At 73.2% G+C, this 111,681-nt stretch carries 102 protein-coding genes, 3 pseudogenes and 1 riboswitch; of the genes and pseudogenes, 52 read left to right on the top strand and 53 right to left on the bottom strand.

Going from position 1 to position 111,681, the window contains the following annotated elements; genetic code table 11:
* Positions 1–329 precede the first annotated feature (329 nt).
* Positions 330–971, bottom strand: a complete 642-nt coding sequence (locus tag ACFY2B_RS30095) for a DNA-3-methyladenine glycosylase (RefSeq protein WP_390766211.1) — start codon at positions 969–971, stop codon at positions 330–332.
* A gap of 137 nt (positions 972–1,108) precedes the next feature.
* On the opposite strand from ACFY2B_RS30095, the gene ACFY2B_RS30090 reads away from it, so the two are divergent.
* The 3 genes from ACFY2B_RS30090 (at position 1,109) to ACFY2B_RS30080 (ending at position 3,146) form a co-directional block, all read left to right on the top strand.
* Complete coding sequence (locus tag ACFY2B_RS30090; protein WP_390766210.1) at positions 1,109–1,891, top strand: sporulation protein; 783 nt, start codon at positions 1,109–1,111, stop codon at positions 1,889–1,891.
* Positions 1,892–1,931: 40 nt separating this feature from the next.
* Entirely contained in the window at positions 1,932–2,471 is a 540-nt protein-coding gene (locus tag ACFY2B_RS30085) for a YbhB/YbcL family Raf kinase inhibitor-like protein (protein WP_390766209.1), read from the top strand.
* A gap of 168 nt (positions 2,472–2,639) precedes the next feature.
* The gene (locus tag ACFY2B_RS30080; RefSeq protein ID WP_390766208.1) at positions 2,640–3,146 is read left to right on the top strand and encodes an HNH endonuclease; all 507 of its coding nucleotides are present in this window, start codon (positions 2,640–2,642) and stop codon (positions 3,144–3,146) included.
* 141 nt (positions 3,147–3,287) lie between these two features.
* Here ACFY2B_RS30080 and ACFY2B_RS30075 read toward each other — a convergent pair whose 3' ends face one another.
* The 3 genes from ACFY2B_RS30075 to ACFY2B_RS30065 all read right to left on the bottom strand — a co-directional run bounded on the left by ACFY2B_RS30075 (position 3,288) and on the right by ACFY2B_RS30065 (position 5,650).
* The gene (locus ACFY2B_RS30075) at positions 3,288–4,241 is read right to left on the bottom strand and encodes an SPFH domain-containing protein (protein ID WP_390766207.1); all 954 of its coding nucleotides are present in this window, start codon (positions 4,239–4,241) and stop codon (positions 3,288–3,290) included.
* Positions 4,242–4,371: 130 nt separating this feature from the next.
* Positions 4,372–4,803, bottom strand: coding sequence for an NfeD family protein (locus ACFY2B_RS30070; RefSeq protein WP_376531912.1), 432 nt, complete (start codon positions 4,801–4,803; stop codon positions 4,372–4,374).
* 49 nt (positions 4,804–4,852) lie between these two features.
* The gene (locus ACFY2B_RS30065; RefSeq protein ID WP_390766206.1) at positions 4,853–5,650 is read right to left on the bottom strand and encodes an ABC transporter ATP-binding protein; all 798 of its coding nucleotides are present in this window, start codon (positions 5,648–5,650) and stop codon (positions 4,853–4,855) included.
* Positions 5,651–5,803: 153 nt separating this feature from the next.
* Between ACFY2B_RS30065 and ACFY2B_RS30060 the strand changes: the two genes are divergently transcribed.
* Positions 5,804–6,592 (top strand): hypothetical protein, encoded by a 789-nt coding sequence (locus ACFY2B_RS30060; protein ID WP_390766205.1) that lies wholly within the window; start codon positions 5,804–5,806, stop codon positions 6,590–6,592.
* A gap of 369 nt (positions 6,593–6,961) precedes the next feature.
* Here ACFY2B_RS30060 and ACFY2B_RS30055 read toward each other — a convergent pair whose 3' ends face one another.
* The 4 genes from ACFY2B_RS30055 to ACFY2B_RS30040 form a co-directional block, all read right to left on the bottom strand.
* Complete coding sequence (locus ACFY2B_RS30055; protein WP_390766204.1) at positions 6,962–7,201, bottom strand: chaplin; 240 nt, start codon at positions 7,199–7,201, stop codon at positions 6,962–6,964.
* Between the two features lie 187 nt (positions 7,202–7,388).
* On the bottom strand, positions 7,389–7,634 hold the full coding sequence (gene chpE / locus ACFY2B_RS30050) for a chaplin ChpE (protein WP_376531904.1): 246 nt from the start codon (positions 7,632–7,634) through the stop codon (positions 7,389–7,391).
* 170 nt (positions 7,635–7,804) lie between these two features.
* Positions 7,805–8,446 (bottom strand): response regulator, encoded by a 642-nt coding sequence (locus ACFY2B_RS30045; RefSeq protein WP_390766203.1) that lies wholly within the window; start codon positions 8,444–8,446, stop codon positions 7,805–7,807.
* Entirely contained in the window at positions 8,439–9,608 is a 1,170-nt protein-coding gene (locus ACFY2B_RS30040) for a GAF domain-containing sensor histidine kinase (RefSeq protein WP_390766202.1), read from the bottom strand. The genes ACFY2B_RS30045 and ACFY2B_RS30040 overlap by 8 nt, the downstream gene beginning before the upstream one ends.
* A gap of 229 nt (positions 9,609–9,837) precedes the next feature.
* Between ACFY2B_RS30040 and ACFY2B_RS30035 the strand changes: the two are divergent.
* The 4 genes and pseudogenes from ACFY2B_RS30035 to ACFY2B_RS30020 form a co-directional block, all read left to right on the top strand.
* A pseudogene (locus ACFY2B_RS30035) lies at positions 9,838–10,430 on the top strand (SDR family NAD(P)-dependent oxidoreductase); the annotation flags it as partial.
* A gap of 6 nt (positions 10,431–10,436) precedes the next feature.
* A pseudogene (locus ACFY2B_RS30030) lies at positions 10,437–10,688 on the top strand (short-chain dehydrogenase); the annotation flags it as partial.
* Positions 10,688–11,917 carry an S-adenosylmethionine:tRNA ribosyltransferase-isomerase gene (locus ACFY2B_RS30025; RefSeq protein WP_390766201.1) on the top strand — a complete coding sequence of 410 codons (1,230 nt, stop codon included), beginning with the start codon at positions 10,688–10,690 and terminating at the stop codon, positions 11,915–11,917. The pseudogene ACFY2B_RS30030 and the gene ACFY2B_RS30025, both read left to right, overlap by 1 nt.
* 303 nt (positions 11,918–12,220) lie before the next feature.
* A complete protein-coding gene (locus ACFY2B_RS30020; protein ID WP_390766200.1) occupies positions 12,221–12,940 on the top strand; it encodes a transglycosylase SLT domain-containing protein in 720 nt (239 codons plus the stop codon).
* Positions 12,941–13,029: 89 nt separating this feature from the next.
* Here ACFY2B_RS30020 and ACFY2B_RS30015 read toward each other — a convergent pair whose 3' ends face one another.
* Entirely contained in the window at positions 13,030–15,510 is a 2,481-nt protein-coding gene (locus tag ACFY2B_RS30015) for an FHA domain-containing protein (RefSeq protein WP_390766199.1), read from the bottom strand.
* Positions 15,511–15,747: 237 nt separating this feature from the next.
* Here ACFY2B_RS30015 and ACFY2B_RS30010 point away from each other — a divergent pair, with 237 nt between their 5' ends.
* Positions 15,748–17,832 (top strand): streptophobe family protein, encoded by a 2,085-nt coding sequence (locus ACFY2B_RS30010; RefSeq protein WP_390766198.1) that lies wholly within the window; start codon positions 15,748–15,750, stop codon positions 17,830–17,832.
* Between the two features lie 710 nt (positions 17,833–18,542).
* Positions 18,543–19,778: a phosphoserine phosphatase SerB gene (gene serB / locus ACFY2B_RS30005; protein ID WP_390766197.1), complete on the top strand. Its 1,236-nt coding sequence runs from the start codon at positions 18,543–18,545 to the stop codon at positions 19,776–19,778.
* A 204-nt stretch (positions 19,779–19,982) separates the two neighbouring features.
* Here the strand turns inward: serB and ACFY2B_RS30000 are convergent, their stop codons facing one another.
* From ACFY2B_RS30000 to ACFY2B_RS29985, 4 genes are all read right to left on the bottom strand, one after another.
* On the bottom strand, positions 19,983–20,501 hold the full coding sequence (locus ACFY2B_RS30000) for a SixA phosphatase family protein (RefSeq protein ID WP_390766196.1): 519 nt from the start codon (positions 20,499–20,501) through the stop codon (positions 19,983–19,985).
* Between the two features lie 77 nt (positions 20,502–20,578).
* Positions 20,579–20,785, bottom strand: a complete 207-nt coding sequence (locus ACFY2B_RS29995; RefSeq protein ID WP_390766195.1) for a hypothetical protein — start codon at positions 20,783–20,785, stop codon at positions 20,579–20,581.
* Between the two features lie 168 nt (positions 20,786–20,953).
* Positions 20,954–21,070, bottom strand: a complete 117-nt coding sequence (locus ACFY2B_RS29990) for an SGM_5486 family transporter-associated protein (RefSeq protein WP_376531882.1) — start codon at positions 21,068–21,070, stop codon at positions 20,954–20,956.
* Positions 21,071–21,387: 317 nt separating this feature from the next.
* Positions 21,388–22,779 carry a CynX/NimT family MFS transporter gene (locus ACFY2B_RS29985; RefSeq protein ID WP_390766194.1) on the bottom strand — a complete coding sequence of 464 codons (1,392 nt, stop codon included), beginning with the start codon at positions 22,777–22,779 and terminating at the stop codon, positions 21,388–21,390.
* An 82-nt stretch (positions 22,780–22,861) separates the two neighbouring features.
* Between ACFY2B_RS29985 and ACFY2B_RS29980 the strand changes: the two genes are divergently transcribed.
* On the top strand, positions 22,862–23,554 hold the full coding sequence (locus ACFY2B_RS29980) for a FadR/GntR family transcriptional regulator (protein WP_390766193.1): 693 nt from the start codon (positions 22,862–22,864) through the stop codon (positions 23,552–23,554).
* A gap of 276 nt (positions 23,555–23,830) precedes the next feature.
* On the opposite strand, the gene fabI is transcribed toward ACFY2B_RS29980, so the two are convergent.
* Complete coding sequence (gene fabI, locus ACFY2B_RS29975) at positions 23,831–24,598, bottom strand: enoyl-ACP reductase FabI (RefSeq protein ID WP_390766192.1); 768 nt, start codon at positions 24,596–24,598, stop codon at positions 23,831–23,833.
* A 5-nt stretch (positions 24,599–24,603) separates the two neighbouring features.
* Positions 24,604–25,308, bottom strand: coding sequence for a 3-oxoacyl-[acyl-carrier-protein] reductase (gene fabG / locus ACFY2B_RS29970; protein WP_376531874.1), 705 nt, complete (start codon positions 25,306–25,308; stop codon positions 24,604–24,606).
* 275 nt (positions 25,309–25,583) lie between these two features.
* Between fabG and ACFY2B_RS29965 the strand changes: the two genes are divergently transcribed.
* From ACFY2B_RS29965 to tyrS, 3 genes are all read left to right on the top strand, one after another.
* Positions 25,584–27,107, top strand: a complete 1,524-nt coding sequence (locus ACFY2B_RS29965) for a TldD/PmbA family protein (RefSeq protein WP_390766191.1) — start codon at positions 25,584–25,586, stop codon at positions 27,105–27,107.
* A complete protein-coding gene (locus tag ACFY2B_RS29960) occupies positions 27,104–28,498 on the top strand; it encodes a metallopeptidase TldD-related protein (RefSeq protein WP_390766190.1) in 1,395 nt (464 codons plus the stop codon). Before ACFY2B_RS29965 ends, ACFY2B_RS29960 begins: the two co-directional genes overlap by 4 nt.
* A 66-nt stretch (positions 28,499–28,564) precedes the next feature.
* The gene (gene tyrS / locus ACFY2B_RS29955; RefSeq protein WP_390766189.1) at positions 28,565–29,833 is read left to right on the top strand and encodes a tyrosine--tRNA ligase; all 1,269 of its coding nucleotides are present in this window, start codon (positions 28,565–28,567) and stop codon (positions 29,831–29,833) included.
* 90 nt (positions 29,834–29,923) lie between these two features.
* Here the strand turns inward: tyrS and ACFY2B_RS29950 are convergent, their stop codons facing one another.
* The gene (locus tag ACFY2B_RS29950; protein ID WP_390766188.1) at positions 29,924–30,208 is read right to left on the bottom strand and encodes a GlsB/YeaQ/YmgE family stress response membrane protein; all 285 of its coding nucleotides are present in this window, start codon (positions 30,206–30,208) and stop codon (positions 29,924–29,926) included.
* A 282-nt stretch (positions 30,209–30,490) separates the two neighbouring features.
* On the opposite strand from ACFY2B_RS29950, the gene ACFY2B_RS29945 reads away from it, so the two are divergent.
* The 3 genes from ACFY2B_RS29945 to ACFY2B_RS29935 all read left to right on the top strand — a co-directional run bounded on the left by ACFY2B_RS29945 (position 30,491) and on the right by ACFY2B_RS29935 (position 31,800).
* Positions 30,491–30,901 (top strand): DUF3099 domain-containing protein, encoded by a 411-nt coding sequence (locus ACFY2B_RS29945; protein WP_390766187.1) that lies wholly within the window; start codon positions 30,491–30,493, stop codon positions 30,899–30,901.
* Between the two features lie 423 nt (positions 30,902–31,324).
* A complete protein-coding gene (locus ACFY2B_RS29940) occupies positions 31,325–31,534 on the top strand; it encodes a hypothetical protein (protein ID WP_390766186.1) in 210 nt (69 codons plus the stop codon).
* Positions 31,535–31,560: 26 nt separating this feature from the next.
* The gene (locus tag ACFY2B_RS29935) at positions 31,561–31,800 is read left to right on the top strand and encodes a hypothetical protein (protein ID WP_390766185.1); all 240 of its coding nucleotides are present in this window, start codon (positions 31,561–31,563) and stop codon (positions 31,798–31,800) included.
* 105 nt (positions 31,801–31,905) lie between these two features.
* Here ACFY2B_RS29935 and moaA read toward each other — a convergent pair whose 3' ends face one another.
* From moaA to ACFY2B_RS29920, 3 genes are all read right to left on the bottom strand, one after another.
* On the bottom strand, positions 31,906–32,895 hold the full coding sequence (gene moaA, locus ACFY2B_RS29930) for a GTP 3',8-cyclase MoaA (RefSeq protein WP_390766184.1): 990 nt from the start codon (positions 32,893–32,895) through the stop codon (positions 31,906–31,908).
* A gap of 156 nt (positions 32,896–33,051) precedes the next feature.
* Complete coding sequence (locus tag ACFY2B_RS29925; protein ID WP_390766183.1) at positions 33,052–34,671, bottom strand: cation acetate symporter; 1,620 nt, start codon at positions 34,669–34,671, stop codon at positions 33,052–33,054.
* The gene (locus tag ACFY2B_RS29920) at positions 34,668–35,024 is read right to left on the bottom strand and encodes a DUF485 domain-containing protein (RefSeq protein ID WP_390766182.1); all 357 of its coding nucleotides are present in this window, start codon (positions 35,022–35,024) and stop codon (positions 34,668–34,670) included. The genes ACFY2B_RS29925 and ACFY2B_RS29920 overlap by 4 nt, the downstream gene beginning before the upstream one ends.
* Positions 35,025–35,271: 247 nt before the next feature.
* On the opposite strand from ACFY2B_RS29920, the gene ACFY2B_RS29915 reads away from it, so the two are divergent.
* From ACFY2B_RS29915 to ACFY2B_RS29905, 3 genes are all read left to right on the top strand, one after another.
* Entirely contained in the window at positions 35,272–36,798 is a 1,527-nt protein-coding gene (locus ACFY2B_RS29915) for a S8 family serine peptidase (RefSeq protein ID WP_390766181.1), read from the top strand.
* Positions 36,799–36,892: 94 nt separating this feature from the next.
* The gene (locus ACFY2B_RS29910; protein ID WP_390766180.1) at positions 36,893–38,422 is read left to right on the top strand and encodes a S8 family serine peptidase; all 1,530 of its coding nucleotides are present in this window, start codon (positions 36,893–36,895) and stop codon (positions 38,420–38,422) included.
* Between the two features lie 107 nt (positions 38,423–38,529).
* On the top strand, positions 38,530–39,915 hold the full coding sequence (locus tag ACFY2B_RS29905) for a CoA transferase (protein WP_390766179.1): 1,386 nt from the start codon (positions 38,530–38,532) through the stop codon (positions 39,913–39,915).
* Positions 39,916–39,972: 57 nt separating this feature from the next.
* Here ACFY2B_RS29905 and ACFY2B_RS29900 read toward each other — a convergent pair whose 3' ends face one another.
* Complete coding sequence (locus tag ACFY2B_RS29900) at positions 39,973–41,016, bottom strand: zinc-dependent alcohol dehydrogenase family protein (RefSeq protein ID WP_390766178.1); 1,044 nt, start codon at positions 41,014–41,016, stop codon at positions 39,973–39,975.
* 113 nt (positions 41,017–41,129) lie between these two features.
* Entirely contained in the window at positions 41,130–41,849 is a 720-nt protein-coding gene (locus ACFY2B_RS29895; protein WP_390766177.1) for a VIT family protein, read from the bottom strand.
* Positions 41,850–42,071: 222 nt separating this feature from the next.
* On the opposite strand from ACFY2B_RS29895, the gene ACFY2B_RS29890 reads away from it, so the two are divergent.
* The 5 genes from ACFY2B_RS29890 (at position 42,072) to ACFY2B_RS29870 (ending at position 47,064) form a co-directional block, all read left to right on the top strand.
* A complete protein-coding gene (locus tag ACFY2B_RS29890) occupies positions 42,072–43,061 on the top strand; it encodes a DEDDh family exonuclease (RefSeq protein WP_390766176.1) in 990 nt (329 codons plus the stop codon).
* Between the two features lie 289 nt (positions 43,062–43,350).
* Positions 43,351–43,584, top strand: a complete 234-nt coding sequence (locus ACFY2B_RS29885) for a hypothetical protein (protein WP_390766175.1) — start codon at positions 43,351–43,353, stop codon at positions 43,582–43,584.
* A gap of 49 nt (positions 43,585–43,633) precedes the next feature.
* Positions 43,634–44,428, top strand: coding sequence for an SURF1 family protein (locus tag ACFY2B_RS29880; protein WP_390766174.1), 795 nt, complete (start codon positions 43,634–43,636; stop codon positions 44,426–44,428).
* Between the two features lie 93 nt (positions 44,429–44,521).
* Positions 44,522–46,303 carry a glycoside hydrolase family 15 protein gene (locus tag ACFY2B_RS29875; protein ID WP_390766173.1) on the top strand — a complete coding sequence of 594 codons (1,782 nt, stop codon included), beginning with the start codon at positions 44,522–44,524 and terminating at the stop codon, positions 46,301–46,303.
* Positions 46,304–46,308: 5 nt separating this feature from the next.
* The gene (locus ACFY2B_RS29870) at positions 46,309–47,064 is read left to right on the top strand and encodes an SDR family oxidoreductase (RefSeq protein WP_390766172.1); all 756 of its coding nucleotides are present in this window, start codon (positions 46,309–46,311) and stop codon (positions 47,062–47,064) included.
* Positions 47,065–47,439: 375 nt separating this feature from the next.
* Here ACFY2B_RS29870 and amaP read toward each other — a convergent pair whose 3' ends face one another.
* The 5 genes from amaP to ACFY2B_RS29845 are packed head-to-tail and all read right to left on the bottom strand — an operon-like array spanning position 47,440 to position 49,844.
* Positions 47,440–48,027 carry an alkaline shock response membrane anchor protein AmaP gene (gene amaP, locus ACFY2B_RS29865; protein WP_390766171.1) on the bottom strand — a complete coding sequence of 196 codons (588 nt, stop codon included), beginning with the start codon at positions 48,025–48,027 and terminating at the stop codon, positions 47,440–47,442.
* Entirely contained in the window at positions 48,024–48,701 is a 678-nt protein-coding gene (locus ACFY2B_RS29860) for a DUF6286 domain-containing protein (RefSeq protein ID WP_390766170.1), read from the bottom strand. Before ACFY2B_RS29860 ends, amaP begins: the two co-directional genes overlap by 4 nt.
* Positions 48,698–49,117 carry an Asp23/Gls24 family envelope stress response protein gene (locus ACFY2B_RS29855; RefSeq protein ID WP_390766169.1) on the bottom strand — a complete coding sequence of 140 codons (420 nt, stop codon included), beginning with the start codon at positions 49,115–49,117 and terminating at the stop codon, positions 48,698–48,700. The genes ACFY2B_RS29860 and ACFY2B_RS29855 overlap by 4 nt, the downstream gene beginning before the upstream one ends.
* Positions 49,114–49,308, bottom strand: a complete 195-nt coding sequence (locus tag ACFY2B_RS29850) for a hypothetical protein (protein ID WP_389022875.1) — start codon at positions 49,306–49,308, stop codon at positions 49,114–49,116. The genes ACFY2B_RS29855 and ACFY2B_RS29850 overlap by 4 nt, the downstream gene beginning before the upstream one ends.
* A gap of 50 nt (positions 49,309–49,358) precedes the next feature.
* On the bottom strand, positions 49,359–49,844 hold the full coding sequence (locus ACFY2B_RS29845; RefSeq protein ID WP_390766168.1) for an Asp23/Gls24 family envelope stress response protein: 486 nt from the start codon (positions 49,842–49,844) through the stop codon (positions 49,359–49,361).
* 90 nt (positions 49,845–49,934) lie between these two features.
* On the opposite strand from ACFY2B_RS29845, the gene ACFY2B_RS29840 reads away from it, so the two are divergent.
* Complete coding sequence (locus tag ACFY2B_RS29840; protein WP_390766167.1) at positions 49,935–50,654, top strand: nucleopolyhedrovirus P10 family protein; 720 nt, start codon at positions 49,935–49,937, stop codon at positions 50,652–50,654.
* A gap of 212 nt (positions 50,655–50,866) precedes the next feature.
* Here the strand turns inward: ACFY2B_RS29840 and ACFY2B_RS29835 are convergent, their stop codons facing one another.
* The 4 genes from ACFY2B_RS29835 to ACFY2B_RS29820 form a co-directional block, all read right to left on the bottom strand.
* Positions 50,867–51,673 (bottom strand): enoyl-CoA hydratase/isomerase family protein, encoded by an 807-nt coding sequence (locus tag ACFY2B_RS29835; protein WP_390766166.1) that lies wholly within the window; start codon positions 51,671–51,673, stop codon positions 50,867–50,869.
* 162 nt (positions 51,674–51,835) lie between these two features.
* Positions 51,836–52,057 (bottom strand): helix-turn-helix domain-containing protein, encoded by a 222-nt coding sequence (locus tag ACFY2B_RS29830; RefSeq protein ID WP_004002281.1) that lies wholly within the window; start codon positions 52,055–52,057, stop codon positions 51,836–51,838.
* 335 nt (positions 52,058–52,392) lie between these two features.
* Positions 52,393–53,991: an ABC-F family ATP-binding cassette domain-containing protein gene (locus ACFY2B_RS29825; RefSeq protein WP_390766165.1), complete on the bottom strand. Its 1,599-nt coding sequence runs from the start codon at positions 53,989–53,991 to the stop codon at positions 52,393–52,395.
* Between the two features lie 91 nt (positions 53,992–54,082).
* Positions 54,083–54,874 (bottom strand): PQQ-binding-like beta-propeller repeat protein, encoded by a 792-nt coding sequence (locus ACFY2B_RS29820; RefSeq protein WP_390766164.1) that lies wholly within the window; start codon positions 54,872–54,874, stop codon positions 54,083–54,085.
* A 357-nt stretch (positions 54,875–55,231) separates the two neighbouring features.
* Between ACFY2B_RS29820 and ACFY2B_RS29815 the strand changes: the two are divergent.
* A pseudogene (locus ACFY2B_RS29815) lies at positions 55,232–55,621 on the top strand (neutral zinc metallopeptidase).
* Positions 55,622–55,760: 139 nt separating this feature from the next.
* Positions 55,761–56,174, top strand: a complete 414-nt coding sequence (locus ACFY2B_RS29810; protein WP_376531813.1) for a VOC family protein — start codon at positions 55,761–55,763, stop codon at positions 56,172–56,174.
* 16 nt (positions 56,175–56,190) lie between these two features.
* Here the strand turns inward: ACFY2B_RS29810 and ACFY2B_RS29805 are convergent, their stop codons facing one another.
* The 3 genes from ACFY2B_RS29805 to ACFY2B_RS29795 form a co-directional block, all read right to left on the bottom strand.
* Positions 56,191–57,486 carry a hypothetical protein gene (locus ACFY2B_RS29805; RefSeq protein WP_390766163.1) on the bottom strand — a complete coding sequence of 432 codons (1,296 nt, stop codon included), beginning with the start codon at positions 57,484–57,486 and terminating at the stop codon, positions 56,191–56,193.
* Between the two features lie 287 nt (positions 57,487–57,773).
* A complete protein-coding gene (locus ACFY2B_RS29800; RefSeq protein ID WP_390766162.1) occupies positions 57,774–58,901 on the bottom strand; it encodes an alpha/beta hydrolase in 1,128 nt (375 codons plus the stop codon).
* Positions 58,902–59,358: 457 nt separating this feature from the next.
* Positions 59,359–60,045: a class II aldolase/adducin family protein gene (locus tag ACFY2B_RS29795; protein WP_390766161.1), complete on the bottom strand. Its 687-nt coding sequence runs from the start codon at positions 60,043–60,045 to the stop codon at positions 59,359–59,361.
* A gap of 152 nt (positions 60,046–60,197) precedes the next feature.
* On the opposite strand from ACFY2B_RS29795, the gene ACFY2B_RS29790 reads away from it, so the two are divergent.
* The 9 genes from ACFY2B_RS29790 to cobI all read left to right on the top strand — a co-directional run bounded on the left by ACFY2B_RS29790 (position 60,198) and on the right by cobI (position 73,188).
* On the top strand, positions 60,198–61,541 hold the full coding sequence (locus ACFY2B_RS29790; RefSeq protein ID WP_390766160.1) for an anion permease: 1,344 nt from the start codon (positions 60,198–60,200) through the stop codon (positions 61,539–61,541).
* Positions 61,542–61,572: 31 nt separating this feature from the next.
* Positions 61,573–61,794 (top strand): hypothetical protein, encoded by a 222-nt coding sequence (locus ACFY2B_RS29785; RefSeq protein ID WP_390766220.1) that lies wholly within the window; start codon positions 61,573–61,575, stop codon positions 61,792–61,794.
* Positions 61,795–62,026: 232 nt separating this feature from the next.
* Positions 62,027–62,171: riboswitch (cobalamin riboswitch) on the top strand.
* 97 nt (positions 62,172–62,268) lie between these two features.
* On the top strand, positions 62,269–63,210 hold the full coding sequence (locus ACFY2B_RS29780; RefSeq protein WP_390766159.1) for a cobalamin biosynthesis protein: 942 nt from the start codon (positions 62,269–62,271) through the stop codon (positions 63,208–63,210).
* A complete protein-coding gene (locus ACFY2B_RS29775) occupies positions 63,207–64,718 on the top strand; it encodes a cobyric acid synthase (RefSeq protein WP_390766158.1) in 1,512 nt (503 codons plus the stop codon). The genes ACFY2B_RS29780 and ACFY2B_RS29775 overlap by 4 nt, the downstream gene beginning before the upstream one ends.
* A complete protein-coding gene (gene cobN / locus ACFY2B_RS29770; RefSeq protein WP_390766157.1) occupies positions 64,715–68,368 on the top strand; it encodes a cobaltochelatase subunit CobN in 3,654 nt (1,217 codons plus the stop codon). The genes ACFY2B_RS29775 and cobN overlap by 4 nt, the downstream gene beginning before the upstream one ends.
* Positions 68,365–70,425, top strand: coding sequence for a putative cobaltochelatase (locus tag ACFY2B_RS29765; protein ID WP_390766156.1), 2,061 nt, complete (start codon positions 68,365–68,367; stop codon positions 70,423–70,425). Before cobN ends, ACFY2B_RS29765 begins: the two co-directional genes overlap by 4 nt.
* Positions 70,425–71,033 (top strand): cob(I)yrinic acid a,c-diamide adenosyltransferase, encoded by a 609-nt coding sequence (gene cobO, locus ACFY2B_RS29760; RefSeq protein WP_390766155.1) that lies wholly within the window; start codon positions 70,425–70,427, stop codon positions 71,031–71,033. Before ACFY2B_RS29765 ends, cobO begins: the two co-directional genes overlap by 1 nt.
* Complete coding sequence (locus ACFY2B_RS29755; protein ID WP_390766154.1) at positions 71,027–72,460, top strand: cobyrinate a,c-diamide synthase; 1,434 nt, start codon at positions 71,027–71,029, stop codon at positions 72,458–72,460. The genes cobO and ACFY2B_RS29755 overlap by 7 nt, the downstream gene beginning before the upstream one ends.
* A complete protein-coding gene (gene cobI / locus ACFY2B_RS29750) occupies positions 72,457–73,188 on the top strand; it encodes a precorrin-2 C(20)-methyltransferase (RefSeq protein ID WP_390766153.1) in 732 nt (243 codons plus the stop codon). The genes ACFY2B_RS29755 and cobI overlap by 4 nt, the downstream gene beginning before the upstream one ends.
* Positions 73,189–73,346: 158 nt before the next feature.
* On the opposite strand, the gene ACFY2B_RS29745 is transcribed toward cobI, so the two are convergent.
* Entirely contained in the window at positions 73,347–74,252 is a 906-nt protein-coding gene (locus ACFY2B_RS29745; protein ID WP_390766152.1) for a ZIP family metal transporter, read from the bottom strand.
* A gap of 93 nt (positions 74,253–74,345) precedes the next feature.
* Between ACFY2B_RS29745 and cobM the strand changes: the two genes are divergently transcribed.
* Genes cobM through cobC form a run of 6 tightly spaced genes read left to right on the top strand, consistent with a single transcriptional unit; the run spans position 74,346 to position 80,792 of the window.
* Positions 74,346–75,164 (top strand): precorrin-4 C(11)-methyltransferase, encoded by an 819-nt coding sequence (gene cobM, locus ACFY2B_RS29740; RefSeq protein WP_390766151.1) that lies wholly within the window; start codon positions 74,346–74,348, stop codon positions 75,162–75,164.
* 5 nt (positions 75,165–75,169) lie between these two features.
* Complete coding sequence (gene cbiE / locus ACFY2B_RS29735; protein ID WP_390766219.1) at positions 75,170–76,402, top strand: precorrin-6y C5,15-methyltransferase (decarboxylating) subunit CbiE; 1,233 nt, start codon at positions 75,170–75,172, stop codon at positions 76,400–76,402.
* Positions 76,399–78,132 (top strand): precorrin-3B C(17)-methyltransferase, encoded by a 1,734-nt coding sequence (gene cobJ / locus ACFY2B_RS29730; RefSeq protein WP_390766150.1) that lies wholly within the window; start codon positions 76,399–76,401, stop codon positions 78,130–78,132. The genes cbiE and cobJ overlap by 4 nt, the downstream gene beginning before the upstream one ends.
* Positions 78,129–78,722 (top strand): precorrin-8X methylmutase, encoded by a 594-nt coding sequence (locus ACFY2B_RS29725; protein WP_390766149.1) that lies wholly within the window; start codon positions 78,129–78,131, stop codon positions 78,720–78,722. Before cobJ ends, ACFY2B_RS29725 begins: the two co-directional genes overlap by 4 nt.
* Positions 78,719–79,720 (top strand): sirohydrochlorin chelatase, encoded by a 1,002-nt coding sequence (locus tag ACFY2B_RS29720; RefSeq protein ID WP_390766148.1) that lies wholly within the window; start codon positions 78,719–78,721, stop codon positions 79,718–79,720. Before ACFY2B_RS29725 ends, ACFY2B_RS29720 begins: the two co-directional genes overlap by 4 nt.
* Positions 79,710–80,792, top strand: a complete 1,083-nt coding sequence (gene cobC, locus ACFY2B_RS29715; protein WP_390766147.1) for an Rv2231c family pyridoxal phosphate-dependent protein CobC — start codon at positions 79,710–79,712, stop codon at positions 80,790–80,792. Before ACFY2B_RS29720 ends, cobC begins: the two co-directional genes overlap by 11 nt.
* A gap of 80 nt (positions 80,793–80,872) precedes the next feature.
* Here the strand turns inward: cobC and ACFY2B_RS29710 are convergent, their stop codons facing one another.
* The 5 genes from ACFY2B_RS29710 to ACFY2B_RS29690 all read right to left on the bottom strand — a co-directional run bounded on the left by ACFY2B_RS29710 (position 80,873) and on the right by ACFY2B_RS29690 (position 85,612).
* A complete protein-coding gene (locus ACFY2B_RS29710) occupies positions 80,873–81,829 on the bottom strand; it encodes an SCO1860 family LAETG-anchored protein (RefSeq protein WP_390766146.1) in 957 nt (318 codons plus the stop codon).
* 197 nt (positions 81,830–82,026) lie between these two features.
* Positions 82,027–83,118, bottom strand: coding sequence for an amidohydrolase family protein (locus ACFY2B_RS29705; RefSeq protein WP_390766145.1), 1,092 nt, complete (start codon positions 83,116–83,118; stop codon positions 82,027–82,029).
* A 21-nt stretch (positions 83,119–83,139) separates the two neighbouring features.
* Positions 83,140–83,934 carry an amino acid ABC transporter ATP-binding protein gene (locus ACFY2B_RS29700; RefSeq protein ID WP_390766144.1) on the bottom strand — a complete coding sequence of 265 codons (795 nt, stop codon included), beginning with the start codon at positions 83,932–83,934 and terminating at the stop codon, positions 83,140–83,142.
* On the bottom strand, positions 83,931–84,767 hold the full coding sequence (locus ACFY2B_RS29695; protein WP_390766143.1) for an amino acid ABC transporter permease: 837 nt from the start codon (positions 84,765–84,767) through the stop codon (positions 83,931–83,933). The genes ACFY2B_RS29700 and ACFY2B_RS29695 overlap by 4 nt, the downstream gene beginning before the upstream one ends.
* A complete protein-coding gene (locus ACFY2B_RS29690; RefSeq protein WP_390766142.1) occupies positions 84,764–85,612 on the bottom strand; it encodes an ABC transporter substrate-binding protein in 849 nt (282 codons plus the stop codon). Before ACFY2B_RS29690 ends, ACFY2B_RS29695 begins: the two co-directional genes overlap by 4 nt.
* A gap of 204 nt (positions 85,613–85,816) precedes the next feature.
* Here ACFY2B_RS29690 and ACFY2B_RS29685 point away from each other — a divergent pair, with 204 nt between their 5' ends.
* From ACFY2B_RS29685 to thpD, 5 genes are all read left to right on the top strand, one after another.
* Entirely contained in the window at positions 85,817–86,920 is a 1,104-nt protein-coding gene (locus ACFY2B_RS29685; RefSeq protein WP_390766141.1) for a pyridoxal-phosphate-dependent aminotransferase family protein, read from the top strand.
* A 999-nt stretch (positions 86,921–87,919) separates the two neighbouring features.
* A complete protein-coding gene (ectA, locus tag ACFY2B_RS29680) occupies positions 87,920–88,438 on the top strand; it encodes a diaminobutyrate acetyltransferase (protein WP_390766140.1) in 519 nt (172 codons plus the stop codon).
* Positions 88,439–88,450: 12 nt separating this feature from the next.
* Positions 88,451–89,722 carry a diaminobutyrate--2-oxoglutarate transaminase gene (ectB, locus tag ACFY2B_RS29675; protein ID WP_390766139.1) on the top strand — a complete coding sequence of 424 codons (1,272 nt, stop codon included), beginning with the start codon at positions 88,451–88,453 and terminating at the stop codon, positions 89,720–89,722.
* Between the two features lie 48 nt (positions 89,723–89,770).
* Complete coding sequence (locus ACFY2B_RS29670) at positions 89,771–90,184, top strand: ectoine synthase (RefSeq protein ID WP_390766138.1); 414 nt, start codon at positions 89,771–89,773, stop codon at positions 90,182–90,184.
* 5 nt (positions 90,185–90,189) lie between these two features.
* Complete coding sequence (gene thpD, locus ACFY2B_RS29665) at positions 90,190–91,074, top strand: ectoine hydroxylase (RefSeq protein WP_390766137.1); 885 nt, start codon at positions 90,190–90,192, stop codon at positions 91,072–91,074.
* A 43-nt stretch (positions 91,075–91,117) separates the two neighbouring features.
* Here thpD and ACFY2B_RS29660 read toward each other — a convergent pair whose 3' ends face one another.
* The 4 genes from ACFY2B_RS29660 to ACFY2B_RS29645 form a co-directional block, all read right to left on the bottom strand.
* Complete coding sequence (locus tag ACFY2B_RS29660; RefSeq protein ID WP_390766136.1) at positions 91,118–92,170, bottom strand: aminotransferase class V-fold PLP-dependent enzyme; 1,053 nt, start codon at positions 92,168–92,170, stop codon at positions 91,118–91,120.
* A gap of 113 nt (positions 92,171–92,283) precedes the next feature.
* Positions 92,284–93,000: a DsbA family oxidoreductase gene (locus ACFY2B_RS29655; protein ID WP_390766218.1), complete on the bottom strand. Its 717-nt coding sequence runs from the start codon at positions 92,998–93,000 to the stop codon at positions 92,284–92,286.
* Positions 93,001–93,219: 219 nt separating this feature from the next.
* Positions 93,220–93,828 (bottom strand): DUF1349 domain-containing protein, encoded by a 609-nt coding sequence (locus tag ACFY2B_RS29650; RefSeq protein WP_390766135.1) that lies wholly within the window; start codon positions 93,826–93,828, stop codon positions 93,220–93,222.
* 244 nt (positions 93,829–94,072) lie between these two features.
* A complete protein-coding gene (locus tag ACFY2B_RS29645; RefSeq protein WP_390766134.1) occupies positions 94,073–95,602 on the bottom strand; it encodes an aldehyde dehydrogenase (NADP(+)) in 1,530 nt (509 codons plus the stop codon).
* A gap of 167 nt (positions 95,603–95,769) precedes the next feature.
* Between ACFY2B_RS29645 and ACFY2B_RS29640 the strand changes: the two genes are divergently transcribed.
* From ACFY2B_RS29640 to ACFY2B_RS29630, 3 genes are all read left to right on the top strand, one after another.
* On the top strand, positions 95,770–96,543 hold the full coding sequence (locus ACFY2B_RS29640; RefSeq protein ID WP_390766133.1) for an IclR family transcriptional regulator: 774 nt from the start codon (positions 95,770–95,772) through the stop codon (positions 96,541–96,543).
* A gap of 138 nt (positions 96,544–96,681) precedes the next feature.
* On the top strand, positions 96,682–98,142 hold the full coding sequence (locus ACFY2B_RS29635; protein ID WP_390766132.1) for a peptidoglycan D,D-transpeptidase FtsI family protein: 1,461 nt from the start codon (positions 96,682–96,684) through the stop codon (positions 98,140–98,142).
* A gap of 179 nt (positions 98,143–98,321) precedes the next feature.
* Positions 98,322–98,762, top strand: coding sequence for a hypothetical protein (locus tag ACFY2B_RS29630; protein WP_390766131.1), 441 nt, complete (start codon positions 98,322–98,324; stop codon positions 98,760–98,762).
* A 46-nt stretch (positions 98,763–98,808) separates the two neighbouring features.
* Here ACFY2B_RS29630 and araD read toward each other — a convergent pair whose 3' ends face one another.
* The 8 genes from araD to ACFY2B_RS29590 all read right to left on the bottom strand — a co-directional run bounded on the left by araD (position 98,809) and on the right by ACFY2B_RS29590 (position 107,965).
* Positions 98,809–100,572 carry an L-arabinonate dehydratase gene (araD, locus tag ACFY2B_RS29625; RefSeq protein ID WP_390766130.1) on the bottom strand — a complete coding sequence of 588 codons (1,764 nt, stop codon included), beginning with the start codon at positions 100,570–100,572 and terminating at the stop codon, positions 98,809–98,811.
* Complete coding sequence (locus tag ACFY2B_RS29620) at positions 100,569–101,471, bottom strand: dihydrodipicolinate synthase family protein (RefSeq protein WP_390766129.1); 903 nt, start codon at positions 101,469–101,471, stop codon at positions 100,569–100,571. Before ACFY2B_RS29620 ends, araD begins: the two co-directional genes overlap by 4 nt.
* Before the next feature lie 5 nt (positions 101,472–101,476).
* Complete coding sequence (locus ACFY2B_RS29615; protein ID WP_390766128.1) at positions 101,477–102,145, bottom strand: GntR family transcriptional regulator; 669 nt, start codon at positions 102,143–102,145, stop codon at positions 101,477–101,479.
* Between the two features lie 226 nt (positions 102,146–102,371).
* Positions 102,372–104,459, bottom strand: coding sequence for a WD40 repeat domain-containing serine/threonine protein kinase (locus ACFY2B_RS29610; protein WP_390766127.1), 2,088 nt, complete (start codon positions 104,457–104,459; stop codon positions 102,372–102,374).
* Positions 104,456–106,444 (bottom strand): caspase family protein, encoded by a 1,989-nt coding sequence (locus ACFY2B_RS29605; RefSeq protein WP_390766126.1) that lies wholly within the window; start codon positions 106,442–106,444, stop codon positions 104,456–104,458. Before ACFY2B_RS29605 ends, ACFY2B_RS29610 begins: the two co-directional genes overlap by 4 nt.
* Positions 106,434–106,775 (bottom strand): hypothetical protein, encoded by a 342-nt coding sequence (locus ACFY2B_RS29600; RefSeq protein ID WP_390766125.1) that lies wholly within the window; start codon positions 106,773–106,775, stop codon positions 106,434–106,436. The genes ACFY2B_RS29605 and ACFY2B_RS29600 overlap by 11 nt, the downstream gene beginning before the upstream one ends.
* A 93-nt stretch (positions 106,776–106,868) precedes the next feature.
* Positions 106,869–107,456 (bottom strand): TIGR03086 family metal-binding protein, encoded by a 588-nt coding sequence (locus ACFY2B_RS29595; protein WP_390766124.1) that lies wholly within the window; start codon positions 107,454–107,456, stop codon positions 106,869–106,871.
* Positions 107,457–107,485: 29 nt separating this feature from the next.
* Positions 107,486–107,965 (bottom strand): DUF6010 family protein, encoded by a 480-nt coding sequence (locus ACFY2B_RS29590; protein WP_390766123.1) that lies wholly within the window; start codon positions 107,963–107,965, stop codon positions 107,486–107,488.
* 189 nt (positions 107,966–108,154) lie between these two features.
* Between ACFY2B_RS29590 and ACFY2B_RS29585 the strand changes: the two genes are divergently transcribed.
* Positions 108,155–109,414, top strand: coding sequence for an MFS transporter (locus tag ACFY2B_RS29585; RefSeq protein WP_390766122.1), 1,260 nt, complete (start codon positions 108,155–108,157; stop codon positions 109,412–109,414).
* On the opposite strand, the gene ACFY2B_RS29580 is transcribed toward ACFY2B_RS29585, so the two are convergent.
* Positions 109,351–110,514, bottom strand: a complete 1,164-nt coding sequence (locus tag ACFY2B_RS29580) for a hypothetical protein (protein ID WP_390766121.1) — start codon at positions 110,512–110,514, stop codon at positions 109,351–109,353. The two genes, ACFY2B_RS29585 and ACFY2B_RS29580, sit on opposite strands and share 64 nt — an antisense overlap.
* Positions 110,511–111,452, bottom strand: coding sequence for a 5-dehydro-4-deoxyglucarate dehydratase (locus ACFY2B_RS29575; protein WP_390766120.1), 942 nt, complete (start codon positions 111,450–111,452; stop codon positions 110,511–110,513). The genes ACFY2B_RS29580 and ACFY2B_RS29575 overlap by 4 nt, the downstream gene beginning before the upstream one ends.
* Positions 111,453–111,681 lie beyond the last annotated feature (229 nt).

The raw sequence follows: 111,681 nt of genomic DNA, 5'->3' as shown, positions 1-111,681 counted from the left end.
GCTGTTGAGTTCTCAAGGAACGGACGCTTCCTTCGTACTCACCCTCTCGGGCTTTCCTCCGGGCGCTTCCCTTCGGTGTTTCCGACTCTATCAGATCCTTTCGGATCCGATTCCCGGTCGGCGGGGCCTTTCGACGTTCACTACTTTAGCCGACTCCCTCGGTAGTTCATAATCGAGCTTTGCGAGTTCCAGAATTCGGGCATGAAGACATGCTGAATTGTCCCTCGCTGAGGGGTGTCGCAGTAGTGGGTTGACCGCTTCCGGCTGCTGGCGAATGCCGTACCCGGTTCAAGCGGCTCGGGCTACATTACGCACCCTCCAGGGACGCGTCAACTTGAGCGGCGCCTGGGGACATGGGCCCGATAAGGGCTCACCGTCGGGTCGTTGGCGATCCAGAAGCGCCACGGGTGGACGCCGCCGTCACCGGAGACCCCGGTGCGCGGGCCGTTGCGTACCTGGTCGGAGGGGACGGGAGTACCGGTCACCACTCGCAGCGGTGTCTCGCCGGAGGCGCAGGCGTCCGTGCCGTCCAGGGCACGGTCCACGCCCAGTGCCGTGGCCAGACGGGCCGGCCCTTTGGCCAGTTCTTTGTCATTTCGGGCTGACAGTCGACGTTTACGTGCCAGCTCGACGCCTTCGACGACCTCGCCGGCACGGAGCAGCACGGCACTCGCCTTCCCCACGGGGCCGCAGACGAGGTTCATGCAGTGCCACATGCCGTAGGTGAAGTAGACGTACACGTGACCGGGCGCGCCGAACATCACGTCGTTGCGGGGGGTGCGGCCGCGATAGGCGTGCGAGCCCGGGTCGTTCGGGCCGTCGTACGCCTCGACCTCCGTCAGGCGCACCGCGATCGGGCCGTCCGGAGTCGTCCGTACCAGGACGCGCCCGACAAGGTCCGGAGCCACCTCCAGCACGGGGCGGTCGAAGAAGCTCCTGGGGAGCGGCGTACGGTCCGGGGGCACGATCATGGGCTACGAGCCTAGTCCAGTCGGGTGCGCCCCAAAGGGTGGTCAAAGGATGCCCCGGTTGCCAAGGTGTGGCGCGGAACCGGCTGTGCCCGGATCGCGTTTGTAGGGATCAAGGGTCCGTTCGTAAAGGGAGAGTCATGGCGTTCAGGAAGCTGCTCGCGAGTCTGGGGGCCGGCGGGGCTTCGGTCGAGACGGTGCTCACCGAGGAAAACGTCGTGCCGGGCGGCGTCGTCCAGGGTGAGGTGCGGATTCAGGGCGGATCCGTGAACCAGGACATTCAGGGGCTGTGCGTCGGCCTGCAGGCGCAGGTCGAGGTGGAGAGCGGTGACCAGGAGTACAAGCAGAACATCGAGTTCGCCAAGGTGCGGCTCGGCGGCGCGTTCGAGCTGCAGGCCGGGGCCGTGCACGCGGTGCCGTTCGGTCTTGAGATCCCGTGGGAGACGCCGATCACGATGATCGACGGGCAGGCGCTGCGCGGGATGCACATCGGGGTGACGACCGAGCTGGAGATCGCCCGCGCGGTGGACTCGGGCGACCTCGACCCGGTCAATGTGCACCCGATGCCGGCGCAGAAGGCGATCCTGGACGCGTTCATCCAGCTGGGATTCCGTTTCAAGAACGCGGACATGGAGCGCGGTCACATCCGCGGCACGCGGCAGCAGCTGCCGTTCTACCAGGAGATCGAGTTCCACCCGCCGTCCCAGTACCACGGGCTGAACCAGGTCGAGCTGAGCTTCGTGGCCGACGGGCACGGCATGGACGTCATCCTCGAAATGGACAAGAAGGGCGGACTGTTCACCGAGGGCAGCGACACCTTCCGGTCCTTCCAGGTGGGGCTGCACGACTTCCACGGGACCGATTGGGCGGCGTATCTCAATCAGTGGCTGGCCGAGGTCGGGAGCAGGCGGAACTGGTTCTAGGCTCGGGTTCCTCAGCAGGAACGGATCAGGAGGTACCGAGGTGTCCGAGCTCAACCGGCGGCCGCTCCCCCATGACTTCCACCCGCCCGTGCCGTCGTTCACGGTGACGAGTGAGGACGTCCAGGAGGGTGTGACGCTCAAGGACGCTCAGGTCTACGCGGCCGGCAACACCTCACCGCAGCTGCGGTGGGAGGGCTTCCCGCCCGAGACCAAGAGCTTCGCCGTGACGTGCTACGACCCGGACGCGCCGACGGGCAGCGGGTTCTGGCACTGGACGGTGTTCGACATCCCGGTCTCGGTGACCGAGCTGCCCGCCGGTGCGGGCAGCGGCGACTTCGCGGGTCTGCCCGAGGGTGCGGTGCAGGTGCGCAACGACTACGGGACGAAGGACTTCGGGGGCGCCGCGCCGCCGCCCGGGGACGGCCCGCACCGGTACGTCTTCACGGTGTACGCGGTGGACCAGGAGAAGCTCGGTCCGGACTCCGACGTCTCCCCCGCCGTCGTCGGCTTCAATCTGCGGTTCCACACCACGGCGCGCGCCCAGCTCGTGGGCGAGTACGAGAATCCCGCGGAGGGCTGATCCGGCTCGCCGCCGAACAAGCCGAGCGTTCACGGAACGTTTGCCCGCTCCCGGTCCTGGAAGTGATCGGGGGCGGGCATTTTTATTGCGTTGTCCATCTCGGCGTGCCCGTCCAGAGTTGATCCACGCCCGCCGGGGGGTGGGCGGTGCGCACGGGAGGTGGGCTGGATGCGGGACACGCTGGTGCTCAACGCGAGCTTCGAGCCGCTGTCGACGGTGACGCTGAACCGAGCCGTCGTGCTGGTGCTCCAGGACAAGGCCGTGGTCGAGCAGGCCCATCCCGAACTGCGCATGCGGGGCGCCGATGTGGACGTACCTGCGCCTCGGGTGATCAGACTGTGCAGGTATGTACGGGTGCCCTTCCGGAGACAGGCGCCGTGGTCGAGGCGCGGTGTGCTGGTGCGGGACCGGCACCGCTGCGCCTACTGCGGGCGGCGGGCGACGACCGTGGACCACGTGGTGCCGCGGTCGCGGGGCGGGCAGGACACCTGGCTGAACACGGTGGCGTCGTGCGCCGAGGACAATCACCGTAAGGCCGACCGGACTCCCGAGCAGGCGGGGATGGCGCTGCTGCGGGAGCCGTTCGAGCCGACGCCGGCCGATGCGATGCTGCTGGCGCTGGGGGCCGAGGAGTTCGAGGCGCTTCCGGAGTGGCTGGCGCGGGACGCGGCCTAGCGGGCGTCCGCCGGGCTCGGGCCGTCTCGCCGCCCATCTGTTTCGCTGTCCGGCCGTCTGCCGGTCGTGTGGGGCCGAACGCAAGGTTCCCCGCGCCCTTCGAGGGGTGCGGGGAACCTTGCGTTGTCGTGGCTGCGGGCGTCAGTCGATCTGGGGCTTCTCCCGGCGCTCCGTCTTCCCGCCGTTGCCCGACGAGCCGCCGCCTCCCGGACCGCCCGCCAGCGGGCCGAAGTTGCCGACGGCGCCGGACAGGCCCTTGAGGGCGTCGCCGATCTCGCTGGGGACGATCCAGAGCTTGTTCGCGTCGCCCTCGGCGATCTTCGGGAGCATCTGGAGGTACTGGTAGGACAGGAGCTTCTGGTCCGGGTCGCCGGCGTGGATCGCCTCGAACACGGTGCGGACGGCCTGGGCCTCACCTTCGGCACGCAGGGCAGCGGCCTTGGCCTCGCCTTCCGCACGCAGGATCTGGGACTGTTTCTCACCCTCGGCGGTGAGGATGGCGGCCTGGCGGGTGCCTTCCGCGGTGAGGATCGCCGCGCGCTTGTCACGGTCGGCGCGCATCTGCTTCTCCATCGAGTCCTGGATGGAGGTCGGCGGCTCGATGGCCTTCAGTTCGACGCGGTTGACGCGGATGCCCCACTTGCCGGTGGCCTCGTCGAGGACGCCGCGCAGGGCCGCGTTGATCTCCTCGCGGGAGGTCAGGGTGCGTTCCAGGTCCATGCCACCGATGATGTTGCGCAGCGTGGTGACGGTGAGCTGTTCGATGGCCTGGATGTAGCTGGCGACCTCGTAGGTGGCGGCCCGTGCGTCGGTCACCTGGTAGTAGATGACGGTGTCGATGTTCACGACCAGGTTGTCCTGGGTGATCACCGGCTGCGGCGGGAACGGGACGACCTGTTCACGCAGGTCGATGCGGTTGCGAATGGTGTCGATGAACGGGACGACGATGTTGAGGCCCGCGTTCAGCGTTCGTGTGTAGCGGCCGAAGCGCTCGACGATGGCCGCGCTGGCCTGTGGGATGACTTGGATCGTCTTGATCAGGGCGATGAAGACCAACACCACCAGAATGATCAAGACGATGATGACCGGTTCCATCGTCGCTTCCTGTACCCTTCTCCGCCTCGGCGCTTTCGGAAGATCTTATGTTGTTGAAGATCTTGCTGGTCGAGTCTGGCAGACTGCCGGACAACTCGTGGCCTGTTCCATGCAGTTGGGTGCCGCAAGGTCAGATGACGATCGCCGTGGCCCCCTCGATCTCCACGACGTCCACTTCCTGCCCCACTTCGTACGCCTGGCCGGCGTCGAGCGCGCGCGCCGACCAGATCTCTCCGGCGAGCTTGATCCGTCCGCCGGCGCCGTCGACGCGTTCCAGTACGACGGCCTGCTTGCCCTTCAAGGCGTCCACGCCGGTGCGGAGTTCGGGGCGCTGCCGGCTGTGCCGGGCCGCGATGGGCCGTACGACGGCGATGAGGGCGACCGAGACGATGAGGAAGGCGAGCACCTGGATCACGACGTCGAAGCCGAGGCCGGCGAGCACCGCCGCGGCGATGGCGCCCACCGCGAGCATGCCGAACTCCGGCATCGCGGTGATCACGAGCGGGATACCGAGCGCCGCCGCCCCGATCAGCCACCAGACCCATGCGTCGATGTTGTCCACGTGGTCATGGTAGAGCCGCGCTCCTGCCACGGACAGGGTGCAAAGGGGGTCAGGACAGCGGCAGGCCCTGGGCGGTCCAGCGCTCGCCGACCTGCTCGACGACGAGCGGGAGGCCGAAGCAGCGGGAAAGGTTGCGGGAGGTCAGTTCCAGCTCCAGCGGTCCGGCGGCCAGGACCTTGCCCTGGCGGATCATGAGGACGTGGGTGAAGCCGGGGGCGATCTCCTCGACGTGGTGGGTGACCATGATCATGGAGGGGGCGATGGGGTCGCGGGCGAGCCGGCCGAGGCGGCGGACCAGGTCCTCGCGCCCGCCGAGGTCGAGTCCCGCGGCGGGCTCGTCGAGGAGGAGGAGTTCGGGGTCGGTCATCAGGGCGCGGGCGATCAGGGTGCGCTTGCGCTCGCCCTCGGAGAGCGTGCCGAACTTCCGGTCGAGGTAGTCGCTCATGCCGAGGCGGTCCAGGAAGGCGCGGGCGCGCTGCTCGTCGACCTCCTCGTAGTCCTCCTGCCAGTGGGCCGTCATGCCGTAGGCGGCGGTCAGCACGGTCTGCAGGACGGTCTGGCGCTTGGGGAGCTTCTCGGTCATGGCGACGCCGGCCACACCGACGCGCGGGCGCAGTTCGAAGACGTCCGTGCCGGGCTTGCCGAGGGTCTCGCCGAGGATGCTCGCGGTGCCGCTGCTGGGGAAGAGGTAGCTGGAGGCGACGTTCAGCAGGGTGGTCTTGCCGGCGCCGTTGGGGCCGAGGATGACCCAGCGCTCGCCCTCCTTGACCGACCAGGAGACCTGGTCCAGCAGGGCCCGGCCCTCACGGACCACCGATACGTCCTGAAGTTCCAGAACATCGCTCATGAGCGCGTAGTCTCCCCTTGCATCGTGGCCGGTCTCGGCGCTGTCGCGGTCACCAGTGGCTCGGTCCGCCGCGCCGGTGGGCGCAGCCCCTACGAAAATCTACGCCACCGGTGCCGCGGTCCATTCCATCGGTCCTGTCCTTAGGGTGGGGGCATGCTCTCGGAACCACGTTCAGGACGCCTTACCGCTTGGGGAAATGCCCTTTTGGCCGGACTTGTCGCGCCGGATGACGCTGTGGACGCCATCGTGGGCAAGGACGCGGTGCACCGGCTGGAGGGGCTGCCGGGCGAGCCGGCGCCGGTCGGCCTCACGCTCGGGCTGGGGCGGCTGCGGACGCTGGGGGCGACGGGCCTGCGGGTGGCCCTGCCACAGCCCGGGCATCCACTGGGGCTGAGCGGGCCGCCCGAGTTCAACGCGCGGGCGCTGGAGGCCGAGGAGGCGGTGGTGTGTCAGGGCGCCGCGTTCGGGCTGGTGCCCGAGGTGTACGAGGCGGGGCCGGACGGCGATGTCCATGTCGAGGTGATCTGGCGCTGTCTGCCGGTGCGGGAGGCACCGCCCGCCGACGTGCCGTCGCTGGGCGAGGCGGAGCGGGAGCTCGCGGAGGCGCTGCGGGAGGCGACGGACGTGCTGTCCCGGCTGGACGTCGCCGGTTCGGGCCCGGTGGCCGAGGCGGCGATCGACGCCTACCGGGCGCGTGCCGAGCGGGGGCATGAGGTGCTGGCGCCGGGGTACCCGCCGCGGGCGGTACGGGTGCTGGAACTGGCGGAGCGGGTGGCTCTGCTGGTGTCGCTGGCCTGTGAGAATGGACACGGCGGGGCGGTCAGCGCGTCGGAGATGACGGCACGGGGCGACGCGCTGCGTCCGGTGGCGCGGACGGCCCGGCGCGCGCAGGTCGCGGCGTACAACTCCGTTGTGGAGGAGCGGGAGCGAGGGGTGCGGTAGCGCGGGGAGCGCCGGGCGGGGAGAACCATGGGCGAGGGGTGCGGCCCACGGTGACCGGTGGTCGCACCCGGCCGCTGCGGGCCGCATCCGCGGGGCTCCTGCCCGGTGCGGCGGGCGTTCTGCCTGGTGGGCCGGTCCGACTGATCAACTGGTTCGGCTGGTCCGCCTGATCGGCTGTTTCGCCCCGGCCGCTCCGCCCGTCCGTTTCGTTCGGCGGTACGTCCGGCTGGCTGGGCCAGCCGGACGGTCCGCGGACGGCGGTCGGCTGCGGCCGGGCGGCCGTCCGTTGTGTGCGGTCCGGTCGACGGGCCCCGCTCGCGGCCGTCGTCGGCCGGCGGGGCCCTGGTCGGTCCGCTCGGTTCAGTCCGTTCAGTCGTTCTCGGCCTCGTTGCCGAACGCCGGGTTCAGCAGACCGACCACGTTGACGCTGTCACCGACCGCGTTCACCGGGACGTGCACGGGGATCTCGGCCACGTTGCCCGAGGCGACACCCGGGGAGTGCGCGGCAACGCCCGAGGCGTCCGAGTCGGCGAAGGCCGCGACCGCCGAAGCGCCCGTGGCGATACCGGCGACGGCCATGGCTACGGCGGCCTTCTTGGCGATGTTCATAGAAAACTTTCCTCCTGCGTGTGCGTATCCGACCCGGCGTGGGTCGCGTTCTGATCAACGCCGGAGGGGTCCGGGCGGTACGGAACGGCACGATCGACAGCCTGATCGGACCATTGGAACGAAAAGCGGACCGGCCTCCCGGGGGTTCCCGGAAGGCCGGAGACCGCTGTCGCCGTACGGCGGAGCGTCAGTGGTTGAGGCCGAGGTTGCCGAAGGCGGGGTTCAGCACACCGATGACGTTCACACTGTTGCCGACCGCGTTCACCGGGATGTGCACGGGGGCCTGGATGACGTTCCCGGAGACGACGCCCGGGGAGTGCTCGGCCTTGCCGCCGGCCGCCGAGCCGTCGGTGGCGGAGGCCATCCCGGCGCCGGCGGCCACCAGGCCACCCGCCACCATCGTCACGGCCGCTGCCTTCTTCAGGTTCTTCACTTCTAAAGCCCTCCTTGGCGATCGCCGCGGCAAGTCGCCGCGGCATGCAAGGAGAACGCCGGAGCCGCGTCGAGGGTGCGCCATCCGGGTGACATTCCCACGACGGTATGAATCTCAGCCCGGAAGGGAACCTTCCGGGTTACCGGGGGCCATGGGGCGTGGCAGGCGTTTCAGCCGGTCACGCCGTGTCGAACGGCCCATAGGGCGGCCTGGGTGCGGTCCGCGAGGTCCAGTTTCATCAGGATGTTCGAGACGTGTGTCTTGACGGTCTTCTCGGACAGGACCAGGGCGCGTGCGATCTCCCGGTTGGAGCGGCCGTCGGCTATCAGGCCCAGCACCTCGCGTTCCCGGTCGGTGAGCGAACCGCCGCGGCCCTGGCCGGAGTTGGCCTCCTCCTGGGAGAGCAGCGCGCCGGCCACCTCCGGCTGGAGCAGGACGTGTCCGGCGTGCACGGAGCGGATGGCGCCGGCGAGGGCGTCGGGGTCCACGTCCTTGTAGACGTATCCGGCGGCGCCGGCGCGCAGGGCCGGGACCACCGTGCGCTGCTCGGTGAAGCTGGTGACGATCAGCACGCGCGCGGGGTTGCCCAGTTCCCGGAGCCTGCGCAGCGCGTCGATGCCGTCCAGGCCCGGCATCTTGACGTCCATCAGGACGACGTCGGGGCGCAGTTCCTCGGCGCGGGCGACCCCTTCGGCGCCGTCGGCGGCCTCGCCCACGACCTCGATGTCGTCCTGCACTTCGAGGAAGGTGCGCAGGCCGCGGCGGACGACCTGGTGGTCGTCCACGAGCAGCACTCTGATTGCGTCAGCCACCGGGGACCTCCAGCTCGATCGTGGTGCCCTTGCCGGGCGCCGATTCCACCGTCAGCGTGCCGCCGACGCCGCTCGCCCGGTCGCGCATGGAGACCAGGCCCAGGTGACGCCCCGCGCGGTGCACGGATCCGGGGTCGAAGCCGCCGCCGTCGTCGGTGACGCGCAGCACGGCTCCGCAGCCGCGCCGGTCCACGGTCACGGCGACGTGCGCGCCTCCGGAGTGCCGCAGGGCGTTGTGCAGGGCCTCCTGGGCGACCCGCAGCAGGGCCTCCTCCTGCGCGGCGGGCAGGGCGCGGAAGCCGGTGCTCGCGAACGTCACGCGCGCGGTGTGGGCCCGGTCGAGGACCTGGATCTGGGTGCGCAGGGTGGCGACCAGGCCGTCCTCGTCGAGGGCCGCGGGGCGCAGCTCGACGACGGCGGCGCGCAACTCGTCGACCGCCTCCGCGGCGAGCGCGGCCACCTGTTGCAGTTCGCCCTTGGCGCGCGGCGGGTCGCGGTCGACGAGCGCGGCCGCCGCCTGGGCGGTCAGGCGCAGCGAGAAGAGCTTCTGGCTGACCGCGTCGTGCAGTTCGTGGGCGAGCCGGGAGCGTTCCTCGGCGATGGTCAGTTCGCGGCTGCGTTCGTAGAGGCGGGCGTTGGTGAGGGCGATCGCGGCGTGCTGGGCGAGGATGGCGAGCAGTTCCTCGTCCGCCTGGGTGAAACCGCGGTCCCGGTCGTACCCACCGCTGTGCGGCTGCCCTTTCTGGGGGCGCCGCTTGTTGGCGAGGAACAGCGCGCCGAGGACCTCGTCCCCGTCGCGGATCGGCAGGCCGAGGAAGTCGGACAGCTCGGGGTGGGCGGCCGGCCAGCCCTCGAAGCGCGGGTCCTTGCGGACGTCCGCGAGGCGCACCGGGGTGGCCTCGTGCAGCATCGCGGCCAGGATGCCGTGCTGGCGCGGGAGCGGGCCGATGGCTTTCCACTGGGCGTCGGTGACGCCGTCGACCACGAACTGGGCGAAGCCGCCGTGATCGTCGGGGACGCCGAGGGCGGCGTACTTCGCGTCGAGCAGTTCGCGGGCGGAGGCGACGATCGTCTTGAGGACGTCGCGCACCTCAAGATGCCTGCTCATGGCCAGCAGCGCGGAGCTGACGGCGGCGAGGCCGGACCGGGGGCCTTGACTCATGTCCTCACGGTACCGGCGGGGTGCGACAGCGTGGATCGGACCTGTGACGGCCGGGCCTACGCCGCTGGGCCTAGGCCCGCCGGGGTAGGTCGGGGGCCCGGCCGGGTGACGTAGGCCGAAGGGACCCTTTGGGCTGCGGCCCGCGTCCGAGGCGCCGGGGAGGGTGCCGTTCCTACGGTGGGAGCCGCTCGCCGGGCGGCGGCGGGCGGGACCGAGGGGACGGGTTGTCATGCCGGTAGCGATCATCACGGGCGCGTCGAAGGGGCTGGGGCGGGCGCTCGCCGGGGCGCTGGCCGCCCGCGGCTGGGATCTGGTGCTGGACGCGCGGGGTGAGGCGGACCTCGCACGGGCGGCGCGGGAGGCCGCCGCGCACGGCACGCGCGTGCAGGCCCGTCCCGGGGATGTCACGGATGCCGGGCACCGGGCCGAGCTGGTGGCTGTCGCGCGTGCCCTGGGCGGGGTCGATCTGCTGGTGAGCAATGCGAGCGCGCTGGGTGCCGAGCCGCTGGTGCGGCTGGCCGAGCTGCCCCTGGCGGGGCTGCGCCGGGCGTTGGAGGTGAACGCGGTCGCGGCGCTCGGGCTGGTCCAGGAGGCGCTGCCGCTGTTGCGGGAGTCGGCGGCGGGCGCGGTGATCGTGGTCAGTTCGGACGCGGCGGCCGAGGCGTATCCGACGTGGGGCGGCTACGGGGCCTCGAAGGCCGCGCTGGACCAGCTCGCGGCGGTACTGGGCGAGGAGGAGCCGGGGCTGCGGGTGTGGGCGGTGGATCCCGGGGACATGGCGACGGACCTGTACGCGGCGGCCGTACCGGACGACGACGGTCCGCTCCGACGTGGGGCGGCTACGGGGCCTCGAAGGCCGCGCTGGACCAGCTCGCGGCGGTACTGGGCGAGGAGGAGCCGGGGCTGCGGGTGTGGGCGGTGGATCCCGGGGACATGGCGACGGACCTGTACGCGGCGGCCGTACCGGACGACGACGGTCCGCGGCCCGCGCCGGACCAGGTGGCGCCGGCCTTCCTGCGGCTGCTGGAGCGGCGGCCGGCGAGCGGCCGGTACGGCGCGCCGGCCCTGCTGGGGGCGTGATGGGGTCCGCGCTGCGGATTCCGGACGAGCTGTCCGCACGGGTGCCGGCCGAGCAGCGCGGCCCGGGGCTGGGGCGGGACGCGGTGCGGCTCCTGGTGTCGCACGGCCGCGAGGTGGCCCATCATGCGTTCGCCGAGCTGCCGCGGCTGCTGCGGGCCGGGGACCTGCTGGTCGTGAACACGTCGCCGACGCTGGCCGCGGCGGTGGACGGGCGGATCGGGCACGCGCGCGTGGTGGTGCATTTCTCGACACGCGGGGACGACGGCCGGTGGGCGGTCGAGCTGCGGGATCCGGACGGCAGGGGCACTACGCGCGCGTGGGATCCGAGCGGGGCGCGAAGTACTCATCGGCTGGGTGGTGGGGGCGGACGGGCGGGCACGCCCGCGGGGGCGGAGGTGCGGCTGCCCGGTGGCGTCCGGCTGGTGCTGGAGGAGCCGCTGAGCGAGCGCGGGCTGCGGCTGTGGTGGGCGCGGGTGTCCGGGGCGGAGGTCACCGGGCTGCTGCGCGAGTACGGGCGGCCCATCCGTTACTCCTATACGGACCGGGACCAGCCGCTGTCGGCGTACCAGACGGTGTTCGCGTTGCCCACGCCGGACGGGACGGGCAGTGCGGAGATGCCGAGTGCGGCGCGGCCCTTCACGGCGGGCGTGGTGGCGGAGCTGGTGAGCCGGGGCGTGCTGTTCGCGCCGGTCACGCTGCACACCGGGGTGGCCTCGGCGGAGGCGCACGAGCCGCCGTACCCGGAGCGGTTCGCGGTGCCCGAGACGTCGGCGCGGCTGGTCAACGCGGTGCGGGCGGGGCGCGGGACCTTGCCTTCGCAAGGCGGTGGCGGACGGCCTGACAGTGGCGGCGGACGACCGGACGGTCACGGCGGTGGACGGCAGGACGGTCGTGGCGGCCGGGTGATCGCGGTCGGTACGACGGCGGTGCGGGCCCTGGAGTCGGCGACGGGGCTGGACGGGCTGGTGCGGGCGGCCGAGGGGTGGACGGATCTGGTGGTGACGCCCGAGCGCGGCGTGCGGGTCGTCGAGGGGCTGCTGACCGGGCTGCACGAGCCGGAGGCCTCGCACCTGCTGATACTGGAGGCGGTCGCGGGGCGGGCGGCGGTCGACCGTGGCTACGAGGCGGCGCTGAACCGCCTCTACCTGTGGCATGAGTTCGGGGACGTGCACCTCATCCTCCCGGAGGAGAACCCTCACACAGAGCATTGCTCCAGCAACTATTGGTGAGAGTAGCACCGGTTCCATGTGACGCCGCACATAGGACGCACATCACTTACGAAGGCATATAGTAGACAAATAGGACTACCCCGACAGGGAAAGATGGTCCATTCTGTCCCGATTTGCCCCTAGCCGATCCACTATCGCGAATCGTACGTCACATCTTTGCCATAGGTTTTTGCGACCGCTAAGAATGGCTGCCGTCGCTCAGCACCGCGGGTTCTTCGCCCGCGGTGTGCATGTGGAGAAGAACCGATTCCTCCGCAGAACGAGTGAGCGACCTCCCGCGCTATTCGAAGAGGTCCATCTGCCATGCCGAAGAACATCGTCATTCGCGGTCACGATCTTGCGCTGACCAAACAGCACAGGATCGCGATCGCCGGCGTCAGCGCCATCGGCGTCGCCGCCGTAGCCTTCACCGCGGTTTCTCCCAGTACGCAGACGGTCACCACCGCAACCCCCGCTTCCGCCGCCCAGGTGGCGTACAGCGACAAGCCGATCCAGGACGTCAAGGGCAGCGTCACCGACCAGCTCGCCGGCCGGAACGCCAAGCTGGACTCCGCCGCCGCGCGCCAGAAGGCCGACGCCGCCGCGCGCCAGAAGGCCGATGCCGCGGCGAAGAAGGCCGCCGCCGAGCAGCACACCGCCCAGCAGGCCGCGAGCCGTTCCGTCCAGCGCGTCCACGCCCAGCAGGCCTCCGTGCGGACCTACCGCAACAACCTCGACGGCTGGATCCGGCAGTCCCTCGACATCATGCGGGCCAAGGGCATCCCGGGCAGCTACTCCGGGCTGCACCGCAACATCATGCGGGAGTCCTCCGGCAACCCGAACGCCATCAACAACTGGGACATCAACGCCATCAACGGCGTCCCGTCGAAGGGGCTGCTCCAGGTCATCCCGCCGACCTTCAGCGCCTACCACGTCAAGGGCACGTCCTGGAACATCTACAACCCGGTCGCCAACATCACCGCCGCCGCCAACTACGCGGCCCACCGGTACGGTTCGATCGACAACGTCAACAGCGCGTACTGAGGTAGGCGCGGGCCTCATTCGTGAAACGCCGGAGGGCGGCACCCGGAGACCGGGTGCCGCCCTCGGCCCGTTTCCGGGCCCACAGGCGCCTACTTGCGCATGACCTCCGGCTCGTGCCGCCGCAGAAAGCGGGACACGAAGAAGCCGCAGATCACGCCGAGGGCGATCAGCGCGGCCATGTCCATGCCCCAGGCACTGACGGTGTGGTCCCACAACGGATCGGTCTCCCCCGCCGTCGTGGGCGGGCTGATCCGGTTGAGGTCCAGCGTGGTCCCCGCCGCGGCGACGGCCCACCGCGACGGCATCAGATACGAGAACTCGTTGACACCGACCGAGCCGTGCAGGATGAACAGGCAGCCCGTGAACACGACTTGGACGATCGCGAACATCACCAGCAGCGGCATGGTCTTCTCGGACGTCTTCACCAACGCGGAGATGATCAGGCCGAACATCATCGAGCTGAAGCCCAGCGCCATGATCGGGAGCGACAGTTCGATCATGGTGGCACTGCCGAGCAGCAGCCCCTGCCCGGGGATCACCCGGTTCACGAAGCCGATCACACCGATCATCAGGCCCTGGAGCAGGGTGATCGTCCCCAGTACGAACACCTTGGACATCAGGTACGCCGAGCGTGACAGGCCGGTCGCACGTTCCCGCTCGTAGATGACCCGTTCCTTGATCAGCTCACGGACGGAGTTCGCCGCGCCCGAGAAACAGGCGCCCACCGCGAGGATCAACAGGACCGTCGTGGCGGTGCTGTTGGGGATCAGCTCACCGGTCGGCGTGGGCGGGAACGGCAGCAGCCCCTTGCCCACGTCGATGAGCATACTCACCGCGCCGAGGACGGCCGGCAGGATCACCATCAGCGCCAGGAAGCCCCGGTCGGAGGCGATCACGGAGACGTAGCGGCGCACCAGCGTGTCGAACTGTGACAGCCAGTCCTTGGGCTTCGACGCCTTCGTCCCCCGCACCGGCGGCACCTGTGCGTCCTGCGGCGCGACCGCGTCGATGTCCGCGGCGTAGATCTGGTAGTGCTCCGAACCCTTCCAGCGTCCGGCCCAGTCGTAGTCACGGTAGTTCTCGAAGGCGGAGAAGACGTCGGCCCAGGTGTCGTAACCGAAGAAGTTCAGGGCCTCCTCGGGCGGACCGAAGTAGGCCACGGCCCCGCCCGGGGCCATCACCAGGAGCTTGTCGCACAGGGCCAGCTCGGCCACGGAGTGGGTGACGACGAGGATCGTCCGGCCGTCGTCGGCGAGACCGCGCAGCAACTGCATCACATCGCGGTCCATGCCCGGGTCCAGACCGGAGGTCGGCTCGTCCAGGAAGATCAACGACGGCTTGGTGAGCAGTTCCAGGGCCACCGACACGCGCTTGCGCTGGCCGCCGGAGAGAGCGGTGACCTTCTTGTCCTTGTGGACGTCCAGCTTCAGCTCGCGCAGCACCTCGTCGATCCGGGCCTCGCGCTCGGCCGCCGTGGTGTCGGCCGGAAAGCGCAGCTTGGCCGCGTACTTGAGGGCTTTGGCGACGCTCAGCTCCTTGTGCAGGATGTCGTCCTGCGGAACCAGACCGATGCGCTGGCGCAACTCGGCGAACTGCTTGTAGAGGTTGCGGTTGTCGTAGAGGACTTCGCCCTGGTTGGCGGGCCGGTAGCCGGTGAGCGCCTTGAGCAGGGTCGACTTTCCCGAGCCCGAGGGCCCGATGACCGCGACCAGGGACTTCTCCGGGACGCCGAAGGAGACGTCCTTGAGGATCTGCTTGCCCTTGTCGACCGTGACGGTCAGACGGCGCGCCGAGAAGGAGACCTCACCGGTGTCGACGAACTCTTCCAGGCGGTCGCCGACGACCCGGAAGGTGGAGTGGCCGACGCCGACGATGTCGTTCGGGCCGAGCAGCGCCGAACTGCCCTTGGCGATCGGCTGGCCGTTGAGGTACGTGCCGTTGTGCGAACCGAGGTCGCGGATCTCCGTGCGCCCGTCGGGCGCCGCGTGGAACTCGGCGTGTCTGCGGGAGACCTGGAGGTCGGCGACGACCAGGTCGTTCTCCAGTGCACGGCCGATGCGCATCACGCGGCCGAGCGCCAGCTGGTGGATCGTGGTGGGGCGCTCGCCGTAGACCGGCGGCTCCCCCGCGCCGGCGCCGGGGCTCTCGCCCTGCTGCCGCGGGATCGACGGCGGCCGGTCGGCCTGCTGCCGCTCCGGCGGGGGCGCCTGCCGCGCCCAGTCGGCCCCCACGCCCTGTGCCGCGTACGACTGTTGGCCGGGCTGGGTGACCACGGCCGTGGCACCGGACAGGCTCAGCAGCGGCCCGTCGGCGGCGCTGCCGAGGTGCACGGCCGAGCCCGGACCGATCTCCGTCCGCTGGATCCGCCGGCCCTCCACGAAGGTGCCGTTGGTACTGCCGTGGTCATTGATGACCCAACTGTGTCCGGTGAAACCGACCGTTGCATGCCGCCAGGACACTCTGGCGTCGTCGAACACGATGTCCACCTGCGGATCGCGTCCGAGGGTGTAGCTCTTGGACGGGTCGAGCGTCCAGGTCCGTCCGTTTGTTTCCAGTACGAGTTCCGGCACTCCATGCCCCACTGAGTTGTCCCCCGCATGTCCCCACTTCACAGGGAGTCTAGGGTTGTCGAACAGCGTGGGGAACTATTTCAGGTTCGGCCCCCTGACCGAAAGACGGGCCTTGTCACGAGCTCGTAGCAGTGCATCGATCTTTCGTTGACGGGTGTCGACGCCGCCCTGGACAGTGGTGTTCCCATACGAGGGGCATGCGCGACCGCCGGCCGCGCAGCGGATCGGGAGTCTGCCATGAGCGCTGTCACGGAAGTCAGGACCGGGCCACCAGGCACAAAGGTGCCGTGGGGAAATGTCCTGCTGTCCGCGACAGTCGCCGTGAGCTGGGCATTGATCGGGATGGCGGGCACGGCCGCGCTCGGCCTGCATCTGCTGGGGGCGGACTCGGCCGGCTCGCTCGGCCCGATGACTGCGGCGGTTGTGGCACTGGGGGCCGGTGGTTCGGTCTCCCCGTCCGGAGATCTGTCTGCTTTCGGGCTGACAGGCGCTCAGGCGCACACGGCCGTCGAGATCACGCCACTCGGCGTGGGCCTGGTGGGCGCCCTCCTGTTGTCGTGGGTCTTCCTGCGGTCGCTGCGGTCGGCCGGAGCCGTGATCGCGCCGTCCGAACTCCTCGCGCGCGCGGGCGCGGTGGTCGTGGTGTTCGTGGCACTGCTGGGCGCGCTCGCCTGGGCCGGGCACGACGTCGTCACGATCGACGGCGGTTCGCTCGGACTCGACAAACTGCCCGGCACCGGCGGGAGCGACGGGGGCATCGGCATCCCCGGTCTCGGGGATCTCGGCGGGCTCGGGGACATCGGCGGGCTCGGGGACATCGGCGGACTGCTGCCGGACCGGATAGGCGATCTGGTCGGCGCGAAGGCGGCGGTCGGTTTCACGGTGGACACGGCGCCCACCCTGCTCGGCGGGCTCGGCTGGGTCGTGGGCGTCCTGCTGATCGCGCTGCTCGTCACGCGCCGCGCCCCGCTGCCGCGTGGCTTCGAGGCCGTGCACCGGGTGGTCAGGCCGGCTGCCTCGGCCCTCGCCGGTGTACTGGTCATGGCCGTCGTCGCGGGTCTCGCGGCGGCGGTGTTCGCGGCGATCGGCGACGATCACCCCGAGCGCATCGCGGGCGCGGCGCTGCTCGGCACGCCCAACGGGGTGTGGCTGGGCGTCCCGGTCGGGCTGTTCGTACCCTTCGACGGCAAGGCGACGGGCGTCCTGACCTCGCTGCTGCCCGATCCGCTGGACCGGCTTCTCGGCGGGAGTCCCGACCAGCCCGTGACACTGTCGCGACTGGCCGACCTCGACGGCCGGGTGTGGCTGCTCGGGGTGGCGGCGGTCCTCATGATGCTGCTGGCCGGGGTACTCACGGCGGTGCGTACGCCGGTGGGGACGCGGGGCGGCACCGGGACCGCGGGAGGCGTTCGGGCGATGAGCGGCGCACGGGGTGCGGGCGGTACGGGGGCTGCGGGCAGCGCTGCGACCGCGGGCGGCACGGGCGGTACCAAGGGCGCGGGCCGCGCGGTTCCCCCGGGTGCGGCGGGTTCCGGCCCACCCGGTCCGGGGGCGCTCGGATTCGCCGGACGCTGCGCGCTGCGGCTGGGGGTGACGACCGCGCTGGCGCTGCCCCTGCTCGCCTGGCTGGCGGACATCTCCGTGGGCGGCTCGCTGTCGGTGTTGGGCTTCGACGCGTTCGGTGCCGGGATCGAGCTGCACGGACGGCTCGGCACGGCCCTGCTCCTGGGCGCCGTCTGGGGTGCGGGAGCGGGGGCGGCGGGTGCGCTGCTGGCGTGGGCGGTCGGTGCCGCCGGCCGGCGGGCGGCACCATTGGCCCTGGCTGCGGCACCGGCCGGCGGCTCGGGCGACGGCTCGCGCGGCGGCTCGGAAGACGGGTGGCCGGTGTACGGGCCGCCCGGCGAGGGCACCGGGCCCTACACGCCTCGGGCTCCCCACCGGCCGCCCAACCCCGATACCAACCCCTATCTCCAGGTGCCGGACGAACTGCGGGACCCCGGGGTCACCGGGGCACGCCGGGCCGGCGGACCGGCCGGAACGGCGCAGGACGGCACCCGGCCCGTGAACGACGCCCTGCCCTCCAGCGGAGCGCGGCCTGCGGACGGAACCCGGCCGCAGGACGGGCCACGGCCGCCCGACGACGTGTACGGCGCCGCCACCATGGTCGGGCCGGTCGACCCGCCACCGCGCCCGGGCAGTCCGCCCGGTCAGCGTCCCGGACCGCGCGCGGGGAACCGGCCGGCTGGGGCACCCGACGGCGGTCCGCCGCCCCCGCCGCCTCCGCCACCGGCGCCCCCGAGGAGGCCGGGCGGGCGTGGCTGACCCGTGCCGACCCCAGGACCGGCACGGTGGATGAAGGCGACGGCGCACGGCTGGGGCCGGTTCCCGCGCGGCGCGGTGGCCGACGGTGCCGTGCTTGCTACGGGCAGTCGTCCGCGTGGGCCGTGCCCGCGCGGACGGGGTGCCCAGGGCGGGCACCGGGCGACGGCACGGACGGCTTCCATGGCGGCGGCACGCAGTGACGTGGACCTCATGGCAGAGCGGATCCGCGCGCGGTGACGTCGGTGTCCCGGCAGGGCGGACAGCCGCCCGATGCTGTCGGCGCGACGTCAAAGCGCGGGTGCCGACGGCCCCGGCAGGGTGTCGGCTGATGATGTCGTCGGGGCGTCCGAGCATTCCGAGCAGGGGCGCCACCGACAGCAGCGGGGTGCCGCCACCGGAGAAGGCCGAGACGAGTGGGCGGGGACCGGGCGGGTCGGGACCGGGTGAGGCCAGGAGCCCGACGGCGGGCGCCCGGCGAAGACGGGTCGGACCGCACAGCGGTGTCACCGCGACGGTGTCGGTGTCGGTGTCGGTGGCTAAGGCGACGGCGACGGCGACGGTGCTGGTCAGCCGCGTGGACCGACCCTCAAGAGGATCAGGTGTGACCCGCCCGCAAAGCTTCCGACACCGACCCGACACCAACTGTTCCGTGTCCGCCAGCCGGACCTCAGGGGCAGCAGGCACGGAGTGCCGGATACGGTGGATGGACCATGAGCGCTTCGCGAACTCCCGAGGTCCCCACCCTCCTCGTCAAGATCTTCGGCAAGGACCGGCCCGGTATCACGGCCGGCCTGTTCGACACCCTTGCCGCCTTCTGCGTCGACGTGGTCGACATCGAGCAGGTCGTCACTCGTGGCCGGCTCGTGCTCTGTGTGCTCGTGACCGAGCCGGACGCCGGGCTGGAGGGCGCCCTGCGGGCCACCGTGCACAGCTGGGCCGACTCGATGAAGATGCAGGCGGAGATACTCTCCGGGCACGGCGACAACCGGCCGCGCGGCCTCGGCCGCTCCCTGGTGACCGTGCTGGGCCATCCGCTCACCGCCGAGTCGACGGCCGCCGTCGCCGCCCGGATCGCGAAGACCGGCGGCAACATCGACCGGATCTTCCGGCTCGCCAAGTACCCGGTGACCGCGGTCGAGTTCGCGGTGTCCGGTGTGGAGACCGAGCCGCTGCGCACCGCCCTGGTCTCGGACGCGGCGGTGCTCGGCGTCGACATCGCGGTCGTCGCCGCGGGCCTGCACCGGCGGGCCCAGCGGCTGGTCGTGATGGACGTCGACTCGACCCTCATCCAGGACGAGGTGATCGAACTCTTCGCCGCGCACGCCGGTTGCGAGGACCAGGTCGCCGAGGTGACGGCCGCCGCCATGCGCGGGGAACTGGACTTCGAGCAGTCGCTGCACGCGCGGGTCGCGCTGCTGGCGGGACTGGACGCCTCGGTGGTGCCCAAGGTGCGCGGCGAGGTGCGGCTGACGCCGGGCGCGCGGACCCTGATCCGCACACTGAAGCGGCTCGGCTACCAAGTCGGCGTGGTGTCGGGCGGATTCACCCAGGTCACCGACGACCTCAAGGAACGGCTGGGGCTGGACTTCGCCCATGCCAACACCCTGGAGATCGTCGACGGGAAACTGACCGGCCGGGTCATAGGTGACGTCGTCGACCGGGCGGGCAAGGCACGGCTGCTGCGCCGGTTCGCCGCCGAGGCCGGTGTCCCGCTCGCCCAGACGGTGGCGATCGGCGACGGCGCCAATGATCTGGACATGCTGAACGCGGCCGGTCTGGGCGTCGCCTTCAACGCCAAGCCGGTCGTCCGCGAGGCCGCGCACACCGCGGTGAACGTTCCCTTCCTGGACACGGTCCTGTATCTGCTGGGCATCACCCGCGAAGAGGTCGAGGCGGCGGACGCCCACGACGAGACCGACGCGGCGGACCCGCACGACGAGAGCTGACCCCCCGGACCGCCCCCCGCCCCACCACCACCCGGCGGCCATGTCCGGCGACGCGGTGGCCCCGGCGGGCCCGCCCGGGTACGGCGCGGCGCCGTCCGGACCGGCCGGGTCCGACACCGTGGCGGCGCCGGACCCTGACTGCGCCGGACCCCCGACCGTGCCGGACCCCGGCGGGCCCCGACGAGGCCGACGGAGGTCACGCGGTCACTCGGAGGGCGCCCAGTAGTCCGCCAGCGCCGCCTTCCCCGGCTCCAGGCCCTTCCACGAGCAGTCGAAGGACAGTACGGCGAAGGCCGCGGCGGGGAAGCCACGGCGCTCCATCCGCTCATGGGCGGCGCCGTCGGCGGTACCGGACAGGATCTCGGCCAGGCCGTGCACACCCGGGTTGTGGCCGATCAGGATCAGGGTCCGGATGTCGTCCGGGACCTCGTTGAGCACGGCGATGATCTCGCCGGGCGACGCCTCGTAGAGCCGCTCCTCGTAGACGGTTTTCGGCCGGTGCGGGAGTTCCTGCACGGCGAGCTTCCAGGTCTCGCGGGTGCGGACCGCGGTGGAGCACAGGGCAAGATCGAAGGAGAGGCCGTTGTCGGCCAGTCTGCGTCCGGCGACTGCGGCGTCCATGCGGCCCCGCTCGGCGAGCGGCCGCTCATGGTCGGTCACCTGTGGCCAGTCGGCTTTCGCATGCCGGAAGAGAACGATCTTACGGGGTTCTGCGACGCTCATGAGATCCAGCTTCGCATGAAACAAACCATGCGGCGCAGGGAGTTGACCGGGGGCATCCGGGCCTGCGGGCGCCCGGCCTAGCGGGCCACCAGCTGCCGCACGCGTTCGATGAGGTGGGTGACGCCCAGGTCACCGGTGGCCGCCTGGGCGTCCGAGGGGTTCAGGACCAGCACCAGCAGGAAGACGAAACCGAGCGTGGGCAGGGCCAGCGCCCACCAGGGCAGCCGGATGCCGACGCCGCCCGTGGTCGCCGGGCGGGGCCGGGTGCGCGTACGGGCCGACATGATCGCCTCCGCTGGTCTCCGAGTGGTCGGTGACCGCCTGGTGCGGTCACATCTCGAAGGTAGGCAATCCGCGGGCACCGACCCATCCGGTGATCCACCTACTTCACCCTGACACTCACCCCCTAGGGGATGGGGGGCTGGCCCCACCCCCGGGCGGCCGGGATGTGATCAGGGGGACAGGAGGGTCGCGACGATGGCGATGAGCGCGAAAATGGCGAAGAACGAGCCGAAGACGATCAGCATCTTCTTCTGGCCGTTCTGAGGGTTCGGGTCGAGCACGGGCATGCCGCCCAGTCTCGCATCCTCCGGGCGCGTCCGGGCCGCCGGGGCACCCGGAGACCGCTCCGGGCGGGTCGCGGCGGGCGGGCGGCCCCCACGCGCGTCGAGAGGGCGCCACATCCGGATCACGGGCGTGCCGCGCCCGGATCGAGAGCGAGCCGCACCAGGACGCCGTCCGGACGGGCCGGGGGACGAAGACGCAGGACGGCCCCTCGCCCGGGGCCGCCCCCCGTCCCGTCCGTCGACTCCGTCCGCTCCGCGTCCTGACCGCCGGCTCCGTCCACCGGCTCCGTCCCGCTCTCCGGGACGCGCCCGTGGATGCGTCAGCCGGCCGCCTCTTCCTCGACGGTCCGGTCGCGGCCCGCCAGTACGCCCACCGCGATCTGCGGGATCATGAGACCGGCCATGAGGGCGATGGGCAGGCCCCAGCCGCCGCTGCTCTGGTAGAGCACCCCGACCAGCAGCGGCCCGGGGATCGATATCAGGTAGCCGGTGCTCTGTGCGAACGCGGAGAGCTGCGCGACGCCCGCGCCGGTCCTGGCCCGCATGCCGACCATGGTGAGGGCCAGCGGGAAGGAACAGTTGGAGATGCCGAGCAGCAGGGCCCAGGCCCAGGCGCCGCCGGCCGGGGCCAGGTACAGGCCCGCGTAGCCGGCCAGGCCGCAGATGCCGAGCGCGAGCACGATCGGCCCCTGGCCGGGCAGCCGGGCGGCCAGCCGCGGAATCACGAAGGCCAGCGGTACGCCCATGAACATGGTGACGGCGAGGAGCAGACCCGCGGTGCTCGCGGAGACACCCGCGTCGCGGAAGATCTGCGCCATCCAGCCCATGATGATGTAGGCGGCGGTGGCCTGGAGCCCGAAGAAGACGGCGAGTGCCCAGGCCGTGCGGCTCCGGGTGATCCGCAGCTCAGGCGCCTGGTGCCGCCCGGCCACCGCGGGCTCGGGCGCCTGATGCCGCGCATCCGCCGCCGGCCCCGCTGCTCGGGGCCGTTCGTCCGCCGCGGGCCCCGAGGCCCGCCCGGGGGCGGCCTGCCGGTCCCGGACCAGCGGCAACCACGGCAGGATCGCCGCGGCGGCGAGCACCGCCCACACGCCGAGCCCGGCCCGCCAACTGCCGCCGAGCGCCCCGGTCATGGGCACGGTGACCGCCGCGGCCAGCGCGGTGCCGAGGGCGAGGGCCATCGAGTACAGGCCGGTCATGGAGCCCACCCGGTCCGGGAACCAGCGCTTGACGATGACCGGCATGAGGACGTTGCTGACCGCGATGCCCATCAGCGCCAGGGCACTCGCGGCGAGGAACCCGGCGGTGCCCCCGGCGAACGGCCGGACGGCCAGGCCCGCGGTGATGGCGGCCATGCCGGCGCACACCACCGCGCCCGGGCCGAAGCGGCGGGCGAGCCGGGGGGCCATGACGCCGAAGACGGCGAAGCAGAACGGCGGTACGGAGGTGAGCAGCCCGGCCACGCTGCCGCTCATGCCGAGGCTGTCGCGGACCTCCTCCAGGAGCGCGCCGAGGCTGGTGATGGCCGGACGGAGGTTGAGCGCGGCGAGGACGATGCCGACGACGACCAGGCGCATCGCCCACGCGCGTGTGCCGTCCGCCGGGGGTGCGGAGGTGGCGGCACCCGCCCCGGGGCGGGTGCCGCCCGGGGCGGGCGGCGCGTCCGTCTGCCGCTTCGTCGTGTCGGTCGGCCGGGTTTCCTTGCTCGCCATGAATCTCATCATAGAATGATGGGATGATTGGCTGTCCATTCCCGGGGCCCCGCCGCCCGGGCCCGGCGTGCGAAGGTGTGCCATGCCCCTGAGCCATCCCCGTCGCTCGGCGCTGTCCGAGCAGGTCATCGCCGAGCTGCGGAACCAGATCGCCTCCGGCGAGTGGCCGGTCGGCTCCCGCATCCCGACGGAACCGGAGCTGGTCGAGCAGCTCGGTGTCGCCCGCAACACGGTCCGTGAGGCCGTCCGCGCGCTCGCCCACAACGGCCTGCTGGACATCCGCCAGGGTTCCGGCACCTTCGTCGTGGCGACCAGCGAGCTGGCCGGCGTGATGCACCGGCGCTTCGCCGACGCCGATCCGCGGCACATCGCCGAGCTGCGTGCCACGTTGGAGTCGTCCGCGGCGAGGCTGGCCGCCGAGCGGCGCACCGAGAAGGATCTGAAGCAGTTGGAGGCCATCCTCGTGCGGCGCGAGGAGGTCTGGGAGTCGGGTGACGCGGAGGCGTTCGTGACCGCGGACGCCACCTTTCACCTGGCCGTGGTGGCGGCCTCGCACAACGACGTCATGACCGCCATGTACGCCGACCTGGGCGAGGTGCTGCGGGACTGGCTGCGCGCGGACGTGGGCACCGGTCTGACGCCCGAGACGTACATGGACCACGCCCGGCTGGTCGACGCGATCCGCGCGGGCGACGCGGAGACGGCCGGGGCGGAGGCCGCGAGCTACCCGTTCCTGTGCCGTCCGGGCCGGCTCGGCCTGCCCTCTCCCGGCTGAAGGACGGGGAACACCACCGCGGGAACCGGCTGACGGCCGACCGTACGGCGCTGCGCCCGATCAGGGTGATCGGCCAGGGCGTCGTCCGCACGCGCGCGTGCGGGCACGACGCCTCCGTCCGGGCCCGGACCGGCGGGCTGAGTGGGCCGAACGGATGGTTCCCGACCGGCGGGGGCCCGCATGCGGTCCCGAACGGGCCGAGGCCCGTACCCCTGCGGGTACGGGCCTCGGTCCACGGCCGGACGGACGGGCAGGCGGCCGGTGGCCGGTCCGCGGTCAGGCGCCGACGGCGTGCAGACCGCCGTCGACATGGATGATCTCGCCGGTGGTCTTCGGGAACCAGTCGCTCAGCAGGGCGACGATGCCCTTGCCGGCCGGCTCGGGGTCGGCCAGGTTCCACTCCAGCGGGGAGCGGTTGTCCCAGATGGAGGCCAGGCCGTCGAAGCCCGGAATGGACTTGGCGGCCATGGAGGCGAGCGGGCCCGCGGAGATCAGGTTGCAGCGGATGTTCTGCTTGCCCAGGTCACGCGCCATGTAGCGGCTGGTGGCCTCCAGAGCGGCCTTGGCCGGGCCCATCCAGTCGTACTGCGGCCAGGCGAACTGGGCGTCGAAGGTGAGGCCCACGACCGAGCCGCCGTTCTGCATCAGCGGCAGGCAGGCCATGGTGAGCGACTTCAGGGAGAACGCCGAGACGTGCATGGCCGTGGCGACCGACTCGAACGGGGTGTTCAGGAAGTTGCCGCCCATGGCGTCCTGCGGCGCGAAGCCGATGGAGTGCACGACACCGTCGAGGCCGCCCAGCTCCTCCCCGACGACGTCGGCCAGCCGGGCCAGGTGCTCGTCGTTGGTCACGTCCAGCTCGATGACCTTGGTGGGCTTGGGCAGCTTCTTGGCGATGCGCTCGGTCAGCGTCGGCCGCGGGAAGGCGGTCAGGATGATCTCCGCGCCCTGCTCCTGGGCCAGCTTGGCCGCGTGGAAGGCGATGGAGGACTCCAGCAGCACACCGGTGATCAGGACGCGCTTGCCGTCGAGGATTCCGCTCATGGTGATCAGTGACCCATTCCCAGTCCGCCGTCAACGGGGATGACGGCTCCAGTGATGTACGAGGCGTCGTCCGAGGCGAGGAACCGCACCGTCGCGGCGATCTCCTCCGGCTGCGCGTAGCGGGCGAGCGGCACCTGCGCGACGATGTCCGCGCGCTGCTCGTCGGTGAGCGCCCTGGTCATGTCGGTGTCCACGAAACCGGGCGTGACGACGTTGAAGGTGATGTTGCGCGAGCCCAGCTCCCGGGCGAGGGAGCGGGCGAAGCCGACGAGCGCGGCCTTGGAGGCGGCGTAGTTCGCCTGCCCCGCGGAGCCGAGCAGCCCGACGACGGAGGAGATCAGCACGACGCGTCCCTTCCGGGCGCGCAGCATGGCACGGTTGGCACGCTTGACCACCCGGAAGGTACCGGTGAGGTTGGTGTCGATGACCGAGGTGAAGTCCTCCTCGGACATGCGCATCAGGAGCTGGTCCCGGGTGATGCCGGCGTTGGCGATCAGCACCTCGACGGGACCGTGCTCGGCCTCGATCTCCTTGTACGCCTGCTCCACCTGCTCGGGGTCGGTGATGTCGCACTTGACGGCGAGGAAGCCGGACGGCGGCTCACCCGAGCGGTAAGTGATCGCGACCTTGTCGCCTGCGTCGGCGAAAGCGCGGGCGATGGCGAGGCCGATGCCCCGGTTGCCTCCGGTGACGAGAACCGAGCGGCTCAACGGATCACCCTTTCATTTGCGGTCTGACACATCCGCCCGAACACCTGGATGACAGGCGGCTACGTCGAAAACCTATCGGGCCGGGCACGCCGAGGAGCGATCGGGCGCCCACAGTGGCTCGCGCGGGTCGCTGTCGGATCCCTACAGAAAGCCCGGCACGACGGGCCGGAACCCGTGGCCCGCGGTACCGGTGACGCGGACCGAAACATGTGGTCCGCGGACCCCGTCGCGCGACATGATCGGACCCGACAGGCCACGACAGCAGGGAGACCTCCGTGCCTCATTCCATCGACGAAGCCTTCACGGCGCTTCCGCTACGGGCCCTGGCCGACGCCGCGCTGGCACGCGCGCGTGCGCTGGGGGCCGAGCACGCGGACTTCCGGTTCGAGCGGGTGCGCAGCGCGTCCTGGCGGCTGCGGGACGCCAAGCCCGCGGGAACGTCCGACACCACCGACCTCGGCTACGCGGTGCGGGTCGTGCACGGCGGCACCTGGGGCTTCGCGTCGGGGGTCGACCTGACCCCGGACGCCGTCGCCAAGGTCGCCGCGCGGGCCGTCGCGATGGCGAAGCTCTCCGCCCAGGTGATCAGGGCCGCCGGGTCGGACGAGGTCGTCGAGCTGGCCGACGAGCCGGTGCACGCCGAGCGGACCTGGGTCTCGTCGTACGAGATCGACCCGTTCTCGGTGCCCGACGAGGAGAAGTCGGCGCTGCTGGCCGACTGGAGCGCGCGGCTGCTGGCGGCGGACGGTGTCAGCCATGTGGACGCCTCGCTGCTCACCGTGCACGAGAACAAGTTCTACGCCGACACGGCGGGGACCGTCACCACCCAGCAGCGGGTGCGGCTGCATCCGCAGCTGACTGCGGTGTCGGTCGACGAGGCCAGCGGCGAGTTCGACTCGATGCGCACCCTCGCGCCGCCGGTCGGCCGCGGCTGGGAGTACCTCACCGGGACCGGCTGGGACTGGGAGGGCGAGCTGGAGCGGATGCCCGGACTGCTCGCCGAGAAGATGCGCGCGCCGAGCGTCGAGGCGGGCCCGTACGACCTGGTCGTCGACCCGTCCAACCTGTGGCTGACCATCCACGAGTCCATCGGCCACGCCACCGAGCTGGACCGGGCGCTCGGCTACGAGGCCGCCTACGCGGGCACCTCCTTCGCCACCTTCGACCAGTTGGGCAAGCTGAAGTACGGCTCCGAGCTGATGAACGTCACCGGTGACCGCACCGCCGAGCACGGCCTGGCCACCGTCGGGTACGACGACGAGGGCGTCGCGGCCCAGTCCTGGGACCTGGTCAAGGACGGCACGCTGGTCGGCTACCAGCTGGACCGGCGCATCGCGAAGCTGACCGGCTTCGAACGCTCCAACGGGTGCGCGTTCGCCGACTCCCCCGGGCATGTGCCCGTGCAGCGGATGGCCAATGTGTCGCTCCAGCCGGACCCGGCGGGGCTGTCCACGGAGGACCTGATCGGGGGCGTCGACCGCGGCATCTACGTCGTCGGCGACCGGTCCTGGTCGATCGACATGCAGCGCTACAACTTCCAGTTCACCGGACAGCGCTTCTTCAGGATCGAGAACGGGCGGATCACCGGTCAGCTGCGGGACGTCGCCTACCAGGCCACGACCACCGACTTCTGGGGTTCCATGGCGGCCGTCGGCGGCCCGCAGACCTATGTGCTGGGCGGCGCCTTCAACTGCGGCAAGGCGCAGCCGGGCCAGGTGGCAGCCGTGTCGCACGGGTGCCCCGCCGCCCTGTTCAAGGGTGTCAACATCCTCAACACGACGCAGGAGGCCGGCCGATGAGCGCCCGTACCAACAAGCCGCACGAGGTCGTCGAGCAGGCTCTTGCGCTGTCCCGGGCCGACGGGTGCGTGGTGATCGCCGACGAGCACTCGACCGCCAATCTGCGCTGGGCGGGCAACGCGCTGACCACCAACGGCGTCACCCGGGGCCGCACGCTGACCGTCGTCGCGACCGTCGACGGCAAGGAGGGCACGGCCTCCGGGGTGGTCTCCCGGTCGGCCGTGACCGCCGAGGAACTGGAGCCGCTGGTCCGGGCCGCGGAGGCCGCCGCGCTCGGCGCCGGGCCGGCCGAGGACGCCCAGCCGCTGGTCACGGGCGTGCCGGAGGCCCCGGACTTCACCGACGCGCCCGTCGAGACCTCGTCGGCGGTGTTCGCGGACTTCGCCCCGGCGCTCGGCGAGGCGTTCGCACGCGCGCGTGCGGGCGGCCGGGAACTGTACGGCTTCGCCAACCACGAGCTGGTCTCCACGTATCTGGGCACGTCCACGGGGCTGCGGCTGCGGCACGACCAGCCGACCGGCACCCTGGAGCTGAACGCCAAGTCGCCGGACCGTACGCGCTCGGCGTGGGCGGGCCGCTCCACGCGGGACTTCAAGGACGTCGATCCGGGCGCGCTCGACGCCGAGCTGGCCGTGCGCCTCGGCTGGGCCGAGCGGCGGGTGGAGCTGCCCGCGGGCCGGTACGAGACGCTGCTGCCGCCGACCGCGGTGGCGGACCTGCTGATCTACCAGCTGTGGTCGGCGTCGGGCCGGGACGCGGCCGAGGGCCGGACGGTCTTCTCCAAGCCGGGCGGCGGCACCCGCCTCGGCGAAAAACTCACCGAGTTGCCGCTGACCCTGCGCAGCGACCCGGACGAGCCCGGCCTGGAGAGCGCCCCGTTCGTCGTCGCGCACTCCTCCGGCGGTGATCAGTCGGTGTTCGACAACGGGCTGCCGGTGCGGGCCACGGAGTGGATCGGCGACGGCGAGGTGAAGCACCTGACGACCACCCGGCACAGCGCGGCCCTGACCGGGCTGCCGGTGGCCCCGGCGATCGGGAACCTGATCCTGGACGGCGGCGACGAGCGCTCGCTGGAGGAGATGGTCGCGGCCACCGGGCGGGGGCTGCTGCTGACCTGCCTCTGGTACATCCGCGAGGTCGATCCGGCGACGCTGCTGCTGACCGGGCTGACCCGGGACGGGGTGTACCTCGTGGAGAACGGGGAGGTGACCGGGCAGGTCAACAACTTCCGGTTCAACGAGTCGCCGGTGGACCTGCTGGGGCGGGCCACGGAGGCGGGGCGTACCGAGAAGACGCTGCCGCGCGAGTGGAGCGACTGGTTCACCCGGGCCGCGATGCCCGCGCTGCGCATCCCCGATTTCAATATGAGCTCGGTCAGCCAGGGCGTATAACCTCGTAGGCGTTCCCGGTCGGCCGTCGGCCGGCCGGCCGAGATCATCCGAGGAGACACGAGAACCGTGACGGACATCGTCGACGAGCTGAAGTGGCGCGGGCTGTTCGCCCTGTCCACCGACGAGGATGCTTTGCGCAAGGCGCTCGCGGACGGTCCCGTCACGTTCTATTGCGGTTTCGACCCGACCGCGCCGTCGCTGCACGTGGGGCATCTGGTGCAGGTGCTGACCGTGCGCCGGCTCCAGCAGGCCGGGCACCGGCCGCTGGCCCTGGTGGGCGGCGCGACGGGGCTGATCGGCGACCCGCGTCCGACCGCGGAGCGCACGCTGAACGACCCGGAGACGGTGGCCGGCTGGGTGCACCGGCTGCGCGGCCAGATCGAGCCGTTCCTCTCCTTCGAGGGGGAGAACGCGGCGGTCATGGTCAACAACCTGGACTGGACCGAGGGTCTGTCCGCGATCGAGTTCCTGCGGGACATCGGCAAGCACTTCCGGGTCAACAAGATGCTGACGAAGGACTCCGTGGCCCGGCGCCTGGAGTCCGACCAGGGCATCAGCTACACGGAGTTCAGCTACCAGATCCTCCAGGGCATGGACTTCCTCCAGCTCTACCGGAGGTACGGCTGCACGCTCCAGCAGGGCGGCAGCGACCAGTGGGGCAACCTCACGGCCGGTCTCGACCTGATCCACAAGCTGGAGCCGCACGCGGACGTGCACGCGCTGGCGACGCCGCTGATGACCAAGGCGGACGGCACGAAGTTCGGCAAGACCGAGGGCGGCGCCGTCTGGCTCGACCCGGAGATGACGTCGCCGTACGCGTTCTACCAGTTCTGGCTGAATGTGGACGACCGGGACATCTCCACCTACCTGCGGATCCTGTCCTTCAAGTCCCGTACGGAGCTGGAGGAGTTGGAGCGGCAGACCGAGGAGCGTCCGCAGGCCCGGGCGGCGCAGCGCGCGCTGGCCGAGGAGCTGACGACGCTGGTGCACGGCGCCGACCAGACGGCCGCGGTGATCGCGGCGTCCAAGGCGCTGTTCGGTCAGGGCGAGCTGGCCGGGCTGGACGAGCGGACGCTGACGGCCGCGCTGTCCGAGGTGCCGCTCGTCCGGGTCGCCGAGCTGGGCCAGGTGACCGACCTGTTCGCGGAGGTCGGTCTGGTGCCGAGCAAGTCGGCCGCGCGCCGCACGGTCAAGGAGGGCGGCGCCTACGTGAACAACGTCAAGGTCACCGCCGAGGACGCCGTCCCCGCCGCGGCGGACCTGCTGCACGGCCGCTGGCTGGTGCTGCGCCGGGGCAAGAGGAACCTGGCGGCGGTCGAGGTCACGTCCGGCTGAGGATCCGGCCGGGACGAAGTCGGAGGGCGGCTCCTCACCGGGGTCCGCCCTCCGTCCTGTCCGCGGGCGCCGTCCCGTCGGCCGGCGCTCTCAGGCCCTTCGCTGCTGCTTCCTCCGCCCCCACACCGCCATGTACGCCATGTCCCCGAGGAAGACGATGATGATCGCGGCAATGAGCTGGAAGAGGTGCCGGGTCCAGTCGACACCGGGGGTCGAGGCGACGCCGGCGGCGCGCGCGACCGCGTTGCCCACGATGGCGCCGAGGATGCCGAAGATGGTGGTCAGCCAGAGGGGACTGTGCTGCTTGCCCGGGATGACCGCCTTGGCGATGATGCCGAGCACGAAACCCACGATGATCGCCCACAACCAGCCCATGGTCGCCTCCTCGTCCGGCCCGACGTGAGCACTACGCCCAGTTTCGGGCGGCCCGCCGTACGGCGCATGTCGGGTACGGCCATGCGGTAAGGGCGCGGGTGCGGCACGCCTGGGCGCCACGTGCGCCACGTGCTCCCTGTCCGCCCGGACGGACGCCGCCCCCGCTCTCGTGGGCGGAACAGGCGCGGCGTAACGTGGAGGCTGTCCTGGCCCGGTGTGCCCATCGGGTGCGGGCCTGGTACGGGCCGGGGAGATCCCGAGGTGGGCGGACGGTGAGCAGTGATGCGGAAGCAGCGCGGTGACGGCAACGTCCAGGTGTTCCGGATCACCGGAGCCCGGACCGGCCTGGCCGAGGACGTGCGCGGCCGGCAGCGCCGGTATGTCATCTCCATGTCCGTCCGGACCGTCGCGGTGATCCTGGCCGCCTCGCTCTGGAACGTCGAACGGCACGTCGCGATCGTGGCGTTGGTGCTCGGAGCGATCCTCCCCTACGTCGCGGTGGTGATCGCCAACGCGGGCCGGGAGCGGCCGCCGTCGCTCCCGTCGACCTTCGTGACCACGCCCCTGCGGCCGACGCTCACGCCGCCGCGGGCGGCGCCGCCCGCGGCGGACGGCCCGGCGGAGTCCGGTCCGGAGCACGCCGGGGCCGATCCGGCGAGCGGCGTGGGTGGTGAGCGGCCCGGCCCCGTGTGAGCTGGGCGGATGCACGGTTCGGCGGTACGAGGACCGGTCGTACAAAAGGCGACGCCGAGCAGCCACGGGGGGAGCTGCCCGGCGTCGGTCTGTCGCTCCGACGGGGGATGCGGAGCGCGTAGGAAGTATGTCACGGGTGGGCGGCGGCCCGGACCCGGAACGACATTTTGATCTGAGCTTTTCTTGAGCCGACTGTGAACCGGGGGCCCCGCCGCCGTCCCGGCCGCCCCGCCCGCACCGCCACACCACCGAGCGGCGTCTACCACACTCCCACCGAAAGCTCAAGAAAAGCTCAGATCAATCATGCAGTTCCCGTGCCGGGCGGCGGGGCACCCGTGCCAGACTGCCAACGCGCTCCGCACCCCGCAGGAGCGGCGGACCGGCACCGGTCAGCTCCCCCAGCCACGCGCCAGGAGGCCCCTCATGCTCGCGATCTGGCAGAATGTCAGGTTTGCCACGGCATTCGTGGTGTTCGTGCCTCTGGCCTTCGTCTGCCTGACGCTGCTCGTCATCGGGCTGGCGGTGCTGGTCCTGCCGCGGTCACGGCATCCCAGTGCGTTCCGCGCCATGGGGATTCTCCGGCAGGTGGTCGAGGTGCTGGTGTCCGGGCGGCAGCCGACGCTGCGTTCCTGACGTGCGGATTCGGTTAGGGTCAGGACGTGAACGCGAATGTCCCCGGCACCGAACCGACTTCTCCGCGCTGTTCCGCCAAGGGCTGTCCCGCCGACGCCGTGTGGGTGCTCGCGTGGAACAACCCCAAGATCCACACGCCGGAGCGGCGGAAGACGTGGCTCGCCTGTGAGGAACACCGGGAGCACCTGTCCCAGTTCCTCGGCGTACGGGGGTTCCTGAAGGACGTGGTGCGGCTGGAGGCGTGGCAGGAGCAGCCGGGGGGCTGAGGCCGGGGCTCGTGCGCCGGTCGTCGCCGACCGCGCCCACGCGGCGGAGCCGAATGCCGGTACGGCTCCACGCCCGTCCGACGCACGCGCCCGTGCAGGCCGTACTCAGCCTCCGATCGCGGACATCGGCCTGTCCGGCTGGATGAATTCCGGGTCGTCCAGTCCCGCTCCCGCCTTCTTGCCCCACATCGCGAGCCGCCAGATGCGGGCGATCTCCTCGTCGGGCGCACCGGAGCGCAGCGCGCCGCGCAGGTCGGTCTCCTCCCGGGCGAACAGGCAGGTGCGTATCTGCCCGTCCGCGGTCAGCCGGGTACGGTCGCAGGCCGCGCAGAACGGGCGGGTGACGGAGGCGATGACACCGACCCGCTGCGGACCGCCGTCGACCAGCCAGCGTTCGGCCGGGGCCGAGCCGCGCTCCTCGGCGCCCTCCGGGGTCAGCTCGAAGCGGGTGCGCAGGGCGGCCAGGATGTCCGCGGCCGTGACCATGCCCTCGCGTTTCCAGCCGTGCTGGGCGTCCAGGGGCATCTGCTCGATGAAACGCAGTTCGTAGCCGTGGTCCAGCGCCCAGGCGAGGAGGTCCGGGGCCTCGTCCTCGTTCAGGCCCGGCATCAGGACCGTGTTGACCTTGACCGGGGTGAGACCCGCGGCCCGCGCGGTGTCGAGGCCGTCCAGGACGTCCTGGTGGCGGTCACGGCGGGTGAGGGCCTTGAAGACGTCCGGGCGGAGCGTGTCGAGGGAGACGTTGACCCGGTCCAGGCCGGCCGTCTTCAGGGCCGCCGCCGTGCGCCGCAGGCCGATGCCGTTGGTGGTGAGGGAGGTCCGGGGGCGTGGTTCGAGGGCCGCGACGCGCTCGACGATGCCGGGCAGGCCGGGGCGCAGCAGGGGCTCACCGCCGGTGAAGCGGACCTCGTCGACACCGAGGGAGGTGACGGCGACGCCGATCAGGCGGACGATCTCGTCGTCGGTGAGCAGATCGGGCTTGGCCAGCCACTGCAGACCCTCCTCGGGCATGCAGTAGGTGCAGCGGAGATTGCACCGGTCGGTCAGCGAGACCCGCAGGTCGGTGGCGACTCGGCCGTAGGTGTCGATGAGCACGTGGGCCCCCTCCCTCGTCCCGGACAGTCTTCTTCCGTCACCTGCGAGCCTACGTGACACCGCTGACATCGGCCGGAGGCAGATTCCACGAAGACACCGCGGGAAACACGGGGCCGCGTCGTGGATCCCCACGACGCGGCCGTCCGTACGGGTGGGTCAGTGCGCTCCGGTGCCGGTCAGGGACCGTACCTCCAGCTCGGCGTACTTCCCGGCGTCCGGTGCCTCCTTCGACAGGAGGGTGCCGACTGCGCCCAGCAGGAAGCCGACCGGAATGGAGATGATGCCCGGGTTCTCCAGCGGGAACCAGTCGAAGTCGGCACCCGGGAACATCGAGGTCTCCTTGCCGGAGACCACCGGCGAGAACAGCACCAGGCCGACCGCGGTGACGAGGCCGCCGTAGATCGACCACAGCGCGCCTGCGGTGGTGAACCGCTTCCAGAACAGGCTGTAGAGGATCGTCGGCAGGTTGGCGGAGGCGGCGACCGCGAAGGCCAGGGCCACCAGACCGGCGACGTTCAGGTCGCGGGCGAGGGCGCCCAGGACGATGGAGACGGCTCCGATGCCGACCGTGGCCCAGCGTGCCGCGCCCAGCTCCTGCTTCTCGGTGGCCTGCCCCCTCTTGATGACGTTGGCGTAGATGTCGTGGGCGAAGGAGGAGGACGAGGCCAGGGTCAGACCCGCGACGACCGCGAGGATGGTGGCGAAGGCGACCGCGGAGATCGTGGCGAGCAGGATCGCGCCCCAGCTGGAGTCCACTCCGCCGAGGTGGAGGGCGAGCAGGGGCGCGGCCGTGTTGCCCGCCTTGTTGGAGGCGATGATCTCGTCCGGTTTGATCAGCGCGGCGGCGCCGAAGCCTAGGGCGAGGGTCATCAGGTAGAAGACGCCGATCAGGCCGATCGCCCAGATCACCGACTTACGGGCGGCCTTCGCGGTGGGCACCGTGTAGAAGCGGATCAGGATGTGCGGCAGGCCCGCGGTGCCCAGCACCAGGGCGATGCCGAGCGAGATGAAGTCCAGCTTGGTGGTGCCCGTCGCGCCGTACTTGAGGCCGGGCTCCAGGAAGGCGGAGCCCTTGCCGCTGTTGCTCGCGGCCGAGCCCAGCAGATCGGAGACGTTGAAGTGGAACTTCAGCAGGACCAGGAAGGTCAGCAGCAGGGCGCCCAGGATGAGCAGCACGGCCTTGACCATCTGCACCCAGGTGGTGCCCTTCATGCCGCCGATCGTGACGTACACGATCATCAGGACGCCGACCAGGGCGACGATGCCGATCTTGCCGCCGTCGCTGGTGATGCCGAGCAGCAGGGAGACCAGGACGCCCGCGCCGGCCATCTGGGCGAGCAGGTAGAAGATCGACACGACGATCGTGGAGGTGCCGGCCGCGGTGCGGACGGGGCGTTGGCGCATCCGGTAGGCGAGCACGTCGCCCATGGTGTAGCGGCCCGAGTTGCGCAGCGGCTCGGCGACCAGGAGCAGCGCGACCAGCCAGGCGACCAGGAAGCCGATGGAGTACAGGAAGCCGTCGTAGCCGAAGAGGGCGATGGCGCCCGCGATGCCCAGGAAGGACGCGGCGGACATGTAGTCACCGGAGACGGCGAGTCCGTTCTGGAAGCCGGTGAACTGCCGCCCGCCCGCGTAGAAGTCGCTGGCGTCCTTGGTCTGCCGGCCCGCCCAGACGGTGATGACGAGGGTCGCGGCGACGAACACCGCGAACAGGGTGATGATCAGCGTGCGGTGCTGGCCGGCCTCGCCCGCGGCCAGGGTGATCGCGGGGCTCATGCGCCGCCCTCCATCCGGGACTTGATGGCCTCGGCACCGGGGTCGAGCTTCCTGGCGGCGTGCCGCGCGTACCACCAGGCGATGAGGAACGTGGTGAGGAACTGGGCGAGGCCGAGGACGAGGGCCACGTTGATGTTGCCCACCACCTTGGTGCCCATGAAGCCGCCCGCGTAGTTGGACAGCAGTACGTACAGCAGGTACCAGGCGATGAAGGCCACGGTCAGCGGGAAGGCGAAGGAGCGGTAGGAGTCGCGCAGTTCGCCGAACTCCGCGCTCTCCTGCACCGCGACGAACTCCTCGGTGGAGGGGAGCCGGTGATGGGGTTCAGAGTGGGGCGGTGTCTCGGTAGCCACGGAGTCTCCTCTGGTCGCGGACGGATCGGGGAAGGGGCTCGATCGTGCTGGTGCTCCCTGTCGAAGGTCCACGGCGCCACGCGAGGACAGGTTCAAGTCCTATGAGTTCTTTCTGAAGTCGTCTCCCCAAGTCATTGCTGGCCAGCGAGGCAGGGAGATAGTTTCGACCCGCACCACCCGTCATGTACCTGCCCGAACAGCACCTGTGTCCCGGGCGGGTTTCGTTTTCGGATGATGTGGAGACCCCATGTCTCATCTGCGCTCCAGACGCAGACTTGGCGTCGCCGCGCCGGTCGTGCTGTCGCTGACCGCCGCGCTGGGCCTGCTGCCGTCGGCCGCGTCGGCGGCCCCCGCACAGACGTCGGCGGCCCGGACGGCGGACGGCCCGGCGCTGGCGTACGTCGTCAACACCGCGGCGGACCACCGCACCATCGAGTCGGTGCGGAAGGCGGTGGCCGCGAACGGCGGCAGCATCGTCGCGACGTACGACCGGATCGGGGTGATCGTCGCGCACTCGGCCGACCCGGACTTCGGCCGGACCCTGCGCGCCGTGCGCGGCGTGCAGTCGGCGGGCGCCACGCGCACCGCGCCGCTCAGCGCCGCGGGCACCACGGACGAGGGCGCCGTGCAGGTCCTGTCGAAGACCCGGGCCGCGGAACTCGCCCAGCGCTCCGCCGCGGGCCAGGAGCCCCTGGAGGCCGACCAGTGGGACCTGCGGGCGATCGGCGCCGACAGGGCCGCACGGATCAACCCCGGCAGCAGCTCGGTGACCGTGGGCGTCATCGACACCGGGGTCGACGACACGCACCCCGACCTCGCCCCGAACTTCTCGGCCGCGCAGTCCGCGAACTGTGTGAGCGGCAAGGCGGACACGACGTACGGCGCCTGGCGGCCGGTGGACGCCGATCACGACCACGGCACGCACGTGGCGGGTGAGATAGCCGCGGCCCGCAACGGCATCGGGGTCGCGGGCGTCGCGCCCGGCGTGAAGGTCGCGAGCATCACCGTGGCGCAGCCCGACTCGACGTCGCTGTTCTACCCGGAGAGCGTCGTCTGCGCCTTCGTCTTCGCCGCCGACCACGGCGTGGAGATCACCAACAACAGCTACTACGTTGATCCGTGGCTGTACAACTGCATGGACGACCCCGATCAACGTGCCATAGTCGACGCGGTCAACAGGGCCCAGCTGTACGCACAGCGCAAGGGCACGCTCAATGTCGCCTCGGCGGGCAACTCCAACGACGACCTCGACTCCCACGCCCTCGTCGACGACTCCAGTCCCGACGACTCGACGCCCGTCGACCGCACGGTCGACCCGCACGAGTGCTTCGACGTGCCGACCCAACTGCCGGGTGTGGTCACCGTCAGTGCGACCGGCGTCAAGGGCGCCAAGTCGTACTACTCCAGCTACGGCAAGGGCGTCATCGACGTCGCCGCACCGGGCGGCGACAAGTACCAGATCCCGGACACGCCGTCGCAGAACGGCCGCATCCTGTCCACCCTGCCGAACAACCAGTACGGCTACCTCCAGGGCACCTCGATGGCCTCGCCGCACGTGGCCGCGGTGGCCGCGCTGCTGAAGTCCGCCCACCCGCGCGCCACGCCGGCCCAGTTGCAGGCGCTGCTCAAGGCCCAGGCGGACAACCCCGGGTGCCCGACCGACCCGTACGACGGGGACGGCGACGGCGTCGTGGACGCGACCTGCGCCGGCGGCAAGCACGTCAACGGCTTCTACGGGTCCGGCGTCGTCAACGCGCTCCGCGCCGTCCGCTGACGCCCCCTCTTCTCTGCGCCCCACGTCGCAGGCCCCCCACGCCAGGAATCCGCACGGCACGCTCGTATCGCGAACGAACTGGAGACACACACATATGACCGCGCCCCAGCCGCGCCACCTCCGCGTCCTGTCGATCCCGGTCGGGATGGCCATGGCCACGGCTCTCGCGTTCCTGCCGAACGCCACCGCGTCCGCCACGGACGCCACGACCACGGCGGCAGCCACCACCACGGCGGACGGGACCTCGCTCAGCTACGTCGTCAACGTCCGCCCCGGGCCGGGCACTTCGAAGCAGGTGCAGAAGGCCATCGGCCAGGCCGGCGGCACGGTGGTGACCTCGTACGACCAGATCGGCGTGATCGTCGCCCACTCGTCGAACCCCGACTTCGCCAAGACCGTCCGCACGGTCCGGGGCGTCGAGTCGGCCGGTGCCACCCGCACCGCGCCGCTGCCCGCGCAGTCGACCACCGACGTCGGCACCCCGCAGGTGCTCAGCGCCGAGCAGGTCGAGCAGGCGCAGGCGGTCGACGGGCAGGACCCGTTGGAGCCCCTCCAGTGGGACCTGCCCGCCATCAAGGCGGACAAGGCGCACGAGAAGACCCTCGGCAGCCGCAACGTCACCGTCGCCGTCATCGACACCGGTGTCGACGACACGCACCCCGACATCGCGCCCAACTTCGACCGGAATGCCTCCGTCAACTGCGTGACCGGCAAGCCGGACACGACCGACGGCGCCTGGCGGCCCAGCGCCGCCGAGAGCCCGCACGGCACGCACGTCGCGGGCGAGATAGCGGGCGCCAAGAACGGCGTGGGCATCACGGGCGTCGCACCGGGCGTCAAGGTGGCCGGCATCAAGGTCGCCAACCCGGACGGCTTCTTCTACACGGAGTCCGTCGTCTGCGGTTTCGTGTGGGCGGCGGAGCACGGCGTCGACGTGACCAACAACAGCTACTACACCGACCCGTGGTACTTCAACTGCAAGAACGACCCGGACCAGAAGGCGCTCGTGGACGCCATCACCCGGGCCACCCGGTACGCGGAGAAGAAGGGCACGGTCAACGTCGCCGCGGCGGGCAACGAGAACTACGACCTCGCCGCCGACTCGATCACCGACCCGGTCTCACCCAACGACGGCACCCCGTCGGACCGGGTCGTCGACCCGTCCGAGTGCTACGACATACCGACCCAGTTGCCGGGTGTCGTGACCGTCGCCGCCACCGGCGCGAAGGGCATCAAGTCGTCCTTCTCCAACCACGGCCTCGGCGTCATCGACATCGCCGCGCCCGGCGGTGACTCGACGGCCTACCAGCCGCCGCAGGCCCCGGCGACCAGCGGGCTGATCCTGGGCCCGCTGCCCGGCGGGAAGTGGGGCTACATGGCCGGCACCTCGATGGCCAGCCCGCACGTCGCGGGCGTCGCCGCATTGATCAAGTCGACCCACCCGCACGCCTCGGCGGCCCAGGTCAAGGCGCTGCTGTACGCCGGTGCCGACGCGACGCCGTGCACGGACCCGTACGACATCAACGGCGACGGCAAGGTCGACGCGGTGTGCGAGGGCCCGAAGAACTACAACGGCTTCTACGGCTGGGGCACGGCGGACGCACTGGCCGCCGTGACGAAGTAGACCGGGTACGGGCGGGCGGCCGGGGATGGATCCGGCCGCCCGTGCGCTCCACTCCTGAGTGTTGATCCAATCAGGACTTGATCCGATCAACACTGCATAGTGAAGTCATGAACGATGTCCAGTCGGTCTGGGAGGCGCTCGGCGGCGATCCCGCTCTCGTCCCGCGCGTCTCGACCGTCGCCCACCGGGAGACGCTCGACGCCCGGCTGCCGGTGCGGGAGCTGGCGCGGGCCTGTGTGGCGGCCTGCGCGCTGGCCGCCGCCGAGCTGGGCGCGCGGCGGGCCGGCCTCGCCGAGGTGCCAGCGGTCCGGGTCGACGACGCGGCCGTCGCGGCCGCCTTCCACAGCGAGCGGCTGCTGCGGATCGACGGACGGGCACCGGTCGGGTTCGCGCCGCTGTCCCGGTTCTGGCGGACCGCGGACGGCTGGGTGCGCACGCACGCCAACTATCCGCACCACCGCAGGCGGCTGCTGGGCGCGCTCGGCCTCCCCGAGGACGCCTCGGTGGAGCGCGTCGCCGCCGTCCTCGCCGAGCGGACCGCGGCGGACGTGGAGGAGCGGGTGTACGACGCCGGCGGCCTCGCCGTCGCCCTGCGCACGCCCGCGCAGTGGGCCGCGCACGAACAGGCCGCCGAAGTGGCCCGCCGCCCGCTGGTCGAGCGCGCCACGGCGGGCGCGGCACGCGCGCGCGTGCTCCCGCCCGTGGCGGCCTCTCCCCTGCTCCCCGCGGCCGGGCTGCGGGTGCTGGACCTGACCCGGGTCATCGCGGGCCCGGTCGGCACCCGCACGCTCGCGCTGCTCGGCGCGGACGTGCTGCGCATCGACCCGCCGTGGCTGCCGGAACTGGCCGACCAGCACGCGGACACGGACTTCGGGAAGAGGTCGGCGACGCTGGACCTCCGGACCGACCGGGAGACCTTCGAGGAGCTGCTGGCCGGGGCCGACGTCGTGGTCACCGGCTACCGGCCGGGCAGCCTGGACCGGTTCGGGCTCACCCCGTCGGCGGCGGCCGAACAGTGGCCCGGGCTGGTCGTGGCGCAGGTGTCCGCGTGGGGCACGTACGGGCCGTGGGGCGGTCGGCGCGGCTTCGACAGCCTGGTGCAGGCCGCGACCGGCATCGCGGTGACCGAGGGCTCGGACGGGCGGCCCGGCGCGCTGCCCGCGCAGGCCCTGGACCACGGCACCGGATATCTGCTGGCGGCCGCGGTGCTGCGGGCGCTGACCGAGCGGACGTACGACGGCCGCGGACGGTCCGCGCGGCTCGCGCTGGCCCGGACCGCGGCCTGGCTGACCCATGGCATCGGACGGGACCCGGCACCGGACGACGCGGCGGCCGGTACCGCCGGCGAGGGGACGGCACCGCGGCTCGCCGAGCGGGACAGCCCGCTCGGACATCTGCGGTACGCCCCGCCGGCGGTCTCCTTCACCGGCGGGCCGACCGACTGGGCCCGTCCGCCGGGCCGCTGGGGGGCGGACGAGCCGCGCTGGGACTGATGCGTCGGGGCCACAACCCTCGGGCGGGCCGGTCGACCGCCCAGACGGTGAGACCGCTCAGGCGGTGATGAGCACCTTCAGAGCGGTGCGCTCGTCCATCGCCCGGTAGCCGTCAGGCACGCCCTCCAGACCGATCGTCAGGTCGAAGACCGGCGAGGGGTCGACGGAGCCGCTGAGGACGTCCGGCAGCAGTTCCGGGATGTACGCGCGGACCGGCGCGACCCCGCCGCGCAGCGCGATGTTCCGGTCGAACATGACCCGGAGGTCGAGACCTGTTCCGCTGCCGTGCGGCACACCGACGTAGCCGACCGTCCCGCCGTCCCGGGTGATGTGCACCGCCGTACTCATCGACTCCTCGGTGCCGACCGCCTCGACGACGGCGTGCGCGCCCTGGCCGCGGGTGAGCGCGCGGACGGCCTCGACCGCGGCCTCGCCGCGCTCGGCGACCACGTCGCCGGCACCGAAACGGCGCGCCAGGTCCGTACGGTCCTGGTGCCGGCCCAGCGCGATGATCCGCTCGGCGCCCAGCCGCCGGGCCGCCAGGACGGCGCACAGGCCGACGGCGCCGTCCCCGATGACGGCGACGGTGGCACCGGGGCGGGCACCGGCGCCGAGAGCCGCGTGGTGGCCGGTGCCGAGGACGTCGGCGAGGGACACCAGGGCGGACAGCAGGCGGTCGTCGGACGCCGCGTCCTTGGGCAGCCCCACGAGCGTGCCGTCGGCGAACGGCACCCGCACCGCCTCGCCCTGCCCGCCGTCGTAGCCGACCGCGCCCCAGAAGCCGCCGTGCACGCAGGAGGCCGTCAGGCCCTCCCGGCAGTAGTCGCAGACGCCGTCGCACCACTTGAAGGGTGCGACCACGAGGTCCCCGCTTCGGACGGTCGTCACCTCGGCGCCGGTCTCCTCGACGAAGCCCAGGAACTCGTGCCCGATCCGCTGTCCCGGCTGCCGGGGCGTCTCACCGCGGTACGCCCACAGGTCGCTGCCGCAGATGCACGCGCGCAGCACCCGCACCACGGCGTCGGTGGGCAGCCGCACGACGGGCTCGGGCACGTTCTCCACCCGGATGTCGTACGGGGCGTGGATGGTGGTGGCGCGCATGGCGAGGATCCTCCTCGGGCGGTGACGAGCCCATTTCACGGTACGTCGCCCACGCGCCGCCCGCCGTCGGGACGGTCCCGTGCCGTTCTCCCGGCCGCGCGCGGGGCGAGCGGCTAGCTCACGACCGCTCCGAGCAGTGTTCCGACGGCGTAGGTGACCCCCATGGCGAGGGCGCCGCCGGCCACGTTCCGCAGGACCGCCCGGCCGGGGGCCGCCGCGCCCAGCCGGGCGCTGGTCCAGCCGGTCAGCACCAGTGCGGCCAGCACGGACAGCACGGTGACCGGGAGCCGCCAGTCGGCGGGCGGCAACACGATGGCGAGCAGCGGCAGCAGGGCGCCGACGGTGAAGGCGAGGAAGCTCGCCCACGCCGCGTGCCAGGGATTGGTCAGCTGGTCCGGGTCGATCCCCAGCTCCACGCGCGCGTGGATCCGCAACGCGTCCCGGGCCGTGTACTGCTCCGCCGCCTCCCGCGCCACCTCCCGGGACAGCCCCCGCTCCTCCAGCAGCCCGGTCAGCTCGTCCAGTTCGGCCTGCGGCTGCTCCTTCAGCTCCCGCTTCTCCACGGCCAGCGCGGCCATCTCGGAGTCGCGCTGGGTGGACACGGACACGTATTCGCCCGCCGCCATCGACAGCGACCCGGCGAGCAGCCCGGCGAGTCCGGCGGTGAGCAGGGCGTTGCGGTCGCTCGTCGCCCCGGCCACCCCGACGACGAGTCCGGCGGTGGACACGATGCCGTCGTTGGCCCCGAGCACGGCCGCCCGCAGCCAGTTCAGCCGGGAGCCGAGCGCACCGCCGTGGGGCTCGTCGTGCGTGGGTCGCCTCGGTTGCGTCACAGGACGGAGGATCGCACCCCGCGCACGGGCGTGCCCGCACCGACGCTCCCGGCCGCGGCCCGGCAACGGCCCCGGCGGCAGGGCTCCTTGCCGGCCGGACGGCCGCACACCTGCCCGAACCGTGTGCCGCGGGTGGAAAACTGACGTGTTTTCCGGTGCGCAGGGCGGTACCGGGAGCCTGGCGGCCAGGAGTGTCGGTCCCGGCCCGTATCCTCAATGACCATGCTCGAAGACCGTACGACCGCAGTGTCCTCCCCCACCCGGTGGCCGGTCGCGTATCCCAAGGGTTACGCGGTCGTTGACGTGGAGACCACCGGCCTGGCCCGGGACGACCGGATCATCTCCGCGGCCGTCTACCGGCTGGACGCGCGCGGCGAGGTCGAGGACCACTGGTACACGCTGGTCGATCCGGAGCGCGATCCGGGCCCGGTGTGGATCCACGGTCTGACGAGCGAGGTCCTGGCGGGGGCGCCGCGCTTCGCGGACGTCGCCGAGGAGTTCGCCGCCCGGCTCGCGGACCGGGTGCTGGTGGCGCACAACGCCGCCTTCGACTGGCAGATGATCGCGCGTGAGTACGCGCGCGCGAAGCGCGAGGCGCCGGTGCGTCAGCGGCTGTGCACCATCGCGCTGTCCAAGGAGCTGGGCCTGCCGCTGCCCAACCACAAGCTGGAGTCGCTGGCGGCGCACTTCGGCGTCGTACAGCGGCAGGCGCACCACGCGCTGGACGACGCGCGCGTGCTGGCGGAGGCGTTCCGGCCCAGTCTGCGGGCCGCGGCGGCGGGCGACGTCCGGCTGCCGCTGCTGGAGTGCCGGCCGCTGACCGAGTGGAACGACTCGCCCGCGCCGCGGATCGGCCGGCAGGCGGGCGGCGGCTACCGCCCGACCAGTTGGCGTCCCGCCCGCAAACGGCCCACGTGCCCGTACCCCAACCCGGGGCGGTACGAGGTCGGCAAACGGCTCAAGCAGGGGATGCGGGTGGCGTTCTCCGGGGACACGTCGATCGACCGCGAACTGCTGGAGGACCAGGCGACCGAGGCCGGGCTGCACGTGGCGACGAGCCTGTCCCGGGTCACCAGCCTGCTGGTCACGAACGACCCCGGCTCGGGCACCTCGAAGGTGGTCAAGGCACGGCAGTACGGGACGCCCGTGATCGACGAGGCGGCGTTCGGCCAGCTGCTGAGAGACGTGGAGCCGGCGGCTCCGGCGAAGTGACCGCACGGCGGACGGCCCGCCACAGCCGCCGGCCGGCCCCGGCAGGACTGTGCAGGGGAGCGGGGGCGGTACCCGCCCGGGCGCACGGCACCCGGTGACCGCACGTACACGGCGGACGTCCCCCGGCATTCGTCCCTCCGTACGGCCGACGACGGCAGGGGCCCGCCAGGGAGGCCGTCCTCCGCCGTGCTCCGGTCCCGTCGCGGGCGGCCGTACGGACGGGTGATTGCCGTGCGACTCGCCCGGTGATCCCTCGCGCGCGCGACGACGACCGCTCACCCTGTGCTCTATGGCGAAATGCGAAGTTTGCGGCAATGAGTACGGAATGACATTCGAGGTGCACGCCCAGGGTGTGGTCCACGTCTTCGACTGCTTCTCCTGCGCGATCCACCGCATGGCCCCGGTCTGCGAGCACTGCAACGTCCCGATCATCAGCCAGGGCGCCGAGGTCGACGGCCAGTTCTACTGCGGGGCCCACTGCGCCCGCGCCGCGGGAAAGAAGGGCATCGTGGACCGGGTGTGAACCGGTACCCGACTGAATGCACCCGACGACCGAGTTGTACGGTCGATTCGTGTACCGCTTCCTGTTGACCCGCCAGTGGGTGATCCTCACCCTGATCGCCCTGCTCCTGATCCCGGTGATGATCAGACTGGGCTTCTGGCAGAAGCACCGGTACGAGGAACGCAGCGCCCGGAACCAGCTGGTCACCGACGCCCTGTCCGCCAAGCCGGTGCCCGTGGAACAGCTGACCTCGCCCGGGCACACGGTGACGAGCACCGAGCGGTACCGGACCGTCACCGCGACCGGCACCTTCGACACCGCCCAGGAGGAAGTGGTCCGCAGGCGCGTCAACTCCGACGACGAGGTCGGCTACCACGTCCTCACCCCGTTCGTGCTGACGGACGGCAAGGTGCTGCTGGTCAACCGCGGCTGGATCCCCGCGGACGGGGCCCAGACCGCCTTCCCGAAGATCCCCGCGCCGCCCGCCGGCCGCACCACCGTCACCGGACGGCTGAAGGTCGACGAGACGACCGCGGCGAGCGGCATCAAGAACGTCGCGGGGCTGCCGGACCGCCAGGTCATGCTGATCAACAGTGAGCAGCAGGCACGGCGGCTCGGCGCCCAGGTGCTCGGCGGGTACATCGAGCAGACGGGTCCCCAGCCGAAGGGCAGCACGCCGCAGCAGATCTCCGACCCGGGCACGGAAGACGCCCCGCTGAACTACGCGTACATGATCCAGTGGTGGCTGTTCGCCGCAGCGGTCCCCGTCGGCTGGGTCGTCCTGGCCCGCCGCGAGGCACGGGACCGGACGGCCAGGGCGGCGACCGCGGAGACCACCGCGCAGGCGGAACCGGCCACCGTGTGACCGCCGGGCGCGCCGCCGGGTGACCGCCGGGCACGTCACCCGCCCGGCCGCGCCCAGGATTGTCGCGGACACGCACCGGGAACCCGGAATCCCGTGCACCCCCGCATCGAGGACTACGCCCTCATCAGCGACGAGCAGACGGCGGCCCTGGTCGGCAGGGACGGCTCCATCGACTGGTTGTGCCTGCCCCGTTTCGACTCCGCCGCCTGCTTCGCCAAGCTCCTCGGCGACGAGGACAACGGGCACTGGAGGATCGCACCGGTGGGCGCGGACGTGTGCACCCGCCGCGGCTACCGCTCCGACACGCTGGTCCTCGACACCGAGTGGGACACCCCCGAGGGAACGGTACGGGTCACCGACCTGATGCCGCAGCGCGACCGGAGCCCCGAACTGATCCGGATCGTCGAGGGCGTCAGCGGGCGCGTCACCGTGCACAGCACGCTGCGCCTGCGCTTCGACTACGGGGCGATCGTCCCCTGGATGCGCCGCTGGGACGGCCACCGGGTCGCCGTCGCCGGACCGGACGCGGTGTGGCTGCGCAGCGAGCCGCCGGTGCGGACCTGGGGCAAGGACTTCAGCACGCGCTCGGAGTTCACCGTCGCGGCGGGCGAGAAGGTCGCCTTCGTCTTCACCTGGCACCCCTCGCACGAACCCCGGCCCGCGCTGGTCGACCCGTACCGGGCGCTCCGCTCCAGCGTGGCGGACTGGCGGCGGTGGGCCTCCCGGTGCCGCTACGACGGACCGTACCGGGACGCCGTAGTCCGTTCCCTGATCACCCTCAAGGCGCTCACCTACCGGCCGACCGGCGGCATCGTCGCCGCGGCCACCACCTCGCTGCCCGAGGAACTGGGCGGCGTGCGCAACTGGGACTACCGCTACTGCTGGCTGCGCGACTCCACCCTCACCCTCGGCGCGCTGCTGTCCGCGGGCTACCACAAGGAGGCCGAGGACTGGCGCGACTGGCTGCTGCGCGCGATCGCCGGCGACCCGGCGGACCTGCAGATCATGTACGGCGTGGCCGGTGAGCGGCGGCTGCCCGAGCTGGAACTGCCGTGGCTCGCGGGCTTCGCCGGGTCGGCGCCGGTACGGACCGGCAACAACGCCGTCGACCAGTTGCAGCTCGACGTGTACGGCGAGGTGACGGACTCCCTGTGGCTGGCCCGGCGTTCGGGCCTGTCGCCGAAGCCGCACATGTGGTCGATGCAGCACATCCTGCTGGAATGGCTGCGGACCCAGTGGCGGCAGCCGGACGAGGGACTGTGGGAGGTGCGCGGCGGACGCCGGCACTTCGTGCACTCGAAGGTGATGGTGTGGGTGGCCGCCGACCGCGCGGTACGCACGCTGGAGGAGTACCCCGAACTCCCCGGAAACCTGGAGGGCTGGCGGACGATGCGGGACGAGGTGCACCGCGAGGTGTGCGAGAAGGGCTACGACCCGGACCGGAACACGTTCACCCAGTACTACGGTTCGCAGGAGCTGGACGCCGCCCTGCTGCTCATCCCCCGCGTCGGCTTCCTGCCCCCGGACGATCCCCGGGTGGTCGGCACGGTGGACGCGGTCCGCGCGGAGCTGGGGCACGACGGCTTCGTACGGCGCTACGCCGCCGACCGCACGCTCGACGGGCTGCCGGGCGGCGAGGGCGCCTTCCTCGCCTGCTCGTTCTGGCTCACGGACGCGCTGCACCTGACGGGCCGTACGCAGGAGGCGCGGGAGCTGTTCGGCCGGCTGGTGGGTCTCGCCAACGACGTGGGCCTGCTGTCCGAGGAGTACGACCCGGCGGCCGGGCGGCTGCTGGGCAACTTCCCGCAGGCGTTCAGTCACATCGGTCTGGTGAACTCCGCTCTCGCCCTCTTCGGGGGCGGCTTGGCAGGATAGGCGCCATGGATCTTGGACTGAAGGACCGGGTGTACGTCGTCACGGGGGCGACCCGCGGGCTGGGCAACGCCGCCGCGCGCGAGTTGGTCGCCGACGGGGCGAAGGTGGTCGTCACCGGGCGGGACGAGCGGCGGGCCGCCGAAGCGGCGGCCGAGTTGGGCCCCGACGCGGTCGGGGTGGCCGTGGACAACGCCGACCCGGACGCTCCGGCGCGGCTGATCACGGTCGCCCGTGAGCGGTTCGGCGGCTTCGACGGCGTCCTCATCAGCGTCGGCGGGCCGCCCGCGGGGTTCCTCGCGGACACCACGGACGACCAGTGGCAGGCCGGGTTCGAGTCGGTGTTCCTCGGCGCGGTGCGGATCGCCCGCGCGGCGGCGGCGGAGTTGGCCGAGGGCGGTGTCATCGGGTTCGTGCTGTCCGGTTCGGTGTACGAGCCGATCCCGGGGCTGACGATCTCCAACGGGCTGCGGCCCGGTCTCGCCGGGTTCGCCAAGTCGATCGCGGACGAGCTGGGGCCGCGGGGCGTCCGGGTGGTGGGTCTGCTGCCGTCCCGCATCGACACGGACCGGGCGCGCGAGCTGGACGAGCTGTCCGCGGACCCCGCGGCCACCCGCGCGGCCAACGAGTCACGCATAGCGCTGCGCCGGTACGGCACACCGGAGGAGTTCGGCCGCGTGGCCGCGTTCCTCCTGTCCCCGGCCGCCTCCTATCTGACCGGCATCATGGTGCCCGTCGACGGCGGAATGCGGCACGGCTTCTGACCGGACCGAAAGCCGGCCATGGGCAGCCCCGGACCGGGGGCGGCCCCGGACCGGTCGGCCACGCGGTTCCTCCCGCCCCGGCGGGAGGAACCCGTGCGCCGTCACCGGCCCCGGTTGACGGACACCGGCTCCAGGGCGACGAGCCGGATCCCACCACGGCACCCGCCGGTCCGGTCCGGCGGGCCTGATTCCGCACGGCCGCCAGCGGGTCGGCGGGACCCAATTCCACACGGCCGCCACCAGGCCGACCGGCCCGCTCCCACACGGCCACCACCAGACCAGCGGGCCCGCTCCAGCACGGCCGCCACCGGGTCGGCAGGCCCGCTCCCACACGGCACCCGCCGACCCGGCCGGGCCGTGGCTGCCCTCACGCCGTCACGTCACCCGCTCCGCGCGGTGCTTGACCGCCCGCAGGCGTACCTCCGCGGGCAGCGCCGCCAGGCCCGCGGATTCGCGGGCGCGGGCCAGGGACTCGGTGGTGAGGCCGTGCAGGGCGGCGCCGGGGTCGACGTCCGGTTCCAGTTGCAGCCAGACCCGGGCCTCGGGCGCGCTGCGGCGGCCGGTCAGCACCGCCTGGGCATGGGCCACTCCGGGCAGCCGGGCCGCGTCGTCGACGAACGCGGTCTCCAGGGCGCGGCCCCGCAGCAGCGCGCCCGCGCCGTCACCCGTGTCGACGAGCACTTCGGCCAGCCGGCGGCGGCGCAGCAGCGCGGCCAGCCACCACAGCGCCAGCAGGACGAGCAGGGCGAGCACTCCGATGACCACGGGCCACCACCAGTCGGTGTCCCGCAGGCGGGTCCGTTCGGCGTCGCTCAGCAACACGTCGTGCGGTCCGCCGTGGATCCACCAGGACGGCATCCGGACGCCCAGACCCGCGGCCAGCACCGAACCGCCGAGGGCGACGAGGAGCAGCCCGACGATCCCGACCAGCACCCGGTTGACGATCCGCAGCACCGCCGTCACCCCTTCCGTCCGGGCCGCGCCACATGCACCGACAGCGCGGGCGGCCGGACCAGCCCCAGCCCCCGGACCGCCTCGGCGAGCGTGAGGTCCAGGTCGGCGCGCACCTCGTCGAGTTCACGGAAGTGCGACACCGCTCGCACGTCGGCCTTCCGTCGCCGCACCCGCACCCGCACCGACCGTACGCCCGAGACCTCCATGGCCCGGTCGCGCAGCACCTGGGCGGCGGCGGCGCGTTGCAGGCCGGCCCGGACGTCGGCGTGGGTGCGGCGCATCGGCAGCAGGTCGCGCAGTCCCGGTGTGACGGCGAGCGCGATCAGCCACAGGCCGAGGACCGTGGCGACGGCGGCCCCGGCCAGCACCCAGATGTCGTCGAGCGGCCGGAGCGCGAGCTGGTGGGCGAGCGCCCGGCGGACGTGCAGGGCGGGCCGGTGGGCCCGTACGGCGGCGACGTCGTACAGGAAGACGCCCGCGCCGAGCAGGAGCAGCAGCGCGACGACGGCGGCGGGCACCCGGCGCACCGACCAGAAGCGGCCGCCCCGGCCGTCCGGGCCCTGGGCGGTGGGCGGCGGGTCGTAGTCCGCGGCCGAAGCGGCCTGTTCGAGTGCGGGGCCGGCCGGTCTCTCGACGACCGGCAGGGGCTGGGTGCCGGTCTCGGTGCCCTGGGGCTCGCTCATCGCGTCCTCCCGTCCGCGCCGGGCGTCGGTGTCGGATGCAGCCGCTCGACCTCCACCGCGACCTCCGGTACCTCCATGCTCACCAACGCGCCTACCCGCTCGGCCACATGACGACGCACGGCCGCGCACCGGGCGCCGATGTCCGTCGGGTAGTCGAGTTCCAGGTGGACACGGACCCGGGCCGAGGCGGTGGCGGTGCCCCGGGTCCGGGCGGACTCGGGGACCGGGGGGCGCACCACGACGGTCGCGTAGGGAGGTGCGGCCTCCGGCGGCAGGACGCCGACCGCCTCCCGTGCCGCCTGCGCGGCGATCTTCGCGACCACCCGGTCGGCGATCCGGGTGGCGCCGCGCTCGCCGGGCACGACGACGGCGGCGGTCGCCCGGGACCCGTCGGCCCCGTCGCTGAGGGACGTCATCGGCGCCGGCCGCGCTTGTCGTCGCGGGTCCGGAAGAAGTCACCCGGTTCCAGGTCGCCCTCCAGGAACCGGCCGACGACGAATCCGATCGCCCCCAGGGCCGCCACCAGCAGGAACGCACCGAACCCGCCGAAATACCCGGCGAAACCCAGTGCCATACCGGCAATCATGCCGACCACGGCCATGTTCATGCCGCCCTCCTCAGCTCCTCAACCGCGTTGTCCGGAAGCCCGTCGGGGCGTCACTGGATCCGCGGCTCCAGCTCCTCATCTTCTTCCTCCGGCAGCTTGACGTCACTCACGGCGATGTTGACCTCGACGACCTCAAGGCCGGTCATCCGCTCCACGGCGGCGATCACGTTCTCCCTGACGTCCCGCGCGACGTCGCCGATCGACACTCCGTAGTCCACGACGATCTCCAGGTCGAGCGCGGTCTGCACCTCGCCGACCTCGGCCTTCACCCCTCGGGTCGCCGACTTCGAACCGCCCGGCACCCGGTCGCGCACAGCCCCGAAGGTGCGGCTCAGCCCGCTCCCCATCGCGTGCACGCCCAGCACGTCCCGCGCGGCGAGCCCGGCGATCTTCTCGACCACCCCGTCGGCGATGGTGGTCCGGCCCCGGGTCGCCGGGTCGCCGCCGCCGCGTTTGGTGGCCTTGCGGGCCTGCGCCGGTCCCTCGTTCCCGCCGTCGGGGTCCGTCGTCCGGTTCTGCTCCGTCGCGTCGGTCATCGCCCGTACGCCCCTTCCCGATCCGTCGTCCTGCGACCACCGTATGTGCGGGGGCACGATCGTGCGCCGGGAATGCGGCAGGCTGGAGGAATGACGGCGGACCGATGGACCGGGGCGGTACGACAACACGTGGGGGCGGGCAGGCTGCTCGCGCTCGGCGGACCGCGGGACGGCGGGTGGATCACGGAGGCGGCGGCGGAGGCGGTGCTGCGGCACGCGGCCACGGAGGTGCCGGGTGTGCTGCTGGGCGCGCTGCGGATCACGCTCGCCGAACCGGACGGGGTGGGCGAGTCCGCCGTACCGGCGCCGCCGGGCGCGCTGCCCGCGGGACCACTGCGGGTGGTGGCGGACTTCGCGGCCGTGGCCGCCGGGCCGTTGCCCGCGACGGCGGACCGGCTCCGGCAGGCTCTGGCGTCGGCCGCGGACCGGCGGCTCGGGCTGCCGGTGGCCGCGGTGGACCTGCGGGTGACCGCGCTGCTGGACGGGCCGGCGGGCGCTCCGCGGGTGCGTCCGCCGCAGCCGGGTCGGGCGCGGGAGAGCACGACGCCCGATGAGACCCGTGCGGCGACGGCGGCGCTGTCCGTTCCGGGCGTGGCCCGGCTGACCGGCAGCCTGGGCGGTCTGGGCCGGGCCGTGCGCGTCGAACACCGGGACGCGGCAGCCGCGTTGCCGCACCGCCATGTCCGGGTGGAGCTGGCGGTGGCCGAGGGGCACCGGCCGCTGGACGTGGCCCGTGGGGTGCGGACGGCGGTGGCCGCGGAGCTGGCAGGGCAGCCGACGGTGGCGGTGCTGGTCACGGCGGTGGGCTGAGTCCGTCCGGACGGGCCCGTCCGACGCGTGCCCCGGTCCCTCCGTCGGTTCGGCCGCCTCGGTCGCTCCGTCGGCTCGGCCTGGTTCGGTCCCGTCCTCGGCCCACCCGGTCGGTCCCGTCCTCGGCCCGACCGGCACGGTCACGTCGTTGGCCGGCTCGGTCCGTCGTGCCGGGCCGTTCGCCGCACGGCCCGGTCGGCTCCGGATGCGGCTCAGTCGCCGATGCCGGCCAGATCCCGCAGCCGCCGCGCCTGGGCGGCCCGTTCCGCAGCGAGCTGTTCCTCGTACGTCCGTCCGCTCGCCCCGCGCAGCAGGGCCTTGGTCTCCACGACGGCGTCCCGCGGCGCGGCCAGGATCGCCGCGGCCAGGTCGTGCACCGTGCCGTCGAGTTCGCCGACGGGCACCGCGAGGTTCGCGAGCCCCGAACCCACCGCCTCCTCGGCGCCGACGAACCGCCCGGTCAGGCAGATCTCCAGTGCGCGGGCGTATCCGACGAGTTCCACCAGCGGGTGGGTGCCCGTCAGGTCGGGGACGAGCCCCAGACCGGTCTCGCGCATCGCGAACTGCACGTCGTCGGCGACGACGCGCAGGTCACAGGCGAGGGCGAGCTGGAAGCCGGCACCGATGGCATGCCCTTGTACGGCGGCGACGGTCACCAGGTCATTCCGCCGCCACCAGGCGAACGCCTCCTGGAACGCGGCGATGACCGCGTCCAGCTCGGCGTCCTCACGGCGTGCCAGGTCGGTGAAGGTCGGCTCGCCCGGGATGCCCTCCGGGGTGAACATCCGGCGGTCCAGCCCGGCGGAGAAGGACTTGCCCTCGCCACGCAGCACGACAACCCGCACGGAGCCCGGCACCAACCGCCCGGCCTCCGCCAGCGCCCGCCACAGTGCGGGGCTCTGCGCGTTGCGCTTGGCCGGGTTGGTCAGCGTCACCGTGGCGAGCGCGTCGTCCACGGTGAGCCGCACGCCGTCCTTGTCAAGTGCGGGAGCGGCGAGGTCCTGCTGGGGCGAAGCCATGGGGCGCCTCCGATGGGTGCAGTCGACACGCAGTGCCGTACGGCATGCTAAGTGACTGCACAGTAACCACCCGGTCGATCTGGGGTCACCCCCAGGGCCCATGAGGGCGCTGAGGGGAGGACCGGCCGGGTGGCCACCATCGAAGCCGATGGGCCGCCCGAATCAGGACGATGCGGCCTTCTTGCCCCGGGTCGCACCGCCACGCCCACGGAGCGTGACGCCCGACTCGCTGAGCATCCGGTGTACGAAGCCATACGAGCGGCCGGTCTCCTCGGCCAGCGCCCGGATGCTCGCACCGGAGTCGTACTTCTTCTTCAGGTCTGCCGCGAGCTTGTCGCGCGCGGCGCCGGTCACCCGGCTGCCCTTCTTCAGAGTCTCGGCCACCCGTGCCTCCTCATGGGAAGTGCGCTCTGGTCCCCTCATGATCACCCCTCCCGGGCCCGATGGCCACCCATTCGGCAAGGTCCGTGAGACACGGTTGTGACGACAGGAGCACATCCCCACATGCGGAATCTGTTATTCCGCACGGCACATCCCATTCCGCCGAACGGGTTCATCCATGAAAGGCCAGGTCAGAGACGCACGACGGCCGACCCCTTGTCGACAAAGGGATCGGCCGTGACATGCATGTATGACACACCCCGATACCAGGAGATCTCACACAGATGATGGATCACCGATAGGCCGAATGATCCATGGGCAGTGGATCATTCTTTTGATCAAGCCAGGGTGACAAGATCCGCGTAATCCGCGCCCCACAGGTCCTCCACGCCGTCCGGCAGCAGGATGATCCGCTCCGGCTGGAGCGCCTCCACGGCGCCCTCGTCGTGGGTGACCAGGACGACCGCGCCCGTGTAGGTGCGCAGCGCGCCGAGGATCTCCTCGCGGCTGGCCGGGTCGAGGTTGTTGGTCGGCTCGTCCAGCAGCAGGACGTTCGCCGACGAGACCACCAGGGTGGCCAGCGCGAGCCGGGTCTTCTCGCCGCCGGAGAGGACGCCGGCCGGCTTGTCGACGTCGTCGCCGGAGAACAGGAAGGAGCCCAGTACCTTGCGGACCTCGACGAGGTCCATGTCGGGTGCGGCCGAGCGCATGTTCTCCAGGACCGTGCGGTCGGCGTCCAGGGTCTCGTGCTCCTGGGCGTAGTAGCCGAGCTTGAGGCCGTGGCCCGGGACGACCATGCCGGTGTCCGGCTGCTCGACGCCCGCGAGCAGGCGCAGCAGGGTGGTCTTGCCCGCGCCGTTGAGGCCCAGGATGACGACCCGGGAGCCCTTGTCGATGGCCAGGTCGACGTCGGTGAAGATCTCCAGCGAGCCGTACGACTTCGACAGGGCCTCGGCCATCAGCGGGGTCTTGCCGCAGGGCGAGGGCTCCGGGAAGCGGAGCTTGGCGACCTTGTCGGACTGGCGGACCGCTTCGAGGCCCGACAACAGCTTCTCGGCACGGCGGGCCATGTTCTGCGCGGCGACGGTCTTGGTGGCCTTGGCGCGCATCTTGTCGGCCTGGGCGTTGAGCGCGGCGGCCTTCTTCTCGGCGTTCTGCCGCTCGCGCCTGCGGCGCTTCTCGTCCGCCTCGCGCTGCTGCTGGTAGAGCCTCCAGCCCATGTTGTAGATGTCGATCGCCGAACGATTGGCGTCCAGGTAGAACACCTTGTTCACGACCGTGTCGACCAGGTCGACGTCGTGCGAGATGACGATGAAGCCGCCGCGGTACGTCTTCAGGTAGTCGCGCAGCCAGGCGATCGAGTCGGCGTCCAGGTGGTTCGTCGGCTCGTCGAGCAACAGGGTGTCCGCGTCGGAGAACAGGATCCGGGCCAGCTCGATACGGCGGCGCTGGCCTCCGGAGAGGGTGTGCAGCGGCTGGCCGAGCACCCGGTCGGGAAGGTTGAGCGCGGCGGCGATGGTGGCGGCCTCGGCCTCGGCCGCGTACCCGCCCTTGGTGAGGAACTCGGTCTCCTGGCGCTCGTACTGCTTCATCGCCTTGTCGCGGGTGGAGCCCTTGCCGGTGGCGATGCGCTGCTCGTTCTCGCGCATCTTGCGCAGCAGCACGTCGAGGCCGCGGGCGGACAGGACGCGGTCGCGGGCGAGGACGTCGAGATCGCCGGTGCGCGGGTCCTGCGGCAGGTAGCCGACCTCGCCGGAGCGGGTCACGGTCCCGGCGGCGGGGATCCCGTCGCCGGCCAGGACCTTGGTGAGGGTGGTCTTCCCGGCGCCGTTGCGGCCGACGAGACCGATGCGGTCGCCCTTGGCGACGCGGAAAGTGGCGTTCTCGATGAGGATGCGGGCACCGGCGCGCAGCTCGATGCCTGAGGCGGAGATCACGGACAGACTCCAGGGCGAGTCGTTGGCGGGATGGGCGGCTGAGGACGTTCCCGCCGTCTAATGCGCGAGGAGAATGGCCATGGGGAGCAGTCTAACGGTGTGGTGCAAGCGTTTTATCGGGGTCCGGGCGGCCTGGGTCCGGTTGTTCCCGGTCAGGGGCTTCCGGGGCAGGGCGTTCGGGGGCAGGGCGTTCCGGGGCCGGACGGTCCAGGTGCGAGACGCCGGGGTGCGGACGTCCGGAGTCCGAGCGGACGGGGTGCGGGTGTTCCCGGTCGTTGCCCGGCACCTTGTTGCCGAGGGGGGCGCGGTGCGGTGCGACGGGACCGAGGTCGTCGACGGCGACCAGTTGGCCGGTCCAGGCGCCCCGTGCGCAGGGCTGGGCGACGAGCAGGTTCGTACCGTACTGCGCGGCCCGGTCGGGCCGGAACGCGCAGCCCTCGCGCGCGGGCAGGATCCAGCGCAGGTCCCCGTCGGCGGTGCGGTACGCGGTGATGCGGTCCGGGGTGACCACGGCGAGCATGCCGTGGGACAGCGGGCGAAGGACGCCCGCCGCGCCGTGTGCGGTGAGCCAGCCGGTCGCCGCGGGCAGGGCGCGGTGCCAGCGCACGGAGCGGCCGTCGGTGTCGGTGACGAGTCCGTCGTCCCAGACGGCGACCGTGTGCCCGCGCGCGGGGAGCACGCCGAGCGGACGGCGGCCCTCGCGCGCGTAGCGCCAGCGCCGCTCGCCGCTCGCCGGGTCGTACGCCTCCACGGCGGCGCCGCGGGCCCGGACCTCCGTGGCGCCGTGCGCGTGGCGGCCGTAGGCGGTGAGGTGGTCCCCGTAGGGGGCGGCGGGGCGCAGGTGGTGGGCCGCGAGGAGCAGGGCCGCGAGGGCGGGGGCCACGAGGGCGACGACGGGCGCCCGGCCCGGCCGGCGGCGCGGGGGGCCTCCCGTGGCGGCGGGTCGCCGGGCGGCCGGGTTCGCCCGCAGTGGCCCGCGCCGCGGTAGGACGACCACCGATCCCCGCCCCCCTCCGGTACCCGCGGCTCCGGTACCCGCGTCCTCGGCGCCCGCGGCCCACTGAACAGGCGCAGAGCGTAATCAGGGACCGGCGCGGCAGCGGGAGGCGGTGGTGCGACACGGCGGGCGGGCGGCGGGCGTCCCCCGTTCGGCCCTTCGTCCGGCGCCCCGTGCCGGGCGAGCGGCGAGGATGACGCGAGGGCGACCGGGAACGGCCGGGAACGGCCGGTAGGTGCCCCCATGCAGTTCGACGACGACGCGAACCTGGACACCTCCGAGGTGCAGGACGTGCGGGGCCGTCGGATTCCGGGCGGGCGACCGTCGGCGGCGGGCCCGCCGGGCTGCCGGCGCTGCTGCTCGGTCTCTTCTTCGGTGTGCCCCGACGAGCTGGGGCTGTCCACGGGCGGCGACCAGCCGGCGCCCGCGTCCTCCTCGCTGGGGCAGGTGCAGCAGAGCTGCCGCACCGGGCGGGACGCGGCGGTGGCCGTGGGCGACGGCCGGATCCAGGAGCGGTACCAGGGGCGGGTGACGCCGGAGACGTGGACGCACGGGTCGGCGCAGCAGCGGCAGTCGTGGTTCCACGAGGGGTACCGGACCGGGGACTTGGGGCGGTGCGACACGTTCCGGTGAAGCCGGGGCCGGTTGTCGCCGGGCGATGTCAGTGGCGGGTGCAAGACTGGGCGGCAGGTCGGATCTCCGGGGGACGCCGGGCCCGTCGACCGGTGGCCGACCTGTTTCGGTGCGGCATGTTCACAGGGGAGTGATCGGTATGACAGGCACGGGCGGAGGGCGTCCGAGCATCTATCCGACGCTGCTGTACGCGGACGCGAAGGCGGCGATCAAACAGCTCACGGAAGCCTTCGGATTCACCGAACTGTCGGTGTACGAGGGCGAGGACGGCTCGGTGACCCACGCCGAGCTGGTGCAGGGCAACGGCGCGGTGATGCTGGGCTCCAAGGGCCGCGGCGGTGTCTTCGACACCCTGATGCGGGACGCGGGCCCGGCCGGGGTGTACATCGTGGTGGACGACGTCGACGGGCACCACCAGCGCGCCGTGGACCACGGCGCGGAGATCCTGGTGCCCCCGACGGACCAGGAGTACGGCTCGCGGGACTACACGGCCCGGGACGCCGAGGGCAACATCTGGAGCTTCGGGACATACGCCCCGGAGATAGGGATCTGACCCGCTCCCGCGCGGCCTAACCGCCGGTGTGCACCTGGAAGGCGGCCCGGCGCACCGCCTTGGCCAGGGCCGGGTCGGGGTGCGCGGCGGCGAGCGCGACCAGGACCTGCACGGTGCGCGGATGCCCCACCGCGCGCACCTCGTCCAGCAGTTGCGGGACGGTGGGCTGCACCGCGGACTCCAGGTGGCGTACGAGCATCGGCGCCTCGCCGTGGTCGGCGACGGCGGCGGCGGTGTCGACCCACAGCCAGGTGGCCTCCTGCCGGGTGAGGACCTCGTGGGCGTCCTCCGGGTCGGTGCCGTCGTGCTCGGCGAGCCACAGCAGGGCGTAGGGCCGCAGCGCCGACTCCTCGACGACGCCGCGCACGTCGGGCTCGGCGGGGGCGCCGACCACCCGCAGCGCCTCGAAGGCAAGGCCGCGCAGCAGGGCGTCGTCGCCGCGGGCGGCCACGATCAGCTCGGTGACGGCGCTGCCGACGGGGCGGGCGGCGAGCCAGGCCCGGTATTCGGCGCGGGCGGCGTTGGGGCGGAGCTGGGCGCAGCCGCGGAGCATGTCCTCGGCTGCCTGCTCGATGTTCCCGGCCGGGCTCTGTGCGGCCACGCAGATCTGCTCCAGCTTGACCCACACCGCCCAGCTGCCGAGCGGGGTGAGCGTCGCCTGGCCGTCGCCGTAGGTGAGGGCGCCGACGGAGGCGAGGGCGTTCAGGGCCCAGTCGAGGAGCGGGGCGAGGAGGGTGTCCTCGGCGGGTGCGGGCGCCACGGCGGCGGGCGCGTCGGCCGTCGGGAGCACGGCACCGGAGGTGGCGAGAGCCACCGGATCGGCCGCGTACGGGACTTCGCAGCGTTCGGTGCGCAGCTCGGTGACCCGCTGCTGGAGCAGGTCGAGAAGCTGCTCGACCGGGACCGGGCCGGCGGACAGCTGGAGGAAGGAGAGCACCTGGGGCATGGCCGAGACCACGTCCGCGACGGTCGCGTGCTGGTGCTCTGCCGGTTCCGGACGGGTCAGCGACCAGGCGTCGAAGAGGGCGACCCAGCCGCGCAGCACGGCGCTGTCGTCGCGGTCCCAGGCGCGCAGCCGCCAGCCGGGACGGGCGCTGGCGCCGTGCACCTCGACGAGGCCGGCGAGGCGGGCGGTGTCCCAGTCGGCGCGGACCTGGTCCGCCGTCAGGTCCAGATCGTCGGCCGCCCGTGCGGCGGTCGCCTCGGGGAGGGTGGCCATGCCGTCCTCGGCCGCGCCGGCGCGGCCGGGGCCGAGGGCGGCGTCGGCCCAGTGGGCGACGCGGGCCGCGCCCGCCAGGCGGGAGCGTGCCATTCTGGCCAGCTCCGCGGGGGCCGGGGTGCCCTCCGGCGGCCGGGGTGCGGGGCGGCTCGGGCGCCGCTGGTTCACAGCTCTGGGGGCGGCGGCCAGGGGTCGCGGTCGGACGAGTCGAAGCCTGGAGTCGCGCGGGATACGGGACGTCACGGGTGCAGTCTTCCGGTTGACGGTCCGAAAACCCAAACGGAATGTCACGGCGGGCGATGACGGTGGCCAACGCACGGGTACCGGCGGGGGCGGATGGGCCAGGATCAAGCCAGTGGTACAGCCTGAAACGGAACGAATCACATGAGGGGGGTCAGGAACCGGCGCAGCTGCTCCTCGTACTCCTGCGGGTCGGCGTTCCACATGGCCGCGTGCGGGGCGTCCGGCACGGTGTGCAGGGCGATCCGGTCCGGGCGGCGGGCGGCCAGCCACCGGGAGTAGGTCCACGGGGCCACGGTGTCGCCCGGACCGTGGATGAGCAGAGTGGGCACGTCGAGCCGGGCGGGGTCGGCCGTGCCGGCGAGGCCGTCGGGGTGCAGCCCGGTGCGGCCCTGTGCGGCGCGCACGGCGAGCGGCAGCACGGCGCCCGGGGTGTGGCGGGCCGATGCCAGGGCGCGCACCGTGGCCCGCCAGTCGAGTACCGGCGAATCCAGGACCAGCCCGGCCACCCGGTCCCGCAGGGCGGAATGGGCGGCGACGCGCAGCGCCATGGTGGCGCCGGTGGACCAGCCGAGCAGGACGACGCGGCGGGCGCCGTACCGGACGGCGTAGCGGAGCGCCGCGTCCAGGTCGCGCCACTCGGTCTCGCCGAAGTGGTTCAGGCCGTCGGGCCGGCGGGGCGCGCCGAGGTCGCCGCGGTAGGCGAGGGCCAGCACCGGCAGGCGTCTGCGGTGCAGGAATCCCATGACGTTCAGGACCTGTTCGCGGGTGGTGCCCAGACCGTGCACGGCGATCGTCCAGGTGTCGCGGTGGCCGGGTACGAACCAGGCGGGCAGCGGGCCGAGTTCGCCGGGCACGTCGACGTCCGTGTGGGCGAGGTCGAGGGCGGAGGCCGGGTTGCCGACGAACACGTTCGGAGTGAGCCAGACCCTGTCGCCGGGCCGTACGGTGCCGTGCGTGACGCCTTCGAGACGGCGTACGACGGTGTCGGCGGTGTGGCGGGCGGAGGTCAGGACGGGTCCGACGACGGCGTGCGAGCCGTCGCCGGAGAGGCCGTAGCTGCCGGGGCGCAAGGAGGCCAGGTCGCGGGTGAGGGTGATCCGGCCCTCGGCGACGTCGTGCACGGTGAGCCGGGGCTCGGTGGGCAGTGGCCGGCCGGAGGGCGCCTTGAGCGCGGCGTCGCTGGCCATCCGCCCGGCGGCCACGCCGGCCGCACCCGCGGCCAGGGCGGCGGTGACGGCAGCGGCCGTCGCTGTGACAGTGCGCACGGTTCCAGTGTCCCGGCGGACCGTGCGCTCGGCCAGCGGGAGCGGACGGGGCGAGGCCGGATGGGGCCGGATGGGGCCGGGTGTGGCTGGGTGGGGTGGCGTGCGGCGGCGTGGGGTGGCGTGCGGCGGCGTGGGGTGGGCTCGGGAAGCCGGGTGGGAGCGGACCGGGCGAGGCCCAGGGCCGGGGGCAGCCAGGGGCGGCGGCAGGCGGGGTCGGGTGGGGCGAGGTCCAGGGGTCGGGTGGGGCGGATACGGCGTGGCTCGGGGGCGGGCAGAACCGGGGCCGGGCGGGGGCCGGCAGGGAGAGGCCGGCGGGCCCGCGCGCACCGACAGGGAGAGGTCCGGGGCGGGCGGAAGCGAAGGGGGCGTGGAAGGGGACGAGGCATGGGCCGACAGGGCGAGGTGGTGGCCGGCGGCGGCCCGGACGGTGGGGTGGGCAGGGCAGCCGGCCGTCTGTTCAGGGGCGCTGGCCGTAGCCGCGCAGGCGGTCCGCCGCCCGGGCCAGTTGGGCCGGGGTGAGGAGGGTGGGGGTGCGGCCGGGTACCGACGACGCGGTCAGCCACAGGCGGCACATCCACTCCAGCTGGGCGGTTCGGTCGTATGCCTGGTCGAGGGTGGTGCCGTGGGTGATCGCGCCGTGGTTGCGCAGGAGGCAGCCCGAGCGGCCGTCGAGGGCGCGGAGCATGTTCCCGGCCAGTTCTTCGGTGCCATAGGTGGCGTACGGGGCGACCCGGACCGGGCCGCCCAGCGCGGCCGACATGTAGTGGATCGCGGGCAGTTCGCCGACGAGCGTCGAGACGGCCGTGGCGTACAGGGCGTGGGTGTGGACGACGGCCCGCGCGTCGGTGGCGCGGTAGACGGCGAGGTGCATGGGGAGTTCGCTGGTGGGCGCCAGCGTGCCGAGCACCTGCCGGCCGGCCAGGTCCACGCCGGTCACGTCGTCCGGGGTGAGCCGGTCGTACGGCACGCCCGACGGAGTGACGAGTACGAGGTCGCCGACGCGTACCGAGACGTTCCCGGAGGTGCCGACGACCAGTCCGTCGGACACGGTGCGGCGGGCGGCGGCGACCAGCGCCGTCCAGGCGCGGGCCGTCTCGGGACCCGCGCCTCCATGTGGTCCGTGCTCCCGACGCCGTTCAGCCATGTCGCGATCCTGCCGGGTGCTCAGGATCCCTTCAACGGATCGCCGCAACCCCCCTCCCATGTGACACTCCGAGTACGACCTCAGTTCACCTTTCGTTCACCCAGGTTTCCTACCTTCAACCAGCCAATGACTTCGAACGAATGCCTGGGTAAATGGAAAGCTTCTCGCTGATCCTCGCGATCGTGGTGATCACCGCGCTCGCGTTCGATTTCACGAACGGTTTCCACGACACCGCCAACGCGATGGCCACGACGATCTCGACCGGCGCGCTCAAACCCAGAGTGGCGGTGGCCATGTCCGCCACCCTCAACCTGGTGGGCGCCTTCCTCTCCGTCGAGGTCGCCAACACGATCTCCAAGGGTCTCGTCGACGAGAGCGGCATCCGCCCCGAGGTCATCTTCGCCGCCCTGGTGGGCGCGATCCTCTGGAACCTGCTGACCTGGCTGGTGGGTCTGCCCTCAAGCTCCTCGCACGCGCTGATGGGCGGTCTGATCGGCGCCGCCGTCGCGTCCGCCGGCACGGGCGCCGTCCACGGCGACGTGCTCGTCACCAAGGTCCTCGTCCCGGCACTCGCCGCGCCCCTCGTGGCCGGGGTGGCGGCACTGCTCGCCACCCGGCTGTCGTACTCGCTCGACGGCGCCGCGGAGGGCAAGGCCGCCGAGAAGGGCTACCGGGCCGGCCAGATCGCCTCCGCGGGTCTGGTCTCCCTGGCCCACGGCACCAACGACGCCCAGAAGACGATGGGCGTCATCACCCTGGCGCTGATCGCCGGCGGTGCGATCGCCCCCGGCTCGAACCCGCCCACCTGGGTCGTCCTCTCCGCGGGTCTCGCCATCGCGCTCGGCACCTACCTCGGCGGCTGGCGCATCATCCGCACGATGGGCAAGGGGCTGACCGACCTCCGGCCGCGGCAGGGCTTCGCCGCCCAGACCAGCGCGGCGACCGCCATCCTGGCCTCCTCGCACCTCGGCTTCTCGCTCTCCACCACGCATGTCGTCTCCGGTTCCGTGATGGGCGCGGGGCTCGGCCGCAAGGGCGGGGTGGTGCGCTGGTCGACGGCGGCCCGGATGTGCGTCGCCTGGGCGCTGACGCTGCCGGCCGCCGCGCTCGTCGGCGCGCTCGCGGAACTCGTCACGGAGCTGGGTGACTGGGGCACCGCGGCTGTGGCCGTCTGCCTGGTCGCTTCCGCCGTGGGGATCTGGCGGGTCTCGCGGCGTGAGGTCGTGGACCACAGCAACGTCAATGAGGTGAACGGCACCGGGGAGTCGGCCGTTCCGGTTGGGCCGGCCGGTGTGGTCGGTGCGGTCGGTGCGGTCGGTGCGGTCGGTGCGGTCGGTGCGGTCGGTGCGGTCGGTGCGGTCGGTGCGGTGTCCGTCACCATCAGCGCCGGTTCCGCCGGTTCGCCCTCGGGGGCGGGCGGGACGGCCGCTTCGGTCGCCGCGGCCGCGCCCGTCGTCGCCGATCCGGCCGGGCCGCCGCCGAGTGCCGCCGTCTGAGACCCGAGGAAGAAGCATCACCATGAACACCATGAACATCGACTGGGCGGCACTCGGTTCCGTCTTCGGCGTCAGCCTCGGGGTCACCGTGGCGCTCGTGGGACTGTTCACCCTCGGCGTGGCCGGATTGTCGCGCCGTGAACGGGCCGTTGCGCGGGGAGGTTCCGCGGGGGTGGCGTTGGCTGGGGCGTACGCCTGCTTTGCGGCGTGCGCCGGGGCTGTGGGGTATGGGATCTTTTTGATCGCGGGGTGAGTGGTTCGGGGTGTGGGGGTTTTGCGCAGTTCCCCGCGCCCCTGCCGGGGTTGGCGTTGGCGCTCGGCCGCGCGTGCGTGGTCGTTTTTTGCGCAGTTCCCCGCGCCCCTGCCGGGGGGGAGTCGTCTCGTTTCTTGTGTTGTTCCGGGGTGTTTCTTCTGGGTGGGTGGGGGGTGGGGTGGGTATGAGGCTGGGCACACTCTTCCCTTGCAGGTCAACGGCTGGTTGACGGTTCTTCGGGGGGCGTGGTGGACTTCCGGGGCCATGTACGGCGGCAGAAGAGGAAGCCGGTGCGAATCCGGCGCGGTCCCGCCACTGTCACCGGGGAAGGACTTCCCCGGGAGCCAGGAACTCTCGCCGCCGGTCTCGTCGAACCAGGGCGTGGACACCCTGAGTGAGGACATATCGCCATGCTCGGCTGCGGATTGAGGTACAGCACCAGGTCGCTTCCCGACCCGACGGCCGGCTGAACCGGTGCGTGCCGATCGCGTCTTCGCGTACGGCGCCGCTCTCGGCCTCCTCGGCGATCTGCTCGTGGGCGATCCGCGCCACGGGCATCCGGTCGCCGGGTTCGGGCGTGCCGTCGGCGCGGCGGAGCGGGTGCTGTGGCGGGACCACCGGGGGTGGGGAGCCCTGTACACCGCCGTCTGCGTCGGCGGTGCCGCGGGCCTCGGAGCGCTGGCCCGGCGGGCCGTGCGCGCCTCCCCCGCCGGTTCCGTGGCGCTGACCGGGGCCGTCACCTGGGCGGTGGTGGGCGGGACTTCGCTCGCCCGGGAGGCCCAGGCCGTCCGGCGGGCCCTCGACTCGGGGGATGTCGCCGCGGCGAGGGCCCGGCTGCCGCATCTGTGCGGACGGGATCCGCAGGCCCTCGACGCCCAGGGGATCGCGCGGGCCGTCGTGGAGTCGGTGGCCGAGAACACGTCCGACGCGGTCGTCGGGGCGCTGGTGTGGGGGGCGTTGGGCGGGGTGCCCGGGTTCGTCGCCTTCCGTGCGGTGAACACCCTCGACGCGATGGTCGGGCACCGGTCGCCGCGGCACCGGCGGTTCGGGTGGGCCGCCGCGCGGCTCGACGACGTCGCCGGCTGGCCGGGGGCACGGCTCACCGCGGTGCTCGCCGCCGTCTCGGGCCCGGACCCACGGGGTGCGGTGCGGGCCTGGCGGGCCGACGCCCACCGGCATCCGAGCCCCAACGCCGGTCCCGTGGAGGCTTCCTTCGCGGGGGCGCTGGGCGTGCGGCTGGGCGGGACGCTGTCGTACGGGGGGCGGGTCGAGCACCGGCCCGTGCTCAACGGCGGGGGGCGGGAGGTCGCCGCCGCGGACATCGACCGTGCGGTACGGCTGTCCCGCCAAGTCGGGCTGCTCGCGCTCGGCGTCACGACCGCCGCGCGGCTGGCCGTGCGGGGGCGCAGGTCATGAGCGGTGGTGGGCTGCTCGTCGCCGGTACCACCTCCGACGCGGGCAAGAGCGTGGTGACGGCGGGCATCTGCCGGTGGCTGGTGCGGCAGGGCGTCGCGGTCGCGCCGTTCAAGGCGCAGAACATGTCCCTGAACTCGTTCGTCACCCGCGAGGGCGCCGAGATCGGGCGGGCCCAGGCGATGCAGGCCCAGGCGTGCCGGATCGAACCGACCGCGCTGATGAACCCGGTCCTGCTCAAACCGGGCGGGGAGCAGAGCAGTCAGGTCGTGCTCATGGGCAGGCCGGTGGGCGAGCTGAGCGCGCGCGGGTACCACGGCGGACGCCAGGAGCGGCTGCTGGGAACCGTGCTCGACTGCCTCGCCACGCTGCGGGACACGTACGACGTGGTGATCTGCGAGGGCGCGGGCAGCCCGGCGGAGATCAACCTGCGGCGGACCGACATCGTGAACATGGGCCTCGCCCGCAACGCGCGGCTGCCCGTCCTGGTGGTCGGCGACATCGACCGCGGGGGTGTCTTCGCGTCGTTCTTCGGGACCGTGGCGCTGCTGTCCCGCGCGGACCAGGAGCTGGTCGCCGGGTTCCTGGTCAACAAGTTCCGCGGGGACGTCGGCCTGCTGGAGCCGGGGCTCGACATGCTGCGCGGCCTGACCGGGCGGCCCGCCTACGGCGTCCTGCCGTTCCGGCCCGGCCTCGGCATCGACGAGGAGGACGGGGTGGCCGTCTCCCTGCGGGGCGCGGTACGGGAGTCGGCGTCGGCCGCGCCGTTCGGCGAGGACGTGCTGCGCGTCGCGGTCTGCGCGGTGCCGCTCATGTCCAACTTCACGGACGTGGACGCGCTGGCCGCCGAACCGGGCGTGGTCGTACGGTTCGTGGACCGGCCGCAGGAACTGGCCGACGCCGATCTCGTCGTCGTACCCGGGACCCGGGGCACCGTCCGGGCGCTGGCCTGGCTGCGGGAGCGCGGGCTCGCAAAGGCGCTGCGCGACCGGGCCCGCGAAGGCCGGCCCGTCCTCGGCGTCTGCGGCGGCTTCCAACTGCTCGGCGAGCACATCGAGGACGCGGTCGAGTCGCGCGCCGGGCAGGTGAGCGGGCTGGGTGTGCTGCCGGTCCGGGTGCGGTTCGCCCGGGAGAAGACCCTCGCCCGGCCCGTCGGCGAGGCGTTCGGCGAGCGGGTCGAGGGCTACGAGATCCATCACGGCGTCGCCGACGTCACCGGGGGCGAGCCCTTCCTGGACGGCTGCCGGGTCGGCGCGGTCTGGGGCACGCACTGGCACGGCTCGCTGGAGTCGGACGGCTTCCGGCGGGCGTTCCTGCGCGAGGTGGCCGCCGCCGCGGGGCGCCGCTTCGCGCCGGCGCCCGACACCTCGTTCGCCGCGCTGCGCGAGGAGCAGCTCGACCGACTCGGCGACCTGATCGAACAGCACGCGGACACGGACGCGCTGTGGCGGCTCATCGAGTCGGGCGCGCCACCAGGACTGCCCTTCATTCCACCGGGAGCGCCCGCATGAGCACAGTGTTGTTGTTGTCGACCGCCGACACCGATCTGCTGGCGGCACGTGCCTGCGGCGCGTCCTATCTGATCGGCAACCCGACCCGGATCGACGTCGCCGAGGAGCTGCCGGCGCTGCTGCGGCGGGCCGACCTCGCCGTCGTACGGCTGCTGGGCGGCAAACGGGCCTGGGAGGACGGGCTGGCCGCGCTGCGGGCGTCCGGGGTCCCGACCGTGCTGCTCGGCGGCGAGACCGTGCCCGACGCCGAGTTGATGGCCGAGTCGTCCGTGCCGTCCGGTGTCGTCGCCGAGGCGCTGCGCTATCTGGTGGAGGGCGGGCCCGACAACCTCGCCCAGCTCGCCCGGTTCCTGTCCGACACCGTGCTGCTGACCGGTGAGGGCTTCGACGGGCCGCGGACGATGCCGCAGTACGGCGTGCACGGCGAGCGGGCCGTCGTCGAGGGCCGCCCGACCGTCGGCGTGATCTTCTACCGGGCCCACGAACTGAGCGGCAACACCGCCTTCGTGGACACCCTGTGCGACGCGATCGAGGCGCGCGGCGCCAACGCGCTGCCCGTGTACTGCGGTTCGCTGCGCGACGCCGACGCGGATCTGTACCGGATCCTCGGCCGGGCCGACGCGCTGGTGGCGACCGTCCTCGCCGCGGGCGGCACGCACGCCTCGCAGGCGTCGGCGGGCGGCGAGGAGGAAGCCTGGGACGTCGGGGCGCTCGCCGGTCTTGACGTCCCCGTGCTGCAAGGGCTGTGCCTCACCTCGTCGCAGGACGCCTGGGACGGGTCCGACGCGGCGCTGTCCCCCATGGACGCGGCGATGCAGGTCGCCATCCCGGAGTTCGACGGGCGGCTGATCACCGTGCCGTTCTCCTTCAAGGAGCAGGGCCCGGACGACGTGCCGGTGTACGTCGCCGACCCCGAGCGGGCCGGCCGCGTCGCCGGCATCGCCGTACGGCACGCGCGGCTGCGGCACAAGCCCAACGCCGACAAGAAGATCGCGCTCGTCTTCACCGCCTATCCGACCAAGCACTCCCGGGTCGGCAACGCGGTCGGCCTGGACACGCCCGCGTCGGCGGTGCGGGTGCTGGACGCCCTGCGTGCGGCCGGCTACTCGCTCACCGAGTACCCCGCGGGCGGCGACGAGCTGATCCACCGGCTGATCGAGGCCGGCGGCCACGACGTCGAATGGCTCACCGAGGAGCAACTGGCCGCCGCGCCCGCGCGGGTGCCGCTCGCCGACTACCGGGCCTGGTTCGACACCCTCGACCCGGAGCTGCGCCACGCCATGCTGGCGGCATGGGGCGAGCCGCCGGGCAGCCTCTACGTGGACGGCGACGACATCGTGCTGGCCGCGCTCCGGTTCGGGAACGTCGTCGTGCTGATCCAGCCGCCGCGCGGCTTCGGCGAGAACCCGATCGCGATCTACCACGACCCCGACATGCCGCCGTCCCACCACTACCTGGCGGCCTACCGCTGGCTGGAGAACAGCTTCGGCGCCGACGCGATCGTGCACATGGGCAAGCACGGCACGCTGGAGTGGCTGCCGGGCAAGGGCCTCGGCCTGAGTGCCGGCTGCGCCCCGGACGCCGTCCTCGGCGACCTGCCGCTGGTCTACCCGTTCATCGTCAACGACCCCGGCGAGGGCACCCAGGCCAAGCGGCGCGGGCACGCCACCGTCGTCGACCATCTGGTGCCGCCGATGGCCCGCGCCGACACCTACGGCGACCTGGCCAAGCTGGAGCAACTGCTCGACGAGTACGCGCTGGTGTCCGACCTGGACCCGGCGAAGGCGCCCGCCGTCCGGGCCCAGATCTGGACGCTGGTCAAGGCGGCCGAGCTGCACCACGACCTGCACGTGGCCGAGCAGCCCGAGGACGCCGACTTCGACGAGTTCGTCCTGCACGTCGACGGCTACCTGTGCGAGATCAAGGACGTGCAGATCCGCGACGGCCTGCACGTGCTGGGCGGCGGCCCGGTCGGCGGGCCGCGCGTCAACCTGGTCCTCGCCGTGCTGCGCGCCGCCCAGGTGTGGGGCGGCCGGGCGAACGCGCTGCCCGGCCTGCGGGCCTCGCTCGCCGCGCACTTCGGGCTCAGCGAGAAGGAGTTGCTGGCCGAGCCGGGCGCGCCGGTGAAGGTGCCGGCCGAGCTGACCGACCTGGTCGAGGGGCCGGCCCGGACGGCTTCCGACGCCATCGATCTGCTGGAGCAGCTGTGCCGGCGGCTCGCCGAGGGCATGGAGGCCCGCGGCTGGGCCACGGCCGCGTGCGCGCCGCTGGTCCGCGAGGTGCTGGGCACCGGCCTCGCGGACGCGGTCGCCGTGCTCGAATTCGCCTGCGCCGAGGTCGTACCGCGGCTGGCCCGGACGACCGACGAGATCGGGCACATCCTGCACGCGCTGGACGGCGGGTACGTCCCGGCGGGCCCGTCGGGCTCACCCACCCGCGGTCTGGTCAACGTCCTGCCGACCGGCCGCAACTTCTACTCCGTCGACCCCAAGGCCATTCCGTCCCGGCTGAGCTGGGAGGTCGGGCAGGCGCTCGCCGACTCGCTGGTGCAGCGGTATCTGAGTGACACCGGTGGCTACCCGAAGTCGGTCGGTCTGACCGTCTGGGGCACGTCCGCGATGCGCACCCAGGGCGACGACATCGCGGAGATCCTGGCGTTGCTGGGCTGCCGCCCGGTGTGGGACGACGCGTCACGGCGGGTGACCGGCTTCGAGGTGGTCCCCCTGGCGGAGCTGGGCCGGCCGCGCATCGACGTCACGGTCCGGATCTCCGGTTTCTTCCGGGACGCGTTCCCGCACGTCGTCGGGTTGATCGACGACGCGGTACGGGCGGTGGCCGAGCTGGCCGAGCCCGCCGAGTCCAACTACATACGGGCGCACGCCGACGAGGACACCGCCGAGCACGGGGACCGGCGGCGCGCGACGGCCCGTGTCTTCGGTTCCAAACCGGGCGCGTACGGGGCCGGGCTGCTGCCGCTGATCGACGCCCGCAACTGGCGCAGCGACGCGGACCTGGCCGAGGTGTACGCGGTGTGGGGCGGTTACGCCTACGGGCGCGGTCTTGACGGGCGGGCGGCGCGCGGCGACATGGAGACGGCGTTCCGGCGGATCGCGGTGGCGGCGAAGAACGTGGACACCCGCGAACACGACCTCGTCGACGCCGACGACTACTTCCAGTACCACGGCGGCATGGTGGCGATGGTGCGGCATCTGACGGGTACCGGTCCCGAGGCGTACGTGGGCGATTCGGCCGTGCCGGACCAGGTGCGGACCCGGACCCTGGGCGAGGAGACGCACCGGGTCTTCCGGGCCCGGGTCGTCAACCCGCGCTGGATGGCGGCCATGCGGCGGCACGGCTACAAGGGCGCCTTCGAGATGGCGGCGACCGTGGACTACCTGTTCGGGTACGACGCCACGGCGGGCGTGGTCGACGACTGGATGTACGAGAAACTCAGCGCGGAGTACGTCTTCGACGCCGAGAACCGGGACTTCATGAAGAAGTCCAACCCGTGGGCGCTGCGGGGCATCACCGAACGCCTGCTGGAGGCGGCGGACCGCGGGCTGTGGGCCGAGCCGGACGCTCGGACGCTGGACCGGCTGCGGGCCACCTACCTGGAGCTGGAGGGCGACTTGGAGGGCGACGAGAAGTGAGTACCCCCTTTCCGTTCACGGCCGTCGTCGGCCAGGACGACCTGCGGCTGGCGCTGCTGCTGAACGCGGTGTCCCCGGCGGTCGGCGGTGTGCTGGTGCGCGGCGAGAAGGGCACCGCCAAGTCCACGGCCGTGCGGGCGCTGTCGGCGTTGCTGCCCCGGGTCGACGTGGTCTCCGGGTGCCGCTTCTCCTGCGACCCGGGCTCCCCCGACCCCGCGTGCCCCGACGGGCCGCACGCGCCGGGGGCGTCCGGGTCCCGCCCGGCCCGCATGGTGGAGCTGCCCGTCGGTGCCTCCGAGGACCGGCTGGTCGGCGCGCTCGACATCGAGCGGGCGCTCACGGAGGGCGTGAAGGCGTTCGAACCCGGGCTGCTGGCCGACGCGCACCGCGGCATCCTCTACGTCGACGAGGTCAACCTGCTCCACGACCACCTGGTCGACCTGCTGCTGGACGCGGCGGCGATGGGCGCCTCGTACGTCGAGCGCGAGGGCGTCTCCGTACGGCATGCGGCGCGCTTCCTGCTCGTCGGGACGATGAATCCCGAGGAAGGCGAACTGCGGCCCCAGTTGCTGGACCGTTTCGGGCTGACCGTCGAGGTGGCCGCCTCGCGGGAGCCCGGACAGCGGGTGGAGGTCGTGCGGCGGCGGCTCGCGTACGACGACGACCCGGCGTCCTTCGCCGCACGGTGGGCCGACGAGGAGGCCGCGGTGCGCCGCCGCGTCGTCGCGGCCCGGGAGCTGCTGCCGCGGGTGCGGCTGGGCGACGGGGCGCTGCGGCAGATCGCGGCGACCTGCGCGGCGTTCGAGGTGGACGGGATGCGCGCCGACATCGTGATGGCGCGCACGGCGACCGCGCTGGCCGCGTGGGCCGGGCGCACCGACGTGCTCGCCGAGGACGTGCGGCAGGCCGCGCTGCTCGCGCTGCCGCACCGGCGCCGGCGCAACCCGTTCGACGCGCCGGGGCTCGACGAGGACAAGCTGGACGAGACGCTGGAGCAGTTCGCCGGCGAGGGCGACGACGATCCCGACGGGGACGGTCCCGACGATCCCGGTCCCGGCGGACCGGACGGCGGTCCCGGTGGGGGCGGCGGGCAGCCGGACGCCGGACCGCAGGACGGTGACACCGGTTCGCGACCCGAGGAACCGGGTGCGGCGCGGCCCGCGCCCGCCGGGGCCGACGAGCGGCCGGACCCGGCAAAGTCCGCGCCCGCCGGGGCCGGCGAGCAGTCCGTGGGAGCCTGCGAGCCCTTCCGCACCAAGGTGCTGAGCGTGCCGGGCCTCGGCGAGGGCGCCGCCGGACGGCGGTCCCGGGCGCGCACCGAGCAGGGGCGGACGACGGGGGCCAGGCGGCCCCGCGGGGCGCTCACCAAGCTGCACCTGACGGCGACCGTGCGGGCCGCCGCGCCGCACCAGCGGGCCCGCGGGCGGTCCGGGCCGGGCCTCGTGGTGCGCGGGGACGATCTGCGGCAGGCGACGCGGGAGGGCCGCGAGGGGAACCTCGTGCTGTTCGTCGTGGACGCCTCCGGTTCGATGGCGGCCCGGCAGCGGATGGGCGCCGTGAAGGGTGCGGTGCTGTCGCTGCTGCTCGACGCCTACCAGCGGCGGGACAAGGTGGGTCTGGTGACCTTCCGGGGTGCCGCGGCGGACGTGGCGCTGCCGCCGACCTCGTCGGTGGACGCGGCGGCGGCGCGGCTGGAGTCGCTGCCGACGGGCGGCCGGACACCGCTCGCGGCCGGGCTGCTCAAGGCGCACGAGGTGCTGCGGGTGGAACGGCTGCGGGATCCGGCGCGGCGGGCGCTGGTCGTGGTGGTGACCGACGGGCGGGCCACGGGCGGCCCGGAGCCGGTCGCGCTGGCGGAGCGTGCCGCGCGGCTGTTCGCGGCGGAGCAGGTCGCCTGCGTGGTCGTGGACTGCGAGTCGGGGCCGGTGCGGCTGGGGCTGGCGACGCGGCTCGCCGCCGGTCTCGGCGGCACGGCCGTCACGCTCGACGAGCTGCGGGCGGACTCGATCGCCGGGCTGGTCAGGGATGTGCGCGCAACGTCGAGGAGGGCCGCCTGATGCCGCAGGGGAAACCGGATGTCGTACCGGACGACGGGCTGACGACACGGCAGCGGCGCAACCGTCCGCTGGTCGTCGTGCACACGGGCGTCGGCAAGGGCAAGTCGACGGCCGCTTTCGGGCTGGCGCTGCGCGCCTGGAACCAGGGGTGGCCGATCGGGGTGTTCCAGTTCGTCAAGTCGGCCAAGTGGAAGGTGGGCGAGGAGCGGGCGCTGCGGGTGCTCGGGGACTCCGGCGAGGGCGGGTCCGTCGTCTGGCACAAGATGGGCGAGGGCTGGTCCTGGGTCCAGAAGGGCCTCCAAGGGGACAACACCAGCAACGAGGAGAAGGCCCGGGAGGGTTGGGAGCAGGTCAAGCGGGACCTGGCGGCCGAGACGTACCGGCTGTACGTGCTGGACGAGTTCGCGTACCCGCTGCACTGGGGCTGGGTCGACACCGACGAGGTCGTGGAGGTGCTGCGGGGCCGGCCGGGCACCCAGCACGTGGTGATCACCGGTCGGAACGCGCCCGACGGGCTGGTCGGGTTCGCCGATCTCGTGACCGACATGTCCAAGGTCAAACACCCCATGGACGTGGGGCAGAAGGGCCAGCGGGGCATCGAGTGGTGACGTCCGTACCCCGGTTGGTGGTCGCCGCGCCCGCGTCCGGCAGCGGCAAGACCACGGTGGCCACCGGACTGATGGCGGCGCTGGCCGGCCGGGGGCTCGCCGTCTCCCCGCACAAGGTCGGGCCGGACTACATCGACCCCGGCTACCACACGCTGGCCGCCGGGCGCACGGGCCGCAACCTCGACGCCTACCTGTGCGGCCCGGAGCTGATCGGCCCGCTGTTCGCGCACGGGGCGCGCGGCTGCGACGTCGCGGTCGTCGAGGGGGTCATGGGGCTGTACGACGGCGCCGCCGGGGAGGGCGAACTGGCGTCCACCGCGCAGGTGGCGAAACTGCTCGGGGCACCGGTCGTGCTGGTCGTGGACGCGTCCGCGCAGTCGCGGTCGGTGGCCGCGCTGGTGCACGGGTTCGCCACCTGGGATCCGGCGGTGCGGATCGGCGGGGTGATCCTGAACAAGGTGGCGTCCGACCGGCACGAGGCATTGCTGCAGGAGGCGTTGGAGTCGGTCGGGGTGCCGGTGCTGGGGGCGCTGCGGCGGGCTGCGGCCGTGTCGACGCCGTCCAGGCATCTGGGGCTGGTGCCGGTGGCCGAGCGGGACGCGGCCGCGGTGGCGGCGGTGGCCGCGATGGGGGCGATGGTCGCCGACGGGTGCGATCTGGAGGGGTTGCTGCGGCTGGCCCGGGGTGCGGGTCCGTTGCCCGCGGCGGCCTGGGACCCCGCCGAGGCGCTGGCGGCCTCCGGCGCCGAGCCGCCACCGGCCCCGGCACCCGTGTTCCCGGCCGGTACCGGACGGCCCCGTCCCGGAGCGCCGCACCGGCCGGCCGGCCCGCGGATCGCCATGGCCGGCGGCGCCGCCTTCACCTTCTCCTACGCCGAGCACACCGAACTCCTCACCGCCGCCGGCGCCGACGTCGTACCGTTCGATCCGCTGCGGGACGAGCGGCTGCCGGAGGGCACCCGCGGGCTGGTCGTCGGCGGCGGGTTCCCCGAGGTGTACGCCGAGGAGCTGTCCGCCAACGAGCCGTTGCGCGGGGCCGTCGCCGCGCTCGCCGCATCCGGCGCTCCGGTCGCCGCCGAGTGTGCGGGGCTGCTGTACCTGTGCCGGGACCTGGACGGGTCACCGATGTGCGGGGTGCTCGACGCCGGCGCGCGGATGAGCGAGCGGCTCACCCTCGGCTACCGGGACGCCGTCGCCGTCGGCGGCAGTGTGCTGGCCGGGGCGGGGACGCGGATGCGGGGGCACGAGTTCCACCGGACCGTCGTCGAGCCGGGGGCGGGGACGGCTCCGGCGTGGGGCGTGCGGGGCCCCGAGCGGCGCGTCGAGGGTTTCGTGCAGCAGGGGGTGCACGCGAGTTATCTGCACACGCACTGGGCGTCCCGGCCCGGCGTGGCCCGTCGGTTCGTGGAGAGGTGCGCAGCGTCATGAGCAGCAGGCTGATCGGTGTCGGGGTGGGGCCGGGCGACCCCGAACTGGTGACCGTGAAGGGGGTGAACGCGCTGCGCGCCGCCGCTGTCGTCGTCGTACCGGTCATGGACACCGGGGAGCGGGGGCGGGCCGAGGCAACGGTGCTGCACTACGTGTCCGGGGAGCAGGTCGTCCCGGTGGTGTTCGCGCTCAACGAGCGCACGGACCGGGCGCGCCGGGAGGCCGCCTGGGACGCGGCCGGGGCCCGGGTCGCGGCGCTGCTGCGGGAGCACGGCACGGTCGCCTTCGCGACCATCGGCGACCCGAACGTGTACTCCACCTTCACCTATCTCGCGCAGACGATCGCGGAACTGGTGCCGGGGGTGGTCGTGGAGACGGTGCCCGGCATCACCGCCATGCAGGATCTCGCGGCCCGGTCGGGTGCCGTGCTGACCGAGGGGACCGAACCGCTCACGCTGGTGCCGGTGACCGCCGGGGCGGCGGTGCTCAAGGAGGCGCTGGCCGGGCCCGGCACGGTCGTCGCGTACAAGTTCGGGCGGCAGGCCGCCGAGGTCGCCGCGGCGCTGCGGGAGAGCGGGCGGCTCGGGGACGCGGTATGGGGTTCGGCGCTCGGTCTGCCGGAGGAGTCCGTGCGGCCCGCCGCCGATCTCGACGGGGCACCGCTGCCGTACCTGTCCACGCTCATCGCACCGGCGCGGCGCGACGGCTCACGGGGCGGCAAGCTGTGATGTCCGTCGCGACGCGCTCGGCCCGGGACGCCGGTCGGCCGCGCGCCTCGGCCGGACATGCCCGCGGACCGCGGGTCCCGGCCGCACCCGGGCACCGGCCCGCCACATCGGCCAAAGACGCCCGCCGCCCGCGCGTCTCGGCCGACCATCCCGGAGCCTCACCCCGCCACGCCCACCACCAGCCAGATGAACGCGGCCCCCGCCACGGTGCACAGGACGGTCGAGCGGGCGGGGTGCTGGTGGTGCGCCTCGGGGAGGATCTCGGCCGCGGCGAGATACAGCAGCACGCCGCCGAAGAGGCCGAGATAGCCGCCGAGCAGTTGTTCCGGGATGGTGAAGAACACCGTGGACAGCGCGCCCACCAGCGGGGCGCAGGCGTCCGCGAACAGCATCGCGACCGCCCTGCGGCGCGCGTTGCCGTACAGCCGGATGAGGGTGAAGGTGTTGAAGCCGTCGGCGAAGTCGTGGGCGATCACGGCGAGCGCGACGGACAGGCCCATGCCGCCGCCGACCTGGAAGGCGGCGCCGATCGCCACGCCGTCCATGGCGCTGTGGCCGACCATCGCGCCGGCCGCGGTGAGCCCCACCTCGGGCGACCGCAGGTCCTGGGTGTGCGGGTGCGCGCCGGTGGGCGGCGGCGCGGTGAGCGGTGCCGCAGCGGCGGCGCCGGGCGCGGGCGGGCGCGGCGGCCCGGCGGGCTGAGCCGGGCCGGTCACCCCGTCCGCCGCGTCCACCTCGTCCGCCCCGTCCGCCCCGTCCGCCGCGGGCGGCGCCTGGGCGACGCGTTCCGCGCCGCCGTGGGCCGTCCGGCGGGCCGCGAGCAGCCGTTCCACCAGGTGGGCCAGCAGGAAGCCGGCCACGAACAGCAGCAGGGCGCAGGGCACGCCGAAGACCTCCCGGCCGGCCGCCGCCAGCGCCTCGGGCAGCAGGTCCAGACCCACCACGCCGAGCATCAGTCCGCCGGCCAGACCCAGGACCAGGTGGCGGCGGTCGGTCACCCGCTGTGCCGTCCAGCCGCCGGCCAGCGTCATCAGGAACGCGCCGAGCGCGACGAAGACAGCCATGCGCCTTTGCTATCCGATCAGCCGCCGCCCGCGCACATCCGGCCCGCGCGCCCCCGCACCAACCATGACTTTTCGTACGAGAGGACCCTTCTCATGGCCGCTGCCCCCACCGGCAAGGTGACCTTCGTCGGTGCCGGGCCCGGCGCCGCGGATCTGCTGACGTTCCGGGCCGCGCGGGCCATCGCCGAGGCCGACGTGGTGATCTGGGCGGCCAGCCTGGTCCAGGCTGAGGTGTTGGAGCACGCCCGCGAGGACGCGCGGATCCTGGACTCGGCGGCCCTGGCGCTGGAGGACGTCGTCGCCGTCTACGAGCAGGCCCACGCCGAGGGGCTGCGGGTGGCGCGGGTGCACTCCGGCGACCCGGCCCTGTGGGGCGGCACGCAGGAGCAGCTCGACCGGTGCGCTCGGATCGGGATCGAGACGGAGATCGTGCCCGGTGTCTCCGCGTTCTCCGCCGTCGCCGCGCTCGCGGGGCGGGAGTTGACCGTCCCCGAGGTCGCGCAGTCCGTCGTCCTCACCCGGCTCGGCGGCGGCAAGACGCCGATGCCGCCCGGGGAGGAGGTGCGCGAGTTCGCCCGGCACGGCACCACCATGGCCGTCTTCCTGTCCGCCGCGCGCAGCGGCCAGCTGGTGCGGGAGCTGCTGGAGGGCGGCTATCCGACCGACACGCCCGTCGTGGTCGCGTACCGGGCGACCTGGCCCGACGAGTTGGTGGCGCGCTGCACGATCAGCACGCTGGAGGAGACGGTCAAGGAGCACCGGCTGTGGAAGCACACGCTGTTCCTGGTCGGTCCGGCGCTGGCCGCGCACGGCACCCGCTCGCACCTCTACCACCCCGGTCACTTCCACGGTTTCCGCAAGGCCGACCCCGAGGCCCGCAGGGCCCTGCGCGAGCGGGGCGCGCGCCCGTGACGGCGCTGATCACGGTGGTGGGCGCGGGCACCGGGACACCGGTCGCGGCGGACGCCCTGGCCGGTGCCGAACTGGTCGTGGGCGGGCGGCGGCACCTGGACGCGGTACGGCTGCCGTACGGGGCCGAGCGGCTGGTGCTCGGGCCGCTCGCGCCCGCCCTCGACACCATCGGCGCGTACGTCCGCGCGGCCCGGCCGGTGACGGTGCTCGCCTCCGGCGACCCGGGGTTCTTCGGGATCGTGCGGGCACTGGCCGAACGGTTCGGGTCCGGGCTGCTCGATGTGCGGCCCGGTGTCCCGTCGGTCGCGGCGGCCTTCGCGCGCATCGGGCTGCCCTGGGACGACGCGGTGGTCGTCAGCGCGCACGGCCGTGAGCTGCGCACGGCGGTCAACGTCTGCCGGGCGCACCCCAAGGTGGCGGTGCTGACCGGGCCGGGCGCGGGCCCCGCCGAGCTGGGCGCGGCGCTCGGCCCGGGGCGGATCCTGGTGGTGGCGAGCGCCCTCGGCGATCCGGTCCGGGAGCGGGTGGAGCGGGTGACACCCGCCGAGGCCGCCGCCCGGGACTGGGGTACGGCGGTGAGCGTCGTCGTCTGCCTGGACGGGTCCCGGGCGCCGGGCGGGGCGCGGACGGTGGCCGGGCCGGACGCCCGGCCGCCCGGCTGGGCGCTGGACGAGGCGGAGTTCACGCACCGCGACTCGATGATCACCAAGTTCGAGGTGCGGGCCCTGGCCCTGGCCCGGCTCGGGCCGCGCCTGGGCGACCTGGTGTGGGACGTCGGCGCGGGATCCGGGTCGGTGGCGGTGGAGTGCGCGCGGCTGGGCGCCGCCGTCGTGGCCGTGGAGAAGACCGCGGACGGCGTCGAGCGGATCCGGGCCAACGCGGCGGCCCACCGGGTCGACGTACGGGTGGTGCACGGCGAGGCACCGGCCGCGCTGGCGGAACTGGACGATCCGGACGCGGTGTTCGTCGGCGGCGGGGGCGCGGAACTGCCCGCTGTGGTCGCCGCGTGCGCCCGGCGGGCGCGGCGGACGGTGGTGGTCGCGCTGGCCGCCGTGGACCGGGTGCCCGCCGCGCGGGCCGCGCTCACCGGCGCCGGGTTCTCCTGCGCCGGGGTGCTGCTCCAGTCCGCGCGGCTCGCCCCGCTGCCCGGTGAGGTGACCCGGCTCGCGGCCGCCAATCCCGTGTTCCTGCTGTGGGGCGAACGGCCCCGCGCGAGTGTCGAAGGAGTTGCCCAGTGATCGGCCTGATTTCCGCCACCGCGGCGGGGGCGGCGGCACGCGACCGGCTGGCCGCGGCGTGGCCGGAGCGGACGCGGGTGTACGGGGGTCCCGTCGCGGACGCCGTACGGGCCGCGTTCGCCGAGTGCGAGCAGGTGGTGTGTTTCCTGGCGACCGGTGCCGTGGTGCGGCTCGTCGCCCCGCTGCTCGGCGGCAAGGCGTCCGACCCGGGTGTGGTGTGCGTGGACGAGGCCGGGCGGTTCGCCGTGTCGCTGATCGGCGGGCACGGCGGCGGCGCCAACGAACTCGCCCGGGAGGTCGGCGGGTTGCTGGGCGCGCGGCCGGTGGTGACGACGGCGACGGACGCGGTGGACCTACCCGGTCTCGACACCCTGGGCCTGCCGGTCGAGGGGGCGGTCGCGGCCGTCTCGCGGGCACTGCTCGACGGCACGCCGGTCGCCCTGGACCGTGAGGTGAGCTGGCCGCTGCCGGCACTGCCGGTCGCCGACACCCACCCGCACACCGGCACCGGCACCGACACCGACACCAGGTCGTATGCGATCCGGGTGACCGACCGGGACGTCGTACCCGGCGCGCGCGAGGTGCTGTTGCGGCCGCCGACGCTGGTGGTCGGGGTGGGTGCCTCCCGCGGCGTCCCGGCCGAGGAGGTGCTGGAGCTGGTCGGGGACGCGCTGCGGGACGCCGGGCTGTCGGCCGCGTCCGTGGCGGCGCTGGCCACCGTCGACGCCAAGGCCGGCGAACCGGGCGTCGTGGCCGCCGCCGAACGGCTCGGGGTGCCCCTGGTGACGTACTCCGCCGCCCGGTTGGCGCGGGTCGAGGTGCCGAACCCGTCCGCGGCGCCGCTCGCCGCCGTCGGCACCCCGTCGGTCGCCGAGGCCGCCGCGCTGCTCGGCGGCGGCGAACTCCTCGTACCGAAACGGAAGTCGGCGGCCCGGCCCGCGGGCGCGACCTGCGCGGTGGTCCGGCGGCCGGGGCGCGGGCGGCTCGCCGTGGTCGGCCTCGGGCCCGGCGCCCGGGACCTGCTCACCCCGCGCGCGAAGGCCGAACTGCGCCGCGCCTCGGTGCTCGTCGGACTCGACCAGTACGTCGCCCAGATCCGCGATCTGCTGCGGCCCGGCACCCGGATCCTGGAGTCCGGGCTCGGTGCCGAGGAGGAACGGGCCCGCACGGCGGTCGCCGAGGCCCGCGCGGGGCACGCGGTCGCGCTGATCGGCAGCGGGGACGCGGGCGTGTACGCCATGGCCTCCCCCGCGCTCGCCGAGGCGTCCGACGACATCGACGTCGTCGGTGTGCCGGGGGTGACCGCGGCACTGGCCGCCGGGGCGGTCCTCGGGGCGCCGCTCGGCCACGACCACGCCTCGATCAGCCTGTCCGACCTGCACACGCCGTGGGAGGTGATCGAGCGACGGGTGCGGGCGGCGGGCGAGGCGGACCTCGTGGTGACGTTCTACAACCCGCGCTCCCGGGGCCGCGACTGGCAGTTGCCCCGGGCGCTGGCGATCCTCGCCGAGCACCGCGCGCCGACCACGCCGGTCGGGGTGGTGCGCAACGCCTCACGACCCGATGAATCCGGCCAGTTGACCACCCTGGCGGACGTGGACCCGGCGGCGGTCGACATGATGACCGTCGTGACCGTGGGCAACACGGCGACCCGACGGATCGCGGGACGCATGGTGACCCCGCGCGGCTACCGCTGGCAGGACACCCGGCAGGAGGAGGAGACCCGGTGAACCGTGTGATCCATCCGATCGAGCAGGAGTCCTTCCGGCGGCTGCGGACCCGCCTGGACACCTCGCGCTTCCCGCCGCTGACCCGGGCGGTGGTGGAGCGGGTGATCCACTCGGCCGCCGACCTGGAGTACGCGAGCGACCTCGTCATGGCCGAGGACGACCTGGTGCGGGCGCACGCCGCGCTGCACGCCGGGGCGCCGGTCGTGGTGGACGTCGAGATGGTCGCGGCCGGCATCACCCGCCGCCAGACCGTCTGCCGGCTCGGGGACGCCGTCGCCCGGCCCGGCCTGACCCGTTCGGCGCACGCGGTCCGGCTCGCCCACGACGCCGTCGGCCCCGGGGCGCTGTGGGTGATCGGGTGCGCGCCGACCGCTCTGGAGGAGTTGCTGACCCTGGACGCCTCCCCCGCGCTCGTCATCGGCCTGCCCGTCGGCTTCGTCGGCGCGGCCGAGGCCAAGGCCGCGCTGCGCGCGAGCGGGCTGCCCGCCGTCAGCAACGTGTCCGAGAAGGGCGGTTCGGCGGTGGCCGCCGCGGCCCTCAACGCCCTTCTGTACCAACCCCCCACCGCACCGACCGAGGAGATCAAGTGACCACCCCGCCGCCCGCTCTGCTCATCGCCGGCCACGGCACCCGGGACGAGACCGGAGCCGAGGCGTTCCGCGCGTTCGTCCGTGAGCTGGGCCGCCGTCATCCCGAACTGCCCGTCGCCGGCGGCTTCATCGAACTGTCCGCGCCGCCGCTCGCCGATGCCGTGACCGACCTGGTGGAGCGGGGCGTGCGCCGGTTCGCCGCCGTTCCGCTGATGCTGGTGTCCGCGGGACACGCCAAGGGCGACATACCGGCGGCGCTGGCCCGCGAGAAGGAGCGGCACCCCGGGATCTTGTACGCCTACGGCCGCCCGCTGGGCCCCCATCCGGCCCTGCTCGACGTGCTGGAACGGCGGCTCGACCAGGCGCTGGGCACCGCCGCGCGCACGCCCGCCGACCGGGCCGACGTGACGGTGCTGCTGGTCGGCCGGGGCTCCACCGACCCGGACGCCAACGCCGAGGTGGTCAAGGCGGCGCGGCTGCTGTGGGAGGGACGCGGGTACGCGGGCGTGGAGACCGCGTTCGTGTCGCTAGCGGCGCCGGACGTGCCGAGCGGGCTCGACCGGTGCGCCCGGCTGGGTGCGCGCCGGATCGTGGTCCTGCCGTACTTCCTGTTCACCGGTGTGCTGCCGGAGCGGGTGAAGCAGCAGGCCGAGGGCTGGGCCGCCGCGCGTGGGGAGCTGGACGTGCGCTGCGCGGACGTCATCGGGCCGGAGCCGGAGCTGCTCGACCTGGTGATGGAGCGGTACGCGGAGGCCGTCGCGGGCGAGGTCCGGATGAACTGCGACGCGTGCGTGTACCGGATCGCGCTGCCGGGCTTCGCGCACAAGGTGGGGCTGCCGCAGCAGCCGCACTTCCACCCGGACGACGACGGCACCCACCCGCACGACGGCCACACCCACGACGGCCACACCCATGAGAGTCACCCGCACGACGACCGTTCCCAGGAAGGGCACCACCCCGGGCAGCGCCACCAGGGCGGGCACGCCCATGCCCGCTGACGGGGGCTCGCCCCGGCCGGCCGAGGACGGCACCGGACCCGACCTGCGCCACCACGGGGACGCCGAGGTCCGCGACGCCGGCCCGGCACTGGTCGACCTCGCGGTGAACGTCCGCGCCGGCACTCCGCCGCTCTGGCTGCGGGAGCACATCGCCGGATCGCTGGCCGCTCTCGCGGCCTACCCGGACGGACGCGCCGCGCGCGCGGCGGTGGCGGCACGGCACGGGCTCGCGACGGACCGGGTGCTGCTGACGGCGGGGGCGGCGGAGGCGTTCGTGCTGCTCGCCCGCGCCTTGAAGGTGCGCCGGCCGGTGGTGGTGCATCCGCAGTTCACCGAGCCGGAGGCGGCGCTGGCGGACGCGGGGCACACCGTGGACCGGGTGCTGCTGCGCGCGGCGGACGGCTTCCGGCTGGATCCGGCGGCCGTGCCCGAGGAGGCCGACCTGGTGGTGGTCGGCAACCCGACCAACCCCACCTCGGTCCTGCACCCGGCCGCGACGCTCGCGGGGCTCGCCCGTCCCGGGCGGACGCTGGTGGTGGACGAGGCGTTCATGGACGCCGTGCCGGGCGAGCGGGAGGCGCTGGCCGGGCGGACGGACGTGCCCGGCCTCGTCGTGCTGCGCAGCCTGACCAAGACATGGGGCCTGGCCGGGCTGCGGATCGGCTACCTGCTGGCCGCCCCCGAGCGGGTCGCGGAGCTGGCGCGGGCCCAGCCGCTGTGGCCGGTGTCCACACCGGCGCTGGCGGCGGCGCAGGCGTGCGTGACGCCCCGGGCGCTGACGGAGGCCGCGCACGCCGCCCACCGCGTCGCGGCCGACCGAGCCCACCTGGTGGCGGGCCTGTCCGCGTTCGCCGCGCGCGGGGTACGGGTGGCGGAACCGGCCGCAGGGCCGTTCGTCCTGGTCCGCATGGCGGACGCGGCCGGGGTACGGCGGCGGCTGCGGGATCTCGGTTACGCCGTACGCCGCGGCGACACCTTCCCGGGGCTGGGCCCGGACTGGGTCCGGGTGGCCGTACGCGACCGGGCCACGACGGACGGCCTGCTGCGCGCCCTGGACTCCGCGCTGTCCTGACCGGCCGGCCCCCGACCGGACCGGACCCGGACTGACCCCTCCCGCGCGGGGAGGGGCCGATGAGCGGACGGCGCGGAGGGTCAGCTCCGGCGGCGGCGTGCCAGGACCAGCGCACCCCCGCCCGCGAGGACGAACGCGAGCGCGCCGCCCGCGAGGTACGGCGTCGTCGAGCTGCCGCCGGTCTCGGCGAGGCCGGCCTGCGCCGCGCCGCCCTGGGGCTGTACGCCGGACGCGGGTTCGGCCGGGCCGGCCGGGTCCGCGGGCTTCGCCGGGTCGGGCTTCCCCGGGTCGGCGGGCCCGGTGGGCGCGTCGGCCGCGGTGGGCGTCTCGCAGGTCGCCCTGGCGAGGGTGACGGTTCCCTCGACCTCGGCGACGTTCAGCTTCAACGGGTTGACGGAGACCTTCAGTTCGAGGGCGGTGGCCGCCGCCGTGCGGGTCGTGGTCGCCCGCTTCGCCAGGTCGAGGCGGACCTCGCCGACGCCGGGCACCTGGACGTCCGTCGGACCGTCCGCGCTGAGCGTGACCCGCTTGCCGAGCACCGTCACCGCGCCCAGCACGCCGGCGGAGGCGGCGGGCGGTTTCCCGGCCTCGCAGGTCGCCTTGGAGGTGACGGTCTCGATCTCGACGAGGGAGAGCAGCGGCAGGCCGGGCAGGTGCAGCTTGGCGTGGGCGAGGCGCACGGAGCCCTCGGCGCGGCCGTCGGTCACGGTGGCCCTGGCCGAGGCGACGTCCGCGCCGAGCACCGTGAACGGCTTGCCGCCGTCCACGCCGTCGAGCCGGGCGGACAGCGCGGTCCGGTCGGCGCTCTGCGGTGCCCGTACCTCGTTGAGGGAGACCGTGAGCGGGACGTTCACGGTCTTGTTGAGCAGGGACACGTCGAGCCCGGTGCGCAGGACGACGGCATCGGCGCGGCCCTGGCCGGTGGTCGCGTGCGCGGCGCTCGCGCCGGCCAGCGCCGCCGGGCCCGCGGCGAGGACCGTGGCCGTCGCGACGGCGGCCAGACGGCGTGCGGGCATGCGGAAGTTGTTGCTGTTCAAGGTGGTGGGACCCCCAGTGGAATGTGCTTGGGACCCGGCCAGGATTACGCACTGTGGGTGAACAGTCAGCAATCCTCGGTTACTTCACTCATTCGTGGGCTTTCCGTGAAGGGTTTCGAATCCCCGGGCACAGGAGTTCCCCCACGTTCACTCCCGCACCGCCCCGTGCACCGCCACCCGGCCGCCCTGCTCCCCGGCTACTCGACGATGTGTCCGCGCAGCACCACCCGGCGCGGGGCCGCCAGCACCCGTACGTCCGTCCGCGGATCCGCCTCGTAGACGACCAGGTCGGCGGGCGCGCCCTCGGCCAGTCCGGGGCGGCCGAGCCAGGCACGGGCGGCCCAGCTGGTCGCCGACAGCGCGGCCACCGGCGGGATCCCGGCGGTGACCAGTTCGGCGACCTCGGCCGCGACCAGGCCGTGTGCCAGCGAGCCGCCGGCGTCCGTGCCGACGTACACCGGGATGCCGGCGTCGTAGGCGTCGCGCACCGTGTCGTAGCGCCGCTCGTGCAGCCGCCGCATGTGCGCCGACCAGCGCGGGTACTTGGTTTCGCCGCCGTCGGCGAGCTGCGGGAACGTGGCGATGTTGACGAGGGTCGGGACGATCGCCACGCCGCGCTCGGCGAACAGCGGGATCAGGTCCTGGGTCAGTCCCGTCGCGTGCTCGATGCAGTCGATGCCCGATTCGACCAGGTCGCGCAGGGAGTTCTCGGCGAAGCAGTGCGCGGTGACCCGGGCGCCGAGGCGGTGGGCCTCGGCGATGGCCGCCGCCAGGGACTCGCGCGGCCAGCAGGGGGCCAGGTCGCCGGCGCCGCGGTCGATCCAGTCGCCGACCAGCTTGACCCAGCCGTCGCCGCGCCGCGCCTCCTGGGCGACATGGGCGACGAGCTGGTCCGGCTCGATCTCGTGGGCGAAGTCACGGATGTAGCGGCGGGTGCGCGCGATGTGCCGGCCGGCCCGGATGATCCTCGGGAGGTCCGCCCGGTCGTCGATCCAGCGGGTGTCCGAGGGCGAGCCCGCGTCGCGAAGCAGCAGGGCGCCCGCCTCCCGCTCGGTCAGCGCCTGCTTCTCGGCGACGTCCGCGCCGACCGGGCCCTCGGTACCGAGGCCCACGTGGCAGTGGGCGTCGACCAGGCCGGGCAGCGCCCAGCCGGTCACGGTGATCGGATCGCGGGCGCCGGCCGGGCGGTCGTAGGTGATCCGCCCGCCGACGACCCACAGCTCGTCGCGGACCTCGTCGGGCCCGGCGAGGATCCTTCCCTTCACGTGCAGCACCGTGTGGTCGCTCATGTACCGAACCTTAGTGAGCCGCTACTCCGCACCACCCACCCGGTCGGACGTCCCCTCCGCGACGTCCGCCGCCGCGGGGTCGAGGAGACGGGCGAGGAAGTGCCGGGTCCGCTCGGTGCGGGGAGCGCCGATGACCTGGTCCGGGGTGCCTTCCTCGGCGATCACCCCGCCGTCCATGAAGACGACCCGGTCGGCGACCTCCCGGGCGAAGGACATCTCGTGGGTGACGACCATCATCGTCATACCGTCGTCGGCGAGCATGCGCATCACGGCGAGGACGTCCGAGACGAGTTCCGGGTCGAGCGCCGAGGTCGGCTCGTCGAACAGCATGACCTCGGGGCCCATGGCGAGAGCGCGGGCGATGGCGACGCGCTGCTGCTGCCCGCCGGAGAGGGCGGCGGGGTAGGCGTCCGCCTTCTCGGACAGGCCGACCCGGGCCAGGTTCCGGGCGGCGACGCCGGCGGCCCGTGCCTTGTCCCGGCGCAGCACCCGGCGCTGCGGCAGGGTGAGGTTCTCGGTCACCGTCAGATGCGGGAACAGGTTGAACTGCTGGAAGACCATGCCGATACGGCGGCGTGCGGCGTCGATGTCGACATCGGGGTCGGTGAGTTCGACGCCGCCGACCCACACCTGGCCCCGGGTCGGTTCCTCCAGCAGGTTGACGCAGCGCAGCAGGGTCGACTTGCCGGAGCCGGAGGGGCCGATGACGCAGACGACCTCGCCCCGGCCGACCTCCAGGTCGATGCCGCGCAGCACCTCGGCGGAGCCGAAGGACTTGTGCAGCGCGCGGACGCTGATCTCGGGCCGGCCGCTCACCTGACGGCCTCCTGGGTCCTGGACTCCATGCGGCGGACGACGAGGCTGAGCGGGACGGTGACCAGCAGGTAGCACAGGCCGGCGACCAGGATCGGCGTCGAGTTGGCGCTCTGGCCGGCCAGGTCCCGGCCGAACTTGGCCAGTTCGCGTTCCTGGAGGGTGACGCCGAGGAACAGCACCAGCGAGGAGTCCTTGAACAGGAGCACCAGTTCGTTGGTGAGCGGCGGCAGGACGATGCGGAACGCCTGCGGGGCGATGATCGAGACCATGGCCCGGGTGGGCGAGAACCCCAGCGAACGGGCCGCCTCCGACTGTCCCCTGGGTACGGCCTGGAGGCCGGCGCGGATCGTCTCCGCCATGTAAGCGGCCGAGACCAGGCCGAGCGCGAGGGCCACCTTGCCGTACGTCCCGCCGGGGATCTCCGTGCCGGGGAAGGCGAGCGGCACGGCGACGCCGACGAAGATGAAGATCAGCAGGGCGGGCAGGCCGCGGAAGATCTCGATGTAGACGCTCGCGAGCCAGCGGTAGGGGCCGACCGACGACAGCCGCATGAGGGCGATCACCATGCCGAGCACCAGTCCGACGGCGAAGCCGGACAGGGTGTAGAGCACGGTGTTCTTCAGCGCCAGCGTGATGACGTCGGGGAACATCTGCCGGGCTAGGTCCGCCTGCGCGAACTGGTTGCGCAGCCGGCCCCAGTCCGCGGTGACCGCGAGCGCGATCACCGCGGCGGCGAAGACCGCGTACTGGAGGGCCCGGGACAGCCCGCGCCGCCGGCGGCGGGTCAGTCTCCTTCCGCGGGGCGGGGCCGCGGTGTGCGCCGGGCCGGTCATGAGGCGGCGGGCGACGCGGCGGCGGCGTCGTACGGGCCGATCCACTGTTCGTACAGCTTCCGGTACGTGCCGTCCGCCTTGGCGTCCGCGAGGGCCTGGTCGACGGCGGCGAGCAGCTTGGAGTTGCCCTTCTTCAGCGCGAAGCCGTACTGCTCGCCCGTGTCGAGGTTGTCCACGGTGCGGAACGCGTCGGCGTTGGCCTTGTCCTTGAGCCAGCCCTGGACGACCGGGTAGTCGATGACGACGGCCTGGACCTGGCCGGTGCGCAGGCCGCTGAGGACGGCGTCGGAGGACTCGAACGAGACCGGGTCGTAGCCCTTGCTCTTCGCGTAGTCCTCGCCGCTGGTCTGCGCCTGCGCGCCCAGCTCGGCGCCCTTCGCCTTGACGTCGGCCAAGGAGGTGAGACCGCTCTTTCGGTCGACGAGGACGGCCTGGGTGGCGTCGAAGTACGGGGTGGAGAAGTCGACGTTCTTCCTGCGTTCCGCGGTGATGGTCATGCCGGCGGCGGCCAGGTCGCACTCGCCGGAGTTCAGGAACGCCCCGGTCTTGAAGTTCTCGAAGGGCGTGTCGAGGATCTGCTGTCCGACACCCAGCTTCTTGGCGACCAGGTCGATCAGGGAGACGTCGAAGCCCTGCACCTTGCCGTCGATCTCGGACTGGAAGGGCGGATAGGGCAGGTGGGTGCAGGTGGTGAGCTGTCCGGCCTTGACCAGTTCGACCCCGCCGGCGGCGGTGGTGGACGCGCCGCCGCTGTCGCCGGAGGAACAGCCGGCCACGAGGGCCAGTCCGGCCACGGCGGCGGTGGTGGCCAGGACGCGAACCCGGCGCCGAAGGTGCGTGGTCACGGGACCTCCATGTCGTGTGAGGGGAAGCGGTGGATTCCTGCGTGCGGTTGCGCGGTGCGGTGCTCAGGCGGTGAGCCGCCCGGCGGTCGGGGCGCTCCGTCGGCCGTGGGGCTGTCGGCCCGCGAAGTCACCGGTCAACGACGATGTGTGAGGGCCGGTTACCCTCGTCTGGATCGCCCCCTCGCGAGTGAAGAGAGCCGCGCCGTGACCCATCCGTTCCTGGATCTGCCCCCGCTGACCGCCGCGCGCTTCGCCGCCGTCGAGGACCGGGTGGCCCGGCTGCTGGACACCCGGCAGGACGTCGTGATCATGCAGGGCGAGGCGCTGCTGCCGCTGGAGGGCGCGATCCGGGGGACGGCGGGACCGGGCACGACCGCGCTGAACGTGATCACCGGACCGTACGGGCAGACCTTCGGGAACTGGCTGCGGGAGTGCGGTGCGACGGTGATCGATCTGCCGGTGCCCTTCCACACGGCGGCCACGGCGGACGGGATCCGGGCGGCCCTGGCCGGGCGTCCGGAGATCGACTTCGTCTCGCTGGTGCACGCGGAGGCGGCGACCGGGAACACCAATCCGGTCGCGGAGATCGGCGAGGTGGTGCGGGCGCACGGCGCGCTGTTCTACCTGGACGCGGTCGCCGCCGTGGGCGCCGAGCCGGTGCTGCCGGACGCCTGGGGCGTGGACCTGTGCGTGATCGGCGCGCAGAAGGCGATGGGCGGCCCGGCAGGGGTGTCGGCGGTGTCGGTGAGCGAGCGGGCCTGGACCCGGATGGCGGCGAATCCGCACGCGCCGCGCCGTTCCTACCTCTCCCTGCTCGACTGGAAGGAACGCTGGATCGACGCGGGCCGCAAGGTGCTGCCGCACGCGCCGGCGCAGTTGGAGATGCTGGCGCTCGACGCGTGTGCCGAGCGGATCGAGCGCGTGGGTCTGGACACCGTGATGGCGCGGCACCGCGGCGCCGCGCTGGCCATGCGGGCGGGCGCGGTGGCGCTGGGCGGGGGTCTGGAGCCGTATGTGTACGAGGTCGCGGACGCGGCGCCGGTGGCCACGACCCTGCGGGTGCCGTCGGGCGTGAGCGCGACGGAGCTGGTGGCGCGGGCGCTGGCGGACGATCCGGCGCTGCCGCTGGCCGCGGGGGGCGGCGCGCTGGCCAAGGAGATGATCCGGGTCAACCACTACGGGCCGGACGCGACGCCGGAGGCGGTCCTGGGCTGTCTGACGGCGCTGGGCGCGGCGCTGGCCGAGCGGGGGCTGACGGTGGACGTGGCGGGCGCCCGGGGCGCCGCCGAGTCCGCCTACCGCGGCTGACCCCTGCCCGTGCCGGCCCCGGCGGCCGGGCCCGGCGGCGTCCGCCGCGCCGAGCGGGACGGCCGGGCCGATCGGGACGGCCGCGCCGAGCGGGACGGCCGCGCCGAGCGGGACGGCCGCGCCGAGCGGGACGGCCGGGCCGGGCGGGGCCGCCGGGCCCGGCCGGTCCGTGCTCGCCTGCGGCCGAGGGGGCACAGGCGACGAACTCCCGGCGTCGACGGCCGGCCGTGACGGGTGCGGCGGGCACGACGGGCGCGGCGGCCACTGCCCGGCAGGCCGCGGGAGACAGCGGCCCACGGGTGCGTCCGCGCATACCCGCTCCGCTGGTGCGCCTCCGGGCATCCGGGCCCCCGGTAACGACGCACGCACCCGGCTCTCCGGCACGGCCGCGGACCACCGGTCCGCCGGTGTGTCCCGAACCGCGCGGACGGCCGGACATGCCCGGGGCGCCACCGGCGCGGCGTGCCATTCTCGCGACATGACCACCGACCTACCCCGAGACGGGCCCCCCGACGCACCACAGGCGTCACACCAGGCTCCACCGAGCAGCACACCACAGGCGTCACACCAGGCCCCCCGCCGAGCCACGCCCCAGGCATCACACCCGCATCCACCGGACGACCCACCCCCGACGCTCCCGGACGGCCGTCCCGTCCCCCGGACGACCGGCGGCGAACGTCGCGTGCCCGACGACCGGCCGGCCTTCCACCGGGCCACGCCGGCATCCTGCGCGAGCACATCGGCCAAGTGACCGGGGCCTGAAATTCACGTCAATTCGCATTCCTTTTTTCAGATAGCTTTCCCGAGTTCTTCTGCCCGCTTTTCCGGAAGCTAAACAAGAAGATTTTCGAGCAGGTTTCGACCGTGTGACACATTCCACACAGGGGGTTGATTCCTGTCTATTTGCGCAGGTCAAACGGTTACGTCAGGCATCCTCAAGGGGCCGCTACGCACCCCCAACCGTGCACTTCCGAATTCTGCTCGCTAAATTCAATTCGCATGACTGCCGCACAAGCAGACCTGCTCATCGACCGTCCAACGGTGACGGACGGAGCCACTCTCTGGCGCATTGCCAAGGACTCCGGGACCCTCGATCTGAACTCCTCGTACAGCTATCTGCTGTGGTGCCGCGACTTCGCGGGCACGACGGCGGTGGCCCGCGCGGCGGACGGGGCACCCGTCGGTTTCGTCACCGGGTACGTACGGCCGGAGCGTCCACGGACGCTGCTCGTGTGGCAGGTCGCGGTGGACGCGGCCCACCGCGGCCACGGTGTGGCGGCGGCGCTGCTCGACGGGCTGACCGCCCGGCTCACCGACGGGCAGGGCATCACCGGCGTCGAGACGACCATCACCCCCGGCAACACCGCCTCCGAGCGCCTGTTCACCTCGTACGCCACCCGGCACGGTGCCCGTGTCAGCCGCGAGGTGCTGTTCGACTCGGGGCACTTCCCGGACGGCCCCCACCAGCCCGAGGTCCTGTACCGGATCGGGCCGCTCACCCCCCGCCTGTCGCACTGAGGAGCGATCACCGTGACCATCACCCAGCCCGACCTCAGCGTCTTCGAGACCCTGGAGTCCGAGGTACGCAGCTACTGCCGCGGCTGGCCCACCGTCTTCGACCGTGCCCAGGGCAGCCTGATGTACGACGAGGACGGACACCGGTACCTCGACTTCTTCGCCGGCGCGGGCTCGCTCAACTACGGCCACAACAATCCGGTGCTCAAACGGGCGCTGATCGACTATCTGCAACGGGACGGGGTCACCCACGGCCTCGACATGTCGACCACGGCCAAACGCGCCTTCCTGGAGACCTTCCAGGACCTGGTGCTGCGCCCGCGCGACCTGCCGTACAAGGTCATGTTCCCGGGCCCGACCGGCACCAACGCGGTCGAGGCCGCGCTGAAGCTGGCGCGGAAGGTGAAGGGGCGCGAGGCGATCGTGTCGTTCACCAACGCCTTCCACGGCATGTCCCTCGGCTCGCTGGCCGTCACCGGCAACGCCTTCAAGCGGGCCGGGGCCGGAATCCCGCTGGTGCACGGCACGCCGATGCCCTTCGACCACTACCTGGACGGGCGGGTCCCCGACTTCCTCTGGTTCGAGCGGCTGCTGGAGGACCAGGGGTCCGGGCTCAACCAGCCCGCCGCGGTGATCGTCGAGACCGTGCAGGGCGAGGGCGGCATCAACGTCGCGCGGCCCGAATGGCTGCGCGGACTGGCCGAGCTGTGCGAGCGGCGCGACATGCTGCTGATCGTCGACGACATCCAGATGGGCTGTGGCCGCACCGGTGCCTTCTTCTCCTTCGAGGAGGCCGGCATCGTGCCCGACATCGTCACCGTGTCGAAGTCCATCAGCGGCTACGGCCTGCCCATGTCGCTGTGCCTGTTCAAGCCCGAGCTGGACGTCTGGGAGCCGGGCGAGCACAACGGCACCTTCCGCGGCAACAACCCCGCGTTCGTCACCGCCACCGCGGCCCTGGAGAGCTACTGGGCCGACGGCTCCGCCATGGAGAAGCAGACCCGGGCCCGGGGCGAGCAGATCGAAGAGGCCCTGAACGCCGTCACCGAGGAGAACCGCGCCGCGGTGAAGGAGTACCGGGGGCGGGGTCTCGTGTGGGGGCTTGAGTTCCACGGCAAGGAGCGCGCCGGGCGGGTGGCGCAGCGCGCCTTCGAACTCGGGCTGCTCATCGAGACGTCCGGCCCGGAGAGCGAGGTCGTCAAGCTGCTGCCCGCGCTCACCATCACCCCGGACGAGCTGGACGAGGGGCTGCGCGTCGTCGCCCGCGCCGTACGCGAAACCGCCTGACCCGTCGGCGATCGTCCGTCACCCAACACCGAGGAGGACTGCACCACCGTGATCGTCCGTTCGTTCAAGGAGATCGAAGGCACCGACCGTCATGTGAGGGCGGCGTCCGGCACCTGGGAGAGCAAGCGGATCGTGCTCGCCAAGGAGCGGGTCGGCTTCTCCCTCCACGAGACCGTCCTGTACGCGGGCACGGAGACATCGATGTGGTACGCCCACCACATCGAGGCCGTCGTCTGCGTCGAGGGCGCCGCCGAGCTGACCGACCGCGAGACCGGGAAGACCTACTCGATCACGCCCGGCACCATGTACCTCCTCGACGGCCACGAGCGGCACACGCTCCGTGTCGTGGAGGGACAGGAGGACTTCCGCTGCATCTGCGTGTTCAACCCGCCCGTGACCGGACGGGAGGACCACGACGAGAACGGCGTCTACCCCCTGCTCACCGAACCCGAGGAGGTGTGACCAGCATGCCCGTCACCGATCTCTACCCCAGCCGCGGCACCGCCGAGGTGTCCGTTCCGCGCCAGGACCCGGTCGTCTGGGGCTCCCCGGACACGCCGGGCCCGATCCCGGCCGACGGTCTGCGGGCCTTCGACCGCGACGGCTTCCTCCCCGTCGAGCAGTTGATCACCGATGACGAGGTCGCCCGCTACCGGGGCGAGCTGGACCGGCTGATCGCCGACCCGGCGATCCGCGCCGACGAACGCTCGATCGTGGAGCCGAAGTCGAAGGAGATCCGCTCCGTCTTCGAGGTCCACAGGATCAGCGAGGTGTTCGCGCAGCTCGTCCGGGACGAGCGGGTGGTCGGCCGGGCCCGGCAGATCCTCGGCTCGGACGTGTACGTCCACCAGTCCCGGATCAACGTCAAGCCGGGCTTCGGGGCCAGCGGCTTCTACTGGCACTCGGACTTCGAGACCTGGCACGCGGAGGACGGGCTGCCGCGGATGCGGACGGTGTCCGTGTCGATCGCGCTGACCGAGAACCTCGACACCAACGGCGGGCTCATGATCATGCCGGGCTCGCACCGCACCTTCCTCGGCTGCGCGGGAGCCACGCCCGACGACAACTACAAGAAGTCGTTGCAGATGCAGGACGCGGGCACCCCCTCCGACGCGGCGCTGACCGCACTGGCGGGCGAGCACGGCATCCGGCTGTTCACCGGCCGGGCGGGCTCCGCGACCTGGTTCGACTGCAACTGCATGCACGGCTCGGGCGACAACATCACGCCGTTCCCGCGCAGCAACGTCTTCATCGTGTTCAACAGCGTGGAGAACGCGGCGGTGGAGCCGTTCGCGGCGCCGGTGCGGCGGCCGGAGTTCATCGGCGCGCGGGACTTCACGCCCGTCCGCTGAGCGGCGTGAAGTCCCGGCCGGGCCCCGGACCGCAGGTCCGGGGTCAGCCGGCCAGCACGTCCAGCAGCCGGTCGACGTCCGCGGGCGTGTTGTACAGGTGGAACGAGGCACGCAGATGGCCCGCCCGGTCGGAGACCTCGATGCCCGCGCGGGCCAGTTCCTCCCGGCGGTGGCCGAGTCCGGGCACGGAGACGATCGCCGAGCCGGGCGCGGGCACGGGTGCGCGGCCGCGCCCGGCGAGCCCGGCGCGGAAGCGGTCGGCGAGGGCCAGGTCGTGGGCGTGCACCGCGGCCACACCCAGTTCCTCGATCAGCGCGAGGGAGTGGCGCAGCCCGGTGTAGCTGAACAGGGCCGGGGCCAGGTCGAACCGGCGGGCGGAGCGGGCGAGTTCCGCGACCGGCCCGTAGCAGCTGTCCCAGGGTTTCTCCCCCGCGACCCAGCCGGCCAGCACCGGCGTCAGCGCGCCGAAGTCCTCCGGAACGACGAGGAGTGCCGTGCCGTGCGGGCCGAGCAGCCACTTGTAGCCCGCGGAGACCGTGAAGTCGAACGCGCCGGCGTCCATCGGCAGCCAGCCGGCGGCCTGCGAGAAGTCGACATAGGTTCGGGCGTCGTGCGCCGTCGCCGCCGCGCGCAGCGCGGGCAGGTCGGCGACCCGGCCGTCCGCGGACTGCGCCGCGCTGACCGCGACCAGTGCGGTGCCCGGCCGGACGGACTCGGCGAGCCGTTCCAGCGGGACGGCCCGTACCTTGAGGTCGCCGCGGACGTGGAAGGGGTTCACCACGGAGCTGAAGTCGCCCTCGGCGGTGAGGACTTCGGCGCCCGCGGGCAGCGACGCGGCGATCACGCCGCTGTGCACGGCGACGGAGAAGCCCGCCGCCACCCGGCTGACCGGGACCGCGGCCAGCCGGGCGAAGGAGGCGCGGGCCAGCTCGACGTCCTCGTGCAGCGGGCCCAGCGGACGGCCTTCAGCCCGTACCGCCACCGCCTCGTGCAGGGCGGCGACGGTACGGGCCGGAAGCAGTCCGCTGCTCGCGGTGTTCAGGTAGGTGGTCTTCGGGGCGAACTCGGCACGGATCAGGCTCTCGAAGCTCTCCATGCGTCCACTGTGCGGGCCCGTGGTGCCACCGTCCATCGCGCCGGTGGTACGGGGTTCCCCCACCGCCGCTTATATGTCCGCCGCGGCCTGCGGTTTCCCGCCCCGGTGGCGGCTCAGTCGCGTGGCACCGCGCATCCGTCCGGGCCGCACGTGTCCGCCTGTCCCGCGTCGATCGGCTTGAGCGGTGAGCGCTCGCCCCAGGCTTGGGTCAACGCCTGGGTGAAGACCTCGGCGGGCTGCGCGCCGGAGACGCCGTAGGTGCGGTCGAGGACGAAGAAGGGGACGCCGTTCGCCCCGAGCTGGGCGGCCTCGCGTTCGTCGGCCCGGACCTCGTCGGCGTACGCGGCCGGGTCCGCGAGCACCGCGCGGGCGGCGTCGGCGTCGAGCCCGGCCTCGGCGGCCAGCGCCACCAGCCGCTCGTCGCCCTCGCTGAACACGGAACGCTCCTCGGCGAAGTTCGCGCGGTACAGGATCTGGATCAGCGCGTCCTGACGGCCGTGCGCCTTGGCGAAGTGCAGCAGGCGGTGCATGTCGAAGGTGTTGCCGTGGTCGCGGCCCCGGCTGCGGTACGCCAGGCCCTCGGCGGTGGCCTGCGCGGCCAGGTTGTCCTCGCCGGCCTCGGCCTGCGCCTCGCTCATGCCGTACTTCTTGGCGAGCATCGTCAGCACCGGCTGGACGTCGTCCTTGGCGCGGCCGGGGTCCAGTTCGAAGGAGCGGTGCACCACCTCGACGCCGTCGCGGTGCGGGAAGGCCGCGAGCGCCTTCTCGAAGCGGGCCTTGCCCACGTAGCACCAGGGGCAGGCGATGTCGCTCCAGATCTCGACGCGCATGTTCTCGGCTCTCTCCCGGTCCAGTGACACGGGGACGGTCCCCGCCAGGCTGCGTGAACGTTCAAACACCGTGTTTCATTCCCCGGGTGCGGGCCCGCGAGACGACCGGGGTGGACCGGTAGGACATCCGGCGCGGACTCGTACGGCGTCGGAGCGGGCGGCGGGGCGGTGCCGCCGTGCCGCCCCGCGCGCCCGCCCCACGCGCCCGCGCCGTCGCGGTCAGCTGCCGTCCCGCAGGTCGCTCGGCCAGGAGGGTCTGAACTCGATGTGGTCGAAGCTCACCACGCAGCCCTCCCCGAGCGGCGACTGGGTCATGAACCCGGCCAGGGCCGCACCCGTCTCCTGTTCGCCGCCCAGGGTGAACAGCCGTACGAAGGTCCAGCGCTCGCCGTCGCGGGAGGCGTGGCAGGCGAAGGCGCGACCGGTGCGGCTGATCCGCAGCCAGACGGAGTTGCCGTCCACGGTGAAGGAGTTGGCGTCGTCGGAGTGGTCCCGGGTGACCACCGTGCAGACGGTGGCCACGTCCGGGGAGTACTCCAGGCAGAGCTTGGCCCAGGCCCGGTCGCCGGCGTGGACGTAGAGCACGCCGGCGTCGAAGGCGGCCCGGAAGCCCACGGTGACCCGGGCGATCAGCTGGAAGTCCCCGTCGGGGGCGCCGAGCAGCCGGGGTGCGTCGGCGGCCGGCTCCACCGCCTCCCCGGTCGGCGGCACGAACCGGTCCTGCGCGGGACCGGCCCATCCGGTGAGGACACCGTCCTCGTAGGTCCAGTGGCCGTCGGGTCCGTAAGTACGGAGGGGGAAGGGCAGTTCGGGAAGCTCCACGTCCATCGGGTGATTCTCGCAGCCCGTCGGGGGCGGTCCGCAGGCGCGGGGATCCACGCGCCGGCCCACCGCCCGCACGCAGCAGCCGGGCCCCGCCCCCTCGTCCACGGCCGCCGCCCGCACGACGCAGCCACCACCGGCGCGCCGCCACGGCGCCACCGACGGCCGTCTTTCGGCACCCCGGACGGCCGCCCCGCACGGCGCCACCGACGGCGGCCCTTCGACGCCACCGCCCGCCGGCCCCTCGGCGCTACCGCTCCAGCACCCCGTCGAACCGCCGGGGAAGCCCCAGCGGGTTGTCGTCGTGCAGTTCCTTCGGCAGCAGGGCCTGCGGCGTGTTCTGGTACACGACCGGACGCATCCACCGCTCGATGGCCGTACCGCCCACGGAGGTCGATGTGGAGGTGGTCGCGGGGTAGGGCCCGCCGTGGTGCTGGGCCGGCGCCACCGCCACCCCGGTCGGCCACCCGTTCACCAGCACCCGCCCGGCCAGCGGGGTCAGCTCCGCGAGGATCTCCGCGCCCCGCCCCTGACCGGCCGCCTCCGCCGCGGACAGCTGGACGGTGGCGGTGAGGTTGCCCGGCAGCCGGGACAGCACGGCCGCGGCCTCCGCGTCGTCCGCGTACCGGGCCACCACGCTGACCGGGCCGAAGCACTCCTCCAGCAGCAGGTCGTGGGCGCCCGCGGCGGCCAGCCGGTCCGCGGGCACCGCCAGGACCCCGGCGCCGACCGTGTGCTCGCCGCCCGCGCCCGGGGTGACCGGCGACTCCACGCCCCCCAGGAGGCCGCGCTCGCGCACCCCGGCGACGAAGGCGTCCCGCATGCGGTGGTCGAGCAGCACTCCGGGTTCGGTCTCGCTGACGGCGTCGGCCAGGGACTTCACCAGCCGGTCGCCCGCCGCGCCGGACGGGACGAGGACCAGGCCCGGCTTCACACAGAACTGGCCGACCCCGAGGGTCATCGAGGCGGCGAGTCCGGAGCCGATCTCCTCCGCGCGCTCGACCGCGGCGGCCTCGGTCACCAGGACCGGGTTCAGCGATCCCAGCTCGCCGTGGAAGGGGATGGGCACCGGACGGGCGGCGGCCACGTCGAACAGGGCGCGCCCGCCCCGCACCGAACCGGTGAAGCCCGCGGCGGCGACCAGCGGATGCCTGATCAGTTCGAGGCCCGCCGCGAAGCCGTGCACCAGGCCGACGGCGCCCGCAGGGATGCCGTGCCCGGCGGCGGCGCGCCGCAGCACGTCGGCGACCAGCTCGGACAGGGCGGGGTGGTCGGGGTGGGCCTTGACCACCACCGGGTTGCCCGCGGCCAGCGCGCTCGCGGTGTCGCCGCCGGCGACGGAGAAGGCGAAGGGGAAGTTGGAGGCCGCGTAGACGGCGACGACGCCGAGCGGGACCTTGTAGCGGCGCAGGTCCGGGACGGGCGGGGTGGCGGTGGCGTCGGGGTGGTCGATGATGACGTCGAGGAAGGCGCCCTCGTCGACGAGGTCCGCGAAGGCGCGCAGTTGGTAGGCGGTTCGGGCGAGTTCGCCGGTCAGCCGGACCGGGCCGAGCGCGGTCTCCGCGTCGGCGGCCTCGACCAGCGGGTCCCGGGCCGCCTCCAGGCCGGCCGCGGCCGAGCGCAGGAAGGCCGAGCGGACGGCGCGGTCGGCCAGCGACGTGCGCGCGGCACGGGCGGCGCGGACGGTGTCGTCGACCTCCTCGGCCGTGGCCTCCACCGCAACCTGCTCCCGCTGCTTCCCGGTACGCGGGTCGACACTCCAGACTGGTGCTGCTGCCACCGCGGGTCCCCTCCACTTGTCAGGCCGAGAGCGGCTCATCCACCAGCAGCGTTCGATATACTGAACACTGTCTCTGGTGATGAACCCATTGCCGGAAACTATATCTCCAGGTTCTCGTCGAACGAATCAAACGACTCGAACAACGCCGAACGAAGGGGTCGAGGGCGATGGCGGCAGCCGAGGCAGGCGGCGGGGCGCAGGTCAAGTCCGCGGTGCGGACCGTTGAATTGCTCGAATACTTCGCCGGCCGCCCCGGCATGCACTCCCTCGCTGCGGTACAGGAGGCTGTCGGATACCCCAAGTCCAGCCTGTACATGCTGCTGCGCACGCTCGTGGAGCTGGGCTGGGTGGAGACGGACGCGACCGGCACGCGCTACGGCATCGGGGTGCGGGCGCTGCTCGTCGGGACGTCGTACATCGACGGCGACGAGGTGGTCGCGGCGGCCCGCCCGACCCTGGACCGCCTCTCCGACGACACCACCGAGACCATCCACCTGGCCCGCCTGGACGGCACGAACGTCGTCTACCTGGCCACCCGCCAGTCGCAGCACTATCTGCGCCCCTTCACCCGCGTCGGCCGCCGGCTGCCCGCGCACTCCACGTCCCTCGGCAAGGCACTGCTGGCCACCCACACCGACGAGCAGGTGCGCAAGCTGCTGCCGCAGACCCTGCCGGCGCTGACCGAGCACACCATCACCGACCGGGAGAAGCTCATCGAGGAGCTGCACCAGGTCCGGGAGCAGGGCTTCGCCGTCGACCGCGAGGAGAACACGCTGGGGCTGCGCTGCTTCGGCGTCGCCATCCCCTACCGCACCCCCGCCCGCGACGCGATCAGCTGCTCGGTGCCGGTGGCCCGGCTGACCCCCGCCCACGAACAGACGGTCAAGGACGCCCTGTTCGACGCCCGCGACCGGCTGACCCTGGCCACGCGCAGGCTGTGACGGACCCGGGCCGCCGCCGCGGCGCGACGGAGACGTCCGGCGGCCGGCCACCGAGGCGGACCGCGGCCTTCCTGAACGGTTGATGAGAAAACGGACCCCGGGGAACGATTCCCCTCGGCCGCGCGTCCTTCAACCGGGATGAACAAGACAATCAGGCGGGTGTCCGTCTTCACGCTGCTGCTGGTGTTCGCCCTGCTGGTGCGGGCGACATGGGTGCAGTTCTACGACGGCCAGGCCCTCGCGGACGACAAGAACAACCGGCGGAACGGGATCGAGACGTATGCGGGACCGCTCGGCAACATCATCGTGGCCGGGAACTCGGTCACCGGCTCGGCACGCACCTCGGGGAACAGCGACCTCGCGTACAAGCGGACCTACAAGGACGGTGCGCTGTACGCCGCGGTGACGGGCTATGCCTCGCAGAGCTACGCGCCCACCCAGTTGGAGGGCATCTACCAGGACCTGCTCAACGGCACGGACACCCGGCTCAAGACCGTCATGGACACGATCACCGGCAAGCGGGCCGACCCCGGCGACGTGGTGACGACCATCGACCCGGGCGTGCAGAAGGCCGGGCTCGACGCACTCGGGGACAAGAAGGGCGGCGCCGTCGCGATCGACCCGAAGACCGGCAAGATCCTCGCGGTGGTCTCGACCCCGTCGTACGACCCGTCCACGCTCACCGACGCGGGCACCGCCGGTTCGGCCTGGAAGAAGCTCAACGACGACCCCGACAAGCCGCTGACCAACCGCGGCCTGCGCCAGCCGCTGCCGCCCGGCTCGACGTTCAAGCTGGTCGTCGCGGCGGCGGCGCTGGAGGACGGCCTGTACTCCTCGGTGGACGAGAACACCGTCAGCCCCAACCCGTACATGCTGCCGAACACCTCCACGCCGCTGCGGAACGAGAGCGCGTCCGCGCCCTGCGAGAACGCCACGATCCGTACCGCGCTGGAGTACTCCTGCAACAACGTCTTCGGCAAGATGGCCGTCGACCTCGGTCAGGACAAGGTGCGGGCGATGGCCGAGAAGTTCGGCTTCAACGACGACAAGCAGGACGTCCCGGTGCGCGCCTACACCAGCGTGTATCCGACCGGCATGGACGACGCGCAGACCGGTCTGTCCGGCATCGGCCAGTTCGACGTCACGGCGACCCCGCTCCAGATGGCCATGGTGTCGGCGGCCATAGCGAACGGCGGGCAACTGGCCTCGCCCCACATGGTGTCGCAGATCACCGACAGCGGCGGCGACGTGTTGCAGAACTACGACGACAGCTCCGGCACCGAGCGGATCATCAGCTCCGCGACCGCCGACCAGCTCCAGTCGGCGATGCAGACGGTCATCGAACAGGGCACGGGTACGAACGCGCAGATCTCCGGCGTCACCGTCGGCGGCAAGACCGGCACCGCGCAGCACGGCGAGAACAACAGCAAGACGCCGTACGCCTGGTTCACCGCGTACGGCAAGTCGGACTCGACGGGCAAGGAGGTCGCCGTCGCGGTGATGGTCGAGCAGTCGGACGCGGCCCGGTCGGAGGTCAGCGGCAACGGGCTGGCCGCGCCGGTGGCCAAGGCGATGATGCAGGCGGCGTTGCAGAACTGACAGGGGCGGCCGGCCGCGCCGGTCCCCGTGTCCCAGCCGGGGCCCGGTGGCCGGACCGCGGCACCGGGACGGTTGACCGTGCCGGGCCGCGGACACACTGCACAGACGGAGGCCGCCGGCGGCGGTGCACGGCACACCGGAACGGACGGAGCCGGCGGCAGACTGAGGGGGACACCGCGATGGATCTCGTACCGCTCGTGATTCCGGGGGCCCAGGCACTGGTCACCGCCGTGCTGGCCGACGGCTGGGAACAGGTGCGCACCCGGCTCGCGGCCCTGTGGAGCCGACGAACCGGGGAGCCGGCGGACGAGGTCGAACGGCGCCTCGACGACGCGCACCGGCGGACGGCCGCCCAGGACCCGGACGCCGGCGGGGACCCGGACGCCGGGGACTCGGACGCCGGGCAGGCGCGGGCCCGGCTGACCGCGCACTGGACGGCCTTCCTGCTGGCCGCCGTCGCCGAGCGGCCCGAACTCCTCGGCCTCGTCCGTGAACTCGGCACGCCCGCCGCCTCCGTGCACAACAGCAACTCCGTGCACAACAGCAACAGCGGAACGGTCACCACGCTCGTCCAGAGCCGTGACGTGCACGGCGGGATCCGGTTCGGACCCGGGTCCTGAGCGCCGCCCCGTGCCCGGCCGCGGCCGACCCGCACCGGCACCCGGCCTAACCCGCGTAGGGGTCCGGCACCTGGCCCGGCCGGGCCAGGAACTCGAAGTCGCAGCCGGTGTCGGCCTGGGTGATCTGCTCGCTGTAGAGGGCGCCGTAGCCGCGCTCGTAGCGGAGGGGAGGCGGTGTCCAGCGCGCCCGGCGCCGGGCCAGTTCCTCGTCGCCCACTTCGAGCCGGAGGGTCCGCGCCGCGACGTCCAGGGTGATGAGGTCCCCGGTGCGCACCAGTGCCAGCGGCCCGCCGACGTACGACTCGGGGGCCACGTGCAGCACGCACGTGCCGTAACTCGTGCCGCTCATCCGGGCGTCGGAGATCCGCACCATGTCCCGCACCCCCTGGCGGAGCAGATGGCGGGGCAGCGGCAGCATGCCGTACTCGGGCATGCCCGGACCGCCCTTGGGTCCGGCGCCGCGCAGCACCAGCACGCTGTCCGCGGTGATGCCGAGCCCGGGGTCGTCGATGGTGCGCTGCATGGTGCGGTAGTCGTCGAAGACGACGGCGGGGCCGGTGTGCCTGAGCAGGTGCGGCCCGGCGGCGATGTGCTTGATGACGGCCCCGTCCGGACAGAGGTTGCCGCGCAGCACCGCGACCCCGCCCTCCTCGGCGACCGGGTTGTCCCGCGGCCTGATCACGTCGTCGTCGTGCACCCGGGCACCGGCCAGCTGCTCGCGCAGGGTGTCGCAGGAGACCGTCGGCCGGTCCAGGTGCAGCAGGTCCGGGATCCGGGAGAGGAAGCCGGGCAGGCCGCCCGCGAAGTGGAAGTCCTCCATCAGGTACGTCCGTCCGCCGGGCCGGACGTTCGCCAGCACCGGCACAGTGCGCGCGATGCGGTCGAAGTCGTCGAGGGTGAGCCGGACGCCCGCCCGGCCCGCCATGGCGATCAGATGGATGACGGCGTTGGTGGAGCCGCCGAGTCCGAGGACGGTCGTGACCGCGTCCTCGAACGCCTCGCGGGTGAGGACGGCGGACAGCCTGCGGTCCCGGTGGACCAGTTCGACGACGCGCAGCCCGGCCGCCGCGGCCATCCGGTCGTGCCCCGAGTCCACCGCGGGAATGCTGGACGCGCCCGGCACGGTCACTCCCAGCGCCTCGGCGGCGGCGGTCAGCGTGGACGCCGTGCCCATGGTCATGCAGTGGCCCGGCGAGCGGGCGAGACCGCTCTCCAGCTCGGCCATCTCGCAGTCGCCGATGAGACCGGCCCGCTTGTCGTCCCAGTACTTCCACATGTCGGTGCCCGACCCCAGCACCTCGCCCCGCCAGTGGCCGGGCAGCATGGGCCCGGCGGGCACGAACACCGTCGGCAGGTCGACGCTCGCCGCGCCCATGAGCAGCGCGGGTGTGGACTTGTCGCAGCCGCCCAGCAGGACGGCGCCGTCGACCGGGTAGGAGCGCAGCAGTTCCTCGGTCTCCATGGCGAGCAGGTTGCGGTACAGCATCGGGGTCGGCTTCTGGAAGGTCTCGCTGAGCGTGGCGACGGGGAACTCCAGCGGGAAGCCGCCCGCCTGCCACACGCCCCGCTTGACGGCCTGGGCCCGCTCGCGCAGGTGCACATGGCAAGGGTTGATGTCGGACCAGGTGTTGAGGATCGCGACGACCGGCTTGCCGAGGTGCTCCTCGGGCAGGTAGCCGAGCTGGCGGGTCCGGGCGCGGTGGCTGAAGGAGCGCAGGCCGTCGGTGCCGTACCACTGGTGGCTGCGCAGCTCCCGCGGAGTCCTGCGCGGGACGCCGGCCGCGGCCCTGTCCGGGGCGCCGCCGGTCATGCCGGCCAGCCCGCGACGATCGCGGCGACCTCCGCGCGCGTGTCCTCGGGCAGCCCGCTGCTGGGCGGCCGGACGTCGCGGCGGCACAGGCCGAGCGAGGCGAGGGCCTCCTTGACGACGCCGACGTTGTCGGCGGAGCCGTTCGCGGCGCGCAGTTCCTCGAAGCGGCGGATCCGTTCCCACACCTTCATCGCCGCCGGGTGGTCGCCCGCGCGCAGCGCCTCGATCATGTGCCGCGACAGGGCCGGGGCGACGTTCACCAGGCCGGAGGTGAATCCGGTGGCGCCCGCGGAGAAGTACGAGGGGGCGTAGATCTCGGCGAGGCCGGCCACCCAGACGAAGCGGTCGAGGCCGGCGTCCCGGGCGAAGGCGGCGAACCGGGCGGCGTCCGGGACGGCGTACTTGACGCCGATCACGTTCGGGCAGGCGTCGGCGAGTTCGGCGAGCCGGGCGCCGGGCAGCCGGGCGTCGCGGACGTAGGGGACGACGCCCAGTCCGGGGACGGCCGCGGCGATGGCGCGGTGGTAGTCGACCCAGCCGTGCTGCGAGACGTAGGGGTGGACGGGCTGGTGGACCATCACCATCGAGGCGCCCAGCGCGCGGGCGTGCCGGGCGGAGGCGACCGCGGTGGGCACGTCGTGACCGACGCCGACCATGATCTCGGCCCGGCCGCCGGCCTCGTCGGCGGTCAGCTCCGCCACCAGCCGGCGTTCCTCAGGGGTGAGGGCGTAGAACTCGCCGGTGTTGCCGCCTGGGGTCAGGGTGACCACGCCGCCGTCGAGCAGGCGGCGCAGCAGGGCGCGGCCGGTGTCCCGGTCGACGCTGCCGTCCGCGGCGAACGGGGTCACCGGGACGGCCACCACATCGGCGAGCGCGCGCCGCTGGTCCGCGAACGTCATGCCTGTCACCGGCCTTTCCCGTGCGGCGTCCGCTCCGGCTCCGCCCGGGGGAAGGCACGCCGCAGGAACGTCTCGATGTGGGTGTGCAGGGCGCCGGCCGCGCCGTCCGCGTCACCGGCCAGGGCGAGGCGCAGGATCTCCCGGTGCTCGTCGGCCTCCCGTTGCCAGGAGGGGTCGGCGGCCCAGGCGGCGGCGGAGACCAGGGCGGCCTGGTCACGCACCTCGTCGAGCATCCGGCCGAGCAGCGGGTTGCCGCACGGCAGGTACAGGGCGCGGTGGAACTCGCGGTTGGCCAGGGAGCGTTCGGCGGGGTCGGTGGCGCGGCCGGCCCGGTCCAGCGCTTCGCGGGCCTCGTCCAGACCGGCGCCGCGGCGTACGGTCCGGCGCAGCGCCTCCGGTTCGAGGAGCAGCCGCACGTCGTAGACCTCGTGTGCCATGTCCGCGTCCACTGTGCGCACCGTGACGCCCTTGAACTGGCTCAGCACGACCAGCCCGGTCCCGGCCAGCGTCTTGAGCGCCTCGCGCACCGGGGTCTTGGACACCCCGAACTGCGCGGCCAGCTCGGTCTCCACCAGGGCCTGACCTGGCGTCAGCCGACCGGTCAGGATGCGGTGTCTGATCGCGTCGAGCACGAACTGCGTACGGGACGGGATCGGCGTGGGCACGGCGGTCATGCGCACCTCTCGGATCCGGCGCGGGCGATCTGGCGAAGGTGAGCCGGCGCAAGTGATCTGGCGAAGGCGATCTCGCGTCGTGTCTCGTACATGAGATACGACGTATGACGCGCCGAAGGTAGGAGGGGGCGCGGGATCCGTCAATGCCCCGGGCCGACGGACCCGCCTCATCAAGCCATGTCACCGCGCGGACAGCCGGGTTACGGGGGCCGGACCGGGGGCCGGGCTAAGGGCGGTAGCGGACGTTCCACACCTGCACGGTGCCGTCGTTGTCCCCGTTCCCCACGGCGACGGACCGGCTGTCGGGGCTGAAGGCCACGCTGCTGGGGCCGCTGACCGCGCCGCTGACGATCTCGCCGAGCCGGCGGCGGCCGGCGACGTCCCACAGCCGCAGGCGGTCCGTGTCCACGGTGGCCAGCACCCGGCCGTCCGGGCTGAACGCGATGTTCATCACGGGGCTCGTGCCGTCGAGCTTGGCGAGCTGCCGGTAACTGGCGACATCCCACAGGCGCGTGCCGTGGTCCCAGTCGCCGGTGGCCAGGATTGCGCCGTCCGGACTGAACGCCACGCTGTCGACGTTGAGGGAGGGCCCCAGGGGACGGCCGATCTGGCGGCGGCCGGCGACGTCCCACAGCCGGGTGAGGCCGTCGCTGCTTCCGGCGGCGAGGGTGGCGCCGTCCGGGCTGTAGGCCACGCTGCTCACATCGGTGTAGGGGAAGCGCTGGAGCGGTTCGCCCCGCTGGCGCTGGTCCGCCACGTTCCACAGGCGTACGGTGCCGTCGCCGCCGCCGGTGGCGAGGATCCGCCCGTCCGGGCTGAAGGCCACGCTGTGGACGGCGTCGGACCCGATGCTCATCGCGCGGCCGATCTGCCGCTGATCGGCCACGTTCCACAGGCGGGCGGTGCCGTCGCTGCCCGCGGTGGCGAGGGTGCGGCCGTCCGGGCTGAACGCCACGCCGTCGATGTCGAGAGAACCGGTGGTCATCGGGCGGCCCAGTCGGCGGTGGCTCGTCATGCTCCACAGGCGCGCGGTGCCGTCGCCGCTGCCGGAGGCCAGGACGCGGCCGTCCGGACTGAACGCCAGGCCCAGGATGTAGCCGGTGTGGCCGAAGAAGGTGGCCACCGGTTTCGCCGCGTAGGCGGACGGGGACGGCGACGGAGACCGCGACGGCGTGCCTGACGTTCTCGCGCCCGACGCGGACGCCGGCGGCGGGGAAGGCCCGTCGTCGAACGCGGGCAGCAGCACCCCGAGCAGTACGCCGGCCAGCAGCGCGGGCAGACCGACCAGCGAGCCGGTCCGTGCCGCGCGCCACACCGCGCCGTGGTCCGCCGGGGCGTCCGCGGCGGGTTCACCGGGTGCGGGCCCCGGCCCGGCGCCGTCTGCGCCGTCGGCGGCGTCCGGGATCGTGTCCCGGTCGCGGGCCGCCGATGCGACGAGCCGGGTCACCTCGGCCCGGCGGCCCGCCAGCAGGGTGCGTACGGCCGGTGGCCATGGCCGGTCGGCGGGGGCGATCCGCTCCAGGGTCTCCAGCAACTGGGACGGCGTGGGCCGCTGGAGCGGGTTCTTGGCCAGACAGGGTCCGGCGATCTCGCGCAGCCGCTCGGGGAGCGCGTCGAGGTCCGGCTCGGTGTGCACGACGTTGTACAGCGTCTGTGGTGCCGACGGGCCGGTGAACGGGCCCCTGCCGGTGGCCGCGGCGACGAGCACCGCGCCGAGCGAGAACACGTCGCCGCGCGGGGTGGGGCGCCGGCCCTCGGCCAGCTCCGGTGCCATGAACCCCGCGCCGACCAGCCAGCCGGTGTGGGTGAGGTCGCCGCCGTCCTCGCCGTCGGTCGCCCGCGCCACGCCGTAGCCGGTGACCTTGAGGCCGTCGGCGGTGAGGATCACGTTGGACGGCTTGAGATCGCGGTGCACCACACCGGCCCGGTGGATCCCGGTCAGGGCCGACGCCAGACCGGCGGCCAGGCGCAGCACCGCGTCCTCCGGCAACGGGCCGACGATGTCCACCGCCTCGCGCAGCGACACCCCGGGCACGAACTCCGCGGCGAGCCACGGTACCGGCGCCTCCGCGTCGGCATCGAGCAGCGCCGCGGTGTGCGCGCCGGTCACCGCGCGGCAGGCGTCCGTCTCACGGCGGAGCCGCGCGCGGAAGCCGTCCTCCTCGACGAAGTCCGCGCGGATCCGCTTGACCGCGATCAGCCGGCCGTCCGGCGCGCCGGCCAGCAGCAGCCGGCCCAGGGCTCCCCTGCCCAGTTCGGCGACGAGCCGGTAGCTCCCGATCGTCTCCGGGTCCGACGGCCGCAGCGGCCTCATGCCCCTCCCCCGGGGAGCTTCCACAGAGCCACCTTCCCGAGCAGCGAGGCGGCCAGCGCCTTGCCGTCCGGGCTGAACGCGACGCCCACGGTGTCGGAGCCGCCGGAGGAGGTGAACCTGCCGAGCCGTCCGGCGGCCTTGCGGGTGGCGACGTCCCAGAACAGGAGCAGCCCCGCCTGGGTCCCGCCGGCCAGGAACCTGCCGTCCGGGCTGAACTCCAGGGAGCCCACGACGCCCGCGGCGAGCCCTTCGTCGGGGGAGTCGGTGTAGGTGAGGACGGCAATCTCCTTGTGGCCGGCGACCTCCCACAGGTGGACCACGCTGCCGGCGGTGGCACCGGCGAGGAGTTTGCCGTCCGGGCTGAACGCCAGCGCGCCCACGCCCGTCTCGGAGCCCGCGATGGTGGCGATCTTCGTGTAGGTGGCGCCGTCCCACAGTTCGACCAGTCCGGCGACGGTGGACGCGGCGAGGATCGAGCCGTCCGGGCTGAACGCGATGGAGTTCACCTGCTTGGTGCTGGTGTGCACGCCGGCCACGGCGCTGGTGAGGGTGGCGATCTTCGCCTGGGCGGCCACGCTCCAGATCGAGATCGTCCCGATGCCGTTGGCGCTGGCCAGGATGGCGCCGGCGGGGCTGAAGGCGACCTGGTTGACCAGGACGACGCCCTCGTCGGTGAGGGTGGCCAGGCGCTTGCGGGTGGCCACCTCCCACAGCGAGATCGTGCCGTCCCGGGCGGAGTCGCCGCCGGCCTCCTTGCTGTCGACGCCCGCCAGGAAGGCGCCGTTCGGGCTGAACGCCACGGACACCACACCGTTGAACGCGGGGCCGGTGAAGTCGGTGAGGACGGCCGTGCGTCTGCGGGCGGCGACGTCCCACAGCGAGATGGTGCCGTCGCCGTTGCCGGTGGCCAGGGTCTTGCTGTCCGGGCTGAACGCGGCGTCCATCACGCCCGGTTGCCGGACCGTGGCGTACGGGGTCGGCTCGGGTCCTGCGCCTTCGCCGTCCTTGCCGCCGGACTCCTTGCCCGCGGCCTCGCCGCCGGCCGACGAGAGCAGGGACAGGCCCAGCGGAACGGCCGTCGCGGCGACGGTGACGCCGGCCGCGGCGAGCAGCAGGGCGCGGCGCGAGGGGCGCCGCAGGCCGGACGGTTCGGTGGCGGACGGGCGGGTGGCCGACGGGCCGGTGGTGGCCGGGCCCGGAAGAGGCGGCGCCGGTTCCGAGGCGGCACCGGGCAGCGCGTGGAACGCGGCGTTGCGGGCGAAGGGGAACTGATAGGCGTCGCGCACACCGCCGTCGACGGGCTGCGGAAGACCCGCCCGCAGGAGCCGGGACCGCGTCTCCACGAAGATCTGCCGGAGGTTCAGCTCGGCCGGCTTGTGCGGGATGCCCTTCTCCACCACGTCGATGAAGGTGTGGGTGAAGTGCGTCAGCCTGCCGCCGATGGGGGACTTCGCCTTCTGGTAGCGGGAGCTGGCGCCGATGAAGTACAGCCCGTCCACCGGGTGGGCGTCGGCCAGTTCGGCGGCGGAGCCCGACTGGAAGTGGAAGTCGGCGTCCATGCCCAGTTCGGCGTGGCAGCAGTCCAGAATCACCAGTTTGGTCGCGGCGGGCGAGCCGCTCAGGACCTCCACCAGCCGCGGATACGGCAGCGCCGAGTCCGGCAGCACCTCGGGATCGGGCACGGTTCCCGTCATGGCGAGCGCCAACTGCCCGTCCCGGGTGCGCATGCCGTGGCCGACGTAGTAGACGAGGAGGACGTCGGTGACGTCCCGTACCAGCGGCACCAGTTCCAGCACCGCGTCCCGCGGGCTGTCCATGTCCTCGATCGGTGTGACGCGTTCGGCCGGCCAGCCGCACAGGTCGCCGCTCAGCAGCGCCGCCATGGCGCTGACGCAGGTGTCGGCGGGCAGCGGCCGCATGGCCGGGTCACGGTAGTGCGAGGTACCGATCAGGATCGCCCGGGACCGGGAGCGATCAGGGCTCATCGTCGAACAGGTTCTCAAGCAGCGGCAGGATCTCGTCGACGTTCGAGGCGGTGACCTCCAGCCGGTCCTCGCCGCGGCGGAACTTCAGCGTGATCTGCGAACCACGCGACTCGACGAGCGTCTTGACGATCTGGAGCAGGATGGTGATCGCCCCGCCGGAGCAGGCGGCGGTGATGAACTCCAGTGCCGATCCCTGCTCGCCGGCCGCCGCCGGCGCGGACCCGGCCCGCAGGTGAATGCCGGACACGCCGCGCAGTTCGTCGTAGACGGCGTCGAGGTCCGCCGGATTCCCGGCCCGGATCTCGACCGCCGCACCCTTCTCGCCGGTCACCCTGCCCCGCCTTCCCCCGAAGCGCGTCGTCATGCCCGGCGAGTATCGCACGGCTCGGTGGCGGGGCGAAGGGCGGTCCGCCCCGCCCGCGGGCTACGCCTTCCAGCCCGGGTCGCGGCCGCTCAGGCCGAGCGCCCGGTCCAGCAGCGGAGCGTCCTGCGGGACCGGGACGACCGGGCCGAACAGGCCGCCGTCCCGGGGCGGGTGTTCGGTCGCGGTCAGCAGGAAGGCGTACGACGCCTCCAGGGCGGCGGGGTCGGGTGCATAGGGCCGGCCGGTGGCGCGGGCCAGGTCCCAGCCGTGGATGACCAGTTCACCGGCGGCCACGGCGCCCGCGACGGAGCCGGGCAGGTCCACTCCGCCGGCCCGGGTCACACCGGTCCAGGCGGCCGGATCGCGCCAGGAGTCGGCGAGTTCCGCGAGCGCCTTCGGCAACTCGGTGCGCCAGTCGGGGCCGATGTCCGGTGTGGCGGCGTCCGGGCTGGTGTCGGTGGTCGCGCCCAACTGCTTGCGGCCCGCGTCCCGGAACGCCGCGGACAGCCCCGTCAGATGGCCCAGCAGGTTGCGCACCGCGAGGTCCGGGCAGGGTGTCGCCACCGAGAGCTGCTCGTCCGTCACCTCCTCGGCGAGCCGCGCCACGATGAGGGTCTGCGGGCCGAGGTCGAGCATCGTGCCGGTCATGCGGGTCTCCTGTCACGGCTGGGGGTCGTTCAGGGGGTGGACCGGCGGCGGCCGGGAAACTCATCGGCGGCGGGCGGAACCGGTACGGGGTCGCCGGCGGCCCGCCCCGGCACCGCCCCCTCCGGCTCGGACCGCCGCCGCTCCCGCCAGGTCCGGCCGCCCGACAGGCACCAGATGGCGATCACCGGGTCGCAGATCGCGCAGCCCAGCGAGGAGTCGTGGAAGAACGGCAGCAGCGGGCTGCCCTTGAGGTGGTGGACGACGTCCCAGGCAGTGTGCAGCAGCCAGCCGATCCCGACGAACGTCCACGAGTCCACGGCGCGGAAGGCGACGTACGTCATCACCACCGTGAAGGCGACGTCCCAGCCGTCCAGTCCGCCACTGCTGAGGTAGGCGGCGCCCGCGCCCGCCACCATCACGGCGTTCAGGCGCAGCCGGTGCGGCTCGCGCAGGAGGCACATCAACAGGACGTAGAGGAGGCCGATGACGACCGGCACGACGTAGCGCATGCGGCCGACGCTAGGCCCAGGCACGCGCCCGCCCCAGGGGCAGGAATGACGGATTCCGACGGATTCCCGCCGACGGGTTCCCGCTGGGGGCGTCCGGGCCGGGAGGTTCTCGGGCCGCCGCGGTCCCCGCGGTTTCTCAGGCATCTGCCCGATGCCCGCGCGCCTGCCTCAGCACCACGATGACCGGACATGACGAGCAAGACGAGGGTCCGGGCGTCCTGGATGTCCTGGACGGTGACGCGCGTGCTGCGCGACCGCGACGCGGGGCTGTATCTGGCGGGGGTGGTGGTGTCGGGCTTCGGCTCGTCCTCGCTGTGGCTGGCGTCGGGTGTGTGGGTCAAGGACCTCACCGGCTCCGACGGGCTGGCCGCGCTGAGTCTGCTGGCGATGTGGGCACCGACCGCCGCCGGACCCGTCCTGGGCGCACTCGCCGACCGGGTGCGGCGAAAACCGCTGCTCATCGCCCTGAACCTGGTGCTGGCCGCGCTCCTGCCAGTCCTGTTCGCCGTCGACGCGCCGGACGACCTGTGGCTGCTGTTCGCCGTCCTGTTCCTGTACGGCGCCGCGGGCGTCGTGCAGGACGCCGCCGAGTCGGCGCTCCTGCCCGCGGCCGTCGGCCCGGAGCTGCTCGGCGACTTCAACGGGCTGCGGATGACCGCGGGCGAGGGCATGAAGCTGGTCGCGCCGCTGGCCGGTGCCGGTCTGTACACGGCGTACGGCGGGGCGGCCGTGGCCCTGCTGGACGCGGTCACCTTCGTGCTGGCCGCCGGGGTGTGCGCCCTGCTGCGCGTCGCCGAGGAGCCGCCGGACCGCCCCACCAAAAGCCGGTGGCAGCGGACCGCGGAGGGCGTCCGGCACCTGTGGGCGCACCCGACGCCGCGGGTGCTGGTCCTGGCGGGCGGCGCGACGATGTTCTGCACCGCCGTCAACGGCGCGGCGACCTACGCCGTCGTGGACAGCCTGGGTCGCTCCCCCGCCTTCGCGGGGGTGCTGTATGCCGCGCAGGGCGCGGGTTCGGTGGCGCTCGGGCTGGTCTCCGGGCCCGCGCTGCGCCGGCTCGGCGACCGCGGGTTCGCGGCGGCCGGCATCGCCCTGCTGGCCCTCGCGGTGGCCGGTCGCGCGCTGCCCACCGAGCCGACGGCGCTGCTGTGCGGCGTGGCGGGCGGGGTGGGGCTGCCGTGCGTGCTGATCGCCGCGCTCACCGCCGTACAGCGCGAGACGCCCGGCCCGCTGCTGGGCCGGGCGTCCGCCACCGCGAGCACCCTGCTGTTCACGCCGAACGTGGTCGGGCTGGCCGCCGGGGCCGCCCTGGTCGAAGTGGCGGACGTCCGGCTGCTGCTGCCCCTGCTCGGGGTGGCGCTGCTGGCGATGGCCCTGTCCCTGGTTCAGCGTCCGGCGAGCGCCTCCCGCACCGCCGCCAGGTCGCCGTCCGACGCCAGCCCCAGGTGATACAGGCGCAGTTCGGTGGCGCCCGCCGCGCGGGCCCGGGCCGCGTCCGCCGCCAGGGTGCCGGGGCTGCCGCCCATGCCGGAGACCACGGTGAGGTTGGCCGCCAGCACGGTGCCCGCGCGCCGCCGCCCGGCGAAGGGCGTGAGCAGTTCCGGGCCGCCGGTGCAGGGCACGACGACTCCGTCCGCGACGGACAGGATGTGCTCGGGGTCGACGCCCGCGTTGGCGCCGCAGTGGTACGACACCGGGTCCGCGTGCAGCAGCACCTGGAAGCCCTCGGGCGCGGCGGCGCGGACGGCGGCGACGGCCGCCTCCTGGAGGGTGCGGGCGGTGTCGTCGCGCCACGCGCGCGTGGCGGCGGCCGGCGGTGCGCCGAGGAGCCTTTCCACGCCCGCCCAGCCGCCGGCCTCCGGCGCGCCGCGCCACAGCGGCTCCAGCGCCGTCCGTACGGCGGCGGCCAGTTCGTCGGGGTCGGCGCCCCGCTCCCCGTACCCGGCGCGGCAGTCGGGGCAGAAGCACAGCGACATCAGGTACTGGCCGGCCTCGCCGAGGCCGACCCCGCCGGTCTTGTCGTGGGCGTGCAGATGGGCCAGCCCGTACCAGCCGAGGGACTCCAGCTCCGTGCCGCGGGCGCCGGGGCGTACGGCGGCCTCGGCGGCGAGGCCGACCAGGTACGCGCGCGTGGCGGGCTGCGCGATGCAGGGGGCCCACGGGTAGCGGTCGCCGTAGGCGTTGACGACCGAGGTGTCCGGGTGTTCGGCGCCCAGCCGGGAGTTGTGCGCGAGGACCACCCAGGTGTGCACCTCCAGGCCGGCCGCGGCGAGCGCGTCGGCGGCCTCGCCGTAGGCGTCGCCCGGCGCCCAGTCGCCGGCCGGGTGGGGCCGCGGGATGCGGCCCGCCCAGTGGCCGCCGAGGGGGTAGAGCACGGCGGCGTGTTCGGCGGTGACGATCCGGTGGCGCGGATGGCGGGGGGTGAGCGCGCGGGTGGAGTGGTAGGCGGCGGCGAGGGTGATCTGGGCGGTGCCGAGCCCGGCGAACCGCGCGGGCGCCGCCGGGTCCCCGACCACGTCCCAGGGGTAGACGAATCCGGATGCCTTCACGCGGTCGCCGCCAGCAGCGCGTAGCCGCGTTCGATCACCTGGGCGAGCTGTTTGACGTGCTCCTCGCTCGGTTCGTGCAGCGGCGGCCGCACCCCGCCGACGTCGCAGCCGCGCAGCCGCACGCCCGCCTTGACCAAGGCGACGGCGTAGCCGCGGCCCTGCGCGCGCAGTTCGACGAACGGGCGGTAGAAGCCGTCCAGGAGCCGGTGCGCGGAGGTCTCGTCGCCGTCCCGCAGCGCCCGGTGGAAAGCGAGGGCGATCTCGGGGGCGAAGCAGAAGACGGCCGAGGAGTAGAGGGTGATGCCGAGGGCGCGGTAGGCGAGCTGGGTCTGCTCGGCGGTCGGCAGGCCGTTGAAGTAGAGGAAGTCACCGGGGGCGTCGGTGCGTACGGCGCTGACGACGCGCTGCATCAGGTCGAGGTCGCCGAGGCCGTCCTTGAAGCCGATGATCCCTTCCGTGCGGGCGAGTTCGACCACCGTGGGCGGGGTGAACACCGCGTTGTCGCGCTGGTAGACGATCACCGGCAGGCCGGTCGCGGCGGCGATCTCCCGGTAGTGCCGCAGCAGGCCCTCCTGGCCGGGGACGACGAGGTACGGCGGCATGGCGAGCAGCCCGTCGGCCCCGGCGTCCCGGGCGAGGGCCGCGTAGCGCACGGCGAGCGCCGTGCCGTATCCGGCGCCCGCGACGACCGGTACCTCTCCTGAGGCGGCCTCGACGGCGACGCGTACGCAGGCGGCGAACTCCTCGGGCAGAAGCGCGTGGAACTCCCCGGTGCCGCAGCAGGCGAACACGGCGGCGGCCCCGGCCTCGACGCCCCGGCGTACGTGCGCGCGGTAGACGTCGAGGTCCACGGAGCCGTCGGGCGCGTAGGAGGTGACGGGGAAGAACAGCGGCCCGCTGGGGTTGCGGAGTCGCGCGGCGAGAGGGGCTGACGTCACGGGCGCTCCCTGTCGGTGCATGTTTATGATCGGTGTCTATATTTCTGAACGAAGCCACGCTACGGGCCGCACTCGGGGCCGGTCAAGCGGGCAAACCCGCGACACGAGAGCGGATCCGCCCACTCCATGCCACCCTTGACGAGCCGGAGCGCCGCTCCTTAGCGTGTCCATGAATGTGAATGCTGGCCATGAATACGACTGTTGGCTCACCTCTGCGGCGGTCGGCCCG

Source organism: Streptomyces sp. NPDC001270, from assembly GCF_042896695.1.
Taxonomy (GTDB): domain Bacteria; phylum Actinomycetota; class Actinomycetes; order Streptomycetales; family Streptomycetaceae; genus Streptomyces.
This window is presented reverse-complemented; position numbering and strand designations above follow the sequence as displayed.

Excerpts from the sequence above, each read along its gene's own strand:
- ACFY2B_RS30065 (WP_390766206.1), bottom strand. The coding sequence starts at position 5,650 with ATGAGCGATGTTCTGGAACTTCAGGACGTATCGGTGGTCCGTGAGGGC.
- ACFY2B_RS30060 (WP_390766205.1), top strand. The coding sequence starts at position 5,804 with ATGCTCTCGGAACCACGTTCAGGACGCCTTACCGCTTGGGGAAATGCC.
- ACFY2B_RS30055 (WP_390766204.1), bottom strand. The coding sequence starts at position 7,201 with ATGAACATCGCCAAGAAGGCCGCCGTAGCCATGGCCGTCGCCGGTATC.
- ACFY2B_RS29835 (WP_390766166.1), bottom strand. The coding sequence starts at position 51,673 with ATGGCTTCGCCCCAGCAGGACCTCGCCGCTCCCGCACTTGACAAGGAC.
- ACFY2B_RS29995 (WP_390766195.1), bottom strand. The coding sequence starts at position 20,785 with ATGTCGGCCCGTACGCGCACCCGGCCCCGCCCGGCGACCACGGGCGGC.
- ACFY2B_RS30020 (WP_390766200.1), top strand. The coding sequence starts at position 12,221 with ATGCCGAAGAACATCGTCATTCGCGGTCACGATCTTGCGCTGACCAAA.
- ACFY2B_RS29635 (WP_390766132.1), top strand. The coding sequence starts at position 96,682 with ATGAACAAGACAATCAGGCGGGTGTCCGTCTTCACGCTGCTGCTGGTG.
- thpD (WP_390766137.1), top strand. The coding sequence starts at position 90,190 with ATGCCCGTCACCGATCTCTACCCCAGCCGCGGCACCGCCGAGGTGTCC.
- ACFY2B_RS30010 (WP_390766198.1), top strand. The coding sequence starts at position 15,748 with ATGAGCGCTGTCACGGAAGTCAGGACCGGGCCACCAGGCACAAAGGTG.
- ACFY2B_RS29775 (WP_390766158.1), top strand. The coding sequence starts at position 63,207 with ATGAGCGGTGGTGGGCTGCTCGTCGCCGGTACCACCTCCGACGCGGGC.
- ACFY2B_RS29915 (WP_390766181.1), top strand. The coding sequence starts at position 35,272 with ATGTCTCATCTGCGCTCCAGACGCAGACTTGGCGTCGCCGCGCCGGTC.
- ACFY2B_RS29855 (WP_390766169.1), bottom strand. The coding sequence starts at position 49,117 with ATGACGTCCCTCAGCGACGGGGCCGACGGGTCCCGGGCGACCGCCGCC.
- ACFY2B_RS30000 (WP_390766196.1), bottom strand. The coding sequence starts at position 20,501 with ATGAGCGTCGCAGAACCCCGTAAGATCGTTCTCTTCCGGCATGCGAAA.
- ACFY2B_RS29840 (WP_390766167.1), top strand. The coding sequence starts at position 49,935 with ATGACGGCGGACCGATGGACCGGGGCGGTACGACAACACGTGGGGGCG.
- ACFY2B_RS29790 (WP_390766160.1), top strand. The coding sequence starts at position 60,198 with ATGGAAAGCTTCTCGCTGATCCTCGCGATCGTGGTGATCACCGCGCTC.
- ACFY2B_RS29660 (WP_390766136.1), bottom strand. The coding sequence starts at position 92,170 with ATGGAGAGCTTCGAGAGCCTGATCCGTGCCGAGTTCGCCCCGAAGACC.
- fabI (WP_390766192.1), bottom strand. The coding sequence starts at position 24,598 with ATGAGCGGAATCCTCGACGGCAAGCGCGTCCTGATCACCGGTGTGCTG.
- ACFY2B_RS29590 (WP_390766123.1), bottom strand. The coding sequence starts at position 107,965 with ATGCGCTACGTCGTGCCGGTCGTCATCGGCCTCCTCTACGTCCTGTTG.
- ACFY2B_RS29605 (WP_390766126.1), bottom strand. The coding sequence starts at position 106,444 with ATGAGCCCTGATCGCTCCCGGTCCCGGGCGATCCTGATCGGTACCTCG.
- ACFY2B_RS30075 (WP_390766207.1), bottom strand. The coding sequence starts at position 4,241 with ATGGAACCGGTCATCATCGTCTTGATCATTCTGGTGGTGTTGGTCTTC.
- serB (WP_390766197.1), top strand. The coding sequence starts at position 18,543 with ATGAGCGCTTCGCGAACTCCCGAGGTCCCCACCCTCCTCGTCAAGATC.
- ACFY2B_RS29945 (WP_390766187.1), top strand. The coding sequence starts at position 30,491 with ATGCGGAAGCAGCGCGGTGACGGCAACGTCCAGGTGTTCCGGATCACC.
- ACFY2B_RS29940 (WP_390766186.1), top strand. The coding sequence starts at position 31,325 with ATGCTCGCGATCTGGCAGAATGTCAGGTTTGCCACGGCATTCGTGGTG.
- ectA (WP_390766140.1), top strand. The coding sequence starts at position 87,920 with ATGACTGCCGCACAAGCAGACCTGCTCATCGACCGTCCAACGGTGACG.
- ACFY2B_RS29655 (WP_390766218.1), bottom strand. The coding sequence starts at position 93,000 with ATGCGCGTCGAGATCTGGAGCGACATCGCCTGCCCCTGGTGCTACGTG.
- ACFY2B_RS29805 (WP_390766163.1), bottom strand. The coding sequence starts at position 57,486 with ATGGCACGCTCCCGCCTGGCGGGCGCGGCCCGCGTCGCCCACTGGGCC.
- ACFY2B_RS29595 (WP_390766124.1), bottom strand. The coding sequence starts at position 107,456 with ATGACCGGCACGATGCTCGACCTCGGCCCGCAGACCCTCATCGTGGCG.
- ACFY2B_RS29905 (WP_390766179.1), top strand. The coding sequence starts at position 38,530 with ATGAACGATGTCCAGTCGGTCTGGGAGGCGCTCGGCGGCGATCCCGCT.
- ACFY2B_RS29695 (WP_390766143.1), bottom strand. The coding sequence starts at position 84,767 with ATGACCGGCCCGGCGCACACCGCGGCCCCGCCCCGCGGAAGGAGACTG.
- ACFY2B_RS29745 (WP_390766152.1), bottom strand. The coding sequence starts at position 74,252 with ATGGCTGTCTTCGTCGCGCTCGGCGCGTTCCTGATGACGCTGGCCGGC.
- ACFY2B_RS29860 (WP_390766170.1), bottom strand. The coding sequence starts at position 48,701 with ATGAGCGAGCCCCAGGGCACCGAGACCGGCACCCAGCCCCTGCCGGTC.
- ACFY2B_RS29885 (WP_390766175.1), top strand. The coding sequence starts at position 43,351 with ATGGCGAAATGCGAAGTTTGCGGCAATGAGTACGGAATGACATTCGAG.
- ACFY2B_RS30025 (WP_390766201.1), top strand. The coding sequence starts at position 10,688 with ATGGGGTCCGCGCTGCGGATTCCGGACGAGCTGTCCGCACGGGTGCCG.
- ACFY2B_RS29845 (WP_390766168.1), bottom strand. The coding sequence starts at position 49,844 with ATGACCGACGCGACGGAGCAGAACCGGACGACGGACCCCGACGGCGGG.
- ACFY2B_RS29985 (WP_390766194.1), bottom strand. The coding sequence starts at position 22,779 with ATGGCGAGCAAGGAAACCCGGCCGACCGACACGACGAAGCGGCAGACG.
- ACFY2B_RS29890 (WP_390766176.1), top strand. The coding sequence starts at position 42,072 with ATGCTCGAAGACCGTACGACCGCAGTGTCCTCCCCCACCCGGTGGCCG.
- ACFY2B_RS30095 (WP_390766211.1), bottom strand. The coding sequence starts at position 971 with ATGATCGTGCCCCCGGACCGTACGCCGCTCCCCAGGAGCTTCTTCGAC.
- cobM (WP_390766151.1), top strand. The coding sequence starts at position 74,346 with ATGGCCGCTGCCCCCACCGGCAAGGTGACCTTCGTCGGTGCCGGGCCC.
- ACFY2B_RS29615 (WP_390766128.1), bottom strand. The coding sequence starts at position 102,145 with ATGACCGCCGTGCCCACGCCGATCCCGTCCCGTACGCAGTTCGTGCTC.
- ACFY2B_RS29610 (WP_390766127.1), bottom strand. The coding sequence starts at position 104,459 with ATGAGGCCGCTGCGGCCGTCGGACCCGGAGACGATCGGGAGCTACCGG.
- cobC (WP_390766147.1), top strand. The coding sequence starts at position 79,710 with ATGCCCGCTGACGGGGGCTCGCCCCGGCCGGCCGAGGACGGCACCGGA.
- ACFY2B_RS29900 (WP_390766178.1), bottom strand. The coding sequence starts at position 41,016 with ATGCGCGCCACCACCATCCACGCCCCGTACGACATCCGGGTGGAGAAC.
- ACFY2B_RS29630 (WP_390766131.1), top strand. The coding sequence starts at position 98,322 with ATGGATCTCGTACCGCTCGTGATTCCGGGGGCCCAGGCACTGGTCACC.
- ACFY2B_RS29640 (WP_390766133.1), top strand. The coding sequence starts at position 95,770 with ATGGCGGCAGCCGAGGCAGGCGGCGGGGCGCAGGTCAAGTCCGCGGTG.
- ACFY2B_RS29620 (WP_390766129.1), bottom strand. The coding sequence starts at position 101,471 with ATGACGTTCGCGGACCAGCGGCGCGCGCTCGCCGATGTGGTGGCCGTC.
- ACFY2B_RS29650 (WP_390766135.1), bottom strand. The coding sequence starts at position 93,828 with ATGGACGTGGAGCTTCCCGAACTGCCCTTCCCCCTCCGTACTTACGGA.
- ACFY2B_RS29925 (WP_390766183.1), bottom strand. The coding sequence starts at position 34,671 with ATGAGCCCCGCGATCACCCTGGCCGCGGGCGAGGCCGGCCAGCACCGC.
- ACFY2B_RS29990 (WP_376531882.1), bottom strand. The coding sequence starts at position 21,070 with ATGCCCGTGCTCGACCCGAACCCTCAGAACGGCCAGAAGAAGATGCTG.
- ACFY2B_RS29850 (WP_389022875.1), bottom strand. The coding sequence starts at position 49,308 with ATGAACATGGCCGTGGTCGGCATGATTGCCGGTATGGCACTGGGTTTC.
- ACFY2B_RS29960 (WP_390766190.1), top strand. The coding sequence starts at position 27,104 with ATGAGCGCCCGTACCAACAAGCCGCACGAGGTCGTCGAGCAGGCTCTT.
- cobI (WP_390766153.1), top strand. The coding sequence starts at position 72,457 with ATGAGCAGCAGGCTGATCGGTGTCGGGGTGGGGCCGGGCGACCCCGAA.
- araD (WP_390766130.1), bottom strand. The coding sequence starts at position 100,572 with ATGACCGGCGGCGCCCCGGACAGGGCCGCGGCCGGCGTCCCGCGCAGG.
- cobO (WP_390766155.1), top strand. The coding sequence starts at position 70,425 with ATGCCGCAGGGGAAACCGGATGTCGTACCGGACGACGGGCTGACGACA.
- ACFY2B_RS29585 (WP_390766122.1), top strand. The coding sequence starts at position 108,155 with ATGACGAGCAAGACGAGGGTCCGGGCGTCCTGGATGTCCTGGACGGTG.
- ACFY2B_RS29795 (WP_390766161.1), bottom strand. The coding sequence starts at position 60,045 with ATGGCTGAACGGCGTCGGGAGCACGGACCACATGGAGGCGCGGGTCCC.
- ACFY2B_RS29705 (WP_390766145.1), bottom strand. The coding sequence starts at position 83,118 with ATGAGCGACCACACGGTGCTGCACGTGAAGGGAAGGATCCTCGCCGGG.
- ACFY2B_RS30080 (WP_390766208.1), top strand. The coding sequence starts at position 2,640 with ATGCGGGACACGCTGGTGCTCAACGCGAGCTTCGAGCCGCTGTCGACG.
- ACFY2B_RS29910 (WP_390766180.1), top strand. The coding sequence starts at position 36,893 with ATGACCGCGCCCCAGCCGCGCCACCTCCGCGTCCTGTCGATCCCGGTC.
- ACFY2B_RS29785 (WP_390766220.1), top strand. The coding sequence starts at position 61,573 with ATGAACATCGACTGGGCGGCACTCGGTTCCGTCTTCGGCGTCAGCCTC.
- cobN (WP_390766157.1), top strand. The coding sequence starts at position 64,715 with ATGAGCACAGTGTTGTTGTTGTCGACCGCCGACACCGATCTGCTGGCG.
- ACFY2B_RS29950 (WP_390766188.1), bottom strand. The coding sequence starts at position 30,208 with ATGGGCTGGTTGTGGGCGATCATCGTGGGTTTCGTGCTCGGCATCATC.
- ACFY2B_RS30090 (WP_390766210.1), top strand. The coding sequence starts at position 1,109 with ATGGCGTTCAGGAAGCTGCTCGCGAGTCTGGGGGCCGGCGGGGCTTCG.
- ACFY2B_RS29980 (WP_390766193.1), top strand. The coding sequence starts at position 22,862 with ATGCCCCTGAGCCATCCCCGTCGCTCGGCGCTGTCCGAGCAGGTCATC.
- ACFY2B_RS29870 (WP_390766172.1), top strand. The coding sequence starts at position 46,309 with ATGGATCTTGGACTGAAGGACCGGGTGTACGTCGTCACGGGGGCGACC.
- ACFY2B_RS30040 (WP_390766202.1), bottom strand. The coding sequence starts at position 9,608 with ATGAGTCAAGGCCCCCGGTCCGGCCTCGCCGCCGTCAGCTCCGCGCTG.
- ACFY2B_RS29810 (WP_376531813.1), top strand. The coding sequence starts at position 55,761 with ATGACAGGCACGGGCGGAGGGCGTCCGAGCATCTATCCGACGCTGCTG.